The following is a 115,343-nucleotide window of genomic DNA, read 5'->3' on the forward strand; positions in this document are numbered from 1 at the left end:
GCCGGAGCGCGGCCCGGGGAGGGGGATGCCGGACGCGGGGTGACTGACCGTGGGCCGCCTGGCCCTGGGTCGTCTGACCTCGGACCGTCTCGGGACCGGGTCATCCGGACGCCGCCGCCGAGGCAATAGGGTGGGGGACGCCTGAAGTCTTCCCTCCCCGTGGCCGGGCCGGGGGAGACGCCCCGTTCGCGCCGCCGTGCAAGAGGCGGTGCCGCGCCGAGGAGTCAACTGCCGTGTCGGACCCGATGCGCCCCCGCGCCGCACTCCGTACCGCCGTGGTCTGGGAGGTCCTCCAGGACGCCCTGGACCGCCGGGTCAAGGCCACGGGTCGGGAGTCGCTGGACGTCCTCGACACCGGAGGCGGCAGCGGCAACTTCGCGGTGCCCGTCGCCCGCCTCGGCCACCGGGTCACCGTCGTCGACCCCAGCCCGAACGCGCTGTTCGCCCTGGAGCGCCGCGCCGCCGAGGCCGGTGTCGCCGACCGCGTCAAGGGCGTGCAGGGCGATGCCCACGGCCTGTTCGACGTCGCCGAGCGCGGTGGCTACGACGTGGTGCTGTGCCACGGCGTCCTGGAGTACGTGGACGACCCGGCCGAGGGCGTCCGCAACGTGGTGGCCGCCCTGCGCACGGAGGGTGTCCTCAGCCTGCTCGCGGCCGGCCTCGGCGGTGCCGTGCTGGCCCGCGCCCTCGCCGGGCACTTCAAGGAGGCCCGGCAGGCGCTCGACGACCCGAACGGACGATGGGGCACGGGTGACCCCGTGCCGCGCCGCTTCACCGCCGAGCAGCTCACCGGACTGGTCGAGGGCGCGGGCCTGCGCGTCGGGGCGGTGCACGGGGTGCGGGTCTTCGCCGACCTCGTGCCCGGCGTCCTCGTGGACACCGAGCCCGGGGCCCTGGACGCGCTGCTGAAGCTGGAGGAGGCCGCGGCCGGGCTTCCGGCCTTCCACTCGGTGGCCACGCAGCTGCATGTGCTCGGTGAGACCGGTGGGGCCGTCGAGAAGGCCGGGGCCGGCGAGACCGATGGGGTCGTCGAGAGCTGAGCCGCTTCCTGGGGCACCGCCGCTGATCAGCGCCTTGGCTGCGCATGGAGTACGCCACAGGCCCCCCGAACGGGGGCGACGCGCCGTATGATCGAGGGAGACCGTCCGGCATGACGGGTCGGCCGCCGGGGAATGGAAGCCTCAGCGAGCCGGGCCGCCCATGGCGGGTTCCGGTTGGTCAATTGGCGCAGAGGGGCGGGTTTCACGGGGGCGATTCCCTGCCTATCCTGAAGAGACCCCCCGGGTCGCCCCGGCGACTGCACGATGAGGAGGACTCCGTGCCGCTCTCTGAGCACGAGCAGCGCATGCTCGAGCAGATGGAGCGAGCGCTGTACGCCGAAGATCCCAAGTTCGCGACAGCGCTCGAGGGAAGCGGGCTGCGCACGTACACCCGGCGACGGGTCTACCAGGCGGTCGCGGGCTTCCTCGTAGGTATCGCGCTCCTCATGGCCGGAATGGTCGCCAAGCAGGTCTGGCTCAGTGTCGTGGGCTTCCTCGTCATGCTGGGCTGTGCGGTGCTGGCCGTGACCGGCTGGCGCAAGGCCCCCAAGCCGGGTGAACAGGCGGCCGGCGTCGCCGGACACCAGGCCCGTCGGCAGGGCCGGCAGCGCCGCTCCGTGATGGACCGCATCGAGCAGCGCTGGCAGAAGCGCCGCGACGAGCAGGGCGGCCATTAGCCCTCCGGGCAGCCTCTCCACCTACGTGAACACGTACGTCAGGGGGTGACCACCGACTCGGTGGTCACCCCCTGACGCTTGCGTGCGCGCGGCTCACAGGGTCATGCGTTGCGGGGCGTCTTCCGGTGCCGCGGCCCGCTTTCGCCCCGCCCGGTCCCGCCGGCGGCGGACTTCCGGACACACGGCGGGGCCGCCGGTGCGGTCGCACCGGCGGCCCCGGCTGCTTCTGACGCCCTCAGCCCTGCTGCCCCGACGCCCTGCGCCAGGTGGGCCGCAGTGCCACGGCGCGTTCCCGGACCCTCGTCCACCAGGCCGACGCCGCCCACACCACCCGCACGGTGGAGCGGGGAGCCAGCAGCGCCCGGAGCCTGGCCGGTCGTCCGGCGGCCGCGCCGAGCCCGGCCGCCACCCGGTGGACGTCGTCCGTGAGGCCCGCGACGGGGCGGGGGTGGGGTGCGTACAGGACCTGCTCCACCGCGTTCGCCACCCGGTGCACCGAGGCCGCCGCCGTGGCGTCGAGGTCGCCCAGCCGGATGATGCGGGCGGCCGCCGTGCGCGGGGTCCGGGACTCGTCCGGCGTGATGCCGTAGTCCCACGCCGTGTCGGTCAGCTCCTGCCAGACGGCCAGGGTGTACAGGGCCGCGTCCTGCTCGCTGCGGCCGTGTGCCCCCAACCGTGCCGTGCGCGTCCGCAGCCGCCACAGCATCGGAGCCAGGGGGAGCGCCAGGACGGCGAGACCGGCGAGCGCCCACGCCAGCAACGCGTACCACTTGGGGCCCTCGTCGTCCGTGGGCAGCGCCGCCTGGGGCGACGCGCTGCCGCAGCCGCCGTCCAGCTTCTTCTGCTCCTGCGTGCAGCTCTCGCTCGCCGAGGGCGCGGCGGACGGAGCGGTGGAGGCCGACTGGGAGGGGCGGGCCGGGTTCGGCACCGAGTCGTCCGGGCGGTCCGGCACGGTGTAGGCGGGGATCGAGCCACGGGTCGGCGTGGGCTCGAAACGCGTCCAGCCCACGCCCTCGAAGTACAGCTCGGGCCAGGCGTGCGCGTCCCGCAGCCCCACCGACACCGAGCCGTCCGCCTGCGGGGTACCCGGCGCGAAGCCCACCGCCACCCGGGCCGGTATGCCCAGGGAGCGGGCCATCGCCGCCATCGCGAAGGAGAAGTGCACGCAGAAGCCCTGCTTGTCCTTCAGGAAGCGGGCGATCGCCTGCGAGCCGCTGCCGACCTGCACCTGCGTGTCGTACTGGAAGCCGCCCGTCACGGAGAACCAGTCCTGGAGCTTGACCGCCTGGTCGTACGGGTCCGAGGCGCCCGCGGTGACCTGGCGGGCGGTGCGGCCCACCACCGACGGCAGCGAGTCCGGCAGCTCGGTGAAGTCGCGCTCGATGTCCGTGGGCGGCGGCCCCGCCGAGGCCAGCTGCTCCGCCGTCGGCCGCACGTCCAGGCTCGTGACCCGGTAGGTCAGGCCGCGCGTGTTCTGCCCGTGGTCGCCGACCAGCGTCATGCCCACCGGCTCGTACCGCCAGTTGCCGCTGATGCGCACGCCGCTCGGCGGGTAGGGCATGGGCAGCCAGTCCTGGGCGTACCAGTCGGCCGCGGTGATCCTGCTGTCGATCTCAGCGCGCTTCACGTCCGGGCTGAGGCCTGTCGGGCTCGGGAAGGTGCCGTCGGGGACGGCGGTGATGGAACGCCGGGAGGGCTTCCAGGTGGTGCCGTCGAAGTCGTCCAGGGACACGATCCGCAGATACAGGTCCGAGACGTCTGCCGAGTTGGTCCGCACGGACAGCACCTGCTGGTCCTCGTCCGCGTTCAGGCTGTCCCGCAACGACACCAGGGGGTTCACGGCGGAGATCGTGCCCCCGCCGCCCGGGCCGCCGCTCCCTCCCGCGCCCACGGAGTCCAGCAGGCCGCCGTTCATCGCGGGCAGGCCGAGCGGCACCACCAGGGCGATGCCCAGCGCGACCACGCCGATGCGCCGGCCGGTGCGGACCGGGGCGAGGGGACCGCTCGGCTCCCCCGCGGCGGTGGACGGGGCACCGCCGAAGACCCGGCCCCACTGCGAGAGCCGGTCCCGGCCCTCGGCCAGCAGCAGCATCAGATAGCCGGCCGCCGCCACCAGGAACCACAGCCAGTCCGTGTCCCCGTCGGAAAGCCCCGCGGCCACGGAGTACAGGGCGAGCAGGGGCAGCCCGGCCGGGGCGGCGCTGCGGAAGGTCACCGCGAGGGTGTCCACCAGCAGCCCGATGATCAGGACTCCGCCCACGAGCATCAGCCGGATGCCGTCGGACTCCAGGGGCGCCGGGATCGCGTACCGCGCGATGTCGTCCCCGCCCTGCTGGAGCAGGAGCGCGAAGCGGTCGAAGGCCCGCGGGCCCGGGATCAGCCCGGCCAGCGCCTGGCCACGGGCGAAGACGAAGGTCAGCAGCATCACGGTGACCACGGCCTGGGCCGCCACCGTCAGCGGCCGGGCCAGCGGCACCCTGCGGGCGAGGGCGCCCACACCCGACTGGAGGGCCAGCAGGAAGGCCGCCTGCACGATCCAGGTGGCCGGCCTGACCAGGGGCAGCAGGGCGCACGCGGCCATCAGCGTGGCCGCCCACGCCCCCAGCGTCAGTCGTACCCGCCCGCTCATCACGGCCCCTCCCCGCCGCTCGCGGCGGCCAAGCCCCTGCGCTCCCGGTCGGCCTGCCGCCACAGCTCGTCCACCGAGGCGCCCCGCGGCACGGGCAGGGCCGTCCAGCCCGCCTCGCGCAGCATGCGCAGCCGGTCGCCGCTCCTGTCCAACGGGCCGGGCACGTCGCTCGGTTCCCGCACCCAGCTGTCGCTGTCCAGCACGAAGGCGACCGCGCCGGGGCTGCGCTGCCGCATCCGGCCGAGCACGGCCGCCTGCTCCTCGTCCAGATCGCCGAGGAAGGCCACCAGCAGCCCCTCGTTGCCACCGCGCAGCACGTCGTAGGCCCGGGACAGGCCCGCGCCGTCGGAGTGGTCGATCACCGCGAGGGTGTCCATCATCAGCCCGGCCGCGTCCGCCGACTCCTGGCTCGCGCCCGCGAAGCCGTCCCCGCCCTCACCGGGCACCGCGTTGCCCGTGTCCGTCAGCAGCCGTACCGAGTAACCCCGTTCCAGCATGTGCACCAGCACGGACGCGGCGCCCGAGACGGCCCACTCGAAGGCCGAGTCCGGGCCGGCGCCCTCGTAGGCGATGCCCCGGGTGTCCAGCAGCACCGTGCAGCGGGCACGCTGGGGCTGCTCCTCGCGGCGCACCATCAGCTCGCCGTAGCGGGCGGTGGAGCGCCAGTGCACCCGGCGCAGGTCGTCGCCGTAGCGGTAGCCGCGCGGGATCACGTCGTCCTCGCCGGCCAGCGCCAGCGAGCGCTGCCGCCCGTCGCCGTACCCCTTCGCCTCGCCGCTCAGGCGCACCGGCGCCAGCGGCTCCACGCGCGGGATCACGGTCAGGGTGTCGTGCGTCGAGAAGGACCGGGTCAGCTCGCACATGCCGAACGGGTCGCTCAGGCGCAGCTGGAGCGGGCCGAGCGGGTAGCGGCCGCGCAGGTCGGAGCGCACCCGGTAGGACACCTCGCGGCGGCCGCCCGCCTCCACCCGGTCCAGCACGAACCGGGGCCGGGGGCCGAGCACGTACGGCACCCGGTCCTGGAGCATCAGCAGGCCCGTGGGCAGCCGCGAGACGTTGTCCATCCGCAGGTGCACCCGGGCCTCGCTGCCGGCGGGCACGCGCGCGGGGGAGAGCCGGCGGCTGCCCGCGACCCGGTAGCGCGTGCGGTACAGCACCGCCGCGCACACCAGCGGCAGCACCGCCAGCAGCAGACCCACGCGCAGCAGGTCGCTCTGTCCGAGCACGTACGAGCAGATCGCGGCCGCGATTCCGGCGGCCAGGAAGGAGCGTCCGCGGGTGGTCAGACCGGCCAGGGCGGTGCGGATGCCGCCCCGCTCGCCCCGGTCGGCTTCCGCGTACCCCGCCCCCGCGGTGGTCATCACAGCCTCCGCGGCGGCTGCTGGGGATACGCCGGCGCCGTACGGCCCAGGCCGCCGAAGCCGCTGTGCTGCTGCGGCGCCGCCGGTACGGGCGTGCGCTGAAGGATCTCCTCGACGACCTGCTCGGCGGTGCGCCGGTTGAGCTGGGCCTGGGCGGTGGGCAGCAGGCGGTGGGCCAGGACGGCGACGGCGAGGGCCTGCACGTCGTCCGGCAGCGCGTACTCCCGGCCGCTGAGGGCCGCGGACGCCTTGGCCGCGCGCAGCAGGTGCAGCGTCGCGCGCGGGGAGGCGCCGAGTCTGAGGTCCGGGTGCGTGCGCGTGGCGCCGACCAGGTCGACCGCGTAGCGCCGCACCGGCTCAGCGACGTGCACACCGCGCACCGCCTCGATCAGCTTGAGGATCTCGTGCGCGTGGGCCACGGGCTGGAGATCCTCCAGCGGCGAGACGCCGCCGTGGACGTCCAGCATCTTCAGCTCGGCCTCCGCGCTGGGGTACCCCACCGACACGCGGGCCATGAAGCGGTCGCGCTGGGCCTCCGGCAGCGGGTAGGTGCCCTCCATCTCGACCGGGTTCTGCGTCGCCACCACCATGAAGGGGCTGGGCAGCTCGTAGGTCTTGCCGTCGATGGTGACCTGGCGCTCCTCCATGGACTCCAGGAGCGCGGACTGCGTCTTGGGCGAGGCGCGGTTGATCTCGTCGCCGATCACCACCTGCGCGAAGATCGCGCCCGGCTTGAACTCGAAGTCGCGGCGCTGCTGGTCCCAGATGGACACACCGGTGATGTCCGACGGCAGCAGGTCGGGCGTGAACTGGATGCGCCGCACCGAGCAGTCGATGGACCGCGCCAGTGCCTTGGCCAGCATCGTCTTGCCGACTCCCGGGACGTCCTCGATCAGCAGGTGTCCCTCGGCCAGCAGCACGGTCAGCGAGAGCCGTACGACCTCGGGCTTGCCCTCGATCACGCCTTCCACCGACTCCCGCACGCGTTCCACCACGGCGGTCAGATCAGTGAGGCTCGCTCGATCGTCATAGGTCGTCACCCGGCCCTCCTCGGCCTTTCCCGCGCTCCAGGGGAGCTCGGAATACCCCATTTTCCCCGGCCGACGCCGCATGACGCGGGCCGGCCCACCCCAACCACGGACACCACGCGGGAATGGTTCCACGCGACGTCACTCCCGCATTCTTGCTGCCGTTACCGATTCGTGTCACTCGACTGTGGACAACTGGCCGCGATATGTCGGTCTTACGATCATTCGAACACGTGACTGACAGGCTTTCGACAGCTACAGCAGGTGGCGGGGCGGGCGGGCCCGCGGCTCGCAGGTCGGCGGGCCGGGGTCAGGCGGCCGGGTCGACCTCCCGCAGCAGGCCGGTCTTCACGTCGAAGACGAATCCGCGCACGTCGTCGGTGTGCGGCACGAACGGCGAGGTGCGCACGCGCTGCATCGACTGCCGCACGTCCTGGTCGACGTCCCGGAAGGACTCCACGGCCCACGCCGGACGCTGGCCGACCTCCGCCTCCAGCTCGTTGCGGAAGTCCTCGGTGAGGCTCTCCAGGCCGCAGCCCGTGTGGTGGATGAGCACCACGCTGCGCGTGCCCAGCTTGCGCTGGCTGATGGTGAGGGAGCGGATCACGTCGTCCGTGACCACGCCGCCCGCGTTGCGGATCGTGTGACAGTCACCCAGCTCCAGGCCGAGCGCCGCGTGCAGGTCGAGACGGGCGTCCATGCAGGCCACGACGGCGACGTGCAGCACGGGCCGGGCGTCCATGCCCGGGTCGGTGAAGGCCTCGGCGTACCGGGCGTTGGCCTCGACGAGGCGGTCGGTGACCGTGCCGCCGCCCTTGATGGCGCTCTCCGAACCTGTGGGAACCGATGCAGAAGTCGTCATAGGTATGACGTTACTGGTCACACCCCGTCCAAGCCTCCTGTGGAAGTGAACAAAGAATGCCGTCTAGTGGCGTGTGTGAGGTACCCCACAAGGGTGGTGTCCAGTGCTCCGCGCGAACGACGGCGACGCGCAGGCCGGTTGATTGACCGGGCGACACCGTGGACTAAAGTGACGCGAAGCGGGAGGCGAGACTCTCCCCGCTGGACTGATGTTCTTCCAGGACCCCGGCGACGACCGGTGTCTCCCCGCGTGCGCGGCGCGTACGTACGGCTCGGCCTCCTCCCGCTCCCGGTCGGCTGACGCTTCCGGCGCCGGCAGGCCTCTTCCCCGAGCGGGCGGTGACCCGGCGGTGCGCAGGGCCGCGCCGGATCTGAGAGGGCCCCTTGAGCGAGAGTCGACACGTCCCGGTGATGCTCCAGCGGTGCCTGGACCTGCTGGCACCCGCCCTTCAGGGCCCGGACGCCGTGGTCGTCGACTGCACCCTCGGCCTCGGCGGCCACAGCGAGGCACTCCTGGAGCGGTTCCCCGGCGTCCGGCTCGTCGCCCTCGACCGCGACAAAGAGGCCCTGCGCCTGTCCGGCGAACGCCTCGCCCCGCACGGCGAGCGCGCCACCCTCGTCCACGCCGTCTACGACGAGCTGCCCGAGGTGCTCGACAGGCTCGGCATCGCGCGCGTGCAGGGCGTCCTGTTCGACCTGGGCGTCTCCTCCATGCAGCTCGACGAGGCCGACCGCGGCTTCGCCTACGCCCAGGACGCCCCGCTCGACATGCGCATGGACCAGACGACCGGCATGAGCGCCGCCGAGGTCCTCAACACCTATCCGCCGGGCGAACTGGTCCGCATCCTGCGGGCGTACGGCGAGGAGAAGCAGGCCAAGCGGATCGTGAGCGCGATCGTGCGCGAGCGGGACAAGGAGCCGTTCAGCAACAGCGCGCGCCTCGTCGAGCTGATCCGCGACGCCCTGCCGCAGGCCGCCAAGCGCACCGGCGGGAACCCCGCCAAGCGCACCTTCCAGGCCCTGCGCATCGAGGTCAACGGCGAGCTTTCCGTCCTGGAGCGGGCGATCCCCGCCGCGGTGAAGGCGCTCGACGTGGGCGGACGGATCGCCGTGCTGTCGTACCACTCGCTGGAGGACCGGCTGGTCAAGCAGGTCTTCGCGGCGGGAGCGGCCACCACCGCGCCGCCCGGGCTGCCCGTCGTCCCCGAGCGCTACCAGCCGCGGCTCAAGCTGCTCACGCGCGGTGCCGAACTCCCCACGGAAGAGGAGATCGCCGAGAACCGGCGGGCGGCACCGGCGCGACTGCGCGGAGCCGAGCGCATCAGGGAGGACGTCGAGTGAGGCGTGTGCAGGCCGGACCGAGGGAGTGTGCGTGAGCGGCAAACCCGAACTGAAGGGGAGGGCCGCCCGGCTCGCGCGGCTCCTGCCGACCGGCCCCGGGCAGGCGGCCCGCACGCCCTTCGTCCTCCTGGTCGTCCTCCTCCTCGGCGGCGGTCTGATCTGCCTCCTGGTGCTGAACTCGGCCCTGAGCGAGGGCGCGTTCGAACTCGACGACCTCCAGCGCGGCACGAAGAACCTCACCGACGAGGAGCAGGCCCTCCAGCGGGACATCGACGCCTACTCCGCCCCCGAGGCCCTTCAGCGCCGCGCCCGCGAGCTCGGCATGGTGCCCGGCGGGGACCCCGCCTTCCTCGCTCCCGACGGCAGCGTCAAGGGCGTCCCCGGCGCCGCCCCCGGCGTCGGGCGGTCCTCCGCCTACACCCCCCTGGTCCTCGCCCCCGAGGCCATGACCGACGGCCCTCCTCCGACCCCCGGCAGGTGACGGAAGTGTCCGACAGGGAACCGCCACGCCGCCGGGTGCCCGGCCCCGCAAGGCCCGCCCGCCCCGACGCCCGGCGCCGTCCCGGCCCCGGTGCGCGTCCCGGCCCCGGTGCCCGTCCCGCCGCCCGGCGGCCGGGGCAGGGCCGCCCGGGGGCACCCAAGCCGCTGCGGCTCGGCAGCCCCCGCCCCCGCCTGCGGCTGGTCGGCCTCGCGCTGACCCTGGTCCTCACCGCCTTCGTTGTACGGCTGTTCCAGGTGCAGGCCGTCGACGCCAGCACCTACGCGGCCAAGGCCGAGCAGAACCGCTATGTCGGGCAGATCCTCGCCGCCGACCGGGGCGAGATCACCGACCGGTCCGGCGTGGCCCTCGCGACCAGCGAGGACGCCTACGACATCACCGCCGACCCCACGATGTTCGCCCCCGGCCAGCTGAAGATCGCCGACGGCCCCGAACAGGCGGCGGCACTCCTCGCGCCCATCCTCGGCCAGGAGCAGGACGCCCTGGTCCAGAAGCTGCGGCCGAAGAACCCGGCCCTGCGCTACGTCAAACTGGCCTCACGCCAGACCCCGCAGGTCTGGAAGCAGATCAAGGACCTCAAGTCGGCGCTCGCCAAGAAGGCCGAGACGGACAAGTCCGCGCGCAACGTCCTCTCGGGTGTCTTCTCGGTCGCCACCAGCAAGCGCGTGTACCCCAACGGCGACCTCGCGGCCGGGATACTGGGCTGGGTCAACGCCGAGGGCAAACCCGGCGGCGGCATCGAACTCCAGCTCAACAAGCAGCTCGCCGGCAAGGACGGCAAGATCCGCTATGCCCAGTCCGGTGGCCGTCTCGTGCCCACCGCGGGCTCCACCGAGACGCCCGCCGTCCCCGGCAGCGACGTCGAGCTCACCATCGACCGCGACATCCAGTGGGCCGCCCAGAACGCCATCAGCGACCAGGTGAAGGAGTCGGCGGCAGACCGCGGCTACGTCATCGTCCAGGACACCCGCACCGGGCAGATCCTGGCCATGGCCAACTCACCCGGCTTCGACCCGAACGACCTCTCCGACGCCGACCCGGCCGCCCTGGGCAACGCCGCCCTCCAGGACGCCTTCGAGCCCGGCTCCACCGCCAAGGTCATGTCGATGGCGGCCGTCCTCCAGCAGAACGTCGCCACACCCGGGACCCACGTGGTCGTGCCCAACCGGCTGCACCGCGGCGACCGGCTCTTCAAGGACGACATCGACCACCCGACCTGGTACCTGACGCTCAACGGCGTCCTCGCCAAGTCCAGCAACATCGGCACCATCCTCGCCACCGGGCAGCTCGGAAAGACCCAGGCCCAGGCCAACAAGGTCCTCTACGACTACCTGCGCGAGTTCGGCCTCGGCAGCTACACCGGACTCGGCTTCCCCGGCGAGACCAAGGGCATCCTCGCCCCGCCCGACAAGTGGTCGACCTCGCAGCAGTACACGATCCCTTTCGGCCAGGGCGTCTCCCTCAACGCCATGCAGGCGGCCTCCGTGTACTCGACCATCGCCAACGGCGGCGTCCGCGTCGAACCCACCCTCGTGCGCGGCACCAAGGGCCCCGACGGGCGCTTCACCCCGGCTCCGAAGCCCGCGAAGAACCGGGTCGTCAGCGCCAAGACCGCGAAGACCCTCGCCCAGATGCTGGAGTCCGTCGTGGACGACGAGGAGGGCACCGGCACCAAGGCGCGCATCCCCGGGTACCGCGTCGCGGGCAAGACGGGCACCGCCAACCGCGTGGATCCGGCCACCGGCAAGTACCACGGCTACACCTCGTCGTTCGCCGGGTTCGCACCCGCCGACAAGCCGCGCGTCACCGTCTACTGCGCCATCCAGAACGCCACCCAGGGCAGCTACTTCGGCGGGCAGATCTGCGGACCCGTCTACAAGAAGGTCATGGAGTTCGCACTGAAGTCCCTCCAGGTCCCGCCGACCGGCGCCAAGCCCGCGAAGCTGCCCGTCTCCTTCAAGCAGTGACCAGCGCCGACCCGGCCTGATCAGCACCCCGCCCCACCGAGCCACCAGGACCGTCTCCGTGACAACGATCACCCCCGAGCCCGGGAACCAGAGCAGCGCCGGCCCCTCACTTCGCCCGGAGGCGGGTACGCCCGGTACGCTCACCGCCGTGCCACACGCTGATCAGTCCCAAACCACCCAGAAGGGCCATCCCGTGACATACCCCGGGCCGCCCAGGCCGGTGCAGGTCTCCGCCACACCCCTCGCGGAACTCGCCGACCAGCTGGGTGCTTCCGCGCCGCAGAGCACCGCCGAGGTCACGGGCATCACCCATGACTCACGCGCCGTGCGTCCCGGCGACCTGTACGCCGCCCTCCCGGGTGCCCGGCTGCACGGCGCCGACTTCGTCAACCAGGCCGCGGGCCTGGGCGCCGCCGCCGTGCTGACCGACCCGACGGGCGCCGAGCGCGCCGCCGCGTCCGGACTGCCGGTCCTGGTCGTCGACGACCCGCGCGGCCGGATGGGCGAACTGGCCGCCACGATCTACGGCCACCCCGGCCGGGATCTGCTCCAGATCGGCATCACCGGCACCTCCGGCAAGACCACCACCGCCTACCTCGTCGAGGGCGGCCTGAAGACGGTCAGGTCCACCGGCCTGATCGGCACGGTCGAGATGCGCATCGGCGACGAGCGCATCAAGTCCGAGCGCACCACCCCCGAAGCCACCGACCTCCAGGCCCTGTTCGCCGTCATGCGCGAACGCGGTGTGGACGCGGTCGCCATGGAGGTCTCCAGCCACGCCCTGGTCCTCGGCCGGGTCGACGGCTGTGTCTTCGACATCGGCGTCTTCACCAACCTCAGCCCGGAACACATGGAGTTCCACTCCGACATGGAGGACTACTTCCGGGCCAAGGCGCAGCTGTTCACGCCGGAACGCGGCAAACTCGGCGTGGTCAACGTCGACGACGAGTACGGCCGCAGGCTGGCGAAGGAAGCGACCGTCCCGGTCGTCACCTACTCCGCCGAGGGCCACCCGGACGCCGACTGGCGCGCCGAGGACGTCCAGATCGGCCGGCTGGACTCGACGTTCACGGTCGTCGGCCCCAAGGGCGAGCGGATCGACGCCAAGTCGCCGCTGCCCGGGCCGTTCAACGTGGCCAACACCCTGGCCGCGATCGTGGCCCTCGCCGTCGCCGGTCTCGACCCGCAGGCCGCCGCCGACGGCGTCGCCGCCGTCCCGGGCGTCCCGGGCCGCCTGGAGCGCGTGGACGCCGGGCAGCCCTACCTCGCGGTCGTCGACTACGCGCACAAGACCGACGCCGTGGAGTCGGTGCTGCGCGCCCTGCGCAAGGTCACCGAGGGCCGGCTGCACATCGTCCTCGGCTGCGGCGGCGACCGGGACAGGACCAAGCGCGAGCCGATGGGCGCCGCCGCGGCACGGCTGGCCGACACGGCCGTGCTGACCTCCGACAACCCCCGCGGTGAGGACCCCCTCGCGATCCTCGCCACGATGCTCCGGGGCGCGGCGTCCGTCCCGGCGCACGAACGCGGCGAGGTGCAGGTCTTCGAGGACCGGGCCGCCGCGATCGCCGCCGCCGTCGCCCGTGCCGAGCCCGGCGACACCGTGCTGGTCGCGGGCAAGGGCCACGAGCAGGGCCAGGACATCGCCGGGGTGGTCCGTCCCTTCGACGACCGCCAGGTGCTCCGCGAAGCCATCCAGAAGACCCAGGGATGAAAATCCAGAAGACCCAGGGGATGAACTTGTGATCGCCCTCTCCCTCGCCGAGATCGCAGAAGTCGTCGGCGGGCAGACGCACGACATACCGGATCCGTCCGTCCAGGTCACCGGCCCGGTCGTCCGGGACTCCCGGGAGGCGGTGCCCGGCAGCCTCTTCGTCGCCTTCGCCGGCGAGCGCGTGGACGGCCACGACTTCGCGGCGGCGGTCGTCGAGGCCGGCGCGGCGGCCGTGCTCGGCACCCGGCCGGTCGGCGTGCCCGCGATCGTCGTGGACGACGTCCAGAGCGCCCTCGGCGCCCTCGCCACGCACGTCGTACGCCGTCTCGGCGCCACCCTCGTCGCCCTCACCGGCTCGGCGGGCAAGACCAGCACCAAGGACCTCATCGCCCAGGTGCTCCGGCGCAAGGCGCCGACGGTGTTCACGCCCGGCTCGCTCAACAACGAGATCGGGCTGCCGCTGACCGCGCTCAGCGCCACCGAGGAGACGAGGTTCCTCGTCCTGGAGATGGGCGCCCGCGGCATCGGGCACATCCGCCACCTCACGGAACTGACCCCGCCGAAGATCGGCCTCGTGCTCAACGTCGGATCCGCCCACATCGGCGAGTTCGGCGGCCGCGAGCAGATCGCCCAGGCCAAGGGCGAGCTGGTCGAGGCGCTGCCGTCCGAGGCCGACGGCGGCACCGCGATCCTCAACGCGGACGACCCCTACGTCCGCGCCATGGCCTCCCGTACGAAGGCGAAGGTGCTCTTTTTCGGAGAGTCCGGCGAAGCGGACGTGTCCGCCGAGAACGTGCGACTCACGGACACCGGACAGCCCGCGTTCAGGCTTCACACACCCTCCGGTGCAAGCGATGTGACCATGCGCCTGTACGGTGAGCACCACGTGTCGAACGCGCTCGCCGCGGCCGCCGTCGCCCACGAGTTGGGCATGTCCGCAGACGAGATCGCCCTCGCGCTCTCCGAGGCGGGCTCCCTCTCCCGCTGGCGGATGGAGGTCACCGAGCGCCCGGACGGCGTGACGGTCGTCAACGACGCCTACAACGCGAACCCCGAGTCCATGAAGGCGGCGCTGCGCGCGCTCGCGGCCATCGGCAAGGGGCGTCGTACGTGGGCGGTGCTCGGCAAGATGGCCGAGCTCGGGGACGAGGCTCTCGCCGAGCACGACGCGGTCGGACGGCTCGCCGTCCGGCTCAACGTCAGCAAGCTCGTCGCGGTCGGTGGCAGGGAAGCCGCCTGGCTGCAACTGGGCGCATATAACGAGGGTTCGTGGGGTGAGGAGTCGGTGCACGTGTCCGACGCACAGGCGGCGGTCGACCTGTTGCGCAGCGAGTTGCGCCCGGGGGACGTCGTGCTCGTGAAGGCGTCCCGTTCGGTCGGGCTCGAGAGCGTTGCCCAGGCGCTGCTCGAGACCGGTGCCGAGGGTGAGGTTTCCGCCCGATGATGAAGCAGATCCTGTTCGCAGGAGTCATTGGTCTCTTCCTCACGCTGGTCGGCACCCCGCTGCTGATCAAGCTGCTCGCGCGCAAGGGCTACGGCCAGTACATCCGCGACGACGGCCCGCGCGAGCACGCCAGCAAGCGCGGTACGCCGACCATGGGCGGCATCGCCTTCATCCTGGCGACGGTCGCCGCGTACTTCCTGGCCAAGGTGATCACGGGCTATCTGGACCCGGACGTCGACGCGGCGCCGACCTTCTCGGGCCTGCTGGTGCTCGGCCTGATGGTCGGCATGGGCCTGGTCGGCTTCCTCGACGACTACATCAAGATCGTCAAGCGGCGTTCGCTGGGCCTGCGCGCCAAGGCCAAGATGGCCGGCCAGCTGATCGTCGGCATCGGCTTCGCGGTGCTGTCGCTGCAGTTCGCGGACAACCGCGGCAACACCCCGGCCTCCACGAAGCTGTCGTTCATCACGGACTTCGGCTGGACGATCGGCCCCGTGCTGTTCGTGGTCTGGGCGCTGTTCATGATCCTGGCCATGTCCAACGGCGTGAACCTCACCGACGGTCTGGACGGTCTGGCCACCGGCGCCTCGGTGCTGGTCTTCGGCGCCTACACCTTCATCGGCGTCTGGCAGTTCCAGGAGTCCTGCGCCAACGCGCAGACCCTGACCAACCCCGGGGCCTGCTACGAGGTACGGGACCCCCTCGACCTCGCCGTGGTCGCCTCGGCGCTGATGGGCGCCTGCCTGGGCTTCCTGTGGTGGAACACCTCGCCGGCCAAGATCTTCATGGGTGACACCGGTTCGCTGGCGCTCGGCGGTGTGCTCGCCGGCCTCGCGATCTGCTCGCGCACCGAGCTGCTGATGGCCATCCTCGGTGGCCTCTTCGTCCTGATCACCATGTCCGTGGTGATCCAGGTCGGTTCCTTCCGCCTCACCGGAAAGCGTGTCTTCCGGATGGCGCCACTCCAGCACCACTTCGAACTCAAGGGCTGGTCCGAAGTGCTCGTCGTGGTCCGCTTCTGGATCATCCAGGGCATTTGTGTGATCGTCGGACTCGGCCTCTTCTACGCAGGATGGGCAGCGGACAAGTGACCTCCTCGGAGCCCTTCGACTTCCAGGGCAAGCACGTCACCGTCGCCGGACTCGGCGTCTCCGGCGTCCCGGCGGCCAAGGTGCTGCACGGCCTCGGCGCGACCGTCACGGTCGTCAACGACGGCGCCGACGAGCGCGCGCGGGCGCAGGCGGACGAACTGGAGGCGCTCGGCATCACCGTGCGCCTCGGTGACGGCGACACCCTGCCGGAGGGCACCGAGCTGATCGTCACCGCGCCGGGCTGGAAGCCGGACAAGCCGCTGTTCGCGGCCGCCGAGCAGGCGGGCGTCCCGGTCTGGGGCGATGTCGAACTGGCCTGGCGCCTGCGCGGCCCCGGCGCCGCCGACTGGCTCGCCGTCACGGGCACCAACGGCAAGACGACGACCGTCCAGATGCTCGCGTCGATCCTCAAGGCGGCCGGTCTGCGCACCGCCGCCGTCGGCAACATCGGCGTCTCCCTGCTGGACGCGGTCCTCGGCGAGGAGCAGTACGACGTCCTGGCCGTGGAACTCTCCAGCTACCAGCTGCACTGGGCGCCCTCCCTGCGCGCCCACTCCGCGGCCGTGCTCAACCTCGCCCCGGACCACCTCGACTGGCACGGCTCCATGGAGGCGTACGCCGCCGACAAGGGCCGTATCTACGAGGGCAATCGCGTCGCCTGCGTCTACAACGTGGCCGACGAGGCGACCGAGAACCTGGTCCGCGAGGCCGACGTCGAGGAGGGCTGCCGTGCCATCGGCTTCACCCTCGGCACCCCGGGCCCGTCCCAACTCGGCGTGGTGGAAGGCATCCTGGTCGACCGCGCCTTCGTCGAGAACCGGCAGAAGAACGCCCAGGAGCTCGCCGAGGTCGCCGACGTCAACCCGCCGGCCCCGCACAACATCGCCAACGCCCTCGCGGCGGCGGCCCTCGCCCGCGCCTACGGCGTGCCCGCCAAGGCCGTACGGGACGGCCTGCGGGCGTTCACCCCGGACGCCCACCGCATCGCGCACGTCGCCGACGTGGACGGCGTCGCCTGGGTCGATGACTCCAAGGCGACCAACACCCATGCCACGGAAGCCTCGTTGGCGGCCTACGAGTCGATCGTGTGGATCGCGGGCGGGCTCGCCAAGGGCGCGACCTTCGACGAACTGGTCGCCAAGTCGGCGAAGCGGCTGCGCGGTGCGGTGCTGATCGGCGCCGACCGCGCGCTCATCCGGGAAGCCCTGGCGCGACACGCCCCGCAGGTACCCGTCGTCGACCTCGACCGGACCGACACTGGGGCGATGCGCGCGGCGGTTCAGGAGGCGCGGAAGCTCGCTCAGCCGGGCGACACGGTGCTGCTGGCCCCGGCCTGCGCCTCCATGGACATGTTCGCCAACTACAACAAGCGCGGGGACGCTTTCGCGGACGCCGTTCGTGAGCTCGGCTCCGCCGACGGCTGACCCGGGTCCGCCTCGCCCGGCGGCGGCGCCGGGCGTACCTGGGAGGGACGCGTGACACGGAAGCGGCTGGTGCCCGAGCGGCCTGGGGGCGTGCACCGCGCCATGTCCCCCGCGAGCACGGCCGGGTGAGCGGCGATGCCCACCAGCCGCACCGGACGGCCCCCCACCCCCCGCCCCCCGAGGCGCCCCGCCGCACCACGACGCGTGCGGGAGAACGGCGTCCTGGGCCTCTACACCCGCGTGCGCAGGGGCTGGGACCGGCCCCTGACCGCCTACTACCTGATCCTGGGCGGCAGTGCGCTGATCACCGTGCTGGGGCTGGTGATGGTCTACTCGGCCTCCCAGATCACCGCGCTGCAGATGTCGCTGCCCGGTTCCTACTTCTTCCGCAAGCAGTTGCTCGCGGCGGGCATCGGAACCGGTCTGCTGCTCGCCGCCTCGCGGATGCCGGTGAAGCTGCACCGGGCGCTCGCCTACCCCATCCTCGCGGGCGCCGTCTGTCTCATGGCTCTGGTGCAGGTCCCCGGGATAGGAGTGTCGGTCAACGGCAACCAGAACTGGATCGCCCTCGGCGGCTCCTTCCAGATCCAGCCCAGTGAGTTCGGCAAGCTGGCCCTCGTGCTGTGGGGCGCCGACCTGCTCGCCCGCAAGCAGGACAAGAGGCTGCTGAACCAGTGGAAGCACATGCTCGTGCCCCTGGTGCCGGCCGCGTTCATGCTGCTCGGTCTGATCATGATCGGCGGCGACATGGGCACCGCCATCATCCTCACGGCCATCCTGTTCGGCCTGCTCTGGCTGGCCGGCGCCCCCACCCGGCTGTTCGCGGGGGTGCTGTCGATCGCCGCCGTGCTCGGGCTGATCCTCATCAAGACCAGTCCCAACCGCATGGCCCGCCTGCAGTGCCTGGGCGCCACCGAACCCCAGTCGGGACCCGTCGACTGCTGGCAGGCCGTGCACGGCATCTACGCCCTCGCCTCGGGCGGGATCTTCGGTTCCGGACTGGGTGCGAGTGTGGAGAAATGGGGTCAACTCCCCGAAGCCCACACCGACTTCATCTTCGCCGTCACCGGTGAGGAACTGGGCTTGGCGGGGACGCTGTCGGTGCTCGCCCTCTTCGCGGCTCTAGGCTATGCGGGTATCCGCGTGGCCGGACGCACGGAGGACCCCTTCGTCAGGTATGCCGCGGGAGGCGTGACCACCTGGATCACGGCCCAGGCCGTGATCAACATCGGTGCGGTGCTCGGTCTGCTGCCGATCGCCGGCGTCCCCCTCCCGCTGTTCTCCTACGGAGGATCAGCCCTGCTGCCGACCATGTTCGCCATCGGGCTGCTGATCGCCTTCGCGCGTGAGGACCCCGCTGCGCGGATGGCGCTTGCGATGCGGCAACCCCGCTTTGGTAGAAAGCGGGGGGCGGGGGGCACCGGTTCCGGTCGGAGTCCCCGGAGATGGAACACGATGCGACGGCGTGCCTCGGCGGCACGCTCGTCCGGAGAGCGGTGAATTTCGGTGCATGTCGTACTCGCCGGCGGAGGAACCGCGGGCCACATCGAGCCCGCGCTCGCCCTCGCGGACGCCCTGCGCAGGCAGGACCCGAGCGTGGGCATCACGGCCCTGGGCACGGAGCGCGGCCTCGAGACCCGTCTCGTACCCGAGCGCGGGTACGAACTCGCGCTGATCCCCGCCGTACCCTTGCCGCGCAAGCCCACCCCCGAGCTGATCACCGTCCCGGGCAGACTGCGCGGCACCATCAAGGCGACCGAGCAGATCCTGGAGCGCACCAAGGCGGACGCCGTGGTCGGCTTCGGCGGCTACGTGGCCCTGCCCGGCTACCTCGCGGCCAAGCGCCTGGGCGTGCCGATCGTGATCCACGAGGCCAACGCCCGCCCGGGCCTGGCCAACAAGATCGGCTCGCGGTACGCCAGCCAGGTCGCCGTCTCCACGCCGGACAGCAAGCTGCGGGGCGCCCGCTACATCGGCATCCCGCTGCGCCGCTCCATCGCCACCCTGGACCGCGCCGCCGTACGCCCCGAGGCCCGGGCCGCGTTCGGGCTCGACCCGAACCTGCCCACGCTGCTGGTCACCGGCGGCTCGCAGGGCGCCCGGCGCCTGAACGAGGTCGTTCAGCAGGTCGCACCCTGGCTCCAGCAGGCCGGCATCCAGATCCTGCACGCGGTCGGCCCGAAGAACGAACTGCCGCAGGTCCACCAGATGCCGGGGATGCCCCCCTACATCCCGGTAAGTTACCTGGACCGGATGGACCTCGCGTACGCCGCGGCCGACATGATGCTCTGCCGCGCGGGCGCGATGACCGTCGCCGAACTCTCCGCCGTCGGGCTCCCGGCCGCCTACGTCCCGCTGCCCATCGGCAACGGCGAACAGCGGCTCAACGCCCAGCCGGTGGTCAAGGCCGGCGGTGGACTGCTGGTCGACGACGCGGAACTGACCCCCGAGTGGGTCCAGCAGAACGTCCTGCCCGTGCTCGCCGACCCGCACCGGCTGTACCAGATGTCCCGCGCCGCCGCCGAGTTCGGCCGCCGGGACGCCGACGACCTGCTCGTCGGCATGGTGTACGAGGCGATCGCCGCCAGTCGTGCACACCGATAGGACTGTATGACGGAAGGCAGGGGAGCGTGGCCGGATCGACCACCGCCGAGCGCGGTGAACGCCAGCAGAGGTCGTCCGGCCCGCCGCCCGCGAGGCGCCTGCGGCGGCGCCACCTTCGGGTGATCGTCATCCTGGGCCTCGCCCTGGTCTTCGTCGGCATCCCGGGTGTCTGGCTGTTCTATGGCTCCGACTGGCTGCGCGCCGAGCACGTGTCGGTCTCCGGCACCCGGGTCCTGACACCGGCTCAGGTGGAGTCGGCCGCGGCGGTGCCCCTGGGCGATCCGCTGATTTCCGTCGACACCGATGCGATCGAGACGCGACTGCGCCGAAAATTGCCCCGAATTGACGCGGTTGACGTGGTCCGTTCCTGGCCTCACGGAATCGACCTGAAAGTGGTCGAGCGGACTCCGGTTCTGATTGTCCAAAAGGGCGGAAAGTTCGTCGAAGTGGACGATGAAGGTGTCCGTTTCGCCACGGTCTCCAGGGCGCCGAAAGGCGTACCCGCCCTGGAATTGACGCTCTCCCGGTCCAGCTCCGCCGCCGCGAGCCTGCGCCGCTTCGGCGAGTCCCGGCTGGTGCGCGAGGCGGTCGGCGTCGCCCGCGCGGTTCCGGACGCCGTCGCACGGGGCACACGGACCGTCAAGGCCCGTTCCTACGACGACATCTCGCTGGAGTTGAGGGACGGCCGCACGGTGGTCTGGGGAAGCAGCGAGAAGGGCGCCGCGAAGGCCCGTACGCTCACCGCTCTGATGAAAGCCTCGCCCGGTGCGCGGTACTTCGATGTGAGTGTCCCCACCGCGCCCGCGTCATCGGGGAGTTGACGCACATCAGCGCAGGCCAGCACCCTGGTTGGGCAGTGCTACGGCTGATCACATAGGGTGAAAAGAAAAACGGGAGGTTCGGCGTGTTCGTTGAACGTGCGCCACTTGTCGACTTAGTGTCCTGTTCAGAAGACTCCAAGGAACAGACACACTGGTAACCCTAAACTTCAGGGTTAGGGTTCGGGTCGGCGATACGGACCGTCCCATTCGGCATCAGTCGTCGGGTCGCGGGGCGCAGGGCGTCACGCTGATCCGTCGACACGTAACTCGAGGCGAGAGGCCTTCGACGTGGCAGCACCGCAGAACTACCTCGCAGTCATCAAAGTCATCGGTGTCGGCGGCGGTGGTGTCAATGCCATCAACCGGATGATCGAGGTCGGTCTCAAGGGCGTCGAGTTCATCGCCATCAACACCGACGCGCAAGCTCTGTTGATGAGCGACGCCGACGTCAAGCTGGACGTCGGCCGTGAACTCACCCGCGGACTCGGCGCCGGAGCCAACCCGGCCGTGGGCCGCAAGGCGGCCGAGGACCACCGCGAGGAGATCGAGGAGGTCCTCAAGGGGGCCGACATGGTCTTCGTGACAGCCGGTGAAGGCGGCGGCACCGGCACCGGCGGCGCGCCCGTCGTGGCCAACATCGCCCGCTCGCTCGGCGCCCTCACCATCGGCGTGGTCACGCGCCCGTTCACCTTCGAGGGACGGCGCCGCGCGAACCAGGCCGAGGACGGCATCGCCGAACTCCGCGAAGAGGTCGACACCCTCATCGTCATCCCGAACGACCGGCTGCTGTCCATCTCGGACCGCCAGGTCTCGGTCCTGGACGCCTTCAAGTCGGCCGACCAGGTCCTGCTCTCCGGTGTCCAGGGCATCACCGACCTCATCACCACCCCGGGCCTCATCAACCTCGACTTCGCCGACGTCAAGTCGGTCATGTCCGAGGCCGGCTCGGCCCTGATGGGCATCGGCTCGGCCCGCGGCGACGACCGCGCGGTGGCCGCCGCCGAGATGGCGATCTCCTCGCCGCTGCTGGAGGCGTCCATCGACGGCGCCCGTGGCGTGCTGCTCTCCATCTCCGGTGGCTCCGACCTCGGCCTGTTCGAGATCAACGAGGCCGCCCAGCTGGTGAGCGAGGCCGCCCACCCCGAGGCCAACATCATCTTCGGTGCGGTGATCGACGACGCCCTCGGCGACGAGGTCAGGGTCACCGTGATCGCGGCCGGCTTCGACGGCGGCCAGCCGCCCGCCAAGCGGGACAACGTCCTCGGCTCGTCCTCGGCCAAGCGCGAGGAGCCGGTCCCGGTCCGGCAGGCCGAGAGCCGCCCGTCCTTCGGCTCGCTCGGCAGCGTGACCCCGAAGGAGGACCCGGAGCCCGCGCCCGAGCCGGTCAAGGACATCCCGGTCGCCCCGCCGGTCCCGCCGGCGCCGCGGACCTACTCGGACAGCGCGGCCGAGGAACTGGACGTACCGGACTTCCTCAAGTGATCCTTCAGTCGTGATAGGACAGCGCGAAAGCGCGAGCGGCGCGCACTTCGGCTTCACCGACCGGTGGGGCGGGGTGAGCGCCGCTCCGTATGAGGAGCTCAACCTCGGCGGAGCGGTCGGCGACGACCCCGCCGCCGTACGCACCAACCGGGACCTGGCCGCCAAGTCCCTCGGTCTCGAACCGGACCGGGTGGTCTGGATGAACCAGGTGCACGGGGCCGACGTGGCGGTGGTGGACGGACCGTGGGGATCGTCGACCGAAATCCCGTCGGTCGACGCGATCGTCACCACGCGCCGGGGCCTCGCCCTGGCCGTGCTCACCGCCGACTGCGTGCCGGTGCTGCTCGCCGACCCCGTCGCCGGTGTCTCCGCCGCGGCTCACGCGGGCCGGCCCGGCATGATCGCCGGGGTCGTCCCGGCCGCGGTGCGCGCGATGACCGACCTGGGCGCCGAGCCCTCCCGGATCGTCGCCCGCACCGGGCCGACCGTCTGCGGCCGGTGTTACGAAGTGCCGGAGGCGATGCGCGCCGAGGTCTCCGCCATCGAGCCGGCGGCGTACGCCGAGACCGGTTGGGGCACACCGGCGGTCGACGTGAGCGCCGGAGTGCACGCCCAACTCGAACGGCTCGGGGTGCGCGACCGTCAGCAGTCGCCGGTGTGCACGCTGGAATCGCGCGACCACTTCTCGTACCGCCGCGACCGCACCACGGGTCGGCTCGCGGGCTATGTGTGGCTGGACTGATAGGGCATGACGGACCGTAAGGACGAACTCGCCGGGAATCTGGCGAAGGTGGAACGGCGTATCGCCGACGCGTGCGCGGCCGCGGGGCGGGCACGCGAGGAGGTGACCCTGATCGTGGTCACCAAGACCTATCCGGCGAGTGACGTGCGGATCCTCGCGGAACTCGGCGTGCGGCACGTCGCCGAGAACCGCGACCAGGACGCGGCCCCCAAGGCCGAGGCCTGCTCGGATCTGCCCCTCACCTGGCACTTCGTGGGTCAACTCCAGACCAACAAGGTGCGATCTGTGGTCAATTACGCGGATTTCGTGCAGTCCGTCGATCGTTCCAAGCTGGTCGCCGCCCTGTCGAAGGAGGCCGTCCGGGCCGGGCGCGAACTGGGGTGCCTGCTCCAGGTCGCACTCGACGCCGGGGTCAGCGGCCGGGGCGAGCGCGGCGGCACCGGGCCCGACGGCATCGGGGAGTTGGCCGATCTCGTGGCCGGCGCGCCCGGGCTCCGGCTCGACGGGCTGATGACCGTCGCGCCGCTCACCGGGGAGTACGCGGGTCGCCAACAGGCCGCCTTCGAGCGGTTGATGGATTTGTCGACCGACCTGCGCCGGAGTCATCCGGCTGCCACCATGGTCTCGGCAGGGATGAGTACGGACCTCGAGCAGGCCGTGACGGCCGGAGCGACACATGTACGCGTCGGCAGCGCGGTACTCGGAGTCCGCCCCAGGCTCGGGTAACGTCGCCAAGAAGTCGGACCACAGCAGAAAATATGGTCATTGCCGCCGATAGGCGGATTCAAGGACCACGTGGATCGCGGGCACTTGGCAGTCGTCAGCCGATCCACCACAGAGCGGAGGACTCAGAGCATGGCCGGCGCGATGCGCAAGATGGCGGTCTACCTCGGCCTCGTGGAGGACGATGGGTACGACGGCCGCGGATTCGACCCCGACGACGACTTCGAACCCGAACTGGACCCGGAGCCCGAGCGGGACCACCGACGGCACGAGCCGTCCCACCAGCCGCACGTCTCACATCAGCCCCAAAGGGACGAAGAGGTACGAGTCGTACAGCCGCCCGCGCCGCGCGAACCGGTCGCCCGTTCCGCTTCGCTCCCCGCGGAATCCAGCCGCCCGGCGCGTATCGCGCCCGTGGCATCCATCACACAAGAACGCGCAAACCTGGAGAAGAACGCACCGGTGATCATGCCCAAGGTCGTGTCCGAACGAGAGCCTTACCGGATCACCACGCTTCACCCACGGACCTACAACGAGGCCCGTACCATCGGGGAACACTTCCGTGAAGGCACCCCGGTGATCATGAATCTGACTGAGATGGACGACACAGATGCGAAGCGACTTGTCGACTTTGCGGCCGGTCTGGTGTTTGGTCTTCACGGCAGTATCGAGCGGGTGACGCAGAAGGTGTTCCTGTTGTCGCCTGCTAACGTCGATGTCACGGCGGAGGACAAGGCCCGCATCGCAGAGGGCGGGTTCTTCAACCAGAGCTGAGACGCACCACCGGATACAGCAGCACGGACCAGGGAACAGGGGAGAGGGAAGCACCAGTCATGAGCGTGGTCTTGCAAGTTCTCTACATCGCGCTGATGGTCTTCCTCATCGTGCTCATCTTCCGGTTGGTCATGGACTACGTCTTCCAGTTCGCCCGCTCGTGGCAACCCGGCAAGGCGATGGTGGTCGTTCTGGAGGCCACCTACACTGTCACCGATCCACCGCTCAAGCTTCTGCGGCGGGTCATTCCGCCGCTGCGTCTCGGGGGCGTGGCGCTCGACCTGTCCTTCTTCGTACTGATGATCATCGTCTACATCCTGATCACGCTCGTGCGGAACGCGATGTGAGCGATGTGACAGATACGGTCTTGCCGAATGCCGACGACTACGTTGAGGTGAAGAGATGCCGTTGACCCCCGAGGACGTGCGGAACAAGCAGTTCACGACCGTCCGCCTCCGAGAAGGCTATGACGAGGACGAGGTCGATGCCTTCCTCGATGAGGTCGAAGCCGAACTGACCCGCCTGCTCCGTGAGAACGAGGACCTGCGCGCCAAACTGGCCGCGGCCACGCGCGCTGCTGCGCAGAACCAGCAGAACATGCGCAAGCCTCCGGAGCAGCAGGATCAGCAGCAGCAACAGCAGCAGGGCATGCGAGGTCCGGGTGGACCGGTTCCCGCCGGCATATCGGGCCCGCCGCAGCAGCAGATGGGTGGCCCCATGGGTGGTCCGCCCCAGCTGCCGAGCGGTGCCCCGCAGCTGCCCGCCGGTCCCGGCGGTCAGGGTGGACCCCAGGGTCCCGGCCCGATGGGCCAGGGTCCGGGTCCGATGGGCCAGCCCCCGATGCAGCAGCAGATGGGCGGCCCCATGGGCGGCCCCGGCCCGATGGGCGGCCCCATGGGCGGCCCCGGTCAGCAGGGTCCCGGCGGCGACAGCGCCGCCCGTGTCCTCTCGCTGGCCCAGCAGACCGCCGACCAGGCGATCGCGGAGGCCCGTTCCGAGGCCAACAAGATCGTCGGCGAGGCCCGTTCGCGTGCCGAGGGTCTGGAGCGTGACGCCCGTGCCAAGGCCGACGCCCTGGAGCGGGACGCGCAGGAGAAGCACCGCGTCGCGATGGGCTCCCTGGAGTCCGCCCGCGCCACGCTGGAGCGCAAGGTCGAGGACCTGCGCGGCTTCGAGCGCGAGTACCGCACGCGCCTGAAGTCGTACCTGGAGTCGCAGCTGCGTCAGCTGGAGACCCAGGCGGACGACTCGCTGGCCCCGCCGCGCACTCCGGCGACCGCGTCCCTCCCGCCGTCCCCGGCGCCTTCCATGGCTCCGGCCGGCGCGAGTGCCCCGTCCTACGGCGGCAACCAGACGATGGGCGGCGCCCCTTCGCCGTCCGGTCCGTCCTACGGCGGCCAGCAGCAGATGTCGCCCGCGATGACCCAGCCGATGGCGCCGGTGCGTCCGCAGGGCCCGTCCCCGATGGGTCAGGCGCCCTCGCCGATGCGGGGCTTCCTGATCGACGAGGACGACAACTGACGGCCTGATGGCCAGTAGTACGGCGTAGACGTCGGCAGCGTTCAGGGCGAGGCCCCGGGTTCCACCCGGGGCCTCGCCCTTTTGCGCGTGCGTGCGGGTCCGGCGCAGCCGTGTTCGGGCGTACGCCATCGTGTTCGTGCGTACGCAACGCCGAAGGCCCGGGCCCGCCAAGATCTTTGGCGGGCCCGGGCCTTCGGGCTGTCCGGCCGGGAGGTTACGCCTTGCGCAGGCGGAACGTCAGGGACAGACCCTCGTCCGTGAACGGCTCGCCGTAGCCGCCGTCCGCCTCGCCCTGGGCGAAGTCCGTGGCGAGGACCTCGTCGGCGATCAGGCCGGCGTGGTCGGTCAGTGCCTCGGCCGTGGCCCGGTCCGTGGCCGTCCAGCGCAGCGCGATGCGGTCGGCCACGTCGAGGCCGCTGTTCTTGCGGGCCTCCTGGATCAGGCGGATCGCGTCACGGGCCAGACCGGCACGGCGCAGCTCCTCCGTGATCTCCAGGTCCAGGGCGACCGTCGCACCCGCGTCGGACGCCACCGACCAGCCCTCGCGCGGGGTCTCCGTGATGATGACCTCGTCGGGAGCCAGCGTGATGGTCTCGCCGTCGACCTCGACCGAGGCCGTGCCCTCGCGCAGCGCCAGGGACAGCGCGGCCGCGTCCGCGTGGGCGACGGCCTTGGCCACGTCCTGGACGCGCTTGCCGAACCGCTTGCCGAGCGCGCGGAAGTTGGCCTTCGCCGTGGTGTCGACCAGGCTGCCGCCGACCTCGCTCAGCGTCGCCAGGGACTCGACGTTCAGCTCCTCCGTGATCTGCGTGCGCAGTTCGGCGTCCAGCGTCTCGAAGCCGGTCGCCGCGATCAGCGCGCGGGACAGCGGCTGACGCGTCTTGACGCCCGACTCCGCGCGCGTGGCACGGCCCAGCTCCACCAGGCGGCGCACCAGCACCATCTGCTTGGACAGCTCCGGGTCGATGGCGGTGAGGTCCGCCTCCGGCCAGGACGACAGGTGGACCGACTCCACAGCGCCCGGCGTCACCGGGACGATCAGGTCCTGCCACACCCGCTCGGTGATGAACGGGGTCAGCGGGGCCATGAGCTGCGTCACGGTCTCGACGACCTCGTGCAGGGTGCGCAGGGCCGCCTTGTCGCCCTGCCAGAAGCGGCGACGGGAACGGCGCACGTACCAGTTGGACAGGTCGTCGACGAAGGCGGACAGCAGCTTGCCGGCGCGCTGGGTGTCGTAGGTGTCCAGGGCCTGGGTGACCTGGTCGGTGAGCGCGTGCAGTTCGGACAGCAGCCAGCGGTCCAGGACCGGACGGTCGGCGGGGGCCGGGTCGGCCCCGGACGGGGCCCAGCCCGTCGTACGGGCGTACAGGGCCTGGAAGGCCACCGTGTTCCAGTACGTGAGGAGCGTCTTGCGGACGACCTCCTGGATCGTGCCGTGGCCCACGCGGCGGGCCGCCCACGGGGAGCCGCCGGCCGCCATGAACCAGCGGACCGCGTCGGCGCCGTGCCGGTCCATGAGCGGGATCGGCTCCAGGGTGTTGCCCAGGTGCTTGGACATCTTGCGGCCGTCCTCGGCGAGGATGTGACCGAGGCAGACCACGTTCTCGTACGAGGACTTGTCGAAGACCAGCGTGCCGACGGCCATCAGGGTGTAGAACCAGCCGCGGGTCTGGTCGATGGCCTCGCAGATGAACTGCGCCGGGTAACGGGTCTCGAAGAGCTCCTTGTTCTTGTACGGGTAGCCCCACTGCGCGAACGGCATCGAGCCCGAGTCGTACCAGGCGTCGATCACCTCGGGCACGCGCGTGGCCGTCTTGCCGCAACCGCCCTGCGGGCAGGCGAAGGTGACCTCGTCGATGAACGGGCGGTGCGGGTCGAGGCCCGACTGGTCGGTGCCGGTCAGCTCCGTCAGCTCCGCGAGGGATCCGGCGCAGGTGAGGTGGTCGTCCTCGCAGCGCCAGATGGGCAGCGGGGTGCCCCAGTAGCGGTTGCGGGACAGCGCCCAGTCGATGTTGTTGTTCAGCCAGTCGCCGTAGCGGCCGTTCTTCACGGTGTCCGGGAACCAGTTGGTGCCCTCGTTCTCCGCCAGGAGACGGTCCTTGAGCGCCGTGGTGCGGATGTACCAGGAGGGCTGCGCGTAGTAGAGCAGCGCGGTGTGGCAGCGCCAGCAGTGCGGGTAGCTGTGCTCGTACGGGATGTGCTTGAAGAGCAGGCCGCGGCCGTCGAGGTCGGCGGTGAGCTTCTCGTCGGCCTTCTTGAAGAAGACGCCGCCGACGAGCGGGACGTCCTCCTCGAAGGTGCCGTCCGGGCGGACCGGGTTCACCACCGGCAGGCCGTAGGAGCGGCAGACCTTGAGGTCGTCCTCACCGAAGGCGGGGGACTGGTGGACCAGACCGGTGCCGTCCTCGGTGGTGACGTACTCGGCGTTGACGACGTAGTGCGCCGGCTCTGGGAACGCGACCAGCTCGAAGGGACGCTGGTAGGTCCAGCGCTCCATCTCGCCGCCGGTGAAGGTCTGGCCGGTGGTCTCCCAGCCCTCGCCGAGGGCCTTGGCGAGCAGCGGCTCGGCGACGACGAGCTTTTCCTCACCGTCGGTCGCGACGACGTAGGTGACCTCGGGGTGGGCGGCGACGGCGGTGTTGGACACCAGGGTCCACGGGGTCGTCGTCCACACCAGGAGGGCGGCCTCGCCGGCGAGCGGGCCGGAGGTGAGCGGGAAGCGGACGAAGACCGAGGGGTCGACGACCGTCTCGTAGCCCTGCGCCAGCTCGTGGTCGGACAGGCCCGTGCCGCAGCGGGGGCACCAGGGGGCGACGCGGTGGTCCTGGACCAGCAGGCCCTTGTTGAAGATCTCCTTCAGCGACCACCAGACCGACTCGATGTACTCGGGGTCCATCGTGCGGTACGGGTCCTGGAGGTCGGTCCAGTAGCCCATGCGGGTCGTGAGCTCTTCGAAGGCGTCCGTGTGCCGGGTCACCGACTCACGGCACTTGTCGTTGAAGGCCGCGATGCCGTACGCCTCGATGTCCTGCTTGCCGGAGAAGCCGAGCTCCTTCTCGACGGCGAGCTCCACCGGGAGGCCGTGGCAGTCCCAGCCGGCCTTGCGGGCGACGTGGTAGCCGCGCATGGTGCGGAACCGGGGGAAGACGTCCTTGAAGACGCGGGCCTCGATGTGGTGGGCGCCGGGCATGCCGTTGGCGGTGGGCGGGCCCTCGTAGAACACCCACTCGGGGCGTCCCTCGGACTGCTCCAGGCTCTTGGCGAAGATCTTCTGCTCGCGCCAGAAGTCGAGCACGGCGTGCTCGAGGGCGGGCAGGTCGACCTGGGCGGGTACCTGGCGATACGTCGGCGATGTCATCAGCGGGCTTCCTCCGGCGGACTTGCTGCCTTCCGTCCGGAGGGACGAGAGCTACGTCTGCCTGCGCCGCCTTCGGCGCGCTCCCGCGGTACCACCCTCCTTGGCCCTCCGGCACGGGGTGTGCACCGGTGAGCCCCCTCATTGGGGTCGCGATGCCGGGTCTACTGGCCGCTGCCTCGCGGCTGCGGCGTTCTTCCGGCGGCTCCGGGGTGATCTTCACGTCGCGCTGGCCCCCGGGCTTCCACCGTCCCCGGGTCGCTCTGGGCTGCCTACGCCGCTACTCGTCCCCATCCACGCTTTTCGCTCCGCCCAGTGTACGGCGCCGGGCGGAGCGCGGCCGACCCGTTTTCGGGACGGCGGCCGGGAAGGGGCCGGGAAGGGGCCGGGCGGGGTGCGAAATGGGTTTGATGACACGAATGGCGCGGTATAGGTGTTCGGATCCTGGGACGCCCGGCCCGGCGGATTACCGGGCGGGGAGCTGGGCACAACGGATGCAGGTTCGCCGCGCGGCGTGCGCGAGGCGGGCGAATCGGGCGGTGTGCCCCGTTGCCGCGGGACTCGAGTCGATTTATCGTCCCAGCACGATTCGCGAGCAAGATCACAATATGTGAAGGGGCCGCGGCCATGGTGGCGAAGAAGACCGCCGTACAGCAGCCGGCGTCCGGCGGGTCCGCGGGGGCCTCCGGCGGTGCGGCCAAGGACGTGGGCGGCAAGAAGTCCGTCCAGGGGCGCCCGGCCGGGCGTGGGGCGAAGGCGGCCGGGAAGAAGGTGACGGCCAAGAAGACGGCGGCCGAGGAGGCCGTGGCCGAGGGCGTCGGCGAGGGGGCCGTGGCGAAGAAGACGGCGGCCAGGAGGACGTCGGCGAGAGCGGCAGGGGCCGGGAAGTCCGCGGCGGGCCGGGCCCCGGGCGCCGAGGCAGGGCCGACCGAGGCGTCGGCGGGCAGGGCGACCGCGAGACCGGCGGCGGCCCGTCAGGGCGGCACCGAGGCGGAGCCGGCCGGCAAGGCGACCGGAAGACCGGCGGTGACCCGGAGAACCGGGTCCGGCACTCCGGCCGAGAGTGCTTCGGCGGCCGAGGCGGAGGAAGGGAACGCGTCGGCCGGGAAGGCATCCGGCAAGAAGGCAGAGGCCGTCACCGCCCCCACCGGGAAGGCCCCGGCCGGCAGGTCGGCGGCCAAGAAGACCTCCGCGGCCAAGAAGACTCTCCCGGCCGAGAAATCCGAGGCCGGGGACGCGGTAGCCGGGGAGCCGCCGGTCAAGAGGGCCTCCCGGGCCGAACGGGCCGCGGTGAGGAAGGCGGCGGTTCAAAAGACCTCCCCGGTGGGGAAGACCTCCCGGGCCGGGAAGGCCGTCGCCGGAAAGGACGAGACAGGGAAGGCGGCAGCCGAGAAGTCCTCCCCGGCCGGGAAAACCGCTGCGGCCGAGACGAGCGAGGCCGGGAAGGCGGCTGCCGGGAAGAAGGGTGCCGCCGGGAGGGGGGCGGCCGGAAAGGCCGCCGGCGGCGGGAGCACCACCACGAAGAGCGCGGCCGGGAAGGGCACCGCCCGGACCGGCGCGGTCACACAGGACACGGCCGCGAGCACGGCCAAGACGGCGGGTGCGGCCGAGGCCGCGCAGCAGACGGGAGCGACGACGGTGGTTGCGAAGAAGACTCCTGGCACGGCCACGGCGGCGAAGACCGCCGTTCCGAAGGCACGGGTCGCCGCGGCGGAGCCCGGTGAGCTCGCCGTACGCCCGGGCGAGGACCCCTGGACGGCGGAGGAGGTCGAGGAGGCGCGGTCCGAGCTCACGTCGGAGGAGACCCGGCTGCGTGAGGAGATCACGTCGTCGGAGCGGTCGCTGGCGGGTCTGATGCGGGACTCCGGGGACGGCGCGGGCGACGACCAGGCTGACACCGGCACGAAGAACATCACCCGTGAGCACGAGCTGGCCCTGGCCGCCAACGCGCGCGAGATGCTCCTCCAGACCGAGCGCGCCCTGGAGCGCCTGCACGCCGGCACCTACGGCCTGTGCGAGAACTGCGGCAACCCCATCGGCAAGGCCCGCATGCAGGCCTTCCCCCGGGCCACCCTGTGCGTGGAGTGCAAGCAGAAGCAGGAGCGCCGGTACTGACCACCGCCGAATGCCTCCTGAGCACGTGCGACGTACGGGGTGTGCCGTACCCTCGTCCTCAGTCAGGCACCTAGGTTGAGGGACTCACGTGGCAGAGGCGGAGCGCATCATCGGTACGCCGGACACACCGGACGCGGTCGGGGGCGGCACGGAGCGGCCCGGCTCCGAGGGCACCCCGGCCGGCGAGCCCGGCACCGGCCCGACGGCCGCCGGGGCGCCCGGTGCCGGCGAGCCGGAGACCGGCGCCGGACGGCCCAGGGGCAGGCGCCGGATCGCGGTGCTGTTCGCCGTCGCCGCGTTCGCGTACGCCCTCGACCTGATCAGCAAGATGATCGTGGTGGCCAAGCTGGAGCACCACGCGCCCATCGAGATCGTCGGAGACTGGCTGAAGTTCGAGGCGATCCGCAACGCGGGCGCGGCCTTCGGCTTCGGTGAGGCCTTCACGGTGATCTTCACCATGATCGCGGCGGCCGTGATCGTGGTGATCGCCCGCCTCGCCCGCAAGCTCTACAGCCTGCCCTGGGCGATCGCGCTGGGCCTGCTGCTCGGCGGTGCGCTGGGCAACCTCACCGACCGGATCTTCCGGGCGCCGGGCGTCTTCGAGGGCGCGGTCGTGGACTTCATCGCGCCCAAGCACTTCGCCGTGTTCAACCTGGCGGACTCGGCGATCGTGTGCGGCGGCATCCTGATCGTGCTGCTGTCGTTCAAGGGCCTCGACCCGGACGGCACCGTCCACAAGGACTGAGCGGCCCGGGTTTTCCACAGGCTCGTACGGGCGTGGCGGAGCCGTCCGGCATACTCGACGGGTGAGCACGATTCCCGAGATCCGTACCCTGCCCGTGCCCGACGGCCTGGAGGGCGAGCGCGTCGACGCCGCCATCTCCCGCATGTTCGGCTTCTCCCGCACCAAGGCGGCCGAGCTCGCCGCCTCGGGGAAGGTCACGGTCGACGGATCGGTGGTCGGCAAGTCGGAGCGCGTGCACGGCGGCGCCTGGCTGGAGGTCGAGATGCCGCAGGCGCCCGCTCCGGTGCAGGTCGTGGCCGAGCCCGTCGAGGGCATGGAGATCGTGCACGACGACGACGACGTGGTCGTGATCGTCAAGCCGGTCGGGGTCGCCGCGCACCCGTCGCCGGCCTGGACCGGGACGACCGTCATCGGAGGCCTCGCCGCCGCCGGGTACCGCATCTCCACCTCCGGTGCCGCCGAGCGCCAGGGCATCGTGCACCGGCTCGACGTGGGCACGTCCGGGCTGATGGTGGTCGCCAAGTCGGAGTACGCGTACACCTCGCTCAAGCGCCAGTTCAAGGAGCGCACGGTCGACAAGCGGTACCACACCCTCGTCCAGGGCCACCCCGACCCGACCAGCGGCACCATCGACGCGCCCATCGGGCGGCACCCCCACCACGACTACAAGTGGGCCGTCACCGCCGAGGGCAAGCCGTCCGTCACGCACTACGACCTCATCGAGGCGTTCCGCGCGGCCTCGCTGCTCGACGTGAAGCTGGAGACCGGCCGCACGCACCAGATCCGTGTCCACATGGCCGCCCACCGGCACCCCTGCGTCGGCGACCTCACCTACGGCGCCGACCCGACGCTCGCCAAGCGCCTGGGCCTGACCCGCCAGTGGCTGCACGCCGTGCGGCTCGGCTTCGAGCACCCCGGTGACGGTCAGTGGGTGGAGTTCTCCTGCGACTACCCGGAGGACCTGTCCAAGGCCCTGGACCAGGTCCGCGAGGAGACGTACGCGTGAGCACCCCGTACGTCGTGCGGGTCGCCGGGGAACCGGCCGACCTGGAGGCGTGCTTCGCGGTGCGCAAGGACGTCTTCGTCGGTGAGCAGGGCGTGCCGGAGGACATCGAGTACGACGCGTACGACGCCGGCGCGGTCCATGTGCTGGCGGTCCGGGAGGACGGCGTGCCGCTCGGGACCGGCCGGCTGCTGCACGGGGAGGCGGCCGTCGCCCAGACCGGGGCCGGCCCCCTGGTGGGCTCCCTCGGCCGGCTCGCCGTGGCCGCCCCCGCGCGCGGGCTCGGTGTCGGGGCCGCCCTGGTGCGGGCCATCGAGGACGCGGCCCGCGCGCGGGGCCTCACGGCCGTGGATCTGCACGCCCAGACGCACGCGCTGGGCTTCTACCAGCGGCTCGGCTACGAGCCGTACGGGCCGGAATACCTGGAGGCGGGCATTCCGCACCAGGGGATGCGGCGTTCGCTTTAGCCCCTCGTGGCGGGTGCCGAAACGGTTTGTCCTGGGAGTTGCGTGGCAGGCTTGAGAGCAGTCGTGTGAACATTTGACCTCCCGGAGCGCTGACCGTGGATCAGTTGGCCCTGCTGTTCGTGCTGTTGGTCGGGGCCGTGATCAGTGTCCCGGTGGGCGACCGTTTCGCGGTGCCCGCGCCGGTGCTCATGACGCTGCTGGGGATAGTCCTCGCGCTGCTCCCGTTCGTCCCGAACGTCGAGATCCCGCCGGACCTGATCCTGCCGCTGCTGCTGCCGCCCCTGCTGTACGCCGCCGTGCGACGCACCTCCTGGCGGCAGTTCGCGGCGAACAAGAGGCCGATCTTCCTGCTGGCCGTGGCGCTGGTGTTCGTCACCATGGCCGCCGTGGCCGCCGTGGCCGACGCGATCGTGCCGGGGCTGCCGCTCGCGGCGGCGTTCGCGCTGGGCGCGCTGGTGGCGCCGCCGGACCCGGTCGCGGCGACCGCCGTGGCCGGACAGCTGGGGCTGCCGCGCCGCCTGGTGTCGATCCTGGAGGGCGAGGGACTGTTCAACGACGTGACGGCCATCGTCCTGTACCACGTGGCGATCGCCGCCGCCGTCAGCGGGACGTTCTCGCCCTGGAAGGCCGGGCTCGACCTGGTGCTGTCGGCCGTGGTGGCGGTGGCCGTGGGTCTCGCGCTCGGCTGGGGCGCCAACAAGCTGATGGAGGTGCTCGGCGACGCCACCCTTCAGATCGGGCTGACCCTGCTCGTCCCCTACGCCGCGTACGTCATGGCCGAGGAACTGCACGGCTCGGGCGTGCTCGCCGTGCTCACCACCGCGCTGTTCCTCGCGGAGTACGGCTCGGACGCCGACGACGTGATGACGCGGCTGGCCGGACACACGTTCTGGAACATCGTCGACACGCTCGTCACCGGCGTCGCCTTCGGGCTGGTCGGTCTCGAACTGCACAACGCCATCCGCACGGCCTCCGGGCGGTGGGGCGAGCTGCTGTGGTGGGCGGCGGTGGTGGTGGCCGTCGTGGTGTTCGCCCGGCTGCTGTGGCTGCTGCCGGCGACCTGGCTGACCAAGCGGCTGCACGCGCGGCGGGACTACGACGAGGACATCCCGGTGAGCTGGCGCGAGACCCTGGTGATGTGGTGGTCGGGGATGCGCGGGGTGGCCTCGGTGGCGCTGGTGCTGGCGATCCCGCTGGAGACCGACACGGGCGCGCCCTTCCCCAGCCGGGACGAGATCATCTTCATCGCCTTCGGCGTGATCATGGCGACGCTGGTGCTCCAGGGACTCACCTTGCCGTGGCTGGTGCGGCGGCTCGGCGTGAAGGCCGACACGGACCAGGAGAAGGAGTTCGCGAAGGCGCTGGCCATCCGGGCGGCCAAGGCGGCGAAGCAGCGGCTGCGGGAGATCGAGGACAACGAGGAAGTGCCGGAGGAACTGTCCGAGCAGATGCTGCGGCGGGCCTACGACATCGGGGTGCGCATCAGTCCCGAACTCGCGGAGGACGAAAGGCGGGAGGCCTACCGGGAGCGCGCCCGGCGGGTGAAGCGGGTGCGGCGCATCCAGCAGGAGATGCTGAGCGCGGCGCGGCACGAGGTGCTGGCGGCGCGCAGCGAGCCCGGGGCGGATCCCGAGGTGGTCGACCGGGTCCTGCGGCACCTGGACGTGCGCAGCCTGCGGTGAACCGGCGTCCGCCACTGCCGGGTTGACGGTGGGCGGACGATCGGTCGTAGGGTCGTCCACATGGCACGGAACGTGGTGATCAGTGGTGGAGGTACGGGAATCGGGCTGGCGGCGGCCCGCGTGTTCGCCGCGGGCGGGGACCGGGTGCTGCTGCTCGGGCGGCGGGCCGAGGTGCTGGAGAAGGCCGAGGTGCCCGGCGCGCTGACGTACGCGGCCGATCTCGCCGAACCGGAGGACGTGGGTGGTGTCGCCGCATTCGTGGAGCGGGAGTTGGGGGCCGTGGACGTGCTCGTGCACAGCGCCGGAGGCAGCGGGCTGCTCGAACCGGACGCCCCGGACGACGACCCGCTCGCGGCCGTCGCGCACACCTGGAGCGTGAACTTCCGGCTCAACACCCTCACGGCCGTCCTGCTCACCGAGGCGCTCAAGCCGCGGCTCGCCGAGCCCGGCGGCCGGGTGCTGTTCCTCGGCTCCATCGCCGCCTACCGCGGATCCGGGAGCGGCGCGTACGCGGCGGCCAAGGCGGGGCTGCACCCCTACACCCACGATCTGGCCCGGGAGCTGGGGCCGCGGGGCATCACCGTGAACGTGGTCGCGCCCGGCTACATCGAGGACACCGAGTTCTTCGGGGACGCGATGGCCGAGGAGCGGCGTGCCCGGCTCATCGGCGAGACGTCGAACGGGCGGGCCGGCACCCCGGGGGACGTCGCCGAGACCCTGCACTGGCTGGCCTCCCCGGGCGCCGGGCACGTCACCTCGCAGATCATCCAGGTCAACGGCGGCGCCGAGCGCGGCCACTGAACCCGCGGACAGCGAAAGGGCCGGCCGCGTCGCGGCCGGCCCTCCTCGTGCGTGCTGCCGCTCGTCAGCGGTCCGGCCGTCCCGAGCCGTTTCCGTGGTAGCGGCGCTGCTGGGCCGGTACGGCCTGCGGGGACGGGCGGTGGCCGTTGCTCCCGCGAGACGGCGCGAGAACCGCGTCCGCCGTGTTGACCCGCGGCAGGGCATAGGGGTGCTCGCGGGTCAGCCAGCGGATCATCTCCTCGCGGACCGTGACCCGCACCGTCCATATGTCGTCCGCGTCCTTGGCCGTCACCAGGGCCCGCACCTGCATGGTGTTCGGGGTGGTGTCCGTGACGCACAGGTTGTAGGCGCGGCCGTCCCAGGCCGGGCACTCGCGCAGGATGTCGCGGAGCTTGTCGCGCATCGCCTCCACGGGGGCGTTGTGGTCGACGTGCCAGAACACGATGCCCGTCATCTGCGGGGTGCCGCGCGACCAGTTCTCGAACGGCTTGGACGTGAAGTACGACACCGGCATGGTGAGGCGGCGCTCGTCCCAGGTGCGCACGGTCAGGAAGGTCAGCGTGATCTCCTCCACCGTGCCCCACTCGCCGTCCACCACCACCGTGTCCCCGATGCGCACCATGTCGCCGAAGGCGATCTGGAAGCCCGCGAACATGTTGCTCAGCGTGGACTGCGCGGCGACACCGGCCACGATGCCGAGGATGCCGGCCGAGGCCAGCAGCGAGGCACCGGCCGCCTTGAACGCCGGGAAGGTGAGCAGCATGCTCGCCGCGGCCACCACGCCGACGATCGCGGACACGACCCGCATGATCAGCGTCACCTGGGTGCGCACCCGGCGGACCCGGGCCGGGTCCCGGTGGACCCGGGCATGGGCGTACCGGCTGTAGGACGTCTCGACGATCGCCGCCGCGATCCGGATGATCAGCCAGGCGGTCGACCCGATCAGCACCAGGGTCAGTGCTCGGCCGACGGCCTCCTCGCGGCTCTGCAGCAGTTGCGCCTGGTCGTACGAGCCTCTCAGCAGGGCGGCGCACAACACGAGCTGGTACGGGATGCGGGCACGGCGGAGCAACCCCCACAGCGGGGTGTCGTGATGCCGTTCGTCGGCCTTGCGCAGCAGGAAGTCGGTGGCCCAGCCGATCACCAGCGTGAGCACGACCGAGCCACCGACCACGAGCAGCGGTCGTAGCAGGTTCTCCATGCCCCCGAACCTAACCGGCTCCCGGGGGGCATGAACATGTGACTTCTGTTGCGTCCTGGGTAGTGCCGGGAAGCCGGGGACTCACACCCGGCTGGCACCATGGCCTCTATGAACATCATGCTCTTTCACTCGACCTTCGGGCTGCGGCCCGCGGTGCTCCAGGCCGCTGACCGGCTGCGATCGGCCGGACACGAGGTGTGGACCCCCGACCTCTTCGAGGGGCGCACCTTCGAGGGCGTCGAGGAAGGCATGGAGCACAAGGAGAAGATCGGCAAGGAGGAGCTGCTGAAGCGGGCCGTGCTGGCCGCCGCGCCCTATTCGGAGCGCGGGCTGGTGTACGCCGGGTTCTCGCTCGGCGCCTCCATCGCCCAGACCCTGGCCCTCGGCGACGACAAGGCGCGCGGCCTGCTCCTGCTGCACGGCACCTCGGACATCGCGCCCGACGCCACGGCACCCGACCTGCCGGTCCAGCTGCACGTGGCCGAGCCGGACCCCTTCGAGACGGACGACTGGCTCAGCGCCTGGTACCTCCAGATGGGCCGCACCGGCGCCGACGTCGAGGTGTACCGGTACGCCGGGGCCGGTCACCTCTACACCGACCCCGACCTGCCGGACTACGACGCCGAGGCCGCCGAGGCCACCTGGCGGGTGGCGCTCGGCTTCCTCGAGACCCTGTAGGAGGTCACACCGGGTCGTAGGAGCGCTCGACCTTCTGCGTGCCGCTGCGGGTGCGGTACGAGCGGGACCACTTGGCGGTCGCGTCGCGCTCGGCCCGGTCGGAGATCACGTAGAAGTCCATCTGCGCGCGCTCGGCCGTGATGTCCAGCACACCGAAGCCGTGGCGGTCGGTGTCGACCCAGTGGACGTGCCGGTTGGCCGCGCGGATGACCGGGGAGGCGACCGCCGAGACGGTGCCCTCCGGGACCTTCACGATGTCGTCGAGGTTGTCCGAGGTGACCGAGGTGACGACGAACTCCGTGGCGGCCGACGGTGACAGCGGGTACGTGCCGGCGTCCACCGGCACGTCGTTGGCCCAGGCCATGTGGATGTCGCCGGTGAGGAAGACCGTGTTGCGGATCGCGTTGGCGCGCAGGTGCGCCAGGATCTCGCGGCGGTCGTCGGTGTAGCCGTCCCACTGGTCGGTGTTGAGGGCGAGGCCCTCCTGCGGCAGGCCCAGCAGCTTGGCCAGAGGTTTGAGCAGGTCGGCGGAGAGCGAGCCGATGGCGAACGGCGAGATCATCACCGAGTTGCCGACCAGCCGCCAGGTGGTGTCGGACGCCTTCAGGCCGGCCTTGAGCCAGTCGAGCTGGGCGCGGCCGGTGAGGGTGCGGTCCGGGTCGTCGACCCCGCCGTTGCCGACCTTGACCTGCTGCGAGCGGAAGGAGCGCAGGTCCAGCAGCGAGAGGTCGGCCAGCTTGCCGAAGCGCAGCCGGCGGTAGGTGGTGCCCGCGATGGCCGGGCGCACCGGCATCCACTCGAAGTAGGCCTGCTTCGCGGCGGCCTGACGGTCCGTCCAGGCGCCCTCCGCGCCTTCCGTGTGGTTCTCCGCGCCGCCCGACCAGGTGTCGTTGGCGAACTCGTGGTCGTCCCAGATCGCCACGACCGGGGCCGTCGCGTGCAGCGCCTGGAGGTCCGGGTCGGTCTTGTAACGGGCGTGCCGCACGCGGTAGTCGGCGAGGGTGACGATCTCGTGGGACGGGGCGTGCGGGCGGACGACCGTGCCGCGGGTGCCGTACTCGCCGGTGCCGTACTCGTAGATGTAGTCGCCCAGGTGCAGCCAGGCGTCCAGGTCGCCCCGGGCCGCGAGGTGCCGGTAGGGGGAGAAGTAGCCGGCCTCCCAGTTGGCGCAGGAGACCACGCCGAAGCGCAGGCCGTGGACGGCGGCGTCGTGTGCCGGGGCGGTGCGGGTGCGCGCGGCGGGGGAGTCGGTGCCGCCGGCGGAGAAGCGGAACCAGTAGTCGGTGCCCGGCCGGAGGCCGCGGACGTCGGCCTTCACGGTGTGGTCGGAGGCCGCCGTGGCGGTGGTGGAGCCCTTGGCGACGACGGTGGTGAACGCCTTGTCCTCGGCGACGACCCAGCTCACCTCGGTGTCCGGGCCGATGCCGGAGCCGGGTATCGCCTCCGGCACCGGGGTGACGCGGGTCCACAGCAGGATGCCGTCCGGCAGCGGGTCACCGGAGGCCACGCCGTGCAGGAAGGCGGGGGCCTGGTCCACGGCGCGCGCCGGCAGGGTCGCCGCCAGCGGCCCGGCCAGGACAGCGGTCGCCGCCGCGGCCTTGACGACCGAACGGCGGCGCGGAGTGAGGGAGTTGATGCCCTCTGACGTATTCGATGATCTGTATCGACTGGTCACGACCGATCAGGTTACTGCTCGGTATGAACCGCGGTGGGCGAACCGCGGAAGTTCGCCCACTGTTCGAGCAAGGTTCCTCACGCCCGCCCGGCCGGCCCGCGCGCGGCGTCCTGCCGTGCACCGGCGGCCGGGCGCGCGGGGCGACCGGGCGGTCCTGCTACTTCTTGAGCGCGGCGTCGATCGCCGTGGTGAAGTCCTGGGGCGTCATCGGGGCACTGTCGCTGTTGCTGCCGGTGATCTTCTTGCCGTCCATGAGCAGCGTCGGCGTGCCCTGGAACTTGTACTTCTTGCCGTCGGCGTCGAACTTCTCGCCCATGACCAGCGCCCACTTGTCGTAGGTGCCCTTCTTCACGGCCGTCTGGAACTTCTTGTTGTCCTTCAGGGCGTCGACCGAGTTCGCCACCTTGATCAGGTAGTCGTCGTCCTTGAACTTGTCCTCGGTCTCCGAGGGGTGGTACTTCGTCGAGTACAGCGCGGTCTTGTACTCGAGGAACGCCTCGGGGCTGACGTTCAGGGCGGCACCGAGCGCGCTGAGGGCGTTTTTGGAGCCCACGCCCGGCACGTTGTTGTCGATGAACGTCGCGCCGACGAACTGGATCTTGTACTTGCCGTCCTCCAGGCCCTTGTCGACGGTCGAGCCGACTGCCTGCTCGAACGCGGCGCAGGCCGGGCAGCGCGGGTCCTCGTACATGACGAGGGTCTTCTTCGCGCTGTCCTTGCCGAGGACGACCGTGGTGCCGTCCTTGCCCGACGTGTTCGCCGGCTTGACGAGCTTGGCGTCCTGCGCGGCGTCCCATCCGTCGGGCTTGTTGGCCTGGACGACCGCGTAGCCGATGCCGCCGGCTATCGCCAGGACGCCGACGATGGAGCAGGCGACGATGATCTGCCGCCTGGTCTTCGCCCGCTTGGCCTCGCGCTCGCGCTCGATGCGCAGCCGCTCACGGGCCGCCGTCTTCGCCGTCTGGCTGTTGCGCTTGCTCATGGTGATGTTCTCCGTGGGGGACGCGCACAGCTGTATGTGCGCACTGGGTGAGGGGGACTGCCGGTGCTCGAGAGCGCCTCATGCGAAGGCGGGTGAGCACGGCGGTCCGCGCCGCCCCAGGGAGTGCGCGAGGATCCGGTCGCGCGCGGTGGGCGTGCGGTCGCCGGCCCGGGCCGGCAGGCACCGCCCGGCCGGGGTCCGCTCCACCGCGACCGCGGCGGCCGCCAGCAGCAGCGGCCGGAACGTCGTCGCCGTCACCGCCCGCAGCAACTGGGTCAGGGCCCGCTCGCCGCGGCGCAGCCAGACGGCTGCGAGGAGCCCGACGCCGATGTGGGCGCCGAGCAGCAGCCAGGCGGTGGCGGGCTCGGCGTGGACGACCGCGGCCGCCAGTCGTTCGGTGCCGGTGGCCCCGGCCATCCGGGCCAGGGGTGTGCCCACCTCGCCGCCGCCGCAGAGCACGTCCAGGCCCACCGAGCGCAGGGGGCCGGTGACCGGGCCGCCCGCCCGGCCGTAACAGGCGTGCTGCCCCGTGGTGAACACCGTGTCGGCGGCCAGCTCCAGCGGGATCAGCAGTGCCGCGATCCTCCCGAAGGAACGCTCGCGGCCCGCCAGGGCGAACGCGATCACGAACACCGAGACGGTGACGGCGGCCACCGTGCCCATCGGCAGCGGGACCCGGGACAGCAGCACGTGCGACGCGGTGCTGAGCGTCACGACGACGGCCGTGAACAGCGCCGCGCGTACGGCTCTGAGCTGGATCCCGGATATGTCCATAGCGAGAGGAGTGTGTCATGGGGGCCGGTAAGGGACCCCTAAAGGATGCCTGTGAGTGAGCGGATGCCCCGGGCCGGTTACAGACCCGGAATCCTTCCGTTGCGGAACAGGTCGACGAAGGTCTGGTGATCCGCACGCGCGCGGGCGCCGTAGCGGTGCGCGAAGTCGACCAGCAGCGGCGCGAAGCCCTCCTCGTCGGCCGCGAGCGCCGCGTCGATGGCCCGCTCGGTGGAGAACGGCACCAGGGACTCCCCGGACTGGTCGTCCGCCGCCGAGTGCATCGTGGCCGTCGCCCGGCCCAGATCGGCCACCACTTGGGCGATCTCCTCCACGTCGTCGATGTCGCCCCAGTCGAGGTCCACGGCGTACGGCGAGACCTCGGCGACCAGCTGGCCCGCCCCGTCCAGCTCGGTCCAGCCCAGCCACGGGTCGGCGTGCGCCTGGAGGGCGCGCTGGGAGATGACCGTGCGGTGCCCCTCGTGCTGGAAGTACGCGCGGATCGCCTGGTCCGTGATGTGCCGGGAGACGGCCGGGGTCTGGGCCTGCTTGATGTAGATCACGACGTCGTTCTCCAGGGCGTCGCTGTGCCCCTCCAGCAGGATGTTGTAGGAGGGCAGGCCCGCCGAGCCGATGCCGATGCCGCGCCGGCCGACGACGTCCTTCACGCGGTAGGAGTCCGGGCGGGTCAGCGAGCTGTCGGGCAGCGTCTCCAGATAGCCGTCGAAGGCGGCGAGGACCTTGTAGCGCGTGGCCGCGTCCAGCTCGACGGCGCCGCCGCCCGCCGCGAAACGGCGCTCGAAGTCGCGGATCTCCGTCATCGAGTCCAGCAGGCCGAAGCGGGTCAGCGAGCGGGCGTCACGCAGCACGTCCAGCAGCGGGCCCTGGGCCGTGTCCAGCGTGAACGGCGGCACCTCGTCGCTCTTCGCGCCCGTGGCCAGGGCGTGGATCCGCTCGCGGTACGCGCCCGCGTACACCCGCACCAGCTCGGTGATCTGCTCGTCGCCGAGGGCCTTCGCGTAGCCGATCAGCGCGATGGAGGCGGCGAAGCGCTTCAGGTCCCAGGTGAAGGGGCCGACGTAGGCCTCGTCGAAGTCGTTGACGTTGAAGATCAGGCGGCCGGTGGCGTCCATGTACGTGCCGAAGTTCTCCGCGTGCAGATCGCCGTGGATCCACACCCGGGACGTCCGGTCGTCCAGGTAGGGGCCGCCCCGCTGCGACCCGAACTCATCGGACACGGTCAGATCGTGGTAGAAGAGGCTCGCCGTCCCCCGGTAGAAGGCGAAGGCCGAGGCCGCCATCTTGCGGAACTTCACGCGGAAAGCGGCAGGGTCGGCGGCCAGCAGCTGGCCGAAGGCGGTGTCGAAGACGGCGAGGATCTCCTCACCGCGGTGCTCGTCGCTGAGCTGCGGGAACGACATCGCTGGGTGCCTCCTGGTGCGAACGTCTCAGGGCGGCAGGTCCGCCCTGAGGCCTAACGTGCGGCGGGCCACGGGAGTGCCCGCGAACCCTCGCACGAAGGTACGCGGGTCAGCCCTCCGGGTGTCAGTGCCGAGGCATAGACTTCGACGCTGTCCCCCAGACTGTCCGCAGCCTGCCGGACCCCATTCGACCGTCGTTCTCCTGGAGGCCGCAGCCGTGTCAAAGCCGCCGTTCACGCACCTGCACGTCCACACCCAGTACTCGCTGCTGGACGGTGCCGCGCGGCTCAAGGACATGTTCAACGCGTGCAACGAGATGGGCATGACGCACATCGCCATGTCCGACCACGGCAACCTCCACGGCGCGTACGACTTCTTCCACACCGCCCAGAAGTCCGGAGTGACCCCGATCATCGGGATCGAGGCGTATGTCGCCCCCGAGTCCCGGCGCAACAAGCGCAAGATCCAGTGGGGCCAGCCGCACCAGAAGCGGGACGACGTCTCCGGTTCCGGTGGTTACACCCACAAGACGATGTGGGCGGTGAACTCGACCGGCCTGCACAACCTCTTCCGGCTGTCCTCCGACGCCTACGCCGAGGGCTGGCTGCAGAAGTGGCCCCGGATGGACAAGGAGACCATCGCCCAGTGGTCGGAGGGGATCGTGGCCTCCACCGGCTGCCCCTCCGGCGAGGTCCAGACCCGGCTGCGCCTGGGCCACTTCGACGAGGCTCTGAAGGCCGCCGCCGACTACCAGGACATCTTCGGCAAGGACCGCTACTTCCTGGAGCTGATGGACCACGGCATCGAGATCGAGCACCGGGTCCGCGACGGCCTGCTGGAGATCGGCAAGAAGCTCGGCATCCCCCCGCTGGTCACCAACGACTCGCACTACACGTACGCACACGAGGCGACCGCCCACGACGCGCTGCTGTGCATCCAGACCGGCAAGAACCTCTCCGACCCGGACCGCTTCAAGTTCGACGGCACCGGCTACTACCTGAAGTCCACGGACGAGATGTACGCCATCGACTCCTCGGACGCCTGGCAGGAGGGCTGCGCCAACACCCGGCTGATCGCCGAGATGGTCGACACCACGGGCATGTTCCAAAAGCGCGACCTGATGCCCAAGTTCGACATCCCTGAGGGCTACACCGAGGTCAGCTGGTTCCGCGAGGAGACCCTGCGCGGCATGCACCGCCGCTTCCCGGACGGCATCCCGGACGACCGGATGAAGCAGGTCGAGTACGAGATGGACACCATCATCTCGATGGGCTTCCCGGGCTACTTCCTCGTGGTCGCCGACTTCATCATGTGGGCCAAGAAGCAGGGCATCGCGGTCGGCCCCGGCCGAGGCTCCGCGGCCGGTTCGATCGTCGCCTACGCCCTCGGCATCACCGACCTCGACCCCATCCCGCACGGCCTGATCTTCGAGCGGTTCCTCAACCCCGAGCGCATCTCCATGCCCGATGTCGACATCGACTTCGACGAGCGCCGGCGCGTCGAGGTGATCCGCTACGTGACGGAGAAGTACGGCGCCGACAAGGTCGCCATGATCGGCACGTACGGCACCATCAAGGCCAAGAACGCGATCAAGGACTCCGCGCGCGTGCTGGGCTACCCGTACGCGATGGGCGACCGCATCACCAAGGCCATGCCCGCCGACGTCCTCGGCAAGGGCATCAACCTCGACGGCATCACCAACCCCGAGCACCCCCGCTACTCGGAGGCGGGCGAGGTCCGGGCGATGTACGAGAACGAGCCGGACGTGAAGAAGGTCATCGACACCGCCAAGGGCGTCGAGGGCCTGGTCCGGCAGATGGGCGTGCACGCCGCCGGCGTGATCATGTCCAGCGAGACCATCACCGACCACGTGCCCGTCTGGGTGAGGCACACGGACAAGGTCACCATCACGCAGTGGGACTACCCGAGCTGCGAGTCGCTTGGCCTGCTGAAGATGGACTTCCTGGGCCTGCGCAACCTGACGATCATGGACGACGCCGTCAAGATGGTGAAGTCCAACAGGGGGATCGACATCGATCTCCTGAGCCTCCCGCTCGACGACCCCACGACCTTCGAACTGCTCCAGCGCGGCGACACCCTCGGCGTCTTCCAGTTCGACGGCGGCCCCATGCGCTCCCTGCTCCGGCTGATGAAGCCGGACAACTTCGAAGACATCTCCGCCGTGTCGGCCCTGTACCGCCCGGGCCCCATGGGCATGAACTCCCACACGAACTACGCGCTGCGCAAGAACGGCCAGCAGGAGATCACGCCCATCCACCCCGAGCTGGAGGAGCCGCTCAGGGAGGTCCTGGACGTCACCTACGGCCTGATCGTCTACCAGGAGCAGGTGCAGAAGGCCGCCCAGATCATCGCCGGCTACTCGCTCGGCGAGGCCGACATCCTCCGCCGCGTGATGGGCAAGAAGAAGCCCGAGGAACTGGCGAAGAACTTCGTCCTCTTCCAGGAGGGCGCCCGCAAGAAGGGCTTCAGCGACGAGGCCATCCAGGCGCTGTGGGACGTGCTGGTCCCCTTCGCCGGCTACGCGTTCAACAAGGCGCACTCCGCCGCGTACGGACTGGTCTCCTACTGGACCGCGTACCTGAAGGCGAACCACCCCGCCGAGTACATGGCCGCGCTGCTCACCTCCGTGAAGGACGACAAGGACAAGTCGGCCGTCTACCTCAACGAGTGCCGCCGCATGGGCATCAAGGTGCTCCCGCCGGACGTCAACGAGTCGATGTCCAACTTCGCGGCCCAGGGCGACGACGTGATCCTCTTCGGCCTGTCCGCCGTCCGCAACGTCGGCACCAACGTGGTCGAGTCGATCATCAGGTGCCGCAAGGCCAAGGGGAAGTACGTCTCCTTCCCGGACTACCTCGACAAGGTGGAGGCGGTGGTCTGCAACAAGCGCACCACCGAATCGCTGATCAAGGCCGGCGCCTTCGACGCCATGGGCCACACCCGCAAGGGCCTCACCGCGCACTACGAACCGATGATCGACAACGTGGTCGCGGTCAAGCGCAAGGAGGCCGAGGGGCAGTTCGACCTCTTCGGCGGCATGGGCGAGGCCGAGACCAGCGAGCCGGGCTTCGGGCTCGACGTGGAGTTCTCCACCGACGAGTGGGACAAGACCTATCTGCTCGCCCAGGAGCGGGAGATGCTCGGTCTGTACGTCTCCGACCACCCGCTGTTCGGCCTGGAGCACATCCTGTCCGACAAGGCCGACGCCGGTATCTCCCAGCTGACCGGCGGTGAGCACTCCGACGGCGCGGTCGTCACCATCGGCGGCATCATCTCGGGCCTCCAGCGCAAGATGACCAAGCAGGGCAACGCCTGGGCCATCGCCACCGTCGAGGACCTCGCCGGCTCGATCGAGTGCATGTTCTTCCCCGCGACCTACCAGCTCGTCTCGACCCAACTCGTCGAGGACGCCGTGGTGTTCGTCAAGGGCCGCCTCGACAAGCGCGAGGACATCCCGCGGCTCGTCGCGATGGAGCTGATGGTGCCGGACCTGTCCAACGCGGGCACCAACGCGCCCGTGGTCCTCACCATCCCGGCCACCCGGGTCACCCCGCCGCTGGTCAGCCGCCTCGGGGAGGTCCTCAGCCACCACAAGGGCGACAGCGAGGTCCGGATCAAGCTCCAGGGCCCGACCAAGACGACCGTGCTGCGGCTGGACCGGCACCGGGTGAAGCCCGACCCGGCGCTCTTCGGCGACCTGAAGGTGCTGCTCGGACCGTCCTGCCTGGCCGGGTGACACCACTCCGAGCCCCGTAGGGCTCTCGACGCACTCGAGGGGCGTACCCGTCACCGGGTACGCCCCTCGTGCGTGTGTGCCGGGCTCAACGACCGGTCACCGACGCGTCAGTTGTGGCCGAAGCTGCGCTTTCGCTTGGTGGACGTCATCTCGCCGGGGGTCAACTCGACCTCGGGCTGGGGCTCCGTCTGCGAGGCGGGGCTGCGGTCCGCCCGCTGGCCACGCTCGGTCGGGCGCTGCTGCTTGCGGTCACGGTTCTTGTTCTTGGCCATGGTGATGCCTCCTGTGGGGGACTAGGGGCCAGGGCCGGGACCAGATTCACACAGCCGGACAACGATCGCATGTCGGACAATTACCGTGCGTGACAGGGGTGGTCGGAAGGGCGGGCGCCGAAACGCCACGCCGAAGATCGAGTTCGGGCCGTTAACCTCCGCGCCGTCGGGCAGACTCGAAGCAAGCCCGAAGCAAACCTCCTGGGAAGAGGGTGAGTCGCGTGGACCGCTGCATCGTCCTGGTGGACGCTGGGTATCTGCTGGGAGCCGCGGCGAGTCTCCTCGCCGGGGAGCCCTCGCGGTCCCGCATCACCGTCGACCACACCGCCCTCATCCAGGGGCTGCGTGAGCGCGCCGAATCCGACACACAGCAGCCGTTGCTGCGCATCTACTGGTTCGACGGCGCCCCCGACCGCGTTCCGCAACCCGAGCACCGCCGGCTGCGCGTGATGCCCCGGGTCACCGTCCGGCTCGGCGCGCTGACCCGCAGCGACGGCCGCTGGGCGCAGAAGGGCGTGGACGCCGCCATGCACGCCGAGCTCACCGAACTGGCCCGCAACCGCGCCTGCTCCGACGTCGTCCTCGTCACCGGCGACGGCGATCTGCTGCCCGGCATGATGGCCGCCAAGGAGCACGGCGTCGCCGTCCACCTGTGGGCCGTCCAAGCCGCCGACGGCGACTACAACCAGTCCGAGGACCTGGTCGCCGAGGCCGACGAGCGCCGCGTGCTGGACCGGACGTGGATCACCCGGGCCGTGCGCGCCAAGGACCACACCGGGGCGTGCGCGCCGCAGCCCGCGCCCCGGCCCGAGATCGCCGCCATCCTGTCCGCGCCGCTGCCCGAGTCCGCGCTCGGCTCCGCGACCGAACGGCCGGCCCCCCAGCCCCGCCACCCGGCGGCCGCGGCCAACGGCACCGAGGAGCGGCTGCCCGCCGCCAAAGGCGTCCCCACGCCCAAAGACCTCGCCGCCCTGCGCGCCCCCGGCCCCCAGTCCCCCCAGCCCCCCGCCTCCGCCACCCTCCGGTGGTCCTCCGACAAGGGCTGGGTCGACCGGCCCGCGGCCGAGCCCCCCGAAGCCGCCTCGATGCCGACACTCGCCCAGCTGACCACGGCCGAGCAGCGCTGGGCCGACCGCGAGGAGGACATCACCACCGTCGGCGGCGACCCCTTCGAGGTGGGGCAGGTCTTCGCCCGCCGCTGGGTGGAGCGCCTCGGCGACCAGCACCACCTGCAGAAACTGTCCGGGATGTACCCGCGCGTCCCGCACCGCGTCGACGGGGAGCTGCTGCGCTACGCCGCCCGCTTCGGTCTGCTCGCCCACAAGGACGACCAGATCGACGAGCAGGACCGGTACGCCATCCGGGCCGGCTTCTGGCGGGAGATCAGCGTGCGCACGGGTGTGGAGCACCCGCCCGTCGAGGCCTGAGTTCTTTGCCGACGGATTTCCCGTTATGGACCGACCCGAGAGCGGGGCGGGGTCGCCGACCCCGTAGTCTCGTCCCTTGTGAGTAAGCGCGCGGCACAGGCATTTCGGCACGACGGTGACGTCGTGTGCGCGGTGCGCGGGCTGACCAAGACCTATCCCGCGGTACGGGGCCGGCGCGGCGCCCCCGCCACCCCCGAGGTCCGGGCCACGGACGACGTGACGGTCGACATCCGCCGCGGTGAGATCTTCGGCCTGCTCGGTCCGAACGGCGCCGGCAAGTCCACGCTCGTCCGCCAGCTGACCGGGCTGATGCGGCCCGACCGCGGCGGTGTGCGGATCCTCGGGCACGACATCGTGCGCCACCCCGAACGGGCCTCGCGCCTGCTCGCCTACCTCGGGCAGGAGTCGACCGCCCTCGACGAGCTGACCGTCTCCCTCGCCGCCGAGACCACCGGGCGGCTGCGCGGGCTGGACGCACGGCAGGCGCGGGCCGAGCGGGACGCCGTCCTGGACGAGCTGGGCCTCACCCCGCTCGCCGGACGGCCGCTGAAGAAGCTCTCCGGGGGGCAGCGGCGCCTGGCCTGCTTCGCCGCCGCCCTGGTGGGGGAGCGGCCGCTGCTCGTGCTGGACGAGCCGACCACCGGCATGGACCCGGTCGCGCGCCGGGCCGTGTGGTCCGCCGTCGACCGGCGCAGGGCCGAACGCGGGACGACCGTGCTGCTGGTCACCCACAACGTCATCGAGGCCGAGACCGTGCTGGACCGGGTGGCGGTCCTGGACCGGGGGCGGGTGATCGCCTGCGACACCCCCGCCGGACTCAAGGAGCAGGTCGCCGGTGAGGTGCGCGTCGATCTGGTGTGGCGGGACGCGGCTCCGCTGCACGTGCCGGAGGTCGCCGCGCTGCGGGACCGTGTCGCGGAGTCGGGCCGCCGCTGGACGCTGCGGCTCGGGCCCGAGGAGGCCCGGGCGGTCGTGGCCACCGTCACCGGCGGGGCCGCCTTCGCCGCCCTGGACGACTTCACGCTGGCCACGCCGAGCCTGGAGGACGTCTACCTGGCCCTCGGCGGTGCCGCGCAGCAGGGGCTGGTGAAGGTGTGAGCAAGGCGCAGAGCGCGCGGGCCGTGAGCACACCGGCCGCCGTATCCGTACCGAACAGGCGACTGCCGCAGTGGACCCGAGCGAAGGGGAGCAGCGCGACGTGAGTGTCGTACCCGCCGATGTCCTGCCGGGCAGTGCCCTGGCCGCGGAGGAGCCCGCCGCGTGCGCGGCCGAGCTCGGACCACGGGCGCGGCTGTGGCCCTCCTTGGCGGCCGTGTACCGGGCGCAGCTGTCCCGGGCGCGGGTGGCGCGGATCCCGCTGCTGTTCGTGGCGACCTTCCAGTCGGTCGGGATCATGATCCTGATGCGCGGGGTCGTGGACGACGGTGCGGAGGCGCAGGCCGTCGTCGCCGGATCGTCGGTCCTGGTGGTCGCCTTCGTCGCGCTGAACCTGCTCGCGCAGTACTTCGGGCAGCTACGGGCCAGCGGCGGACTCGACCACTACGCGACGCTGCCCGTGCCGCCGGCGGCCGTGGTGCTGGGCGCGGCGGGCGCGTACGCCTCGTTCACCGTGCCCGGGACCGTCGTGACGGCGGTGTTCGGCTGTGTGCTGTTCGGGCTGCCGATGGCCCATCTGTGGATCCTCCTGGCCGTGATCCCGCTCGCCGGCGCCGCGCTCGCCGGGCTCGGCGCGGCGCTGGGGCTGCTGGCCCCCCGCCCGGAACTCGCCACGCTGCTCGGGCAGCTGGGCATGTCGGCGGCGCTGCTCCTGGGCGTGCTGCCGGCGGACCGGATGCCGGGCGTCGTGCGCTTCGCGCGGGACCTGCTGCCGTCGACGTACGGCGTGGAGGCCTTCGCGCGGACGTTCGGGCCGCACCCCGACTGGGCCTTCGTCCTCGGTGACCTCGCCGTGTGCGGGGCCGTCGGCGTCGTCTCGCTGGCCGTGGCGACCTGGGCGTACCGCCGGGCGGCCGTCCGTTGAGCGGGGAGCGGTCGTCCGGTGACGCGGCGCACAGGCGGGCCTGGCACGATGGCAGGGTGACCGCACCACTGACTCCGCCACCACCGCCGCACGAGCATTCCGCACAGGGGCCGTGGCAGCCGCCGGGCGCCGGGCCGCAGGCTCCCGGGTCCCAGCACGCCGAGTACGCCGGGCACGGCTGGTACGGACAGGACGGTCCCGGGATGAAGACGGAACTGCGGGAGGCCGCCGTGATCGCGGTGGCCGTGGCGCTCGGCGGGGTGCTGCTCGGAGTGCTGTGGTGGTGGCTCGCGCCGCACGTGCCGCTGGTCGGTGACGTGGTGGAGAAGAGCTGGGTCGTCTACCTCAAGGACACCGAGGGCGAACAGGCCATCGGGGTCGACGGCACGTTCACGCTGCTCGGGCTGGCGTTCGGGGCCGTGAGCGCGCTGGTGGTCTTCCTGCTGCGGCGGCGCGGGGGTGTGCCTCTGGTGGTGGGGCTGGCCCTCGGCGGGCTGCTCGGCTCGCTGCTCGCCTGGCGGCTCGGGGTGTGGCTCGGTCCGGAGCAGGACGTGATCGCGCACGCCCGGGAGGTGGGCCGGGGGGTGACCTTCTCCGCGCCGCTGAAGCTGGGCGCGAAGGGGGCGCTGCTGGCCTGGCCGCTGGCCGCGCTGGTCCTGCACCTCGGTCTCATGGCGTTGTTCGGCCCCCGCGACCCGGAGCCGGATTTCGCCACGGACCCCTATGCCACATCGCCCTCGGCCGAAAGCAGGTAGGGCCGAGCAGACACAGCCCGTTGTCCGCCGAGGGGCGAGGAGCTCCCCGGCGTCGCACTCCGGGCGGTCCGCCCCGAACGGCCGGTCGGGGCGGGGCCGGGCTTCCCGGCGTCAGCGGCCGATCGGGGCCAGGATCGCCTGCGTCAGCTGTCGCAGGTCCTCCGGGGCGAGTTCCACTTCCAGGCCCCTCCTGCCCGCCGAGACGCAGATCGTCGGGTGGGCCGAAGCCGAGGCGTCGAGGACCGTCGGCAGTTTCCTGCGCTGGCCGAGGGGCGAGATGCCGCCGCGGACATAGCCCGTCGTGCGTTCCGCCAGGGTCGGGTCGGCCATCGTGGCGCGCTTGCCGCCGACCGCCGCCGCCAGGGCCTTCAGGTCCAGCTGGCCCGCCACCGGGACCACCGCGACCGTGAGGGCGCCGTCGACGTCCGCGACCAGGGTCTTGAAGACGCGGTCGGGGGAGACGCCCATCGCCTCGGCCGCCTCCTCACCGTAGGAGGGGTGCGCGGGGTCGTGGTCGTAGGCGTGGACCGTGTACGCCGTGCCCGCCGCCGTGAGGGCCACCGTCGCGGGGGTGCCGCCCGTCTGCTGCTGCTTCTTCGACTTCTTCGCCATGCCGATCCGCTCAGTTGAGGCTCATCGGGCCGCGCGTCAGCTCCGACGCCGGCAACGACGGCAGATTACGGATGATCGCCGTCTCGGAGCGAAGGAGTTTCAGCTCGTCGCGCAGACGGGACGCGGTGTCGGGCGCCTGGAGCAGCCGCTGCTTGGTCGGGGTGTCCAGCATCATCGCCGCGGCCACGAGGTACGACACCACGGCGGGCTCGTCCGGCAGATCGGCCCCCGTCGCCAGGGACCGTTCCCGCGCCCCGGCCAGCCGCTTCTGGTACTGGCGGAAGGACCGCAGCACGCCCTCGGCCAGCGGCGCGGCCTCGTCGCCCGGTTCCTCCTCCAGAAGCTCCAGCTCGGCCGTCAGGAAGGGCCCGGACGCCTCGACCGACCGCAGCCGCACCCGGGTGGTGCCGGTCGCCAGCACCTCGAAGGAGCCGTCAGTGCGCTCCCGGATCGTCGCCGCGTCCGCGATGCAGCCCACCTTGTGGAAGGCCTTGACCGGGTCGGTGCCGAAACCGGCCGCCGGACCCCGCTCGGGCACGGCCGTCGGGTCGGGCATGCCGGGCGCGCTCGGGGCCACCTCGTGGCCGTCGCGGATCGCCACGACGGCGAACCGGCGCGGTTCGTCCTCCGGTGTCTTCAGCAGTTCGCGCATCATGGCGCGATACCGCTCCTCGAAGACGCTGAGCGGGAGCACGAGCCCCGGGAACAACACCGAGTTCAGGGGGAAGAGGGGGAGCCGGACGGTGGTCACGACGCAAAAGCCTAATGGTCGCCGGGACGGACTCGTCCGCCCCGTTCACTCCGTGGATGCCAGGACGCCTCCGGGGCCTGCGCGGCCCGGACGTCGTCGCGTACCCGCAGGAAGTGCCCGAGCGGGTCGTCCGACACCTGGTCCCAGGGGAAGGAGGTGGCGTACGGGCCGTTCAGGCGCAGCTGTTCGGTCGCGTCCCGCCAGCGCTCCAGGCGCACCAGGACGAAGATCAGCAGGTTCCGCATCCGGGCCGGCCAGGGGTCGGACGCCGGCAGCCGCGGGGACAGCGCGATCGCCCGGTCGGCTGCCGCGTCCAGCCGCTCGCGCGGCACCTCGGGCCCGCAGCCGTCGACGAGGTAGCCGAACGCCGCCCGCAGCGGGAGGGCCTGGACGAGCGCGTCGGCGGGAGCGTCCTGCGCGGCCCGGTCGGCGAAGTCGAAGCACTCGTGGTGCGAGCCGTGCCAGTAGGTCGCCAGGTAGCGCAGGGCCGCCACATGACAGCCGTAGTGGTGCGGGGCACGCCGTACGGCGGCCTCCCACAGCTCCTCGAAGTAGGTGTGCCCGGCCTGGGCGCCCCGGGCGTGGTCGAGCGCGAGCCGCCACGGGACCGGGTCCCGCTGGTCGCCGCGGGCCGCGGCGGTGATCAAAGGGCTGACCTCGCGCAGCAGCTCGGCCCGGGCCGGTGACCGCCAGGCGCGGTCCACCGCGAGCTGGGCCCCGACCAGCAGCGCGTCGGGGTCCTGCGGGGCGGTGGCGAGCCAGGCGTCCAGCCACTCGGGGCGTGAGCGCGCGAACGCGGCCAGCCGGGTCACGTACCGGTCGCGCCGTTCCCACTCCGAGGCCACACGGGTGGCCAGGAGCAGCGCGGCGGCCGGGCCGTGATCGTCCCGGGCGGCGGCGACCAGCGCCGGGCTCAGCCGGGCGTCGGGCGCGTCGAGCAGCACCTCGTCGTCGGCGCACGGCTCGCCGGCGGGGTGGGGGGACGTCCTTGCCATCCGGCTCGGGCGGATGAAGGGGAGCTGCATTGCCATGGTGCCGTCCATTGAAAGTCGGCTGGTCATCGCGGCGCCAGACTGTTCATCGAACCTGCGGAAAGTTGTACGTCCGATGGTCAAGAGAGCGTAAAGCTGTGACAGTTCAACAACTTCGGTCACAGCAGCATCATCAGTTGCGCCGCAGCAGCCGTGTCGCCCCCGCCGCCACCGTCGTCGCCAGGACCCAGCCCAGCAGGATCAGCCCCGTCGCCAGCCACTGCCAGGCCCCCCGCAGCTGCCAGGAACCCACCTGGCCGAGGTCGATGACCGGCAGCAGCAGATCGAGGGTGAACAGCGCGGGGCTCCACTCCGGACGCTCACCCCGCTTCATCGGCGGACTGCCGGCCTGTGCGAAGGCGAGCGAGCCCGCCGCCCACAGCACCGCCATCCAGACCGCCGCCCGGCCCGGCCGGTACCCGTAGGCCACCGTCCAGTCCTGCGCGTAGCCCCACAGCTTGGCCGCCATCGGCAGGCTCTCGCGATGTCGGCGCTGCTTGGCGAGCAGCACCTCCCGGGCGTCCTCGTCCTCCCCGCCGGCCCGCAGCACGGCCGCGAGCCGCTCGTACGGCTCCGGGTTGTACTCGGCGGTCGCCGCCGTCACCCAGGCCAGCCGCTCGGCCAGCGGGAACGGCCCGCGCACGAGGAACTCGTAGGCGAAGCCGCCCATGTGCAGCCGCCCCGGGCCCGGCCAGGCGTCCGCCCGGTCCATCAGGTTGACGATCTTCGCCCCCGAGAGCACCACCCGCCCGCGCAGCGGCTGCTCACCGAGGAAGCGCAGCTCCGGCGTCTGCACCCGGCGCAGCGACAGCTCCTGGTCGTCGGTGAGGGTGAACCGGGCCTGCTCGAAGTCGACGGCGTCGCCGAACCGGCCGTCGTCCAGCCGGATCCCGCCCTCGCACGCGAACCGCTGGATCAGTGTCCCCTCCGCCGGGGTCATCCCGCTCATGGCCTGGGCGCCGATTCCCGCCGGGGTGAGGTAGAGGCTGCGCTCCACGGTCAGCTGCGGGGCGTTCAGCGCGAGCCGCGCGTACGGGTTGGCCAGGCGGGCGCCGCGCAGGCTCAGGGAGACGCCGACGGTGGCCGCGCGCAGGCTCAGCTCGCCGTGCGACTCCAGCAGCTCGGCCTGTAAGTCCTGGCCGACGGTGAGGCCGTCCGCGGCGATCGACCGGCCGCTGCGGTCGCGGTGCACGATCGCCTGGTTGAGCATCAGGTCCGTGCCGATCTGCGCGTCCGTGAGCCGGATGCCGTGGTGGAAGCGGCAGCGCGGCAGATGCAGATCGCCCTCGGTGTGCACCCGGGCCGCCTCCAGCCGGGGCACCGAGCAGTCCACCATCCGCAGGGTCGTGAAGCGGGCCTCCGGCAGCAGCACGTCCTGCTCGAACCGGCAGCGGCGCATCTCGACGTACGGCACCACCGTGCCGCCCGCGAGGTCCAGCGAGCCGCTGACCTGCACACCGATCAGCTTCAGCGCGGACACGCGGCCGGCCAGCGCGGGCGGGCCGTCCAGGAGCAGCCAGCACACGATCCGGGCGCGTACGGTCCGCTCCGCGCCCCAGGGCCCGCCGCCGTGCGGATCGTCCGCCACGGCGTCGCCGCAGCTCAGGTCGTACACGGTGCCATTGCGGAACGCCTGCCACATGCCGGCCTCGGCCGCGGTCAGGTCGTCGGGCAGCTCCCCGGCACGGACGCCGGCCCCCTCGGTCACAGTCGTTCCCTCCGCCCCGGGTACTCGCCGGTTGGTTCCTTCGTACAACTGTTCATGCCCGTTGAGTGACGCCCCGAAAGCAGTGGGTGAAGGGGATCTTCCGGGTCGCCGCGACACTCTGTATCAGCCATTGATACGCGCGGACGGCGCCTCACCCGGGTCTGAGAGAATTGAGCACGTGATCTCCCGAATCGATCTGCGCGGCGACGCCCTTGTCGAGGGCCCCGCCCTGCGTGACCTGCTGCCCCGAGCCGACTTCGACGTAGCGGCCGCCCTGGAGAAGGTGCGTCCGATCTGCGAGGACGTGCATCATCGGGGCGACGCGGCGCTGATCGACGCCGCCGAGCGGTTCGACGGGGTCAGGCTGGACCAGGTGCGCGTCCCGGCCGCCGCGCTGAAGCGCGCCCTGGAGGAGCTCGACCCGGCCGTGCGCGCGGCCCTGGAGGAGTCGATCCGCCGCGCCCGCGCCGTCCACCGCGAGCAGCGCCGCTCCTCGCACACCACGCAGGTCGTGCCCGGCGGCAGCGTGACCGAGAAGTGGGTTCCGGTCGACCGCGTCGGCCTCTACGCGCCCGGCGGCCGGTCGGTGTACCCGTCCTCCGTGATCATGAACGTGGTACCCGCGCAGGAGGCCGGCGTCGAGTCGATCGCGCTCGCCTCGCCCGCCCAGGCCGACTTCGGCGGCCTGCCGCACCCGACCATCCTCGCCGCCTGCGCCCTGCTCGGCGTCGACGAGGTCTACGCGGCCGGCGGTGCCACCGCCGTCGCGATGTTCGCCCACGGCACCGAGTCCTGCCCGCCCGCGAACATGGTCACCGGCCCCGGCAACATCTGGGTCGCGGCCGCCAAGCGCTACTTCACCGGCAGGATCGGCATCGACGCCGAGGCCGGCCCGACCGAGATCGCGGTCCTCGCCGACGACACGGCCGACCCCGTGCACATCGCCTCCGACCTGATCAGCCAGGCCGAGCACGACCCGCTCGCCGCCGCCGTCCTGGTCACCGACTCCGTCGAGCTCGCCGACGCCGTCGAGAAGGAGCTGGAGCCGCAGGTCGCCGCCACCCGGCACGTCGAGGACCGGATCGTCCCGGCCCTGTCCGGCAGGCAGTCCGCGATCGTGCTGGTCGACGGCCTCGACGAGGGCCTGAAGGTGGTCGACGCCTACGGCGCCGAGCACCTGGAGATCCAGACGGCCGACGCCGCCGCCGTGGCCGACCGCGTCAGGAACGCCGGCGCGATCTTCGTCGGCCCCTGGGCCCCGGTCTCCCTGGGCGACTACGCGGCCGGCTCCAACCACGTGCTGCCCACCGGTGGCTGCGCCTGCCACTCCTCCGGCCTGTCCGTCCAGTCCTTCCTGCGCGGCATCCACATCGTCGACTACACGAAGGACGCCCTGGCCGACGTCGCCCACCACGTGGTGACCCTGGCCGAGGCGGAGGACCTGCCGGCCCACGGCGCGGCGATCAAGGCGAGGTTCGACTGGAAGGTTCCCCAGGGCAAGTGAGCGACGTACGCATCGACGATCTCCCCGTACGGGACGAGCTGCGCGGCAAGTCCCCCTACGGCGCGCCCCAGCTGGACGTCCCCGTACGGCTCAACACCAACGAGAACCCCTACCCGCTGCCCGAGGAACTGGTCGAACGCATCGCCGAGCGGGTCCGCGAGGCGGCCAAGCACCTCAACCGCTACCCCGACCGGGACGCCGTCGAGCTGCGCACCCGGCTGGCCGAGTACCTGACCGACACCGGCGGGCACGAGGTCGGCGTGGCCAACGTCTGGGCGGCCAACGGCTCCAACGAGGTCATCCAGCAGCTGCTCCAGACCTTCGGCGGGCCGGGCCGCACCGCGCTCGGCTTCGAGCCGTCCTACTCGATGCACGCGCTGATCGCGCGGGGCACGGGCACGGGCTGGATCTCCGGGCCGCGTGGCGAGGACTTCACGATCGACCTGCCGGCCGCCCAGAAGGCGATCGCCGCGCACCGGCCGGACGTCGTCTTCGTCACCACGCCCAACAACCCCACCGGCAACGCGGTCCCGCGCGAGACGGTCCTCGCGCTGTACGAGGCCGCCCAGGCGGCGAAGCCGTCGATGGTGATCGTGGACGAGGCGTACATCGAGTTCAGCCACGGCGACTCGCTGCTGCCGCTGCTCGACGGCCGCCCGAACCTCGTCATCTCCCGCACCATGTCGAAGGCGTTCGGCGCGGCGGGCCTGCGCCTGGGCTACCTCGCCGCCCACCCGGCCGTCGTGGACGCCGTGCAGCTCGTGCGGCTGCCGTACCACCTGTCGGCCGTGACGCAGGCGACCGCCCTGGCCGCCCTGGAGCACACCGCCACGCTGCTCGGCTACGTCGAGCAGCTCAAGGCCGAGCGCGACCGCCTGGTCGCCGAGCTGCGCGCGACCGGCTACGAGGTCGTCGAGTCCGACGCCAACTTCGTGCAGTTCGGGCGATTCGACGGCGAGGGCGGCGCACACGCGGCCTGGCGGAGGATCCTCGACCGGGGCGTCCTCGTCCGGGACAACGGCATTCCGGGCTGGCTGCGGGTGTCCGCCGGAACCCCCGAAGAGAACGACGCGTTCCTCGACGCGGTCCGTGAACTGAAGAAGGAGCAGAGCACATGAGCCGCGTGGGACGCGTGGAGCGAGTCACCAAGGAGACCTCGGTGCTCGTCGAGATCGACCTCGACGGGTCCGGGAAGGTCGATGTGTCGACAGGCGTCGGCTTCTACGACCACATGCTCGACCAGCTCGGCCGGCACGGTCTGTTCGACCTGACCGTGAAGACCGAGGGCGATCTGCACATCGACTCGCACCACACCATCGAGGACACCGCCCTCGCCCTCGGCGCCGCCTTCAAGCAGGCCCTCGGCGACAAGGTCGGCATCTACCGCTTCGGCAACTGCACGGTCCCGCTGGACGAGTCCCTCGCCCAGGTCACCGTCGACCTGTCCGGCCGCCCCTACCTCGTGCACACCGAGCCCGAGAAGATGGCGCCGATGATCGGCGAGTACGACACCACCATGACCCGGCACATCCTGGAGTCCTTCGTGGCCCAGGCGCAGATCGCGCTGCACGTGCACGTGCCCTACGGGCGCAACGCGCACCACATCGTGGAGTGCCAGTTCAAGGCGCTCGCCCGGGCCCTGCGCTACGCCTGTGAGCGCGACCCGCGCGCGGCCGGCATCCTCCCCTCCACGAAGGGCGCCCTGTGAACGGCATCTCGACCCTGCTGATCGTCGTCGGCCTCTTCCTCGCCGGCGGTATCTACTCCTTCGTCAAGCAGAAGATGCCCAAGGGTCTGATCGTGCTGCTGTCCATCGGCGCCGCGATGTGCCTCGCGGCCGGTGTGGTGAGGCTGGAGGTGTGGAATTGAGCGGCCCCCTGAGGACACACAAGAAGGTCGTCGTCTTCGACTACGGCTTCGGCAACGTCCGTTCCGCCGAGCGTGCCCTGGCCCGCGCCGGGGCCGACGTCGAGATCACGCGGGACTACGACAAGGCGCTGAACGCCGACGGCCTGCTGGTGCCGGGCGTCGGTGCCTTCGCCTCCTGCATGACGGGTCTGCGCGAGGCGCGCGGCGACTGGATCATCGACCGCCGGCTCTCCGGCGGACGCCCGGTCATGGGCATCTGCGTCGGCATGCAGATCCTCTTCGCGCGCGGCATCGAGCACGGCGTGGAGAGCGACGGCCTCGACGAGTGGCCCGGCTCGGTCGAGCCGCTCCAGGCCGAGATCGTGCCCCACATGGGCTGGAACACCGTCGAGGCGGCGCCCGGCTCGCAGCTGTTCGCCGGCCTGGACGCGGACGCCCGCTTCTACTTCGTGCACTCCTACGCCGTCCACGACTGGTCGCTGGAAACGCACAACCCGGCCATGACGGCTCCCAAGGTCACCTGGTCCACCCACGGCAAGCCGTTCGTCGCGGCCGTCGAGAACGGCGCCCTGTGGGCCACGCAGTTCCACCCCGAGAAGTCCGGCGACGCCGGAGCCCAGCTCCTCACCAACTGGATCGGAACACTGTGAGCAAGCTCGAACTCCTCCCCGCCGTCGACGTCCGTGACGGCCAGGCCGTCCGCCTGGTGCACGGCGAGTCCGGCACGGAGACCTCCTACGGCTCCCCGCTGGAGGCCGCCCTGGCCTGGCAGCGCTCCGGCGCCGAGTGGCTGCACCTGGTCGACCTGGACGCCGCGTTCGGCACGGGGGACAACCGCGAGCTGATCGCCGAGGTCGCCCGCGCCATGGACATCAAGGTGGAGCTGTCCGGCGGCATCCGCGACGACGACACCCTCGCCGCCGCCCTCGCCACCGGCTGCAAGCGCGTCAACCTCGGCACGGCCGCCCTGGAGACCCCGGAATGGGTCGCCAAGGTCATCGCCGAGCACGGCGACAAGATCGCGGTCGGCCTCGACGTCCGCGGCACGACCCTGCGCGGCCGCGGCTGGACCCGTGACGGCGGCGACCTCTACGAGACGCTGGAGCGCCTCGACAAGGAGGGCTGCGCGCGCTACGTCGTCACCGACATCGCCAAGGACGGCACCCTCCAGGGCCCCAACCTGGAGCTGCTGCGCAACGTGTGCGCCGCCACCGACCGCCCGGTCGTGGCCTCCGGCGGGGTCTCCTCGCTCGACGACCTGCGGGCCATCGCCGATCTCGTCCCGCTCGGTGTCGAGGGGGCGATCGTCGGGAAGGCGCTGTACGCAAAGGCGTTCACCCTGGAAGAAGCCCTGGAGGCTGTGTCGTCATGACCGTGCGGCGTGTGCAGAGCGGAAGTCCCTGGGAAGAGTCCTTCGGTTTTGCACGCGCCGTCGAGGCGGGCGACCGTGTGCTGGTCGCGGGCACGACCGCGTTCAAGGGCGATGTGCTCTACGGCGAGGGCGACCCGTACGAGCAGGCCAAGGTGGCCTTCACCACCGCCCTGGAGGCCATCGGCGAGTTCGGGCTGGCACCCGAGTCCGTGATCCGCACCCGGGTGTACCTGGCACACGCCCGGGACGTCGACGCGGTGGGCCGGGCGCACAAGGAACTGTTCGACTCCGTGCGCCCGGTCACGACCCTGCTGGTCGTGCAGGGCTTCATCGACTCCCGGGTCCTGGTGTCGGTGGAAGTGGAAGCATTCAGAGGGACACCCTCACAGGAACACTAGAGGAGCGCGATTCATGACCCTGGCGGTCCGAGTCATCCCCTGCCTGGACGTGGACAACGGCCGGGTCGTCAAGGGCGTCAACTTCCAGAACCTGCGCGACGCGGGCGACCCCGTCGAGATGGCCAAGGTCTACGACGCCGAAGGCGCCGACGAACTGACGTTCCTGGACATCACCGCCTCGTCGGGCAACCGCGAGACCACGTACGACGTGGTGCGCCGCACGGCCGAGCAGGTGTTCATCCCGCTCACCGTCGGCGGTGGGGTGCGTACCGCCGAGGACGTGGACAAGCTGCTGCGGGCCGGCGCGGACAAGGTCGGCGTCAACACCGCCGCCATCGCCCGCCCGGAGCTCATCCGCGAGATCGCCGAGCGCTTCGGCCGCCAGGTCCTGGTCTTGTCCGTGGACGCCCGCCGCACCGAGTCGGGCTCCTTCGAGGTGACCACCCACGGCGGCCGCAAGGGCACCGGCATCGACGCCGTCGAGTGGGCCCACCGGGCCGCCGAGCTGGGCGCCGGCGAGATCCTGCTCAACTCCATGGACGCCGACGGCACCAAGGACGGCTACGACCTGGAGATGATCCGGGCCGTACGGGGGCACGTCACGGTCCCGGTCATCGCCTCGGGCGGTGCCGGCAGGCTGACCGACTTCCCCCCGGCCGTCGAGGCGGGCGCGGACGCGGTCCTGGCGGCCTCGGTGTTCCACTTCGGGGACCTGCGCATCGGCGAGGTCAAGCAGACGCTGCGGGAGGCGGGACACCCGGTGCGGTGACCCCCCTTCCGCTGAGGGCCCCGGCCGCGCGTGCGGCCGGGGCTTTCTCAGATCCCGAGCTGCTTCGACTCGTGCAGCTTCGCGATCGCGTTCTCGTCGCCCTCCAGGCCGACCTTGGCCGCGCTCTGGCGGCCGTAGCAGAACAGGACCAGTTCGGACGGCTCACCGGTCACCGTGACCACCGGGGTGCCGCGGTGGGCCACCGCCGTCTGGCCGTCGGGGCGGCGCAGCACCAGACCCGTCGGGACGCCGCGGCCCATCAGACGGGCGGTGCGCTCCAGGCGCGTCCACAGGGCGTCCTGGAAGACGGGGTCGAGGTCGCGCGGTGACCAGTCGCTCTGGGCGCGGCGCACGTCCTCGGTGTGGACGTAGAACTCGATGATGTTCGACGCCTCGTCGACCGGCTTGAGGGAGAAGGGCGAAAAGCGCGGCGGGCCCGTACGGATCAGCTGGATCAGCTCCTCGTACGGCTTGTCGGCGTACTCCGCCATCACCTTGTCCAGGCGGGGCGCGAGTTGCTTGATCAGTATCCCGCCGGCGGCGTCCGGGCGGCGCTCGCGCACCACGACGTGCGCGGCGAGGTCCCGGGTGGTCCAGCCCTCGCACAGGGTCGGCGCGTCCGGGCCCGCCGTCTCCAACAGGTCGGCGAGAAGGAGTCGTTCACGCTTGGCATGGGTCGACATGGAGGCCAGCCTACGACCGCCCACCGGGTCCGCCCAATGGACACTCCACCTGGCACGTCAGTGGCGCGCGGCACAATGGACGGCATGACCAGCACCCCCAGTCGTCTCGACCCGGAGATCGCCGCGCGCCTCAAGCGCACCGCCGACGGTCTCCTGCCCGCCATCGCCCAGCAGTACGACACCGGAGAAGTGCTGATGCTGGGCTGGATGGACGACGAGGCGCTGCACCGCACCCTGACCACCGGCCGCTGCACCTACTGGTCGCGCAGCCGCCGGGAGTACTGGGTCAAGGGCGACACCTCCGGACACGTCCAGTGGGTGAAGTCCGTCGCCCTGGACTGCGACGCCGACACCGTGCTCGTCAAGGTCGACCAGGTCGGCGCCGCCTGCCACACCGGCGCGCGCACCTGTTTCGACGAGGACGTGCTCCTGAAGGACGGCGGTCCCGACGCCTGCGCCCCGGATCAGTAAGGTCAGCGGCCATGGACCTCGAGACCTTCCGCAAGCTCGCCACCGACCGGCGGGTCATCCCCGTCACCCGCAAGCTCCTCGCCGACGGCGACACCCCGGTCGCGCTCTACCGCAAGCTCGCCGCCGAGCGCCCCGGCACCTTCCTGCTGGAGTCCGCGGAGAACGGCCGCTCCTGGTCCCGGTACTCCTTCGTGGGAGTGCGGTCGGCGGCCACGCTGACCGCGCGCGACGGGCAGGCCCACTGGCTCGGCGCCCCGCCCGTCGGCGTCCCCACCGACGGCGACCCCCTCGCCGCCCTGCGCGCCACCATCGAGGCCCTGCACACCCCGCACCAGGAGGGCATGCCGCCCTTCACCGGCGGCATGGTCGGCTACCTCGGCTACGACATCGTCCGCCGCCTGGAGAAGATCGGCCCCGGCGAGCGCGACGACCTGAAGCTGCCCGAGCTGACCATGCTCCTCACCAGCGACCTGGCCGTCATGGACCACTGGGAAGGCTCGGTCCTGCTGATCGCCAACGCGATCAACCACAACGACCTGGAGACCGGCGTCGACGAGGCCCATGCCGACGCCGTGGCCCGGCTGGACGCCATGCAGGCCGACCTGACCCGCCCGGTCGCCCAGCCCCCGGCCGTCCTCCCGCCCTCCGAGCTGCCCGATTACACCGCCCTGTGGGGCGGCCCCGACTTCCAGGTGGCCGTCGAGGACATCAAGGAGCGCATCCGGGCCGGCGAGGCCTTCCAGGTGGTCCCCTCCCAGCGCTTCGAGACGCCGTGCACCGCGAGCGCGCTGGACGTCTACCGGGTCCTGCGGGCCACCAACCCCTCGCCGTACATGTACCTGTTCCGCTTCGACGGGTTCGACGTCGTCGGCTCCTCGCCGGAGGCGCTGGTCAAGGTCGAGGACGGCCGGGCCCTGGTCCACCCCATCGCCGGCACCCGTTGGCGCGGCGCCACCCCGCAGGAGGACCAGGCCCTGGCCGACGAACTCCTCGCCGACCCCAAGGAGCGGGCCGAGCACCTCATGCTCGTCGACCTCGGCCGCAACGACCTGGGGCGGGTCTGCGAGCCCGGCTCGGTCGAGGTCGTCGACTTCATGTCCATCGAGCGGTACTCGCACGTGATGCACATCGTCTCCACGGTCACCGGCCGGGTGGCCTCCGGGCGCACCGCCTTCGACGTCCTCACCGCCTGCTTCCCCGCCGGCACCCTCTCCGGCGCCCCCAAGCCCCGCGCCATGCAGATCATCGACGAACTCGAACCGTCCCGGCGCGGCCTGTACGGCGGCTGCGTCGGCTACCTCGACTTCGCCGGGAACTCCGACACCGCCATCGCCATCCGCACGGCCCTCCTGCGCGACGGCACCGCGTACGTGCAGGCCGGGGCGGGTGTCGTCGCCGACTCCGACCCGGTCGCCGAGGACACCGAGTGCCGCAACAAGGCGGCGGCGGTCCTGCGGGCCGTCCACACGGCCAACCGGCTCGGAAAGGCCTGAGACGCACCCCGGGTGCCGGTTCGCCCGGGCTTCAGGCGATAGTGGCTACGTGACTGCTGTACCTCACCCCCGTTCCGAAGCCCCCGGATCCGCCCGGGCCGGCCGCCTGAGCCTCGCCGTGGCGCTGCTGAGCGGCGCCCTCGGCGCGGCCGTGGCGCTGCTCGCCACCCGGCAGGAGTGGTCGCAGGGCACCGCGACGGTGGCCGGCGGCGCCTTCCCCCTGACCGCCAAGGGCAGCGACGTCACGGGCGTTCCCGCGGCGCTGGCCATAGTGGGCCTCGCCGCGCTCGTCGCCGTCTTCGCCGTCCGCCGCGCCGGCCGCTTCGTCGTCGCCGTGCTGCTGGCGCTCTCCGGCGCCGGCATCGTCGCCGCGGCCCTGATCGGCGCCTCCGACAGTTCCGCGCTCGACGAGCAGGCGGCCCAGGCCTCCGGGGACGCCTCGGCCTCCGTCGACGCCCTCAGCCACACCGCCTGGCCCTACGTCGCGGTCGTCGGCGGCGTGCTGATCCTCCTGGCCGGACTGCTCGCCCTGCGCTACGGCCGGCTGTGGCCCGCCATGTCCGGCCGCTACGAGCGCGGCGGCACGCCCCAGCCGCGCCGCAAGGCCCCCGCCGTCGACCCCGACCGCCCCGAGGACCTGTGGAAGGCACTCGACCGCGGCGAGGACCCGACCGGGGCCTGAGCCCACACGGGGGACCGAGAGGCACCCCCGCTCACCTCGCGGGCGCGCGTGCGGGACAATGGCCCCGAGCGTCCTGCTCAGACACGCACACAGCAACGAGGAGCAAGCAATGGCGGGCAGCAGCCACGGTCACACCCCGGCCGCCTGGACCGGTGTCATCATCGCCTTCATCGGTTTCTGCGTCGCGGGCGCGTTCATGGTGATGGACCAGCCGGTGGGCTTCTGGGCGGGCATGGTGGTCGTGCTGCTCGGCGGTGTCGTCGGCGGCATCATGCGCATGATGGGCCTGGGCCAGCCCAAGGAGGCCCAGCAGCCGCACCGCACCACGGGCGACCGCGAGCCGGCCGGCGCCGGGAGCTGACCACCCCCGCGGCCCGACCCGCGGAGCAGTCCTCACCCGAGGGGCGGCAGGCACAGGAGTGCCGGGACCGCCCCTCACGCGCACCCGGGGCACAATGCGTACCGTGAACGCCGACAGCCGAAGGGTGACGCCGCGCGTCCCGAGCGTCCCGAGCCGCCTGGCCGTCCCCGCCGGGGTGCTGGCGGCCGTCGCCGCCGCCTTCGCCTACGTGGGCGCCGTGGACCCCAACGAACCCGGCCACTACCCCGTCTGCCCGCTGCTGCGCTACACCGGCCTCTACTGCCCCGGCTGCGGCGGCTTGCGCAGCGCGCACGCCTTCGTCCACGGGGACGTCCTGGCGGCGCTGCACGCCAACGCCCTGGCGACCCTCGGCTATCTGGGCTTCGCCGCACTGTGGACCGTATGGGTGGTGCACGCCGTGCGCGGGCGCCCCCTGCGGTTCGACCCCCGCCCGGGACTGGTGTGGAGCCTCGGAGCGTTGCTGCTGGTCTTCACCGTCGTCCGCAATCTGCCGTTCGGCGGCTGGCTCCATCCTTGATCGCAGCGGATGTCCAGTCGGTGGGACCGGCGTCAACCGGATGCGAGGCCTACGCCCCGCTGCGGATACCATCGCAGTGACCATCGGGTTCGATCGGTCGCCACAACGTCAAGATTCTGGAAGGGGGCCGCTCGCGTGAGTGTGCTCGACGAGATCATCGACGGAGTCCGTGCCGACCTCGCGGAGCGGCAGGCGCGTGTGAGCCTCGACGAGCTCAAGGAGCGCGCGGCGAAGGCTCCCGCCGCCAAGGACGGCGCGGCCGCCCTGCGCGGCGACGGCGTCAAGGTCATCTGCGAGGTCAAGCGTTCCAGCCCGTCCAAGGGCGCCCTGGCCGCGATCGCCGACCCGGCCGGTCTCGCCGCCGACTACGAGGCGGGCGGCGCGGCCGTCATCTCCGTCCTCACCGAACAGCGCCGCTTCGGCGGCTCGCTCGCCGACCTCGAGGCAGTCCGCGCCCGGGTGGACATCCCCGTGCTGCGCAAGGACTTCATCGTCACCTCGTACCAGCTGTGGGAGGCCCGCGCCTACGGCGCCGACGTCGCCCTGCTGATCGTCGCCGCCCTGGACCAGCCCGCCCTGGAGTCGCTCATCGAGCGCGCCGAGTCCATCGGGCTCACGCCGCTCGTGGAGGTGCACGACGAGGACGAGGTGGAGCGCGCGGTCGACGCCGGAGCCCGCGTGATCGGCGTCAACGCCCGCAACCTCAAGACCCTCGAGGTCGACCGCAACACCTTCGAGCGTGTGGCGCCCGAGATCCCGGACCACATCGTCAAGATCGCCGAGTCCGGTGTCCGCGGCCCGCACGACCTCATCGCCTACGCCAACGCCGGCGCCGACGCGGTCCTGGTCGGCGAGTCCCTCGTCACCGGCAAGAACCCCAAGACGGCCGTGGCCGACCTGGTGGCGGCGGGAGAACATCCCGCACTCCGCCACGGCCGGAGCTGATCACCCGCTAGTCTTGTCCCGATGACTCTCACCATGACGACCCTGGACCGGTACGCCCGCCTCGCGCGCGGCTGCCGCCCCCGGGGCTGCCGTGCGCCCGCGCGCCGCGTCCACGGCCGCCGCGTCCGGTACGTCATCGGTGACGAGCCGGGGCAGGTCAACGGCATGCGATGGCAGGGCTTCTAGGGGCGCGGGGCATCATCTGACGTGCGGCTACGGCCGCGCGGGCGCGATCAGCCGCATACGGCCCGCAGTCGACAGCAGACCCCGCCCCCCACGGCGATCAGTGCATCCCACACACTCACCGTGAGGTATTCGCATGCCCAGCCAGTTCTTCATCCCCGACCCCGAGGGTCAAACCCCCAGCCCTGACGGCTACTTCGGGGCCTTCGGCGGCAAGTTCATCCCCGAGGCCCTCGTCGCGGCCGTCGACGAGGTGGCCGTCGAGTACGACAAGGCCAAGCACGACCCGGAGTTCGCCAAGGAACTCGACGACCTCCTGGTCCACTACACCGGCCGCCCCTCCGCGCTCACGGAAGTACCCCGCTTCGCCGAGCACGCGGGAGGCGCCCGCGTCTTCCTCAAGCGCGAGGACCTCAACCACACCGGCTCCCACAAGATCAACAACGTGCTGGGCCAGGCCCTGCTCACCCGGCGCATGGGCAAGACCCGGGTCATCGCCGAGACCGGCGCCGGTCAGCACGGCGTGGCCACGGCCACCGCCTGTGCCCTCTTCGGCCTCGACTGCACCATCTACATGGGCGAGATCGACACGCAGCGCCAGGCCCTCAACGTGGCCCGCATGCGCATGCTCGGCGCCGAGGTCATCGCCGTGAAGTCCGGCAGCCGCACGCTGAAGGACGCCATCAACGAGGCCTTCCGCGACTGGGTCGCCAACGTCGACCACACCCACTACCTCTTCGGGACCGTCGCCGGACCGCACCCCTTCCCCGCGATGGTCCGCGACTTCCACCGGGTCATCGGCGTCGAGGCCCGCCGCCAGCTGCTGGAGCGCGCCGGGCGCCTGCCCGACGCCGCGATCGCCTGCGTCGGCGGCGGCTCCAACGCCATCGGCCTCTTCCACGCCTTCATCCCGGACACCGGCGTACGCCTCATCGGCTGCGAACCGGCCGGACACGGCGTCGAGACCGGCGAGCACGCGGCGACCCTCACCGCCGGCGAACCCGGCATCCTGCACGGCTCCCGCTCCTACGTCCTCCAGGACGAGGAGGGCCAGATCACCGAGCCGTACTCGATCTCGGCCGGTCTGGACTACCCGGGCATCGGCCCGGAGCACTCCTACCTCAAGGACTCCGGCCGCGGTGAGTACCGCGCGGTCACCGACGACGCGGCGATGCGGGCCCTGCGCCTGCTGTCGCGCACCGAGGGCATCATCCCGGCCATCGAGAGCGCCCACGCGCTCGCCGGCGCCCTGGAGGTCGGCAAGGAGCTGGGCAAGGACGGGCTGATCGTGGTCAACCTGTCCGGCCGCGGCGACAAGGACATGGACACCGCCGCCCGCTACTTCGGCCTGTACGACACCGACGCCGAGGTCGCCGAGGACGCCTCCGGCACCGCCGAGATCGAGGGGGACGCCAAGTGAGCGGGAACATCCAGCTGTTGAGCGACACCCTCGCCGCGGCCAGGTCCGAAGGGCGCGCCGCGCTCATCGCCTACCTCCCGGCCGGGTTCCCGACCGTGGACGGCGGCATCGACGCGATCAAGGCCGTCGTCGACGGCGGCGCCGACATCGTCGAGGTGGGCCTGCCGCACAGCGACCCCGTCCTCGACGGCCCCGTCATCCAGACCGCCGACGACATCGCCCTGCGCGGCGGCGTGAAGATCGCCGACGTGATGCGCACCGTCCGCGAGGCCCACGCGGCCACCGGCAAGCCCATCCTGGTCATGACGTACTGGAACCCCATCGACCGCTATGGCGTCGAGCGGTTCACCGCCGAGCTCGCCGAGGCGGGCGGCGCCGGGTGCATCCTGCCCGACCTGCCCGTCCAGGAGTCGGCGCTGTGGAGGGAGCACGCGGACAAGCACGGTCTCGCCACCGTCTTCGTCGTCGCGCCCAGCAGCAAGGACGAGCGGCTCGCGCGGATCACCGAGGCGGGCAGCGGCTTCGTCTACGCCGCCTCCCTCATGGGCGTCACCGGCACCCGCGCCAGCGTCAGCAACCAGGCCCAGGACCTGGTGGAACGCACCCGGGCGACCGGGACCGGCCTGCCGGTGTGCGTCGGGCTCGGCGTCTCCAACCCCGCCCAGGCCGCCGAGGTCGCGGGCTTCGCCGACGGTGTGATCGTCGGCTCGGCCTTCGTCAAGGCGATGCTGGACGCCCCGGACGCGGCGGCCGGGGTCGAGGCCGTGCGCGCGCTCGCCGGTGACCTCGCCAAGGGCGTGCGCCGACAGGCGTAAGAAGCCGGGAAGTCATACAGATCCCTCGTACGGGTGGACCTGGGGCCGGGGAGGCGCGCTGCGCCTCCCCGGTTCGTTTCCGGGGTGTGAGCGAGAAGAACCGTGAGGGAAAGCGCACCGCCCGGGAGAAGCTGGCGGTCGAGCGCGAGAAGCAGAAGTCCGCGGACAGGCGCCGGCGCGCGCTGATCGTGGGCGGGGCCGTCGTCGCCGTCCTGGGACTCGCGGCGGTGATCGGCGTCGTCGCGGCCAACGCCGGCAAGGACGACGACAGCGAGGCCTCTGGCCCGGTCGTGGCGCCCTCCGGGGCCCAGGGCAAGGACAGCCTCGCCATCCCGGTCGGCAAGGACAGCGCCAAGTCCACGCTCACGGTGTGGGAGGACTTCCGCTGCCCCGCGTGCAGGTCCTTCGAGACGGCGTACCGGCCGGTGATCCACGAGCTGACGAACGCCGGCGAGCTCAAGGTCGAGTACCACCTGGTCACCCTCATCGACGGCAACATGCGCGGCACCGGCTCCCGCAACGCGGCCAACGCCGCGGCCTGCGCCCAGGACGCCGGGAAGTTCCCCGCGTACCACGACGTGCTCTTCGACAACCAGCCCTCGGAGGTCGACGACGCCTACGCGGACAACGCCAAGCTGATCGAGCTGGCCGGCAAGGTCGACGGCCTGGACACGCCCGCCTTCCGCGCCTGCGTCGAGAAGGGCACGCACAACGGCTGGGTCGCCAAGTCCCACCAGGCCTTCGACAAGGGCGACTTCTCGGGCACGCCCACCGTGCTGTTCGACGGCAAGAACATCTACCAGGACCGGACGATGACCCCGGCCAAGCTGAAGCAGATGGTGCAGGAGGCGAACAAGGGGTAAGGGGCATTCTCACGCCCCCGTTATGGACCCGTAGCCGGGCTGCCCACCGCGGCCCCCGCGCGGCACGGTAGCGTCGACCTTGCCATGGAACTTGCCTTCATTCCCAGCCCGTCGCGCGGGGTGCTGTACCTCGGCCCCATTCCGCTGCGCGGTTACGCGTTCTGCATCATCATCGGCGTCTTCGTTGCCGTCTGGCTCGGCAACAAGCGCTGGATCGCCCGGGGCGGGCGAGCCGGCACGGTGGCCGACATCGCCGTCTGGGCCGTGCCCTTCGGCCTGGTCGGCGGCCGCCTCTACCACGTGATCACGGACTACGAGCTGTACTTCAGCGAGGGCCGTGACTGGGTGGACGCCTTCAAGATCTGGGAGGGCGGCCTCGGCATCTGGGGCGCGATCGCGCTGGGCGCGCTGGGCGCGTGGATCGGCTGCCGCCGCCGGGGCATCCCGCTGCCCGCCTACGCCGACGCCGTCGCGCCGGGCATCGCCTTCGCCCAGGCCATCGGCCGCTGGGGCAACTGGTTCAACCAGGAGCTGTACGGCAAGCCCACCGATCTGCCGTGGGCCCTGGAGATCACCTCCTCCTCCGACGGACGGGTGCCGGGCACCTACCACCCGACGTTCCTGTACGAGTCGCTGTGGTGCGTCGGCGTCGCGCTCCTGGTCATCTGGGCGGACCGCCGCTTCCGGCTCGGACACGGCCGGGCGTTCGCGCTGTACGTCGCCGCGTACTGCACGGGCCGGGCGTGGATCGAGTACATGCGGGTCGACGACGCCCACCACATCCTGGGCGTCCGGCTGAACGTGTGGACCGCGATCTTCGTCTTCCTGCTCGCCGTGACGTACCTGGTGGTGTCGTCGAAGAAGCGCCCCGGGCGGGAGGACGTCGTGGAGCCGGGCGCCGAGGCCCCCGCCGACAGTGGTGAGAAGTCCGGCGAGGCCGCAGACGACGACGCGGTCGCGGACGAGGCCGGGGCGGACCCGGCCGAGAACGAGGCGGACGCGGCCAAGAACGAGGCCGGGTCGGGAAAGAAGACCTGACGGCCTGCCCTGTGTGACGGTTCGAGAGCGCCCGCGGAGTTTCCCGGGCGCTCTCGGCGTGTCAGCGGCGGTGCGCCAGGGACAAGGTGCGCTGCGCCGCCGTCACCACCGCCGCGTCGATGAAACGGCCGTCCGGGAGGGCCTGGGCGCCCGCTTGCGCGGCGGCCGCCTTCAGGACCGTCTCCGCCTGCTCGACCTCCGCTTCGGTGGGCAGGTAGGCGCGTTCGATCACCGGGAGCTGACGGGGGTGGATCGCGGCACGGCCGAGGAAGCCCAGGGCACGGCCGCGGGCGCAGGAGGCCGCCAGCCCGTCCAGGTCGCGGGTGTCCGGGTGCACGGACTGGGACGGTGGGGGAAGCCCGGCCGCCCGGGCCGCCACGACCACCCGGGAGCGTGACCAGTCCAGGCCCGTGTCGTCGTGTACGCCGAGGTCGGCCCGCAGGTCCGCCTCGCCGAGCGCGATGCCGCGCAACCGCGGGTGGGCGCGGGCGACGGCGTACGCCTGCTCCACGGCGAGGGCCGTCTCCAGCAGGGCGTACAGGTCGGCCCGGGCGGCCCGGTGGGCGGCACGGGTGATCTCGGCCGGTGAGGTGATCTTGGGGAGGCGGAGGCCGCGGAGTCCGGCGGCCGGGGCCAGGGCCGCGATGTCCTGCTCGCCCCAGGGGCTGTCCAGGGCGTTGACCCGGACGTGGACCGGGACGGGTGGCGGGTCGGCGAGGAGGTCGGTGGTGGCCGCGCGGGCGTAGGCCTTGCGGTCGGCGGCGACCGCGTCCTCCAGGTCCACGACGACGACGTCGGCGCCACAGGTGAGCGCCTTCGCCACCACGTCGGGCCGGTCGCCTGGGGCGTAGAGCCAGGTGAGCGGGTACGCCGTCACAGGGCGCCCTCCGCGCGCAGTGCCGTGACATCGGCCGGGGTCAGGCCCAGCTCTGTCAGGACCTCCTCGGTGTCGGCGCCGTGCGGGCGGCCGGCCCAGCGGATCGCGCCGGGCGTGGCGGAGAGCCGGAACAGGACGTTCTGCATGCGCAGCGGGCCGAGTTCCGGGTCGTCGACGGTGGTGATGGTGTCCAGGGCCTGGTACTGCGGGTCCGCCATCACGTCCCGGACGTCCTGGACCGGGGCGACGGCCGCCTCCGCCTTCTCGAAGGCGGCCATGACGTCGGTGCGGGTGCGGGCGGCGATCCAGCCGCCCACCGCCTCGTCCAGGACGTCGGCGTGCAGGGCGCGGTCGGCGCCCGAGGCGAACCAGGGCTCGTCGATCAGTTCCGGGCGGCCCACCAGGCGCATCACGCGTTCCGCGACCGACTGGGCCGAGGTGGAGACGGCGACCCAGGTGCCGTCCGCGGTGCGGTAGACGCCGCGTGGGGCGTTGTTGGGGGAGCGGTTGCCGGTGCGGGGCTGGACGTGGCCGAGCTGGTCGTACCAGAGGGGCTGGGGGCCGAGAGCGGCCAGGATCGGTTCGATCAGGGCCATGTCGACGACCTGGCCCTCGCCGGTGCGCTCGCGGGCGGCGAGGGCCGTCATCACCGCGTACGCCGTCGTCAGGCCGGCGATGGAGTCGGCGAGCCCGAAGGGCGGGAGCGTCGGCGGCGCGTCCGGTTCGCCGGTGATCGCGGCGAAGCCGCTCATCGCCTCGGCGAGGGTGCCGAAGCCGGGGCGGTGCGCGTAGGGGCCGAACTGGCCGAAGCCGGTGACACGGGCCAGGACCAGCCCGGGGTTGACGGCGGACAGCTCCGGCCAGCCGAGGTCCCACTTCTCCAGGGTGCCGGGGCGGAAGTTCTCGATGACCACGTCGGCGGTCGTGGCCAGGCGCAGGAGGGTGGCGCGGCCGCCGGGCTTCGACAGGTCCAGGGTCATGGTGCGCTTGTTGCGGCCGAGCATCTTCCACCACAGGCCCACACCGTCCTTCGACGGGCCGTGGCCGCGGGAGGGGTCCGGCTTCTTCGGGTGCTCGATCTTGACGACCTCGGCGCCGAAGTCGCCGAGCAGGGTGGCGGCCATCGGGCCGGCGAAGAGGGTGGCGAGGTCGAGGACGCGGAGGCCGGTGAGCGGGGCGGGCGCGGTCATGGGCGGTGGATCTCCCGGTGCGTGAGGTGGGCGAGGGTGTCGAAGCCGATGCCGTCGAAGCCGCCGATGGACGTGGCCAGCCGGTTCTTCAGGGGCGCAGTCCAGCGGTCGGGGAGCGCCGCGGGGTGCCCGGCCAGCAGCCCGGCGATGCTTCCGGCCGTCGCGCCGTTGGAGTCGGTGTCCCAGCCGCCGCTGACGGCACGGCAGACGGAGCCGGCGAAGTCGCCGTCGGCGTGGGTGAGGGCGGCGGCGATCAGGGCGGTGTTGGGGACGGCGTGCACCCAGTGGGTGCCGGCGTGGACGGCGTGGAGTGCGTCGACGACCGTGTCGAAGTCGGCGTGCCGGTGGGCCAGTCGCACGGCCCCGCGGACGGCCTCGGCCAGGCGGGAGCGCGGGGGGACGACGGTGAGGCCGGTGCGCAGGCAGGCGTGGACGTCGTGCTCGCCGGTCGCCGCCGTGGCGATGGCGGCCGCCGTGAACATCGCCGCGTAGACGCCGTTGGCGGTGTGCGTGAGGGTGGCGTCCCGGTGGGCCTGTTCGGCGGCGGCGGCCGGGTCGCCCGGATGGGTCCAGCCGTGGACGTCGGCGCGGATCAGGGCGCCGATCCATTCGCGGAAGGGGTTGCGGTGGCGGGCGGTGTGCGGGGGCTCCAGGCCGCAGAGGAGGTTGCGGTAGGCGATGCGCTCGGCGGTGAACGTGCGGCCGGCGGGGAGTTCGTCGAGCCAGGTCCGGGCCACGTCCGTGGTGGTGAAGGCTGTGCCGTGGCGGCGCAGGAGGACGAGGTTGACCAGGGGGTAGTTGAGGTCGTCGTCCTCGGGCATGCCGTCGATGTTCTCGGCGAGGGAGGTGCCGGCAGAACGGCGGTTCCAGGGGTGCCGTGCGAGGAGTTCCGCCGGGACGCCCCGGGCGGTGAAGTAGGAGGTGAGGGGCCAGTTGCCGGTGGACCGGGCGAGTTCGCGGATGGCGTCGAGGGGGAGTTTCTCGACCGGTTTGCCGAGGAGGCAGCCGCAGGCGCGGCCGAGCCAGGCGGCTTCGAGGCGCTGCGGGGTGGTGACCGGGCTGCCCACCGGCCGCGGCCAGTCGGGGCAGGCCGCCCTGATCCGGCCCAGGTCCGTCGGTTCGTCGTCCGCCAGCGCGCTCGGCAGATCGGCCAGTTCGTCCAGAAGGTCTTCCGCCAGTCGGCGCAGCCAGCCGGATGCCGGGGTGGGGGACACGCCCGCGGCGGCCGGAGCCTGCGGGCCGCCGGCCGCTCGCCAGCGGGCCGCGATGTGCTTCGGCTGGCGCCCGTCCTGGGAGGCCTGGCGGAGTTCGTGGCCGATCAGGTCCTCCGGCTGCACCCAGGTCAGCCGGAGCATTCGTGGCCTCCGAGCAAGGTGAAGGCCTGCTCGTGGGCGCGGCGGCGGGCCACGTCCCGGGCGAAGACCTCGCGGGTCACTGCGGTGAGGGTGGTGGCGGGCTCCCAGAGGTCCAGACGGCTCGCCTCCGCGACGGTCTTGGCCCAGTCCTGCGGGACCTGCGCGCCGAGGGCTCCCGCCAGGGCGCCGGCCATCGTGGCGATGGAGTCGCAGTCACGCCCGTAGTTGACCGCGCCGAGGACCGCGTGCCGGTAGTCGCCCCGGGCCACGAGCAACAGGCCCAGCGCGATGGGGAGTTCCTCGATGGAGTGGAGGCGGGAGGGGCGGCGGGCGCCGAGCGAAGGGGCGCGGTAGTCGGGGCCCACCGTGTCGTAGGGAGCCACGGCCTCGCGCAGCGGGCGCAGGGCCGACTCGAAGTCCGTGTGCCGGGAGGCCTCTTCGCAGACCCGCTCGATCGCGGCCCGGGTGCCGTCCTTGGCGAGGGACAGACAGGCGGCGACGACCGAGTCCGGGGTGGCGCCGGGGATGCAGGCCGCCGACACCGCCGCGGCCAGGACGCCCGCGGCCTCACGGCCGTACGACGACTGGTGGGCACCGGCGATGTCGAGGGCCTCGGCGTACGCCGCCCTCGGGTGGGCCGCGTTGACCAGGCCGACCGGGGCCGTGTACATCGCCGCGCCGCAGTTGACGATGTTGCCTGTGCCGGCCTCGCGGGGGTCGGCGTGGCCGTAGTGGATCCGTGTCACCAGCCACTTCTCCGCCAGGAAGATCCGCTGGAGGGGGAGGGCCTCCGTCTCCAGTTCCGGGATCCAGCGCGGCTCGGTCATCAGGTCCGGGACCAGGTGGTCGGCGATCGCGTAGGCGTCGAGGTGGTCGCGGACCCGGGCGTAGACGCGGACCAGGGCGTGCGTCATCAAGGTGTCGTCGGTGACGTGGCCGTCGCCCTTGTGGTACGGCGCGAGGGGGCGGGCCGTGCGCCAGTCGTCGCCGTGCCAGGGGCCGACGATGCCGTGGACGCGGCCGCCGTGGCGTTCCAGGATCTGCTCGGGCGAGTAGCCCTCGACGGGGCCGCCGAGCGCGTCGCCGACGGCGGCTCCGACCAGGGCGCCGGTGATCCGCTCGTCCAGAGGGAGGTTTTGGGGGGATTTGGGCTGCATGGCCGCATCATCCACCCGGGCGGGCCGGTTGGACGGCTTCCAGGAGTCCGGCGAGTTCCACGAGGTCGGTGCCGGTGAGGCGGGGGAGGACGCAGCCGGAGAGGGTGCGGCAGGTCTCCCGCCAGGTGGCGGGGATCGACGCGCCGCCGCCCAGCGCTCCGGTGAGGGCGCCGGCCAGGGCCGGGGCGGAGTCCGCCACGCGGGACAGACAGGTCGCCGCCGGGACCGCCTCGGCGATCCGCCCGCGCGCGGCGGTGGCCAGGGCGAGGGCGACCGGGACCGTCTCTGCGGCGGCGATCCCATAGCTGTAGACGTGGTCGACGATCTGGTGCTCCAGAGGCGGGACCAGGGCGAAGGCGCTGTCCGCGGCGGCGGCGAGCTTCAGGGCGTGCCGGGCGTTGCGGCCGATCTCAGTCTGTTCGGGGAGTTCGGCCAGGGCCGCCGTGACGCAGGCGCCGACATCCGCGCCGGCCAGGGCGAGGGCGAGCGCGGCCGCCATGGCGCGGGCGCCGTGCACGCCGTCGCCGTCCTGGGTGTAGCGGGCGTCGAACTCGGCGAGGCCGGCGGCGCTCGAGGGGTCCCCGGGGTGGGCCACGGCCAGGACGCAGGCGCGTACGCAGGCGGCGTCGTCGAAGTAGTGCGGGTTGTCGTGGCCGGTGGCGGGCGGGCGCAGGCCGGCGGCGAGGTTGCCGAGGCCGGCGCGTACCGAGATGCGGGCGCGCAGGGGGAGGACGGCGGACTCGATCTCGGGGGCGCGGTCCGCCGCGGCCGCGACCTCGGCGGCGAGGGCGTTCCAGGTCAGGTCCAGGGCGGCGCGGGTGCGGCGCTCGCGGCTGAGGTCGTTCAGGACGGTGTCGTCGCCCGCGCGCAGGAGGGCCTCGGCGGCGAAGGCGGCCCACTCGGCGTCGTCGGAGGGGCCGAGGCGGAGGGGCTCGGGGGGCTGGTTCAGGGCGATGGGGACGGGCAGGGTCGTCGTCGCGTTGTGTTCGGCGAAGGTGTCGAGTTCGCGGGTGAGGCGGCGGGTCCAGTTGGGCATGCGGGCGGCTCTGTGGCGGGCGGCGGGCCACCCGGCGGCGTCGCCGGCGGCCAGGCCGAGCAGGAGTCCTTCGGCCCGTCTCGGCGCCTCGGCCTCGTCCTCGGCCCTTTTGTCTCCCGGCCGCGCGCCGCCCGCGACTGTCACCCGGAGGGCCACGGTCTCCCGTGGGGCGGCCTCGCCGTCGGCGGCTTCCGCTTCGTACGTCGTCATGTGAGAACCTCCGCCGGGGTCAGCAGGTCCGCCACGTCCAGGACGTGGTAGCCCGCCATCGCCGGGAGGCAGCTGCCGCGGACCGGGCCGATGGGGGCGGCCCAGGCCCGGGGGATCGCCGCCACGCCCCGGGTCGCACCCGCCAGCGCTCCCGCCACCGCTGCCGTCGTGTCGGCGTCGCGGCCCATGTTCACCGCGGTCAGGACCGACTGCTCGAAGTCGCCGTCGGCCGCCGCGTACGCCCCGAAGGCGAGGGCGACCGCCTCGGGGGCCAGGTCGGTCCAGGGATAGCCGCCGATGACGACCGCGGAGCGCACCGCGCGTTCGCCGCGATGGGCGACGGTCACCGCACGGCGCAGGCTCCGGGCCGTCCAGGAGTCGTCGGGGACGACCGCGAGGGCCGCCGCGACCACCGCGGTCGGCGGGGCGCCGGCCATCGCCGCCGCGACGCCCGCCGCGACCGCCTGACCGCCGTGGATGCCCTCGCCGTCATGGCTCACCGAGCCGTCGATTGCCACGAGCCGGGCCGCCTCCGCCGGGCGGCCCGCCGCGAACACCCCGAAGGGCGCCGCGCGCATGGCCAGGCCGTCGCTCCAGGCGTGCCGGTGCTGCGCGGAGATCGGGGCGGCCAGGCCCCGGCGGAGGTTCTCCAGGGTGCCGCGTTCACTGAAACCGGCACCCCGGAAGGGGCCCTCGTCGCGGTCGGCGATCCACTCGTGCCAGGCCGCTTCCACATGGGCCGGGGTGAGCGCGGAGCCGTGCCGGGCCAGGAGCAGACCGGAGAAGACGGCGTACTCGGTGTCGTCGGTGCCCGCGGGCTTGTCGGCGACGTACCCGGTGATCCGGCCCCACCGCGCACGGATCTCGGAGGGCTTCATGTTCTCGGCCGGGGCCCCCAGCGCGTCCCCGACGGCCAGGCCCAGCAGTGCGCCCCGTGCCCGTGCGCTCAGCCCGATCGATGCCATACGGCATGTGTCCCACTCTGGTGACCCCGCCGAGCCTCACGAGCCTCAGCATCACCCGGTCGACATCTGTGCGCACTCATGATCAAGTGAGCGACTGAGGGTAAAACCGCAGGTTAGCGCAGCCTTTCCTTGCTGGCGGGGATGGAATCCGGAGCGTAGTTTTGGTGTTGTAAAACTCTGGAACTTGTCCAAAAGAGCGGGGAGTGGGGTTCTTTCCATGGCCATCATCGAGACCGAGGCGACGCTGCACGAGGCGCACCGGGACAACCACACGCACCGGGACGTGAACGGCGGCTGGCTGCGCCCCGCGGTGTTCGGTGCGATGGACGGCCTCGTCTCCAACCTCGCCCTGATGACCGGTGTCGCCGGCGGGGCGGTCGGCCAGCACACCGTCGTCCTCAGCGGACTGGCGGGACTGGCCGCCGGTGCCTTCTCGATGGCCGCCGGGGAGTACACCTCCGTCGCCTCGCAGCGCGAGCTCGTCGAGGCCGAGCTGGAGGTGGAGCGGCGCCAGCTGCGCAGGCACCCGAAGGACGAGGAGGCCGAGCTCGCCGCGCTCTACGAGTCGAGGGGCGTCGAGCCGCACCTGGCCCGCGAGGTCGCCCGGCAGCTGTCGAAGGACCCCGAGCAGGCCCTGGAGATCCACGCCCGCGAGGAGCTGGGCGTCGACCCCGGCGATCTGCCCTCGCCCACCGTGGCGGCGGTGTCGAGTTTCGGCTCCTTCGCGCTCGGCGCGCTGATTCCCGTACTGCCGTATCTGCTGGGGGCGAGCAGTATGTGGCCGGCGGTGCTGCTGGCGCTGCTCGGGCTCTTCCTGTGCGGTGCCGTGGTGGCCAAGGTGACCGCGCGCAGCTGGTGGTACAGCGGCCTGCGGCAGCTGCTCCTGGGAGGCGCGGCGGCCGGTGTGACGTACGCCCTGGGCACCCTGTTCGGAACGGCCGTAGGATAGCGCGGCTCGGACTTATGCGAGGGGCCGCATAAGTAGCCGTTACTCACGGGTTTCGAAGGTGTGGCCACCGGGCATGAGCCGTAAGCGCTGCGGGCAATGACGCTCGCCGCGCACCCCTCGGCGGGGTGGGCGACGACGCCTGTCCCGTCCCCGGGCCGGCGGAGACCGATCCGACCGATCGTTCCGTGCGGTCCCTCCATGGCTTCCACTGCTGGTGCGGCACCCCCGCCGCGCACCTGCGGTGTCCACATGCTGGAACGGATTATCCCGCTTCCCGAGAACCGCTCCATCATGTAACCTGCACGAAATTTTGCGATCACGCGAGGGCCAACGTCGTCCCTCGGCACTTGCTCCCCCAGAGCCCCAAGGGCCTGGGAGGTGCCCCCAGCCACCTGACGACGACGGGAGAGCCGATGCGTACGCCGCGCCAGCCGTCCCAGCATTCCGCGAATGGCCAGAACTGGTCCTTCATGGATGCTCGCCCTGCTGCGCAGGGTATGTACGACCCCCGCAACGAGCACGACGCCTGCGGCGTCGGCTTCGTCGCCACTCTTACCGGCGAGGCGTCCCACACCCTGGTCGAGCAGGCTCTGACTGTCCTGCGCAATCTCGAACACCGCGGTGCCACCGGCTCCGAGCCCGACTCCGGTGACGGCGCCGGCATCCTCTCGCAGGTCCCGGACGCCTTCTTCCGTGACGTGGCCGGATTCGAACTGCCCGCCGCCGGTTCCTACGCCGTCGGCATCGCCTTCCTGCCGGAGCACTCCACCGCCGACGCCGTCTCACAGATCGAGACGATCGCCGCCGACGAGGGCCTCACGGTCCTCGGCTGGCGCGAGGTGCCGGTCGCGCCCCAGCTGCTGGGGGCCACCGCCCGGTCGACCATGCCGGTCTTCCGCCAGATCTTCGTCAGCGACGGCGCCGCGGCGCCTTCCACGGGTATCGCCCTCGACCGCAAGGCGTTCGTGCTGCGCAAGCGCGCCGAGCGCGAGGCCGGCGTCTACTTCCCGTCGCTGTCCGCGCGGACCATCGTCTACAAGGGCATGCTGACCACCGGCCAGCTCGAGCCCTTCTTCCCGGACCTGTCCGACCGCCGCTTCGCCTCCGCGATCGCGCTCGTGCACTCCCGGTTCTCGACGAACACGTTCCCGTCCTGGCCGCTCGCACACCCGTACCGCTTCGTCGCGCACAACGGTGAGATCAACACCGTCAAGGGCAACCGCAACTGGATGGTGGCCCGCGAGTCGCAGCTGGTCTCCGACCTGTTCGGCTCCGACGACAAGGTCATCGACCGGATCTTCCCGGTCTGCACGCCCGACGCGTCCGACTCCGCCTCCTTCGACGAGGTCCTGGAGCTCCTGCACCTGGGCGGCCGCTCCCTGCCGCACTCCGTGCTGATGATGATCCCGGAGGCGTGGGAGAACCACGACTCCATGGACCCGGCCCGCCGCGCCTTCTACCAGTTCCACTCCACGCTGATGGAGCCCTGGGACGGCCCGGCCTGTGTCACCTTCACCGACGGCACCCAGGTCGGCGCGGTCCTCGACCGCAACGGCCTGCGCCCCGGCCGCTACTGGGTCACCGACGACGGCCTGGTCGTCCTCGGCTCCGAGGTCGGCGTCCTGGACATCGACCCCGCCAAGGTCGTCCGCAAGGGCCGCCTCCAGCCCGGCCGCATGTTCCTCGTCGACACCGCCGAGCACCGCATCATCGAGGACGACGAGATCAAGGCCCAGCTCGCCGCGGAGAACCCGTACGCGGAGTGGCTGGAGGCCGGCGAGATCGAGCTCTCCGACCTGCCCGAGCGCGAGCACATCGTGCACACGCACGCCTCGGTCACCCGCCGCCAGCAGACCTTCGGCTACACCGAGGAAGAGCTGCGCGTCATCCTCGCGCCGATGGCCAAGGCCGGCGCCGAGCCGATCGGCTCGATGGGCACCGACTCGCCCATCGCCGCCCTGTCGGACCGCCCGCGCCTGCTCTTCGACTACTTCACGCAGCTGTTCGCGCAGGTCACCAACCCGCCGCTGGACGCCATCCGCGAGGAACTGGTCACCTCCCTGCGCTCGTCGCTTGGCCCGCAGGGCAACCTGCTCGACCCGAGCGCGGCCTCCTGCCGCAGCGTCGTGCTGCCCTTCCCGGTCATCGACAACGACGAGCTGGCCAAGCTCATCCACATCAACGCCGACGGCGACATGCCCGGCTTCAAGGCCGCGACCCTGTCCGGCCTGTACCGGGTGCACGGCGGCGGTGACGCGCTGGCCGCCCGCATCGACGAGATCTGCGCCGAGGCCGACGCCGCCATCGACAACGGCGCCCGCCTGATCGTCCTGTCGGACCGCCACTCGGACGCCGAGCACGCGCCGATCCCGTCGCTGCTGCTCACCGCGGCCGTCCACCACCACCTCATCCGCACCAAGCAGCGCACCCAGGTGGGCCTGCTGGTCGAGGCCGGTGACGTCCGCGAGGTCCACCACGTCGCCCTGCTCATCGGCTACGGCGCCGCCGCCGTCAACCCGTACCTGGCGATGGAGTCCGTCGAGGACCTGGTCCGCGCAGGGACGTTCCTGCCCGGCATCGAGCCCGAGAAGGCCATCCGCAACCTCATCTACGCCCTCGGCAAGGGCGTGCTGAAGGTCATGTCCAAGATGGGCATCTCCACCGTCGCCTCCTACCGCGGCGCCCAGGTCTTCGAAGCGGTCGGTCTCGACGAGGCCTTCGTCGCGAAGTACTTCAACGGCACGGCCACCAAGATCGGCGGTGTCGGCATCGACGTCGTCGCCAAGGAGGTCGCCGCCCGCCACGCCAAGGCCTACCCGGCCTCCGGCATCGCTCCGGCGCACCGCGCGCTGGAGATCGGCGGCGAGTACCAGTGGCGCCGCGAGGGCGAGCCGCACCTGTTCGACCCGGAGACGGTCTTCCGCCTCCAGCACTCCACGCGCTCCGGCCGCTACGACATCTTCAAGAAGTACACCGAGCGCGTGAACGAGCAGTCCGAGCGGCTGATGACGCTGCGCGGCCTGTTCGGCTTCAAGTCGGACCGCAAGCCGATCCCGATCGACGAGGTCGAGCCGGTCTCCGAGATCGTCAAGCGCTTCTCCACCGGCGCCATGTCGTACGGCTCCATCTCCCAGGAGGCGCACGAGACCCTCGCCATCGCCATGAACCAGCTGGGCGGCAAGTCCAACACCGGTGAGGGCGGCGAGGACCCGGAGCGCCTGTACGACCCGGCCCGCCGGTCGTCCATCAAGCAGGTCGCCTCCGGCCGCTTCGGTGTGACCTCCGAGTACCTGGTCAACTCCGACGACATCCAGATCAAGATGGCCCAGGGCGCCAAGCCCGGCGAGGGCGGCCAGCTGCCCGGCCACAAGGTCTACCCGTGGGTCGCCAAGACGCGGCACTCGACGCCGGGCGTCGGCCTCATCTCGCCGCCCCCGCACCACGACATCTACTCCATCGAGGACCTGGCCCAGCTGATCCACGACCTGAAGAACGCGAACCCGCAGGCGCGGATTCACGTGAAGCTGGTCTCCGAGGTCGGCGTCGGCACGGTCGCCGCGGGCGTGTCCAAGGCCCACGCGGACGTCGTCCTGATCTCCGGCCACGACGGCGGTACGGGCGCCTCCCCGCTCACCTCGCTGAAGCACGCCGGCGGTCCCTGGGAGCTCGGCCTGGCCGAGACCCAGCAGACCCTGCTGCTCAACGGCCTGCGCGACCGCATCGTCGTGCAGACCGACGGCCAGCTGAAGACCGGCCGCGACGTGGTCATCGCCGCGCTGCTCGGCGCCGAGGAGTTCGGTTTCGCGACCGCGCCGCTCGTCGTCTCCGGCTGCGTCATGATGCGCGTCTGCCACCTGGACACCTGCCCGGTCGGCATCGCCACCCAGAACCCGGTGCTGCGCGAGCGCTACTCCGGCAAGGCCGAGTACGTCGTGAACTTCTTCCAGTACATCGCCGAAGAGGTCCGCGAGATCCTCGCCGAGCTGGGCTTCCGCTCCATCGAGGAGGCCGTCGGCCACGCCGAGACCCTCGACGTCACGCGGGCCGTCGACCACTGGAAGGCACAGGGCCTGGACCTGGCGCCGCTGTTCCACGTGCCCGAGCTGCCCGAGGGCGCGGTGCGCCACCAGATCATCGCGCAGGACCACGGCCTGGAGAAGGCGCTCGACAACCAGCTCATCAAGCTGGCCGCCGACGCCCTGGCCGCGTCCGGCGCCACCGAGGCCCAGCCGGTGCGCGCCCAGGTGGAGATCCGCAACATCAACCGCACGGTCGGCACCATGCTCGGCCACGAGGTGACGAAGAAGTTCGGTGGCGCGGGCCTGCCCGACGACACCATCGACATCACCTTCACCGGCTCCGCGGGCCAGTCCTTCGGCGCGTTCGTGCCGCGCGGTGTCACGCTGCGCCTGGAGGGCGACGCCAACGACTACGTCGGCAAGGGCCTGTCCGGCGGCCGGATCGTGGTCCGCCCGGACCGCGCGGCCGACCACCTCGCCGAGTACAGCGTCATCGCCGGCAACACCATCGGCTACGGCGCCACCGGCGGCGAGATGTTTCTGCGCGGCAAGGTCGGCGAGCGGTTCTGCGTCCGCAACTCCGGCGCGACGGTCGTCTCCGAGGGCGTGGGCGACCACGGCTGCGAGTACATGACCGGCGGTCACGCGGTGGTGCTCGGCGAGACGGGCCGCAACTTCGCGGCCGGCATGTCCGGCGGCATCGCCTACGTGATCGACCTGGACCGCGACAACGTCAACGTCGGCAACCTGGACGCCGTCGGGCCGCTGGACGACACCGACAAGCAGTGGCTGCACGACGTGGTCCGCCGCCACCAGGAGGAGACGGGCTCCACCGTCGCCGAGAAGCTGCTGGCCGAGTGGGACACGAACGTCGAGCGCTTCAGCAAGATCATCCCCAGCACGTACAAGGCAGTGCTCGCCGCCAAGGACGCCGCCGAGCGAGCCGGTCTCTCCGAGACCGAGACCCACGAGAAGATGATGGAGGCGGCGATCAATGGCTGACCCGAAGGGCTTCCTGAACCACGGGCGCGAGCTCGCCAAGTCCCGCCCCGTCGAAGAGCGCGTCAAGGACTGGAACGAGGTCTACGTCCCCGGCTCGCTGCTTCCCATCATCAGCAAGCAGGCCAGCCGCTGCATGGACTGCGGCATCCCGTTCTGCCACAACGGCTGTCCGCTGGGGAACCTCATCCCCGAGTGGAACGACTACGCCTACCGCGAGGACTGGGCGGCCGCGCAGGAGCGTCTGCACGCCACCAACAACTTCCCGGAGTTCACGGGCCGTCTGTGCCCCGCTCCCTGCGAGTCGGCGTGTGTGCTCGGCATCAACCAGCCGCCGGTCACCATCAAGAACGTCGAGGTCTCGATCATCGACAAGGCGTGGGAGACCGGGGACGTCGCCCCGCAGATCCCCGAGCGCCTGTCCGGCAAGACCGTCGCGGTCGTCGGCTCCGGCCCGGCCGGTCTCGCCGCCGCCCAGCAGCTGACCCGCGCCGGGCACACCGTCGCCGTCTACGAGCGCGCGGACCGCATCGGAGGCCTCCTGCGCTACGGCATCCCCGAGTTCAAGATGGAGAAGCGGCACATCAACCGCCGCATCGAGCAGATGCGCGCGGAGGGCACCCGCTTCCGCACGGGCGTCGAGATCGGCCGCGACCTGAAGGCCACGGACCTGAAGAAGCGCTACGACGCGGTCGTCCTGGCCGTCGGCGCCACCACGGCCCGTGACCTGCCGGTGCCCGGGCGCGAACTCAAGGGCATCTACCAGGCCATGGAGTACCTGCCGCTGGCCAACAAGGTCCAGGAGGGCGACTTCGTGGCGCCCCCGATCTCGGCCGAGGGCAAGCACGTCGTGGTCATCGGCGGTGGCGACACCGGCGCCGACTGCGTGGGCACCGCCCACCGCCAGGGCGCGGCCTCGGTCACGCAGCTGGAGATCATGCCCCGCCCGAACGACGAGCGGCACCCGGTCAACCAGCCCTGGCCGACCTTCCCCATGCTGTACAAGGTCACCTCGGCCCACGAGGAGGGCGGCGAGCGGGTCTACTCGGTCTCGACGACCCACTTCGAGGGCGACGAGGACGGCAACGTCCAGTGGCTGCACCTGACCGAGGTGGAGTTCATCGACGGCAAGCTGACCCAGAAGCCGGGCACCGAACGCAAGATCCCCGCGCAGCTGGTCACCCTCGCCATGGGCTTCACCGGCACCGACCGGGACAACGGCCTGGTCGAGCAGTTCGGCCTGGAGCTCGACGAGCGCGGCAACATCGCCCGCGACGCCGACTTCCAGACCAACGTGCCGGGCGTGTTCGTCGCCGGTGACGCCGGCCGCGGCCAGTCGCTCATCGTGTGGGCGATCGCGGAGGGCCGCTCGGCGGCGCGTGGCGTGGACCGCGCGCTCACGGGTGCCAGCGAGCTGCCGGCGCCGATCCGGCCGACGGACCGCGCGCTGATGGTCTGACGGTTCAGCCCACAAGACGTCCCGTACAAAGGCGTACGGAACACTGACGGCGCCTGCCCCTTGTCCCCGACCGGACGAACGGGCAGGCGCCGTCGCCTTTCCGTTCGGGCCGCCTACTCGCCGCCGGGAGCGACCCAGGTGACGATAACGGCGGTGGCGACCGCGAGAATCCCGAGCATGGCGAGCCAGCGGGCGGCCTCGACCAAGCGCCAGATTTCCTTGGCGCGCCGTTGTTCGTAGCGCAGCAAGGTCTCTGGTTCCGAAAGTATCTCTACGCCAGGCCGACCGTGCACAGCCTGCACGCTGAGCCACGAAGCGGCGATCAGCGCGAGGAACCCGGTGATGAGCAGCGCGACAACCGTCCAGCGCGGGCCGGTCGCCAGCTTGCTCAGGTTCTCCTGTCCCTTGAGGACGAAGACAGCGGTCAACAGTCCGGTCAACGACGAGAGGAACGTGCGGTAGCCCTCCGCCTGTCGGAGAGCCGAGCGCAGCTGTTCCTGGGGGGCTCGGAGATCACTAGCCCTGCGCTGGGCTTCGCGCAGCTGCTCGGGGCTGAAGGGCACGGGGCGACTCAGCTCCTGTTATCCGTGATGTCCGGCGGCGGGGCGAGTCTCAGCCCTGCGCCGCAGCCAGCGCGCACGTGCGGGGGGCGCGGCATGTGCAGACTCTCGCAGAGGCACACGGTGTACCAGACCTGGGCCTCGGACTGCTTGCGTCGGCCAAGGAAGCCGCCCTTCGGCACAGGCGGCTGGATATAGCCGTACGTCACCGTCATCGAACAGCGACAGACGGGGCAGATTCCTGTGCCTGCCCACTCGGCGTCATCCCCTGTGCCACGGAGCTCCCACCGGAAGGTCTGGACGCTGTCGTGCTCATTCTCGTGGTACCGAACTGGTGCGCTCACGGATGGGCAACCTCTCTTTCGGGCGCTTCGGGCAACGCGGGCAGACGGAGGCCGAAGATGCGGGCGTAACGGCCGAGGCGTTCGCGCACGCTCGCTTCGTCTAGATCGGTCTCCTCCGCGCACAGCGCGATGTGCTCGGGCGCCACGTCGCCCGCCAATGCCGGGGCACGGCCGGTGAGGTGCTGGGTGAGGACGATGACGTCGCGCCAGTCGGGTGTCAGCCCCTCCTCCTCACCGACCGGAGGGGCGATCGTTACGTCAAGGCCCAGGCAGCGAAACGGGGCGTAGCGACGGTAGGTGTCACCTAGCGTCCAGCCGAACCGACCTGCGACCAAGACGAGTTCAAGTGGGCCGAGGGTGCCGGGGCCGAGCAGTCCCCTGTCGAAGGCGGCACGATCGAAGCGGGTGGGGGTGAAGCCGCAGAGGGCGGCGAATTCGGGCGACTGGGGATCGCAGGGGCCTGGAGGGGCGGGTGCCCCGAGGGGAGTGAACGTCGACAGGCGTACGACGGATTCGGAGAGGGTGCAGTGGTTCATGTCGGCGTGAGCCAGAAGGTCGGTGATGGTGAGGCGCTGCCGGAACCTTGTGCTTGAGCGTTCCTTCCTGTCCTCGTCCCGGGTCAGGGCGAAGATGTCGACGGCTGTGGCTTCGAGGTGACGGGTGCCTGGGGGAGGCTGCCTCACGGGGAGGGGCAGAGCGGTGTCCAGCTCGGTCAGCTCGTCCAGCACCGTGCCCAGGTCAGAACCCTCGGCGGCGGTGGCGGCCAGGGCGTAGGCGAGGGAAGCGCCGTCCTCGTCGAAGTCACCGCAGACGTTGACGTAGGTCATGCCGGTCAGCGAGAAGTAATCCGGGTACGGGGTGAGCAGACGGTGGCGCTCCCTCACCTGGCGCGTCAACGCCTCGACATCGGCGCCCCGCCAGTCGACAAGCCCACAGGCGTCCAGTGCCTTGACGGCCACGGCGAACTCTTCCATGTCGTGGCCGCCGTCGTAGAAGCGGCCCACGATCTCCCACGGGCGGAACATCGTCTGCCGCCCCCACGCCGCAAGGTGATCGGGGTCGTTGACGACCCAGTCGGGTACGAACCAGTCGATCACTTCCTTCGGCACATCCGGCGCCCTGACGCCGGTGATGGCGGTCGCCGCGTTGATGCGCCGGGCGACCTCGCCCACCGATTGCTGCAAATCGTTCGAAAGGGGCAGCAATTGGAACACGCTCAAGGAGTCCTCGTGCCACGGTGGTGTCCGGTCACGGTCCGCGGAGAGGAGCAGCCATTGGTCGGGCGGCAGCGTGCCCGCCTGCCACGCTTCCGGTGTGGGCTCTCGTTCCAACGAGAAGCCGAGCGGGGCGAATCTGGTTACCGCCTCGACAAGTTGCCGCAAGACGGATGGTGTTCCGGCGCGGCTGAGCAGATCGACGGGTCGCAGGGTCCCCGGCAGCCAGTCGATCTCCTTGGAGGGCCAGGGGCTGCTCGCGTAGCCGCGAGCGTCGACGAGACGTTGGAGGTCGTCGACCGTGGGGCGTTCCTCGGCGAGAGCAGGATCCAGCATCGGAGGGTGCGGCAGTGTGGGATCCACGAGTCGCAGTGGGGGGAGCAGTTCCGCCGCCTCACCGAGGGACAACTCGTGCAGGACCGAAATGGCGAGCAGCGGTGCGTGCCGGGCGGGCTTCCTGTCTCGGCTGAGCACGTCGCTACGCCGCCGGTACGGCCGGAAGGGGCCGAATGTCTCTTCGGTGAGGCAGCGGGTCGTTTCCGCTACGTCCACGTAAGCGGAGTAGAGGTCGGCGGCCGGCTGCGTCGGCCGGATGTTCGCCAGCGCTCGGATGTCGTCGGCCTCCGGCACCCTGACTCCGGCGATAGCGTGACGGCGCAGGGCACGAAGCGTGGTCCGTACCGAACGCTCGGACTGGGCGGCTGCCTGGACGACCGAGAACCAGTGCCAGGGCACGTCCTGCTGGAAGAGGACTGCGTCCAGTCCGTCGGGCTCCGGATAGCCCGCAGGTGCGAAGCTCTCATGGGTCCCCCGGATGCCGAGCCGGGTGAACTGCCAATTCTCGAAGAGACTGCTCTCATGGGGACGTTCGGTGTCCAGAGACCTGCTCGCCCAGGAACTGCCCATGACATCGGCGTCGTACGGAAAGCATCCGACGTCCCTCAGCTGTACGCGCTCCCTGCCGAGCCGCTGTTCCTCGCCGGAATTGAGTACCGCCACGGCGTTCCCGGGCAGCGAACCGAGCACTTCCACCGCGACTTGGGGTGCTTGACGCGCCATCTCCCAGAGCCACCGCAGCGACACCTCGCGGCACTCGGCGACCGCCTGCGGGACGTGGTCGAGCAACTCCCTCAGGACGAGTTTCTCGTCGTACTCCAGGATGTTGTTCCGGTCCACACTCGGCACCGGACTGTGCCTCTCCCGCAGGTTGATGACCCGCCCGTACACATCCCGGGCGTCCCGTACGACCACGCCGTCGAGCAGCACCTGTCCCTTTCCCTGCACCAACCACGCGTCACGGCCGGCCCGCAGCGGGGGGCCGTGCCAGCCGGGCCGGTGCTTCAAGACGTCCGGGGACCAGTGATACTCGCGCGGGACCTGTCCGTCCTCCCCCAGTTCGTATGCGTCGACCTCGTGTTCGGTCACCCAGAGCACGGAGCGCAGGGTCTCCACCAGTGAGGGCCGCTTCTCGTTCTCGCGCGGCTCCGCCAGGTACAGGCGAACGACGGTCCCGCCGTTCTCCGGCGCCTCCCGGTCCTCGGTCGTGTCGATCCGCAGCAGCCCGGAGCCGGACTGGATGTCCGCGCGCAGCCACTCCGCGCCCGCCCGACCGTTCTGGTCCACCGGGTTCGTCCATACGACGACTTCGTCGGCGAGCATGAAGTAGCTGAAGACGCCGATACCGAAACGGGAGTTCATGGGACGGTTCGGAAGGTTGGCACGCCTCCAGTTGCGGCGTTCCAGCACGAACTCGGGATCCTGCTCGTAGCGCCGACCCGCCCGGGCGAACATCGAGGTGAGTTTTGCCCGGGTCATGCCGGCACCGTCGTCTGCGCACTGAATGTACGGGCGCGGCCCGTCCATGCCCTGGGTGAAGGTGATCCGGCCGGGCCAAGGCGTGCCTGCGCCGTACTGGCGACGCATGTCCCGGATGCGGCAGGCGTCCAGCGCGTTCTGGTACAGCTCCCGTACGGCGAGCATCCGGTCGCCGTACAGCTGGGTGCCCATCAGCAGCGGGCGGATCTCATCCTCGGCCAGCCGGAATCGTTCCAATGGCTCGGCGTAGCGGCCGCCCAGGGCGCGCAGCTGACCGGTGGTCACCTGGTCGGGCAATCCACGCAGTAGTGGCTGGGAAACGGACTCGTGGCGGAACGCCCGGACTGCCGTGTCAACGGTGGCCGCCAGTTCCTCCAGGGCTGCGTGCAGCGCGGGGTGCGGGCAGTCAAAGCGTACGGTGAGCCCGCGGGAGTCGCGGGCGCGGCCCTCGTCCTCGTCGTAGTCCAGGCCGGTGCCCAGAGCCTCGACCACCTGGGCCGGCCGCAGCGGCTCCCGCGCGCCGAGGTGGTCGACGACCACGCTGGACAGGCGCCGTGGATCGGCGGCAAGCCGACCCGCCGTCCAGAGCAGCCGGGCGAGCTGGCGGCCCCGCCATCGGTTGCCGCGTACCGGGCGCCAGTCCCGGTCGTCGTCCCAGGTGTCGGCGTGACGACTGTCGTTGATGCGCGGGCTGGTGCCCGGCTTGACCGTGAGATGACCGACGACCTGGCGGACCCGGCGGTCGATCTCCTGGCGTGCTTCCTCGGTGCGCGGCCCGGCATCGGGCGTTTCCGCCGCCGCCACGATGGCCTCAACCGTCATGCCGATCAGGTCGTGGACCGTCGTGTAGACCGAGTCACGCTCCCACAGGGGATCCCAGTCGGCGATGAATCGGTGTCGCAGCCAGTGGTCAGCGGCGTTCGTGGCCTCCACGAACCCGCGTCTCTGAAGCGTCTCGGTGGTGCGCAGCACCAGTGAGTAGGCGCGGCAGACGTCGCGCGCGGCGTCTCGGACCAGGCTCCCGTGGTCATGGCCGGCCACGGCGGTGTCGCGTCCGCGCGGACCAGGGTCGAACGTTCCCGGCAGCCAGGCGCGCAGGTCCTCCAGCGCGGTGGCCACAGCACCCTCATGAACGACCGCGGCTGCCAACAGACAGGCCGTCTCGGCAGGGGAGAGCCGTTCCTCGTCCCGCAGCCCGGCCCGGTTCACCAGGTCCGCCAGCCGGTGCTCGACCCGGAGTGGCCACAACGGGTCGCTCCACGGGTCGGCACGGTGGGCGCCGGTGCCCAGGCAGCTGTCCACCACGAAGTGCACCAGCTTCTCCAGCTGGTCCTTGATCCGCTCGTGCACTTCCGCCGAGCCGGAGGTGTGCCGCCATAGACCGGAATCGCGTATCGCGCGCCCCCACTGCAGGCTTTGCCGGGAGCCCTCGCAGATCACCGGGTTGGGCTGCTCGGTGGCGCCCTGGGCGGGCAGGGGCCTGAGATCCCGGGCGCTCGGTGGTGCGATGTCCGGGTGTGGCTGGGAGAGCTCGCGCAGCAGGTCGTTCGTGTACTGAACGACCTCGTGGAAGGTGATCGGCGGGGTGCTGTGGGACAGCGCCCGGGCCAGAGCGCGGGCGAACCAGCTTCCTTCCACCTCGTCCGCGTACGCCCGCTGTCCGGGACCGCAGCTGTACAACAGGAACGCCTCGCGGTCCCCGGGGATCAGCAGGCGGTCGGGGTGGGTGTCACGCTCGGGCCCCGAGACGCGGCAGATGTCCAGACATACGATGGTGGTGACGCCGGCGGGCAGAGCGCTCAGCAGTTCGCCGGCGTCCGCCCTGAGCAGGCTGCCGCGCAGCAGTCCGGGGCTGCCGTCGGGCAAGGGCGGGCCGGGCTGGCTGTCCGAGAGGATCAGGTGGTCGTAGCCCTGGATGGTTTCGCCGTGACAGGAGATGTAGAGGAACGCCGTGTCACCGGGGGTGCAGCTCTGGAAGAAGCGGGCCACCCGGCCGAGTACGGGGTTGTAGCCGGTCCGTCGGCACTCGGTGTCGACCTCGTAGCCGGATTGTTCGAGAGCATCACGCAGAATCCCGACATCCGTCCCGGCGAAGCCGAGCCGCGGATACCGGGCTGCGAGGCCGGGATGTTCCGCAAGGTCCGGAGTGTCCTTCACGCCGATCAGCAGGGCCCGCCGTCTCCCGGCGGCCCTCTCGTGCCCTTCCCCCACGCGCACCGTCCTCCCCCGCCGTACCGCCGTCCCATCATTCCAGAACTGGTCGAGCGCCGGGGAGAGTTGGGGTCGAACAGGGCACCTTCCCGGCGGGGAAGGACCGCTGCTGTGCCGTAATCTCTGAGTCCGTCCGACGCGCGAGGGGACTTCACATGGCTGCGATCAGCCTCAGCAAGGTCCAGGAGACCGCTCCCGCGTTGGTGAATCTCTACAAGAGCGCCGGTGTGTCCCTCGCCAAGCACGGCCTCGACGGCCTGCGTGCCGCGGTCTACCTCGTGGTCGACTACTCCGGCTCGATGAAGCCGTACTACAAGGACGGCAGTGTGCAAGCGCTGGCCGACCGGGTGCTCGGGCTGTCGGCGCAGCTGGACGACGACGGCAGCGTGCCCGTGGTCTTCTTCTCCACCGACGTCGACGCCGTCACCGACATCGCTCTCGCCGACCACCGGGGGAAGGTCGAGCGGATCGTCGCCGGGCTCGGGCACATGGGCAAGACCAGTTATCACCTGGCGATGGACGCCGTCATCGACCACTACCTCGACAGCGGGGCGAGAGAGCCGGCCCTGGTCGTGTTCCAGACCGACGGCGGGCCGATCAACAAGCTCGCCGCGGAGCGGTACCTGTGCAAGGCGGCCAGGCTGCCGTTGTTCTGGCAGTTCATCGGGTTCGGCGACCCGCGCAGCAAGCAGTTCGACTTCCTGCGCAAGCTGGACGAGCTGGCCGTGCCCGGGAAGCGGGTCGTCGACAACGCCGGCTTCTTCCACGCCGGGGAGGACCCCCGGAAGGTTCCGGACACCGAGCTGTACGACCGGCTGGTGGGCGAGTTCCCGAAGTGGCTCGTGGCCGCGCGGGCACAGGGGATCGTGCGGGACACCGCCGCCCGTTGAACCGGCCGCTGGTCCCCTTGGCCCAACCCTCCCCACGCCCCGTTTGCACGGCCGTGACGCCGTGCCACGCTGGGAAGGATCCGACGGGGAGGCGACGACGTATGGGCGACGACGGCGCACGACGGGTGTACGGGACGGACTCCGCTCGCCGGAGGCCTCCGGCCGGCACGGGCGAGAAGCTCGCCGACTGGGCGGACGGGCGGCTCGGGCTCTACGCCCTGGCCAAGGCCAACATGCGCAAGGTCTTCCCGGACCACTGGTCCTTCATGCTGGGCGAGGTCACCCTCTACAGCTTCGTCGTGCTGATCCTCACCGGCGTCTACCTCACCCTGTTCTTCGAGCCCAGCATGCAGGAGGTCGTCTACAACGGCTCCTACACGGAGCTCAACGGCGTCCTGATGAGCAAGGCGTTCGAGTCCACGCTGGACATCAGCTTCGACGTGCGCGGCGGGCTGCTGATCCGGCAGATCCACCACTGGGCGGCGCTGGTCTTCATCACCGGCATGCTGGTGCACATGATGCGCGTGTTCTTCACGGGCGCCTTCCGCAAGCCGCGCGAGCTGAACTGGCTCTTCGGCTGGACCCTGCTGATGCTCGGCATCATCACCGGCCTGACCGGCTACTCCCTCCCCGACGACCTGCTGTCCGGCACCGGCATCCGCTTCGCGCAGGGGGCGATCCTGTCGATCCCGATCGTCGGGACGTACCTGTCGTTCTTCCTGTTCGGCGGGGAGTTCCCGGGCGAGGACATCATCTCGCGGCTGTACCCCGTCCACATCCTGCTGCTGCCCGGGATCATGCTGGGCCTGGTGACCGCCCATCTGATCCTGGTCTTCTACCACAAGCACACCCAGTTCCCCGGCCCCGGCCGCCAGGAGCGGTCGGTCGTCGGGATGCCCTTCCTGCCGGTCTACATGGCCAAGGCCGGCGGCTTCTTCTTCCTCGTCTTCGGCGTCCTGACGGTGATGGGCGCGATCGCCCAGATCAACCCCGTGTGGGCCTTCGGCCCCTACCGCCCCGACCTGGTCACCACCGGCGCACAGCCCGACTGGTACCTCGGCTTCTCCGAGGGCCTGATCCGGGTGATGCCGGGATGGGAGATCAACCTCTGGGGGCACACCCTCGTCCTCGGCGTGTTCATCCCCTTCTCGCTGTTCCCGCTGATCCTGCTCGCGCTCGGCGTCTACCCCTTCATCGAGGCGTGGATCACCGGCGACAAACGCGAGCACCACATCCTGGACCGGCCGCGCAACGCTCCCGTGCGCACCGGGCTCGGCGTGGCCTGGCTGACCCTGTACGCGGTGCTGCTGATCGGCGGCGGCAACGACATCGTCGCCACCCATCTGCATCTGTCCATCAACGCGATCACCTGGTTCGTGCGGATCGGCGCGTTCGTGCTGCCGGTCGCCGCCTTCGTGGTCACGAAGAAGATCTGCATGGGCCTGCAACGCCGGGACCGCGCGAAGGTGCTGCACGGCAGGGAGACCGGCACGATCAAGCGGCTGCCGACCGGCGAGTACGTCGAGGTGCACGAGCCCCTCACCCAGGCCGATCTGTTCACGCTCACCCAGCACGAGCAGAACCCGCCGTACGAGGCCGGGCGCGAGGTCGACGCGGGGGGTGTGCGCCGCAGGATCAAGCGCTCCGAGCGGCTGCGTGCCCGGCTGGCGAAGGCCATGTTCGGTCCCGACGCGCGGATCGAGAAGCCGACGGTGCAGGAGTACCGGGAGATCACCAGCGGCGATCACCCGCACTGACGACCAGGGCCCGGCACGCCTGGGGATCGCCCCACGCGGTGCGCAGGGCCCGGGCCTTGGTCAGCCACAGGGACAGGCCGGACTCCGCGGTGTAGCCGATCGCCCCGTGCAGCTGGAGCGCGGTACGGGCGGTGGTGTACGCCGCCTCGCACGCGGCGACCTTGGCGGCGGCGACGTCGGCGGGCTCCATGGTCAGCGCGGCGCCGAACACCAGCGGCCGCGCGAACTCCAAGGCGGTGCTCGCGTCGGCCAGCCGGTGCTTGACCGCCTGGAACGAGCCGACGGGCACACCGAACTGGGTACGCCGCCTGACGTGCCGGACGGTGGTGTCGAGGAGTGCCAGGCCCACCCCGAGGGCTTGGGCGGCGGTGGCGAGCCGGGCCCAGGTGAGGGCCTGCTGCGTGGGCAGGCCGAGGGTTTCGCCGCCGGGGGCGAGGAGGGTGAGGCGGCGGGCCGGGTCGAGGGAGGGGCGGACGGGGCCGTGGCCGGGGGACAGGCGGACGCGGCCGCGCTCCCAGGCGAGGCGCAGGGCGGCCGCGTCACCGTCCAGGGCGTACGCCCCCTCGGGGGCCACCGTCGCCATGGTCTCCCCGGACGCCAGCGCGGGCAGCAGCCGCTCGGCCGTCCCCGGACCGGCCCCGGTCAGCAGCACCGCCGCCGCGACCGTCTCGACCAGCGGCCCGGGCACCGCGTGCCGCCCCAGCTCGACGAACGCCACGGCCAGTTCGACGGGGCGGGGCCCCAGCCCCTCGTACGCCTCCGGCACCGCCAGCGCGAACACGCCCGCCCGCGCCACCCGCGACCACAGCGCCCGCCCGCTCGCGTGCTCGCCCCGGCTCCAGTCCCGGATCACCACCGGGGTGTCCGCCGCCGTCAGCAGGGCGTCCAGCGACGCCGCGAAGTCCCGCTGCACGGAGTCGAGGAGAAGGCGCATCAGCGGCGCCCCTTCGGCAGGCCGAGCAGGCGTTCGGCGATGATGTCGCGCTGGATCTCGTTCGTGCCCGCGTAGAGGGGACCGGCGAGGGCGAAGACATAGCGTTCAGCCCAGTCGGTGTCCGCCATCTCGCCCTCGGGGCCGAGCAGGTCGAGGGCCGTCTCGTGCAGCGCGATGTCCAGTTCGGACCAGAAGACCTTGTTGAGGCTCGACTCCGGGCCGACGCTCTCGCCCTCCAGGGACCGGGAGGCGGCCGCGTAGGTGAAGAGCTGGTAGGCGCGGGCACCGATCAGGGCGTCGGCCACGCGGTCGCGCAGCGGCACGGGAGCGCCCCGCTCCCGCCACAGCTCCTCCAGCCGCCGCGCGGCGGCCAGATAGCGGCCCGGGGAGCGGAGCATCAGCCCTCGTTCGTTGCCCGCCGTCGACATCGCCAGGCGCCAGCCCTGCCCCGGGGCGCCGATCACGTCCTCGTCGGGCACGAAGACCTCGTCGAGGAACAGCTCGGCGAAGGCCGGTTTGCCGTCCAGGCGGGCGATCGGGCGGACGGTGACACCCGGGGCGCGCAGGCCGAACATCAGGTACGTCAGGCCCTGGTGGGGCTTCGCGGTGTCCGGGTCGCTGCGGAACAGGCCGAAGGCGCGGTCGGCGAACGCGGCCCGCGAGGACCAGGTCTTCTGGCCGCTCAGCAGCCAGCCGCCGTCGGTGCGCACGGCCTTGGCCCGCAGGGACGCCAGATCGGAACCGGCCTCGGGCTCCGACCAGGCCTGTGCCCAGACGACCTCGCCCGTGGCCATCGGGGGCAGGACCCGGGCCCGCTGCTCCTCGGTGCCGTGGCCGAGGAGGGTCGGGGCGAGCAGCTGGATGCCGTTCTGGCCGACGCGGCCGGGTGCGCCCGCCGCCCAGTACTCCTCCTCGAAGAGCAGCCACCGCAGGAGCCCCGCGTCCCGTCCGCCGTACCGGGAGGGCCAGTCGACGACCGACCAGCGGTCCGCGGCCAGCTTCGCCTCCCAGGCGCGGTGCGCGGCGAAGCCCTCCTCGGTCTCCAGGGAGGGCAGGGCATCACGCGGGACGTGCGCGCGCAGCCACGCCCGCGCCTGGGCGCGGAACTCCTCGTCCGCGGGGGAGAACGCCAGCTCCACGACCGCTCCCTCCTTCCCTAACAAGTGTTTGGTAGGTTAGCGTGAGCCCATGACAGACGTCGAGAGTCCGTCGTACGTCCCGGGTCACGGTCTGCTGGAAGGGCGGACCGCCGTCGTCACCGCGGCGGCCGGCGCGGGCATCGGCGGGGCCACGGCGCGACGCCTCCTCGAGGAGGGCGCGCGGGTGCTGATCAGCGACGCGCACGCGCGGCGGCTCGCAGAGCACCAGGCGCGGCTGAGCGCGGAGTTCGGCGGGAAGTCGGTCACCGCCGTCCCCTGCGACGTCACCGACGAGACGCAGGTGCGCACGCTCTTCGACACCGCCGTGGCCGAGCACGGGCGCCTCGACGTCGTGGTCAACAACGCCGGCCTCGGCGGCACGGCGGAGCTCGTCGACATGACCGACGACCAGTGGTCCCGCGTCCTGGACGTCACGCTGAACGGCACGTTCCGCTGTGTGCGGGCCGCCCTGCGGCACATGAGGGGCACCGGCGGCGGAGTCATCGTCAACAACGCCTCCGTCGTCGGCTGGCGTGCCCAGGCCGGCCAGGCCCACTACGCCGCCGCCAAAGCGGGCGTGATGGCGCTGACCCGGTGCGCGGCCGTCGAGGCGGCCGCGTACGGGGTGCGGGTCAACGCCGTGGCGCCCAGCCTCGCCCTGCACCCCCACCTGGTGAAGGTGACCACGCCCGAGCTGCTCGCCGAGCTGACCGCCCGCGAGGCCTACGGGCGGCACGCCGAACCCTGGGAGGTGGCCAACGTGATCGTCTTCCTGGCCTCCGGCTACTCCTCGTACATGACCGGAGAAGTGGTGTCCGTCAGCAGCCGGCATCCCTAGGACGACAATGGACCCGTGCCTCCTACGAAGAAGAATCCCCAGGTGACCGCCACCGACCCCACCGCGGGCGCCGCCACCCGCGACCGTCGCGCCGAACTCCTCGGCACCGCCGCCGAGGTCTTCGCCGAGCAGGGCTACAACGCCACCACCGTCCGCAAGATCGCGGACCACGCGGGGATGCTCGCCGGCAGCCTCTACTACCACTTCGACTCCAAGGAGTCGATGCTGGAGGAGATCCTGCGGACCTTCCTCGACGAGCTGTGGGACGGCTACGACACCGTCCTGGCCGCCGGGCTCGGCCCGCGCGAGACGCTCCAGGCCCTGGTCACCGAGTCGTTCCGGGAGATCGACCGGCATCGTGCCGCCGTCGCGATCTACCAGAAGGAGAGCAGGCAGCTCGTGGCGCAGGAGCGGTTCGCGTTCCTCGCCGAGTCGCAGCGCAGGTTCGAGAAGGCCTGGCTGTCCACGCTGGAACGCGGCGTCGCGGAGCGGGCCTTCCGGGCCGACCTCGACGTCCGGCTCACCTACCGGTTCGTGCGCGACACGGTGTGGGTCGCCGCGTCCTGGTACCGGCCGGGCGGACAGCACAGCCCGGACGAGATCGCCCGGCAGTACCTGTCGATGGTGCTGGACGGGATCGCCGTACGCCCATAGCCCCGATGCGCGGAGGACTTGTCATGGCCGAGGCCTACATCGTCGAAGCGGTGCGGACGCCCGTCGGGCGGCGCGGGGGAGGGCTCGGCGCGGTCCACCCCGCCGACCTCGGTGCGCACGTCCTCCGGGAGCTGGTGGAGCGCTCGGCCATCGACCCGGCCGCCGTGGAGGACGTCGTCCTCGGCTGTCTGGACGCGGTGGGGCCGCAGGCCGGGGACATCGCGCGGACCTGCTGGCTGGCGGCCGGACTGCCCGAGGAGGTACCGGGCGTGACCGTCGACCGGCAGTGCGGCTCCTCGCAGCAGGCCGTGCACTTCGCCGCACAGGCCGTCCTGTCCGGCACCCAGGACCTCGTGGTCGCCGGCGGGGTGCAGAACATGTCGATGATCCCCATCGCCTTCGCCACCCGGCAGGCCGCCGAGCCGCTCGGGCTGACCCAGGGGCCCTTCGCGGGCAGCGCGGGCTGGCGCGCACGGTACGGGGACAAGCCCGTCAACCAGTTCGTCGGCGCCGAGATGATCGCCGCGAAGTGGGGGATCAGCCGCCGGGACCAGGAGGAGTTCGCGCTGCGCTCCCACCGGCGGGCGGTACGGGCGGCCGACGAGGGCCGCTTCGCCCGCGAGACCGTCCCGTACGGGCAGGTCACCGCCGACGAGGGGCCGCGCCGCGACACCTCCCTGGAGAAGATGGCCGGACTGCGGCCCGTCCTCGACGGCGGCACGGTCACCGCCGCCTGCTCCTCGCAGGTCTCCGACGGGGCGGCGGCGATGCTGCTGGCCTCCGAGCGGGCCGTGCGCGACCACGGCCTCACCCCCCGCGCGCGCGTGCACCACCTCTCCGTGCGCGGCGAGGACCCGATCCGGATGCTCACCGCCCCCGTCCCGGCCACCGCACACGCCCTGAAGAAGACCGGCCTGACCATCGACGACATCGACCTCGTCGAGATCAACGAGGCCTTCGCGCCGGTCGTCCTGGCCTGGCTGAAGGAGACCGGCGCCGACCCGGAGCGGGTCAACGTCAACGGCGGCGCGATCGCCCTCGGGCACCCCCTGGGCGCGACCGGCGTCCGGCTCATGACGACCCTGCTGCACGAACTGGAGCGCACCGGCGGCCGCTTCGGCCTCCAGACCATGTGCGAGGGCGGCGGCCAGGCCAATGTGACGATCATCGAACGGCTGTGAGCCGCGCCAGCGTCTCGTCGGCCTCCTCCATGATCCGTTCCACCAGCTCCGCGCACGACGGCAGGTCGTCGATCACCCCGGCGACCTGCCCGGACGCCATCACCCCCAGATCCGTACGGCCGTCCACCATCGCCGATTTCAGCAGCATCGGCGTGTTCGCGGCGAGCAGCACCTGACTCCAGGACAGGTCCCCGGCGCGCTTGAGGGCCAGCCCGTCACGGACCAGCCGCCGCCGGGTCAGCCCGGACAGTTTCCGGAACCCGGCCGCCGCGCGCACGGCCCGCACCAGCGCCCGGGTCCGGCCGGCGTCCTCCAGGGCGGCCACCAGTTCCGTACGCAGCATGCGGTGCGGGAGGCCGTCCACCGCCCGGGTCACCGTCACGTCCCTCACGGTCGCCGCGAGGTACCGCGCCTTCACCGCGTCCGGCACGGTCGAGTCCGAGGTCAGCAGGAACCGCGTGCCCATCGCCACGCCCGCCGCCCCATAGGCGAGGGCGGCGGCCAGCCCGCGCCCGTCGAAGAAGCCGCCCGCCGCGACGACCGGGATCCGCACCGCGTCCACCACCTGCGGCAGCAGCACGGTCGTGGCCACCCCGCCGGTGTGCCCGCCGCCCTCCGCGCCCTGCACCAGCACCGCGTCCGCGCCCCACGCCTGCACCTTCTCGGCATGCCGCCGCGCTCCCACGGTCGGCATGACCACCACCCCGGCCTGTTTGAGCTCGCCGATCAGCTCCCGGGAGGGGGCGAGGGCGAAGGAGGCGACCCGGACGCCCTCCTCGATCAGGATCCGCACGCGGTCGCCCGCGTCGGCCGCGTCGGCGCGCAGGTTCACCCCGAACGGCGCGTCGGTCCGGGCCTTCACCTCCCGGACAGCCGCGCGCAGGCGGGCCGGCGTCATCGTGGCGGAGGCCAGGATGCCGAGGGCCCCCGCGTTCGCCGTGGCAGAGACCAGCCGGGGTCCGGCCACCCAGCCCATTCCGGTCTGCACGAGCGGATGACGGACGCCGGTGAGCCGGGTGAGCGCCGTCCCCTTCACTCGACGACCTCCCGGGCCCGCGCCCCACCCGGGTCGAGGACCTCGCGGATCAGCCGGAGTTCCTCACCGGTCGGCTCCCTGGTCGGCGGCACCTCGGCCGGCACGGTCAGCTCGAACCCCGTGGCTTCCCGCACCCGCGCGAGCGTGACGCCCGGGTGCAGCGAGGCCAGCCGCATCGAGCGGTCCGGGGTGGCGAAGTCGAAGACGCCCAGGTCCGAGACGACCCGAGGGATCCGGTGGTACCGCGCCCCGGCCGCACGGTCGTAGCCGACGCCGCAGACCATGTCGACCCGCTCGACGAAGACCCGCCGGGAGTGCCGCGGGATCCAGTAACTGGTCGGATTGTTCAGCGTGTTGACCGGCGCGCCGCGCACCCCGAGCAGCTGCTTCCTCGGTCGCTCCCAGTCGCCGACGCACGAGATGTTCTGGTTGCCGAACCGGTCGATCTGGCTCGCGCCCATCATCACGTGCCGCCGCCCGCCGGTGACCCAGGCCAGATGCTCCCGGTACGGCAGCCAGCCCTCGGGTGTCCCGTCCGGGCGGACGAGCATCGCCCCGCCGTCGGTCAGCAGCAGGTCCGGCGCGAAGGTGAGCCGGGCCAGCCGCGCGCCGATCGAGGGAATCGGCCCCATGGGACTCGCCAGCACCTCTCCGGCACCCCGCCAGGCCTCGGCGCAGGCGATCACGCAGTACTCGGCGCGGCTGGGACCGGTCATGTCCCCTCCCTGACGGCCGACTGGTACGCCCGCTCGTCCCCGCTGAGGAACCCCGCCTCGAAGTCGGGCCAGGGCGTGGTCGCGTACCGACGCTGGAAGGCCTCGTCCCGGCCGTAGTCGGGCGCGCAGGACGTGAAGTGCGCCCCGTGCGGGGACTCGACGACCCCGGTGACGGTGTGCCGCCTGATCAGCAGGGTCTGCGGCGGGCCCTCCTTCGTCAGCTCGGCCGTGTCGACGATCCGCTCGCAGCTGACGTACGCCGTGTCGGCCGCCGCGCAGAACAGGTCGTCGAAGTACGGGTCGGGGCCCAGGTACTGCCCGTTGCCCGAGCGGTCCGCGCGGTTGATGTGCACCAGGGCCGCGTCCAGCCGAAGGGCGGGCACGGCGACGAAGGTCTCCCCGTCCTCATAGGGCGAAGTGACCGTGCGCAGATCGGGGTTGACCCGCATCACGTCAGAGCCGAACCCGGCCCGCACCGGCAGGAACGGGAGCCGGTTCGCCGCCGCGCGCAGACCCCACAGGAACATCGCCTCGTCGATCTCCGTCAGCGTGAAGGCACCCCGCTCACGGGCCGCCCGGTAGTGCGGCTCCAGGGGGATCGAGTCGAGGGTGACGAAGGCCGTCACCAGATGCCGGATCCGCCCGGCCGCGGCCAGCATGCCCACATCCGGCCCGCCGTACGTCACGACCGTCAGGTCGGTGATCTGCGACCTGAGCAGCGCCCTCACCAGGGCCATCGGCTTGCGGCGCGAGCCCCAGCCGCCGATGCCGAGGGTCATGCCGCTGGCCAGCCGGGACACGGCCTCGTCCGCCGACATCGTCTTGTCCCTCATCGCGCTCCCTCCTGCCCCGCGTGACCGAAAGTGCCGCGCACCCGCGCGCCCACCCCGCTGAGACCCGCCTCGAAGGTGAAGCCCTGCTCGAAGCGGTAGCTGCGGCGCACGTCCACGGGGTCGATGCCGTTGAGCGCCGCCTTGGCCAGGCGCAGCAGCCGGCCGTCCTTGGCGGCGATCTCCCGGGCCAGCTCCAGGGCCGCGGCCCGCAGCGCGTCGCGCGGCACCACCCGCCACACCGACCCATGCGCGTGCAGCTCGGCCGCGCTCGCCGTACGCGCCGTGTAGTACAGCGTCCGCATCAGATGCTGGGGGACGAGCCGGGCCAGGTGGGTGGCCGCGCCGAGGGCGCCGCGGTCCAGCTCGGGCAGCCCGAACACCGCGTCCTCGCTCGCCACGACCGCGTCCGCGTTCCCCACCAGGCCGATGCCGCCGCCCAGGCAGAAGCCCTGCACCGCCGCGACGACCGGCACCTCGCACTCGTAGACCGCCGCGAACGCCTCGGCGCAGCCGCTGTTCACGCCGCGCAGCGCACTGTGCTCGGGGTCGTCCGCCCGCAACTCCTTGATGTCCACGCCCGCGTTGAAACCACGCCCCTCGGCGGCCAGCACCACGCACCGGACCTCCGCGTCACGCCCGGCCACCCGGACCGCGTCGGCCAGGGCGAACCAGCCCGCCACCGGCAGGGCGTTCACCGGCGGGAAGTCGACCGTGACGACGGCGACGCCCTTTTCCCCGCGCGAGGTGGAGACACCCATGGCCGCATCAGCTACCTTTCCACCAAACGTTTGTTAGGTGGAAAGGTAGCAGCGCATGGAGCTGGACGGGAAGGTCGCCGTCGTCACGGGCGGAACCCGGGGCGTCGGCGCCGGCATCGCGCGTGCCTTCGCGCAGGCGGGCGCCCAGGTGGTGGTCTGCGCCCGCCGGCCGCCCCGAGTCCCGCTCCCCGGCACCGAGTTCGTGCCGCTGGACGTCCGGGACGCAGACGCCGTGGGACGCCTGTTCGCCGGTCTGCCCCGGCTGGACGTGCTCGTCAACAACGCGGGCGGCGCACCCCACCGACTGCTCACCGAGGCCGGGCCGGACCGGCACGCGCGCGTGGTCGAGCTCAACCTGCTCGCGCCGCTGGCCGTCTCCCTCGCCGCGTACGACCTGCTGCGGCGCGCCAGGGGCTCGATCGTCATGATCGGCAGCGTCAGCGGGACCCGCCCCTCGCCCGGGACCGCCGCCTACGGCGCCGCCAAGGCCGGCCTGGAGAGCCTCGCCCGCTCGATGGCCGTGGAATGGGCGCCCGCCGTCCGGGTCAACACCCTCGTCGTGGGCATGGTCCGCACCGAACGGTCCCCCCTGCACTACGGCGACCGGGACGGCGTCGCCGCCGTCGCCCGCACGGTCCCGCTCGGCCGTCTCGCCGAGCCGTCCGACGTGGGCGGCGCGGCGGTGTTCCTGGCGTCCGGCGCCGCCGCGTACATCAGCGGGGCGAGCCTGCTGGTGCACGGCGGCGGGGAGCGCCCGGCGTTCCTGGACGCGGCCACCGCCCACCGCCCGCCCGTCGCGAACGAGGAGAACTGACATGAGCGGACTCTGCGCGGGCCGGGTCGTCGTCGTCACGGGTGCGGGGCGGGGCCTCGGCCGGGCCCACGCGCTCGCGTTCGCGGCCGAGGGGGCACGGCTCGTCGTCAACGACCTCGGGGTGGGCCTCGACGGCACGCCCGAGCCCGACGGCCCCGCCGCCCGGGTCGTGCGGGAGATCCGCGCGGCGGGCGGCGAGGCGGTGGCCCACGCCGGTGACATCGCCACGGCCGAGGGCGCCGCCTCGCTGATCCGCGCGGCCCTGGAGACGTACGGCCGGCTCGACACCCTCGTCAACAACGCGGGCTTCCTGCGCGACCGGATGCTGGTCAACCTCGACGAGGACGACTTCGACGCCGTCGTACGCGTCCACCTCAAGGGCCACTTCCTGCCCCTGCGGCACGCGGCCGCCCACTGGCGTTCCGAGGCCAAGTCCGGCCGCCGGCCCGAGGCCCGCATCGTCAACACCAGCAGCGGAGCCGGTCTGCTGGGCTCTCTCGGACAGGGCAACTACAGCGCCGCCAAGGCCGGCATCCTCGCCCTGACCCTGGTCGCGGCCGCCGAACTGCGCCGCTACGGCGTCCAGGTCAACGCCATCGCTCCCGCCGCCCGCACCCGGATGACGGAGCGCGCCTTCGCGGACACCATGACGGCCCCCGGCTCCGGCTTCGACGCGATGGCCCCGGAGAACGTCTCGCCGCTGGTCGTCTGGCTGGGCTCGGCCGCGAGCGCCGGGGTGACGGGCCGGGTCTTCGAGGCGGAGGGCGGCCGGATCACCGTCATGGAGGGCTGGAGGCCCGGACCGAGCGCCGACAGGGGCGGTCGGTGGAGCCCGGCCGAGGCGGGGGAGCGGGCACGGAAACTGCTGGCCGAGGCGGCCGAGCCCGGACCGGTGTACGGCACCTAGTGCGGCGATTCGTCCGCCGGCTCCCGTGGCCCCGGCTCGTAGATCACGACGTCGTCCCGCCCGGCCTCGCGGACACCACCGTCGTGGACGAAGCCGCCACCCTCAGGGGCAGCCGCTACGGACCGCCGTCCGACGCACCCCGGCGCACCGCCCGTGAGACCACGATCGGCAGGACCCTCCGAGCGGTCCGACGGGACCGGCCGGTCCTCTGCGGTACGAGGGCCGGCACCGTGAGCGGCTACGCCACGCCGCGTCGACGCCCCGACGGCCCATGCGGAGCTCCGCTCACGTGTCGCACTCCAGAACGCTCCGGCACAGCGCGCACCGCGCCCGGACCCGCCCCCGCACCGGCACCCTGATCCGCTGATGGCACGTGGGACAGGGAAACGACACCCGCAACCGCCCGCCCCCGTCGGGCGAGAACGCGTACCGCACCCCCGGCGCGGGCGGGTCCGCCGGCGCGTGCCGCCGGTCCCGGGCGTACCGGCGCCGCCCCGCCCACCCCGCCGCCGTCAACGGCGGCTCCTGCCCGTCCCGGCGGGCCAGCTCCCTGCCCTTCACATACGCCGTGTACGCCTGCGCGCTGGTGAACCACACCGACGGGTCCTCCCCGAAGACCAGCGCCCGCTTGGCCAGCACGTACCCGAACTCCTCCGGCGTGAGATACCCCAGCTTCTGCGACGACGCCCCGTCCTCCCGGAACGCGTCCAGCAGCAGCCACCCCGCGCCCAGGTACGTCGTCACCGTGTCCGTGAGGACCTCGTTGTCCCGCACACCCGGGAAGGACAGGTCCAGCCGGTGCAGGTACACATGCGTCACCTCGTGCGCCAAGGCCGCCCCGATGTCCCGCCGATGCGCGCGGAACCGGTCGTTCAGCTCCACGAAGTACTCCGGCCCGGCCGCGAGCTCCACGTTCGCCGCGTGCCGCATCTCCCGGAAGCTCACGATCAGCCGGGCGTCCGGCAGCCGGAAGTGCCGCACCAGCTCCCGCGCCACGCGCTGCGCCCCCAGATACAGGTCGTCGGTGTCGCAGAACGCCACGTCGGCGGGGACCACGCTGGTCGCGAACGTCTGGACGGTGTCGTACGACAGCCGCCTGTACAACGCCGTGATCGCGGCCCGCACCGTCTCCAGGTGCGGGTAGCCGTGCTCGACCGGCCCGTCGTTCGCCACGCCTCACCCCCAAGACGCCCCGGAACCCCCGTGGCTTCCACTGTACGAGGACGCGCACCGCCCCGGACGGGCGCCGGCCCGGCGAAAACCGGTCGTCACCGACCGGCACCCGACGGCAGAATCCGGGCCGTGACCAGCGAACAGCACCCCGTCGCCGCATCGCTCCGGGTGGGCGGCGAGGACGACGACCTCGACAAACGGCTCGACGAGGAACTGACCGCCTTCAACACCGCCGCCGCCGACGGGGCCGTCACCGAGCCCCTCTCCGTCCGCGTCACCGACGAGGCCGGCGACCTGGTCGGCGGGCTCACCGCCTGGACCTGGGGCACCCTGTGCTCCGTGGACATGCTCTGGGTCCGCGAGGACCAGCGGCACTCCGGCTGGGGCGGCCGGCTCATGCGCGCGGCGGAGGCGGAGGCCGCCCGGCGCGGCTGCACCGACATGATCGTCTCCACGTACAGCTTCCAGGCACCCGGCTTCTACCCGAAGCTCGGCTTCCGCGAACGGGCCCGCGTCCAGGGCGTCCCCGGCGGCCACGAGGACATCCACTTCCACAAGCGGCTCTCACCGCCGAAGGATGAGACGGCCGGCGGCCACCCGGCGTGATCCCCGTAGGCTGACGCCCCATGACCACCAGCAACACCGGCTCCCACGACGTCGACCCCGCCGTCCGCGCCGAGCTCGCCCGCCTGCGCGACAGCATCGACAACATCGACGCGGCCGTCGTCCACATGCTCGCCGAGCGCTTCAAGTGCACGCAGCAGGTCGGCCACCTCAAAGCCGAGCACCAGCTGCCGCCCGCCGACCCGGCCCGGGAAGCCCGCCAGATCGCCCGGCTGCGCGCCCTCGCCGAGAACGCCAAACTCGACCCGGCCTTCGCCGAGAAGTTCCTCAACTTCATCGTGGGCGAGGTCATCCGCCACCACGAGCGAATCGCCGACGAGGCGCTCAACGGCTCCACCTGACCCCTCACGCCCCGGGGGAGTGACACGGCCACCCGCCGGAGGCATGCTGCACCGAGCACAGCATGTCAGCTGACGAGCACTGCGCGTCAGCGTCCCGGACTACTCTGGTCCTCCACGAGGGAGGGGCGTCGGGTCATGCCGTCGGATACCAGGATCCTCATCGTCGACGACCATGAGGACACGCTGTACGCGCTGGAAAGCGCCCTGGCCCCGCTGGGCTACCAGCTGGGGCGGGCCACCAGCGGCGACGAGGCACTCAAACAGGTGCTGCGCGGCCACGTCGGCCTGCTCCTGCTCGACGTGCGCATGCCGGGCGTCGGCGGACTGGAGGTCGTGCGCTACATGCGGCGCGTCGAACAGACCCAGCACATCCCCGTGATCCTGCTCACCGGCTTCGGCGCCGACCACGAACTGACCACCACCGCCTTCGAACTCGGCGTCGCCGACCTCGTGCTGAAGCCCGTCGACCCCTGGGCCCTGCGCACCAAGGTCCGCTACCTCTACGACACCCACCGGCGCCACCTCGCCCTGGAGCGCGAGGCGCACCGCCTGCGCGCCCTCGTGCGGGAGCACACCGAGGCCACCGCACACCCCCCGCGCCCCGCACTGCCCCATCCCGACGCGCGCGTCCCCACCCAGCGGCCCATGGGGGCGCACGCCGGGGAGCTCGAAAAGGACCGCACCTAGAACGGACATTGGGCACGTACCGATCCGCCTCTGTGCCTTGCCGACACCATCAGGCAGCATGTCTCGCATGTCCGTACTGACGCGCGACGAAGCGCAGACCCGAGCAGAGCTCCTCGACGTCCACCGCTACACCATCGAACTCGATCTGACCGGCGGAGACGAGACCTTCGACTCCCGCACCCTGATCAGGTTCGCCGCCCGCGTGGACGGGGACACCTTCGTCGAGCTCAAGCCCGCCGAGCTGCGCTCCGTCACCCTCGACGGGCACCCCCTGGACCCCGAGGCCCTGGACGGCAACCGGCTCGCCCTGCCCCGCCTCACCGCCGGCGAGCACGAACTGCGCGTGGACGCCCGCATGCGCTACTCCCGCACCGGTGAGGGCATGCACCGCTTCACCGACCCCACCGACGGCGAGACCTACGTCTACACCCAGCTGTTCATGGAGGACGTCCAGCGGGTCTTCGCCGCCTTCGACCAGCCCGACCTGAAGGCCGTCTTCGAACTGTCCGTCCGCGCCCCAGAGGGCTGGACCGTCCTCGCCAACGGCATCACCGAACAGACCGACGGCGTATGGAAGGCGGCCCCCACACCGCGCATCTCCACCTACCTGGTCGCCCTCGCCGCCGGCCCCTGGCACTCCGTGCGCACCGAGCACCGCGGCCTGCCCTTCGGCCTGCACTGCCGCCGCTCCCTCGCCCCCTACCTGGACGCCGACTGCGACGAACTCCTCGACATCACGCGCGCCTGCTTCGACCGCTACCACGAGAAGTTCGACGAGCCCTACCCGTTCGACTCCTACGACCAGGCCTTCGTCCCCGAGTTCAACGCCGGCGCCATGGAGAACCCCGGCCTGGTCACCTTCCGCGACGAGTTCGTCTACCGCTCCGCCGTCACCGACACCGAACGCCAGACCCGCGCCATGGTCATCGCCCACGAGATGGCCCACATGTGGTTCGGCGACCTCGTCACCCTCAAATGGTGGGACGACATCTGGCTGAACGAGTCCTTCGCCGAATACATGGGCTACCAGACCCTCACCGAAGCCACCCGCTTCACCGACACCTGGACCGACTTCGGCGTCACCCGCAAGTCCTGGGGCTACGACGCCGACCAGCGCCCCTCCACCCACCCCGTCGCCCCCGAGGCCGTCGACGACACCGCCTCCGCACTGCTCAACTTCGACGGCATCTCCTACGCCAAGGGCGCCAGCGCGCTGCGCCAACTGGTCGCCTGGCTCGGCGAGAAGGACTTCCTCGCCGGCATCAACGCCCACTTCGCCCGGCACAAGTTCGCCAACGCCACCCTCGCCGACTTCATCGACAACCTCGCCGGCGCCACCGACCGCGACGTCCACGCCTGGGCCGACGCCTGGCTGCGCACCACCGGCGTCGACACCCTCACCCCGCGCATCGCCCCCGGCGAGCACGGCACCTGCGCCCTCACCGTCGACCGCGCCGGCAGCCGCCCGCACCGCATCGCCGCCGGCCTCTACGACCGGGACCTCGGCGACGACGGCGGGCAGCTCGTCCTGCGCGAACGCCTCCACCTCGACCTCCCGCAGACCGACGCCCACCCCATCGGCAAGCGGCCGGCCCTGCTCCTCCTCAACGACGGCGACCTCAGCTACGCCAAGGTCCGCTTCGACCCCGAGTCCTTCGAAACCGTCCGCAAGGAGCTGTCCGGCCTGCCCGAACCGCTCACCCGCGCCGTCGTCTGGAACGCCCTGCGCGACGCCGTCCGCGACGGCGAACTCGCCCCCACCGCCTACCTGGAGACCGCCAGGACCCACCTGCCGCTGGAGACTGACCTCGCCATCGTCCACGGCGTGCTCGCCTTCGCCTCCACCCACATCAGCGACCGCTACCTCACGCCCGAGCAGCGGCCCGCCGCCCTCGCCACCCTCTCCGAACTGTGCCGCGACCTCATCCGCCGCACCGAGGACGGCGACAACCCCGGCCTGCGCCTGATCGCCGTGCGCCACCGCATCGACGTGGCCGCCCACCCCGACACCATCGCCGCCTGGCTCGCCGACGGCACCGTCCCCGGCGGCCCGGAGCTCGACCCCGAGCTGCGCTGGCGCGTGCTCGCCCGGCTCGCCGCCCTCGACGCGACCGACGAGGCCGCCATCACCGCCGAACTGGAACGCGACCCGAGCGCCACCGGCCAGGAGGGCGCCGCCCGCTGCCGGGCCGCCCTGCCCGACCCGCAGGCCAAGGCCCGCGCCTGGGACGCCATGTTCGGCTCCGACGACCTGTCCAACTACCTCTTCACCGCCACCGCCCGCGGGTTCTGGCAGCCCGAACAGGCCGACCTGGTACGCCCGTACGTCGAGCGCTACTACACCGACGCGGTCGCCGTCGCCGAACGCCGCGGCCCCGCCATCGCCGTGGCCGTCGGCCGCGACGCCTTCCCCGCGCACGCCGTCGACACCGACACCCTCCGCCTCGGCGAGGCATGCCTGCGCGACGCCGACCCCACGCCCGCGCTGCGCCGCAAACTGGTCGACCAACTGGACGACCTGGCACGGGCGTTGCGGGTCCAGGGGAACGGGGAGAACTGAGACCGCCGCCGTAGGAGCCGCGAGGGCGGCCGGTCCTTCCGCCGATGCGGCGGACCGCCCGCCCGCGCGGGCACCGACCCCGCGCCCCGCAACGGTCCTCCTGCCCGCCCGAGCCGAGACGGTACGGCTCCGGTACGGCGACCGGCCCTCTTCCAGGGCGGCGCCACTCCACTGGTCCTGTACGTCCAGGCGGGTGGCGAGCGCACCCCGGCCTGTCGACGGCGGCCCGTGCCCGTCGCCCGGCAGCTCCGCCGCAGTGATCTCGGTGAGCCTTCCCACGGCCGACAGCGCCGGGCGCTCAACCCTTCGGGCAGGGCGGCCGTCCCGAGGTCGGCATCGCGGCGGTCGTCGACACTGGGCCCGTTACGGGGACGGCCATGCCCGGGCCCCCGTGGACGGCTTCGCCCCCGTCGACGAACGAGCCCGTCCACGACGGCGGTCACGAAGGCGCCGCCGCCCACCGCCTCACCGGCACCGGAACTGTCAGCGACGCCGCGCAAGGACACCGCGATCCACGCCGCCCCGGCCGCTGTCCGGGCTGCACCGGACCGGCCCGGCCGGACGGCCCCCAAGGCCCGGCGGCACGCGCAGGAACGCCCTCGCCGCCACCGCCCGCACCGCACCACCCCGTATCACCGGCCCGGTCCGGGAGGCCGACGACAGCCCGGCCGCCCCCCCGCAGCCTGGCCCGAGAACCACACGGGCGCCTCCGCGGCAGCCCCGGGGCCGCGGCACCGGCCGGTTTCGCCGCACGGAGGTACCTCCACCCGGGTTCAATCGTTGGGCTCTTCGGGCGCGCCGCCCCGCGCCCCGGAGGACAGCCCCATGAGCAACCCGCCCCTCGCCTCAGGACCCGAAGGCCCCCACGCCCTGCGGCCGCTGCTCGACACCGTCCTCGACGCGCTGGACAGCGGTGCCCGGGCGCGAAGCGGACCGCTCCCTGCCGGCGGCCCGGAGGCGGTCGCCGCCCGCACCCGTCAGGCGGTGGGCGAGATCCTCCCCGAACAGGGCGACCCGCACGCCGTCCACACCCTCGTCCACGCCTTCGCCGAGACCGCCTCCGACCCGGCCCACCCCCTGTGCGCCGCCCACCTCCACTGCCCCCCGCTCGCCGTCGCCGCGGCGGCCGACCTCGCGGCCTCGGCCCTCAACCCCTCCCTCGACTCCTGGGACCAGGCCCCCGGGGCGTCGGAACTGGAGCGGCTGACCACCGCGGCACTGGCCCGGGAGATCTACGGACCCACCACACCCGGCACCGCCGACTCCCTCATCACCACCGGCGGCACCGAATCCAACCAGCTCGCCCTGCTCCTCGCCCGCGAGGCCCACGGCCGATCCGTCCGGCTCGTCTGCGGGGCCAACGCCCACCACTCACTGCCCCGCGCCGCCTGGCTGCTCGGGCTGCCCGACCCCGTCGTCCTGCCCGCCCCGCGCGGGACACTCGACCCCCACGCCCTCGACGACGCCCTCGCCGCCCTGCCCGGCCCGCTGCTCGTCGCCGCCACCGCCGGCACCACCGACGCCGGACTCATCGACCCACTGCCCGACATCGCCGCCCGCTGCGCGGCCCACGGCACCCGGCTGCACATCGACGCCGCCTACGGCGGAGGCCTCCTCTTCAGCGACCGGCACCGCACCCGGCTCACCGGCCTCGACGCCGCCCACACCGTCACCCTCGACCTGCACAAACTCGGCTGGCAGCCGGTCGCCGCAGGCCTCCTCGCCGTCCGGGACGCCGACGACCTCACAGCCCTGGACCAACGCGCCGACTACCTCAACGCCACCGACGACACCGAAGCCGGACTGCCCGACCTCCTCGGCCGCTCCCTGCGCACCACCCGCCGCCCCGACGTCCTCAAAGTCGCCGTCACCCTCAAAACCCTCGGCCGCCACGGGCTCGGCGCACTCGTCGACCAGGTCTGCGCCCACGCCCGGGCGTTCGCCACCCTCGTCGACCAGGACCCCCGCTTCGAACTGCACACCCCGCCCGCCATCAGCACCGTGCTGTTCCGGCCCGCGGGCGCCGACGACACCACCGTCGCCGCCGTACGCCGCGCCCTGCTCACCACAGGCCGCGCCGTCCTCGGCCGGGCCCGCCTCGACGGCCGGCTCTGGCTCAAGGCCACCCTCCTCAACCCCGCCACCGGGCCCGACGACCTGGCCGCCCTGCTGCACCTCGCGGCAGCGAGCCGAGCCACCCTCGTGGAAGGACACACCCCCCGATGAACCCCGCCCCCACCCCCGGCCCCGACGCCCCCCACGACCTCGTCGGCATCGGAATCGGCCCCGCCAACCTCTCCCTCGCCGCGCTCGCCCACCCCCTCGACGACCTCGACACCGTCTTCTACGAACAGCGCCCCGCCTTCAGCTGGCACTCCGGCCTGCTCATCGACGGCGCCACCATCCAGGTCCCCTTCCTCGCCGACCTGGTGACCCTCGCCGACCCCACCAGCCCCTGGACCTTCCTCAACTACCTCAGGTCCCGCGAGCGGCTCTTCCCCTTCTACTTCACCGAGCACTTCCACATCCAGCGCGCCGAGTACGACGCCTACTGCCGCTGGGTCAGCGAGAACCTCCCCGGCCTCCACTTCGGCCACCAGGTCGACGCCGTCCGCTGGAACCCCGAACGCGACCTCTTCGAGGTCGACTTCACCCACCTCGACGCCGACGGAGAAGCCGAAGCCCTCGGCCGGACCTACACACGCAACGTCGTCCTCGGCATCGGCACCGAGCCCTACGTCCCCGACCCGCTCAAACCCCTCGTCGAAGCCCCCGGCGTGCCCGTCGTGCACGCCGCCGACTACCTCGACCACCGCGCCGCCCTGCTCGCCGCCGAGCACGTCACCGTCGTGGGCATCGGACAGTCCGGCGCCGAGATCTTCCTCGACCTGCTCCGCCACCGGCCGGCCGGACACGAGAAACTGCACTGGCTGGGCCGCACCGAGGCCTTCGCCCCCATGGAGTACTCCAAGCTCGGCCTGGAGCACTTCACCCCCGACCACACCCGCTACTTCCACGCCCTGCCGGAATCCACCCGCGACCGGCTCGTCGAAAGCCAGTGGCAACTGCACAAGGGCATCGACGCCGCCACCGTCGCCGCCATCCACGACGAGCTCTACCGCCGCACCCTGCACGGCGGCTGGCCCGACGCCGTCCTCACCCCCGGCGTCCGCGTCCGCACCGCCGGCCGCGTCGCCACGACCAAGGTGGAACTGCACCTGGAACACGGCCGGCAGGACAGCCGCTCCCGCCTCACCACCGACGCCGTCGTCCTCGCCACCGGCTACCGGGAACGCCCCCTCGACCGGATCCTCGCCGGCCTCGACCCCTACATGCGCCGCGACAACCGGGAGCGGCCACGCGTCGACGAGGAGTACCGGCTCGTCCTCGACCCGTCCGTCACCGGCACCGTCCACGTCCAGAACGCCGAGACCCACACCCACGGCGTCGGCGCCCCCGACCTCGGACTGGCCGCCTGGCGCAGCGCGATCGTCCTCAACTCACTGACCGGCCGGGAGGCCTACGCACTCCCCGCCCGCACCGCCTTCACCACCTTCGGCCTCGCCCAGCGGGCCCACGTCCCACCGCCCCGCGAGGCACCGGTGCTGACCCCGCTGGCCGACGACCGAAGGTGACGAAGGACGCGGCTCAGAAGACGGGCGTGCCCTCACGCGTGAGCTTCCAGTCCACCGCGGCGAACTCGGCCGGATCGATCGACCCCTTCGCCTTCACCCAGGCGATCATGGTGTTGCGGATCTCCTCCGAGTTCGACCACAGCACCTGAGCCGCGGCGACATGCGGGAAGTTCCCGCCGCCGTTGGCCCGGTAGTTGTTCACCGCGAACACGAACTTCGCGTCGTCCGCCAGCGGCTGCCCCCCGAACCGCACGTTCGTCACCCGCGACCCGGCCGGCTTCGCGATGTCGATCTCGTACGTCAGACCGCTCACCACGTCGTAGTTGTAGTCCGGCGTGCCGTTCGCGTTCGTCAGCTTCGCCGGGTCCACCGGCGCCCCGGCCGGCGTCTGCACGTAGTAGTTCGCCGAGAACTCCAGGTACGCCTTCATCTGCGCGCCCGTCATCAGACGCGCCTCCAGCGTGTTCTCGAAGACGTACAGACCGGCCACGTCCCGGATCGTCACCTCACCGGCCGGGATCCGAGCACTGCGCGAGAAACACGCCGCCTGCGACAGCACCGGCAGCGCGGCGTACTCCGTGCCCGCCAGCGCCCGCTTCACCGTGTCCGCCTGGATGTGGTTGATCAGATCGATGATCGGCACGTCCTTGTACGGCGCCTGCGCCGACGTCATCTCCGCCGCGTTGGTGCCGATGACCTGGTTGACGTACGCCACGACCTTCTCGTGCTCGTCGACGAGCAGCTTCGTGATCTCCGGGTCCTCCTCCACCGTGTTGGAGTTGAGGACCTTCGCGCCCACCTTCTCGACCTTCCAGCAGCCCTTCTCCCAGACCAGCTCGAAGTCGAACAGCGTCAGCCGCTGGCCCCACTTCAGCGGCTCCGACAGGACCACCCGCTTGCCGGTCTTCTTGTTCGTGACGAAGTACTCGGGGATCTCCGTGTGCGCGTGCCCCACCAGGATCGCGTCGATGCCCGGCACCTGCTCGGCCACCAGACCGGCCGCGTTCTCGATGTAGGGCAGCTGGTCACCGTAGGACGACGTGCCCGACGAACCGCTGTGCGCCGACACGATGACGACGTCCGCACCCATCGAGCGCAGCTTCGGCACCCACTTCGCCGCCTGCTCCTCCAGACCCGGGAACGTCATCTTGCCCTGCACGTTCGCCTTGTCCCAGATCGCGATGCCCGGGTTGGTCAGCCCCAGCACCGCCACCTTCACATCCCGCCCGTGCGGAGTGCGCAGCCGGTGCATGCTGTACGGCGCGAACGCCGGCCGCAGCGTCTTGGCGTCCAGCGCGTTCGCGCCCAGCAGCGGGAAACGGCACTGCTGCTCGAACTTCCGCAGCACGGGGATGCCGTAGTTGAACTCGTGGTTGCCGAGCGCCGCCGCGTCGTAGTCCATGGCGTTCATCGCCTGCGCCATCGGGTGCACCGGGCCGCCCTCGGCGGTGATCGGGTCCACCTTGGCGTAGTAGTACGACAGCTGGGTGCCCTGGATGGTGTCGCCCGCGTCGATCAGCAGCGTGTTGCGGCGGCCCTTCTCCGCACGGACCCGGTTGACGAGCGTGGAGACCTTCGCCAGGCCCACGTCGTTGTGGTCCTTGTCGTCGAACTCCTTGTCCGTGAAGTAGTCCCAGTTGAAGACGTTGCCGTGCAGGTCCGTCGTGCCCATCACGGTGAACGCGTACCGCTTGGCCCCGCGCTTCGCCTCGGCCGCCTGCGCACCCGGCGCTGCGACCGCCGAGGCCAGCGCCACCCCCGCCCCGGTCACGGCGGACTTCTCCAGGAACTTCCGGCGGTTCAACGGCATGTCTGGCTCCTCGCGGAATCTGTGAACGACGCGCGTAGATAACGCGCGTAGATTCTGACCCGTCCATGACGGCCCGCAACAGACCCGCCAGGTTGCGATCTGGTGACTCGGCCTTCCGGATCCACGGCAGCCAACCAGCCCAGACATGACAGAGTGGGGCGTATGACCGCGGCCACCCCAGACGCCTCCCCGCCCGCCGTCCCCTACGGCACGCCCGAAGCCCCCCGCATCGCCGTCCGGGGCGAGGCCCGCCTCGAAGTCGACCCCGAGATCGCCCGCATCGGCATCACCGTCGCCGCCCGCGGACGCGACCGCCGCTCCGCCCTCGACGACCTCACCCGCCGCAACGCCGGCGTCCTCGACCTCGTCAAGTCCTACGGCGACGCCGTCGAACGCCTGGAGACCGGCGCCTTCTCCATCACCCCCGAACTCACCAAACACGGCCGCGGCGAACGCGTCCGCACCTACCACGGCAGCGTCCGCGTCACCGCCGAACTCACCGACTTCACCGCCCTCGGCGAACTCACCACCCGCCTCGCCGACCTCGACCTCACCCGCGTCGACGGCCCCTGGTGGGCCCTGCGCCCCGACTCACCCGCCCACCGCGAAGCCCGCAAGAAGGCCGTGCGGGAAGCCGTCCAGCGGGCCCGCGAATACGCCGAGGCCCTCGGCACCAGCCTCTCCGCCCTCGTCGAACTCGCCGACATCGGCGCCGAGAGCGCCCCGCCGGCCTACCCCCAGGCCCCCGGCCGCATGCGCTCCGCGGCCTTCGCCGGCGCCCCCGAGGACACCCCGGCCCCCCTCGACCTCGAACCCCAGCGCCAACGCGTCCACGCCCAGATCAACGCCCGCTTCACCATGGTGCCGCCGCAGCTGTAAAACGCTTGCACGAACCGGCTTCGAATATCGGACCGAATTCCCGGGATGCTCATCGGAGCGCCCCGGTGCACCATTCAACACTTGTCAATAACACTTCATGCGAAGTCCGTTGTGTGGTCATGCCCGGCCAAATTCTCTACCAGCCGGTAACTCATAGGCTCGTCCCATGCGCCGAGCCAAAATCGTCTGCACCCTTGGACCCGCCACCGACTCGTACGACCAGATCAAACACCTGGTCGACGCCGGAATGGACGTAGCCCGCCTCAACCTCAGCCACGGCGCCCACGCCGAACACGAGGAGCGCTACCACCGGGTCCGCAAGGCCGCCGACGAGACCGGCCGCAGCGTCGGCCTCCTCGCCGACCTCCAAGGCCCGAAGATCAGGCTCGGCCACTTCACCGAAGGACCCGTACTCCTCGAACGCGGCGACACCTTCACCAT

100 protein-coding genes (2 of these 100 cut by a window edge) are annotated in these 115,343 nt (G+C 71.8%); 68 read left to right on the plus strand and 32 right to left on the minus strand.

Going from position 1 to position 115,343, the window contains the following annotated elements:
• From AB0I06_RS19495 to AB0I06_RS19505, 3 genes are all read left to right on the plus strand, one after another.
• Nucleotides 1–43: the end of an SAV_6107 family HEPN domain-containing protein gene (locus AB0I06_RS19495; RefSeq protein WP_363120060.1), read on the plus strand. The gene continues 518 nt to the left of window position 1, outside the view; the window shows 43 of its 561 coding nt (coding positions 519–561); its start codon lies off the left edge, out of view; it ends in the stop codon at nt 41–43.
• Between the two features lie 190 nt (nt 44–233).
• Nucleotides 234–1,040: a methyltransferase gene (locus AB0I06_RS19500; protein ID WP_363120061.1), complete on the plus strand. Its 807-nt coding sequence runs from the start codon at nt 234–236 to the stop codon at nt 1,038–1,040.
• Between the two features lie 278 nt (nt 1,041–1,318).
• Nucleotides 1,319–1,717 (plus strand): DUF3040 domain-containing protein, encoded by a 399-nt coding sequence (locus AB0I06_RS19505; RefSeq protein WP_363120062.1) that lies wholly within the window; start codon nt 1,319–1,321, stop codon nt 1,715–1,717.
• A 235-nt stretch (nt 1,718–1,952) separates the two neighbouring features.
• Here AB0I06_RS19505 and AB0I06_RS19510 read toward each other — a convergent pair whose 3' ends face one another.
• The 4 genes from AB0I06_RS19510 to AB0I06_RS19525 form a co-directional block, all read right to left on the minus strand.
• Nucleotides 1,953–4,346, minus strand: a complete 2,394-nt coding sequence (locus tag AB0I06_RS19510; RefSeq protein ID WP_363120063.1) for a DUF3488 and transglutaminase-like domain-containing protein — start codon at nt 4,344–4,346, stop codon at nt 1,953–1,955.
• Nucleotides 4,346–5,707 carry a DUF58 domain-containing protein gene (locus tag AB0I06_RS19515; protein ID WP_363120064.1) on the minus strand — a complete coding sequence of 454 codons (1,362 nt, stop codon included), beginning with the start codon at nt 5,705–5,707 and terminating at the stop codon, nt 4,346–4,348. Before AB0I06_RS19515 ends, AB0I06_RS19510 begins: the two co-directional genes overlap by 1 nt.
• On the minus strand, nt 5,707–6,747 hold the full coding sequence (locus AB0I06_RS19520) for a MoxR family ATPase (RefSeq protein ID WP_363120065.1): 1,041 nt from the start codon (nt 6,745–6,747) through the stop codon (nt 5,707–5,709). Before AB0I06_RS19520 ends, AB0I06_RS19515 begins: the two co-directional genes overlap by 1 nt.
• Nucleotides 6,748–7,045: 298 nt before the next feature.
• Nucleotides 7,046–7,597, minus strand: coding sequence for a carbonic anhydrase (locus AB0I06_RS19525; RefSeq protein ID WP_363120066.1), 552 nt, complete (start codon nt 7,595–7,597; stop codon nt 7,046–7,048).
• Nucleotides 7,598–7,980: 383 nt separating this feature from the next.
• On the opposite strand from AB0I06_RS19525, the gene rsmH reads away from it, so the two are divergent.
• The 16 genes from rsmH to AB0I06_RS19605 all read left to right on the plus strand — a co-directional run bounded on the left by rsmH (nt 7,981) and on the right by AB0I06_RS19605 (nt 25,743).
• Complete coding sequence (gene rsmH, locus AB0I06_RS19530; RefSeq protein WP_363120067.1) at nt 7,981–8,937, plus strand: 16S rRNA (cytosine(1402)-N(4))-methyltransferase RsmH; 957 nt, start codon at nt 7,981–7,983, stop codon at nt 8,935–8,937.
• A 31-nt stretch (nt 8,938–8,968) separates the two neighbouring features.
• Nucleotides 8,969–9,418 (plus strand): hypothetical protein, encoded by a 450-nt coding sequence (locus tag AB0I06_RS19535; RefSeq protein ID WP_363120068.1) that lies wholly within the window; start codon nt 8,969–8,971, stop codon nt 9,416–9,418.
• A gap of 5 nt (nt 9,419–9,423) precedes the next feature.
• Nucleotides 9,424–11,403, plus strand: a complete 1,980-nt coding sequence (locus tag AB0I06_RS19540; protein WP_363120069.1) for a penicillin-binding protein 2 — start codon at nt 9,424–9,426, stop codon at nt 11,401–11,403.
• A gap of 193 nt (nt 11,404–11,596) precedes the next feature.
• On the plus strand, nt 11,597–13,117 hold the full coding sequence (locus tag AB0I06_RS19545; protein ID WP_363120070.1) for a UDP-N-acetylmuramoyl-L-alanyl-D-glutamate--2,6-diaminopimelate ligase: 1,521 nt from the start codon (nt 11,597–11,599) through the stop codon (nt 13,115–13,117).
• Between the two features lie 28 nt (nt 13,118–13,145).
• On the plus strand, nt 13,146–14,561 hold the full coding sequence (murF, locus tag AB0I06_RS19550; protein ID WP_363120071.1) for a UDP-N-acetylmuramoyl-tripeptide--D-alanyl-D-alanine ligase: 1,416 nt from the start codon (nt 13,146–13,148) through the stop codon (nt 14,559–14,561).
• A complete protein-coding gene (mraY, locus tag AB0I06_RS19555) occupies nt 14,561–15,652 on the plus strand; it encodes a phospho-N-acetylmuramoyl-pentapeptide-transferase (protein ID WP_037670865.1) in 1,092 nt (363 codons plus the stop codon). Before murF ends, mraY begins: the two co-directional genes overlap by 1 nt.
• Nucleotides 15,634–17,076 (plus strand): UDP-N-acetylmuramoyl-L-alanine--D-glutamate ligase, encoded by a 1,443-nt coding sequence (murD, locus tag AB0I06_RS19560; RefSeq protein ID WP_363120072.1) that lies wholly within the window; start codon nt 15,634–15,636, stop codon nt 17,074–17,076. Before mraY ends, murD begins: the two co-directional genes overlap by 19 nt.
• Nucleotides 17,077–17,211: 135 nt before the next feature.
• Nucleotides 17,212–18,576, plus strand: a complete 1,365-nt coding sequence (gene ftsW, locus AB0I06_RS19565; protein ID WP_363120073.1) for a putative lipid II flippase FtsW — start codon at nt 17,212–17,214, stop codon at nt 18,574–18,576.
• Between the two features lie 6 nt (nt 18,577–18,582).
• Nucleotides 18,583–19,680, plus strand: a complete 1,098-nt coding sequence (murG, locus tag AB0I06_RS19570) for an undecaprenyldiphospho-muramoylpentapeptide beta-N-acetylglucosaminyltransferase (protein ID WP_030848223.1) — start codon at nt 18,583–18,585, stop codon at nt 19,678–19,680.
• Between the two features lie 26 nt (nt 19,681–19,706).
• Nucleotides 19,707–20,501, plus strand: coding sequence for an FtsQ-type POTRA domain-containing protein (locus tag AB0I06_RS19575; protein ID WP_363120074.1), 795 nt, complete (start codon nt 19,707–19,709; stop codon nt 20,499–20,501).
• A gap of 288 nt (nt 20,502–20,789) precedes the next feature.
• A complete protein-coding gene (gene ftsZ, locus AB0I06_RS19580) occupies nt 20,790–21,983 on the plus strand; it encodes a cell division protein FtsZ (protein WP_363120075.1) in 1,194 nt (397 codons plus the stop codon).
• Nucleotides 21,984–21,993: 10 nt separating this feature from the next.
• Nucleotides 21,994–22,725, plus strand: coding sequence for a peptidoglycan editing factor PgeF (pgeF, locus tag AB0I06_RS19585; protein WP_363120076.1), 732 nt, complete (start codon nt 21,994–21,996; stop codon nt 22,723–22,725).
• A gap of 6 nt (nt 22,726–22,731) precedes the next feature.
• Nucleotides 22,732–23,451: a YggS family pyridoxal phosphate-dependent enzyme gene (locus AB0I06_RS19590; protein ID WP_363120077.1), complete on the plus strand. Its 720-nt coding sequence runs from the start codon at nt 22,732–22,734 to the stop codon at nt 23,449–23,451.
• A 129-nt stretch (nt 23,452–23,580) separates the two neighbouring features.
• Complete coding sequence (gene sepF, locus AB0I06_RS19595) at nt 23,581–24,222, plus strand: cell division protein SepF (RefSeq protein ID WP_363120078.1); 642 nt, start codon at nt 23,581–23,583, stop codon at nt 24,220–24,222.
• Nucleotides 24,223–24,281: 59 nt separating this feature from the next.
• The gene (locus AB0I06_RS19600; RefSeq protein ID WP_033312669.1) at nt 24,282–24,569 is read left to right on the plus strand and encodes a YggT family protein; all 288 of its coding nucleotides are present in this window, start codon (nt 24,282–24,284) and stop codon (nt 24,567–24,569) included.
• Nucleotides 24,570–24,624: 55 nt separating this feature from the next.
• Nucleotides 24,625–25,743 carry a DivIVA domain-containing protein gene (locus AB0I06_RS19605; protein ID WP_363120079.1) on the plus strand — a complete coding sequence of 373 codons (1,119 nt, stop codon included), beginning with the start codon at nt 24,625–24,627 and terminating at the stop codon, nt 25,741–25,743.
• A 214-nt stretch (nt 25,744–25,957) separates the two neighbouring features.
• Here AB0I06_RS19605 and ileS read toward each other — a convergent pair whose 3' ends face one another.
• On the minus strand, nt 25,958–29,101 hold the full coding sequence (gene ileS, locus AB0I06_RS19610) for an isoleucine--tRNA ligase (RefSeq protein ID WP_363120080.1): 3,144 nt from the start codon (nt 29,099–29,101) through the stop codon (nt 25,958–25,960).
• 624 nt (nt 29,102–29,725) lie between these two features.
• On the opposite strand from ileS, the gene AB0I06_RS19615 reads away from it, so the two are divergent.
• From AB0I06_RS19615 to AB0I06_RS19640, 6 genes are all read left to right on the plus strand, one after another.
• Nucleotides 29,726–31,213 (plus strand): TraR/DksA C4-type zinc finger protein, encoded by a 1,488-nt coding sequence (locus tag AB0I06_RS19615; RefSeq protein ID WP_363120081.1) that lies wholly within the window; start codon nt 29,726–29,728, stop codon nt 31,211–31,213.
• 88 nt (nt 31,214–31,301) lie between these two features.
• Entirely contained in the window at nt 31,302–31,958 is a 657-nt protein-coding gene (lspA, locus tag AB0I06_RS19620) for a signal peptidase II (RefSeq protein ID WP_363120082.1), read from the plus strand.
• A gap of 61 nt (nt 31,959–32,019) precedes the next feature.
• The gene (locus tag AB0I06_RS19625; protein ID WP_363120083.1) at nt 32,020–32,964 is read left to right on the plus strand and encodes an RluA family pseudouridine synthase; all 945 of its coding nucleotides are present in this window, start codon (nt 32,020–32,022) and stop codon (nt 32,962–32,964) included.
• On the plus strand, nt 32,961–33,428 hold the full coding sequence (locus AB0I06_RS19630; protein ID WP_363120084.1) for a GNAT family N-acetyltransferase: 468 nt from the start codon (nt 32,961–32,963) through the stop codon (nt 33,426–33,428). The genes AB0I06_RS19625 and AB0I06_RS19630 overlap by 4 nt, the downstream gene beginning before the upstream one ends.
• Nucleotides 33,429–33,523: 95 nt before the next feature.
• On the plus strand, nt 33,524–35,110 hold the full coding sequence (locus AB0I06_RS19635; protein WP_363120085.1) for a Na+/H+ antiporter: 1,587 nt from the start codon (nt 33,524–33,526) through the stop codon (nt 35,108–35,110).
• 60 nt (nt 35,111–35,170) lie between these two features.
• A complete protein-coding gene (locus AB0I06_RS19640) occupies nt 35,171–35,911 on the plus strand; it encodes an SDR family oxidoreductase (RefSeq protein ID WP_363120086.1) in 741 nt (246 codons plus the stop codon).
• A 64-nt stretch (nt 35,912–35,975) separates the two neighbouring features.
• On the opposite strand, the gene AB0I06_RS19645 is transcribed toward AB0I06_RS19640, so the two are convergent.
• Nucleotides 35,976–37,112: a mechanosensitive ion channel domain-containing protein gene (locus AB0I06_RS19645; protein WP_363120087.1), complete on the minus strand. Its 1,137-nt coding sequence runs from the start codon at nt 37,110–37,112 to the stop codon at nt 35,976–35,978.
• A 108-nt stretch (nt 37,113–37,220) separates the two neighbouring features.
• Between AB0I06_RS19645 and AB0I06_RS19650 the strand changes: the two genes are divergently transcribed.
• On the plus strand, nt 37,221–37,790 hold the full coding sequence (locus AB0I06_RS19650; protein WP_363120088.1) for a dienelactone hydrolase family protein: 570 nt from the start codon (nt 37,221–37,223) through the stop codon (nt 37,788–37,790).
• A 4-nt stretch (nt 37,791–37,794) separates the two neighbouring features.
• Here AB0I06_RS19650 and AB0I06_RS19655 read toward each other — a convergent pair whose 3' ends face one another.
• From AB0I06_RS19655 to AB0I06_RS19670, 4 genes are all read right to left on the minus strand, one after another.
• The gene (locus AB0I06_RS19655) at nt 37,795–39,465 is read right to left on the minus strand and encodes an alkaline phosphatase D family protein (protein ID WP_363120089.1); all 1,671 of its coding nucleotides are present in this window, start codon (nt 39,463–39,465) and stop codon (nt 37,795–37,797) included.
• Between the two features lie 157 nt (nt 39,466–39,622).
• Entirely contained in the window at nt 39,623–40,447 is an 825-nt protein-coding gene (locus AB0I06_RS19660) for a DsbA family protein (protein ID WP_363120090.1), read from the minus strand.
• Between the two features lie 78 nt (nt 40,448–40,525).
• Nucleotides 40,526–41,221 carry a hypothetical protein gene (locus AB0I06_RS19665; protein ID WP_363120091.1) on the minus strand — a complete coding sequence of 232 codons (696 nt, stop codon included), beginning with the start codon at nt 41,219–41,221 and terminating at the stop codon, nt 40,526–40,528.
• 77 nt (nt 41,222–41,298) lie between these two features.
• Nucleotides 41,299–42,639, minus strand: a complete 1,341-nt coding sequence (locus AB0I06_RS19670) for a DUF2252 domain-containing protein (protein ID WP_363120092.1) — start codon at nt 42,637–42,639, stop codon at nt 41,299–41,301.
• A 217-nt stretch (nt 42,640–42,856) separates the two neighbouring features.
• Between AB0I06_RS19670 and dnaE the strand changes: the two genes are divergently transcribed.
• A complete protein-coding gene (gene dnaE, locus AB0I06_RS19675) occupies nt 42,857–46,396 on the plus strand; it encodes a DNA polymerase III subunit alpha (RefSeq protein ID WP_363120093.1) in 3,540 nt (1,179 codons plus the stop codon).
• Between the two features lie 107 nt (nt 46,397–46,503).
• On the opposite strand, the gene AB0I06_RS19680 is transcribed toward dnaE, so the two are convergent.
• Nucleotides 46,504–46,668, minus strand: a complete 165-nt coding sequence (locus AB0I06_RS19680; protein ID WP_363120094.1) for a hypothetical protein — start codon at nt 46,666–46,668, stop codon at nt 46,504–46,506.
• A 221-nt stretch (nt 46,669–46,889) separates the two neighbouring features.
• On the opposite strand from AB0I06_RS19680, the gene AB0I06_RS19685 reads away from it, so the two are divergent.
• The 4 genes from AB0I06_RS19685 to AB0I06_RS19700 all read left to right on the plus strand — a co-directional run bounded on the left by AB0I06_RS19685 (nt 46,890) and on the right by AB0I06_RS19700 (nt 50,870).
• Nucleotides 46,890–48,095 (plus strand): NYN domain-containing protein, encoded by a 1,206-nt coding sequence (locus AB0I06_RS19685; protein ID WP_363120095.1) that lies wholly within the window; start codon nt 46,890–46,892, stop codon nt 48,093–48,095.
• A 123-nt stretch (nt 48,096–48,218) separates the two neighbouring features.
• A complete protein-coding gene (locus AB0I06_RS19690; RefSeq protein WP_363120229.1) occupies nt 48,219–49,193 on the plus strand; it encodes an ABC transporter ATP-binding protein in 975 nt (324 codons plus the stop codon).
• A 100-nt stretch (nt 49,194–49,293) separates the two neighbouring features.
• Entirely contained in the window at nt 49,294–50,115 is an 822-nt protein-coding gene (locus AB0I06_RS19695) for an ABC transporter permease (RefSeq protein WP_363120096.1), read from the plus strand.
• 56 nt (nt 50,116–50,171) lie between these two features.
• A complete protein-coding gene (locus AB0I06_RS19700) occupies nt 50,172–50,870 on the plus strand; it encodes an AAA family ATPase (RefSeq protein WP_363120097.1) in 699 nt (232 codons plus the stop codon).
• A 111-nt stretch (nt 50,871–50,981) separates the two neighbouring features.
• Here the strand turns inward: AB0I06_RS19700 and ybaK are convergent, their stop codons facing one another.
• The 4 genes from ybaK to AB0I06_RS19720 all read right to left on the minus strand — a co-directional run bounded on the left by ybaK (nt 50,982) and on the right by AB0I06_RS19720 (nt 54,972).
• Entirely contained in the window at nt 50,982–51,482 is a 501-nt protein-coding gene (gene ybaK / locus AB0I06_RS19705; protein WP_363120098.1) for a Cys-tRNA(Pro) deacylase, read from the minus strand.
• Nucleotides 51,483–51,492: 10 nt separating this feature from the next.
• Nucleotides 51,493–52,233 (minus strand): LON peptidase substrate-binding domain-containing protein, encoded by a 741-nt coding sequence (locus tag AB0I06_RS19710; RefSeq protein WP_363120099.1) that lies wholly within the window; start codon nt 52,231–52,233, stop codon nt 51,493–51,495.
• An 11-nt stretch (nt 52,234–52,244) separates the two neighbouring features.
• Nucleotides 52,245–53,276: a hypothetical protein gene (locus AB0I06_RS19715; RefSeq protein WP_363120230.1), complete on the minus strand. Its 1,032-nt coding sequence runs from the start codon at nt 53,274–53,276 to the stop codon at nt 52,245–52,247.
• A 121-nt stretch (nt 53,277–53,397) separates the two neighbouring features.
• Nucleotides 53,398–54,972: an oxidoreductase gene (locus AB0I06_RS19720; protein ID WP_363120100.1), complete on the minus strand. Its 1,575-nt coding sequence runs from the start codon at nt 54,970–54,972 to the stop codon at nt 53,398–53,400.
• Nucleotides 54,973–55,150: 178 nt separating this feature from the next.
• On the opposite strand from AB0I06_RS19720, the gene hisD reads away from it, so the two are divergent.
• The 8 genes from hisD to hisF are packed head-to-tail and all read left to right on the plus strand — an operon-like array spanning nt 55,151 to nt 60,884.
• Nucleotides 55,151–56,476 carry a histidinol dehydrogenase gene (hisD, locus tag AB0I06_RS19725; RefSeq protein WP_363120101.1) on the plus strand — a complete coding sequence of 442 codons (1,326 nt, stop codon included), beginning with the start codon at nt 55,151–55,153 and terminating at the stop codon, nt 56,474–56,476.
• The gene (locus tag AB0I06_RS19730) at nt 56,473–57,594 is read left to right on the plus strand and encodes a histidinol-phosphate transaminase (RefSeq protein WP_363120102.1); all 1,122 of its coding nucleotides are present in this window, start codon (nt 56,473–56,475) and stop codon (nt 57,592–57,594) included. The genes hisD and AB0I06_RS19730 overlap by 4 nt, the downstream gene beginning before the upstream one ends.
• Nucleotides 57,591–58,184 (plus strand): imidazoleglycerol-phosphate dehydratase HisB, encoded by a 594-nt coding sequence (gene hisB, locus AB0I06_RS19735; RefSeq protein ID WP_363120103.1) that lies wholly within the window; start codon nt 57,591–57,593, stop codon nt 58,182–58,184. Before AB0I06_RS19730 ends, hisB begins: the two co-directional genes overlap by 4 nt.
• Nucleotides 58,181–58,345, plus strand: coding sequence for a hypothetical protein (locus AB0I06_RS19740; RefSeq protein WP_184982776.1), 165 nt, complete (start codon nt 58,181–58,183; stop codon nt 58,343–58,345). The genes hisB and AB0I06_RS19740 overlap by 4 nt, the downstream gene beginning before the upstream one ends.
• An 8-nt stretch (nt 58,346–58,353) precedes the next feature.
• Complete coding sequence (gene hisH / locus AB0I06_RS19745; protein WP_363120231.1) at nt 58,354–58,995, plus strand: imidazole glycerol phosphate synthase subunit HisH; 642 nt, start codon at nt 58,354–58,356, stop codon at nt 58,993–58,995.
• A complete protein-coding gene (priA, locus tag AB0I06_RS19750; RefSeq protein WP_363120104.1) occupies nt 58,992–59,717 on the plus strand; it encodes a bifunctional 1-(5-phosphoribosyl)-5-((5-phosphoribosylamino)methylideneamino)imidazole-4-carboxamide isomerase/phosphoribosylanthranilate isomerase PriA in 726 nt (241 codons plus the stop codon). The genes hisH and priA overlap by 4 nt, the downstream gene beginning before the upstream one ends.
• Nucleotides 59,714–60,115: a RidA family protein gene (locus AB0I06_RS19755; protein WP_363120105.1), complete on the plus strand. Its 402-nt coding sequence runs from the start codon at nt 59,714–59,716 to the stop codon at nt 60,113–60,115. Before priA ends, AB0I06_RS19755 begins: the two co-directional genes overlap by 4 nt.
• Nucleotides 60,116–60,128: 13 nt before the next feature.
• Complete coding sequence (gene hisF, locus AB0I06_RS19760; RefSeq protein WP_363120106.1) at nt 60,129–60,884, plus strand: imidazole glycerol phosphate synthase subunit HisF; 756 nt, start codon at nt 60,129–60,131, stop codon at nt 60,882–60,884.
• Between the two features lie 47 nt (nt 60,885–60,931).
• Here hisF and AB0I06_RS19765 read toward each other — a convergent pair whose 3' ends face one another.
• Nucleotides 60,932–61,567, minus strand: a complete 636-nt coding sequence (locus tag AB0I06_RS19765; protein WP_363120107.1) for a TIGR03085 family metal-binding protein — start codon at nt 61,565–61,567, stop codon at nt 60,932–60,934.
• An 84-nt stretch (nt 61,568–61,651) separates the two neighbouring features.
• Here AB0I06_RS19765 and hisI point away from each other — a divergent pair, with 84 nt between their 5' ends.
• From hisI to lgt, 11 genes are all read left to right on the plus strand, one after another.
• A complete protein-coding gene (hisI, locus tag AB0I06_RS19770) occupies nt 61,652–62,038 on the plus strand; it encodes a phosphoribosyl-AMP cyclohydrolase (protein ID WP_363120108.1) in 387 nt (128 codons plus the stop codon).
• A gap of 11 nt (nt 62,039–62,049) precedes the next feature.
• Nucleotides 62,050–63,531, plus strand: coding sequence for an anthranilate synthase component I (locus AB0I06_RS19775; RefSeq protein WP_363120109.1), 1,482 nt, complete (start codon nt 62,050–62,052; stop codon nt 63,529–63,531).
• A gap of 49 nt (nt 63,532–63,580) precedes the next feature.
• Nucleotides 63,581–64,213: a TIGR02234 family membrane protein gene (locus AB0I06_RS19780; RefSeq protein WP_363120110.1), complete on the plus strand. Its 633-nt coding sequence runs from the start codon at nt 63,581–63,583 to the stop codon at nt 64,211–64,213.
• A 109-nt stretch (nt 64,214–64,322) separates the two neighbouring features.
• Complete coding sequence (locus tag AB0I06_RS19785; protein ID WP_363120111.1) at nt 64,323–64,574, plus strand: HGxxPAAW family protein; 252 nt, start codon at nt 64,323–64,325, stop codon at nt 64,572–64,574.
• A gap of 94 nt (nt 64,575–64,668) precedes the next feature.
• Nucleotides 64,669–65,112: a DUF2752 domain-containing protein gene (locus tag AB0I06_RS19790; RefSeq protein ID WP_363120112.1), complete on the plus strand. Its 444-nt coding sequence runs from the start codon at nt 64,669–64,671 to the stop codon at nt 65,110–65,112.
• Nucleotides 65,113–65,247: 135 nt separating this feature from the next.
• Nucleotides 65,248–66,057 carry an indole-3-glycerol phosphate synthase TrpC gene (gene trpC, locus AB0I06_RS19795; protein ID WP_363120113.1) on the plus strand — a complete coding sequence of 270 codons (810 nt, stop codon included), beginning with the start codon at nt 65,248–65,250 and terminating at the stop codon, nt 66,055–66,057.
• A gap of 21 nt (nt 66,058–66,078) precedes the next feature.
• The gene (locus AB0I06_RS19800; protein ID WP_363120114.1) at nt 66,079–66,243 is read left to right on the plus strand and encodes a hypothetical protein; all 165 of its coding nucleotides are present in this window, start codon (nt 66,079–66,081) and stop codon (nt 66,241–66,243) included.
• Between the two features lie 133 nt (nt 66,244–66,376).
• Nucleotides 66,377–67,660 (plus strand): tryptophan synthase subunit beta, encoded by a 1,284-nt coding sequence (trpB, locus tag AB0I06_RS19805; RefSeq protein ID WP_363120115.1) that lies wholly within the window; start codon nt 66,377–66,379, stop codon nt 67,658–67,660.
• Nucleotides 67,657–68,475: a tryptophan synthase subunit alpha gene (trpA, locus tag AB0I06_RS19810; protein ID WP_363120116.1), complete on the plus strand. Its 819-nt coding sequence runs from the start codon at nt 67,657–67,659 to the stop codon at nt 68,473–68,475. Before trpB ends, trpA begins: the two co-directional genes overlap by 4 nt.
• An 86-nt stretch (nt 68,476–68,561) precedes the next feature.
• Entirely contained in the window at nt 68,562–69,338 is a 777-nt protein-coding gene (locus AB0I06_RS19815; RefSeq protein WP_363120117.1) for a thioredoxin domain-containing protein, read from the plus strand.
• An 84-nt stretch (nt 69,339–69,422) separates the two neighbouring features.
• Nucleotides 69,423–70,376: a prolipoprotein diacylglyceryl transferase gene (lgt, locus tag AB0I06_RS19820; RefSeq protein ID WP_363120118.1), complete on the plus strand. Its 954-nt coding sequence runs from the start codon at nt 69,423–69,425 to the stop codon at nt 70,374–70,376.
• Between the two features lie 61 nt (nt 70,377–70,437).
• Here the strand turns inward: lgt and AB0I06_RS19825 are convergent, their stop codons facing one another.
• From AB0I06_RS19825 to AB0I06_RS19850, 6 genes are read right to left on the minus strand one after another with little or no spacing between them, the layout of a single operon-like run.
• A complete protein-coding gene (locus AB0I06_RS19825; RefSeq protein WP_363120119.1) occupies nt 70,438–71,253 on the minus strand; it encodes a CoA ester lyase in 816 nt (271 codons plus the stop codon).
• Nucleotides 71,250–72,443: a CoA transferase gene (locus AB0I06_RS19830; protein ID WP_363120120.1), complete on the minus strand. Its 1,194-nt coding sequence runs from the start codon at nt 72,441–72,443 to the stop codon at nt 71,250–71,252. The genes AB0I06_RS19825 and AB0I06_RS19830 overlap by 4 nt, the downstream gene beginning before the upstream one ends.
• A complete protein-coding gene (locus tag AB0I06_RS19835; protein ID WP_363120121.1) occupies nt 72,440–73,798 on the minus strand; it encodes an ADP-ribosylglycohydrolase family protein in 1,359 nt (452 codons plus the stop codon). Before AB0I06_RS19835 ends, AB0I06_RS19830 begins: the two co-directional genes overlap by 4 nt.
• Nucleotides 73,786–74,955 carry an ADP-ribosylglycohydrolase family protein gene (locus tag AB0I06_RS19840; protein WP_363120122.1) on the minus strand — a complete coding sequence of 390 codons (1,170 nt, stop codon included), beginning with the start codon at nt 74,953–74,955 and terminating at the stop codon, nt 73,786–73,788. The genes AB0I06_RS19835 and AB0I06_RS19840 overlap by 13 nt, the downstream gene beginning before the upstream one ends.
• Nucleotides 74,956–74,962: 7 nt before the next feature.
• Nucleotides 74,963–76,201, minus strand: a complete 1,239-nt coding sequence (locus tag AB0I06_RS19845; protein ID WP_363120123.1) for an ADP-ribosylglycohydrolase family protein — start codon at nt 76,199–76,201, stop codon at nt 74,963–74,965.
• Nucleotides 76,198–77,166: an ADP-ribosylglycohydrolase family protein gene (locus AB0I06_RS19850; protein WP_363120124.1), complete on the minus strand. Its 969-nt coding sequence runs from the start codon at nt 77,164–77,166 to the stop codon at nt 76,198–76,200. Before AB0I06_RS19850 ends, AB0I06_RS19845 begins: the two co-directional genes overlap by 4 nt.
• Nucleotides 77,167–77,383: 217 nt before the next feature.
• Here AB0I06_RS19850 and AB0I06_RS19855 point away from each other — a divergent pair, with 217 nt between their 5' ends.
• The 3 genes from AB0I06_RS19855 (at nt 77,384) to AB0I06_RS19865 (ending at nt 84,592) form a co-directional block, all read left to right on the plus strand.
• Nucleotides 77,384–78,115 carry a VIT1/CCC1 transporter family protein gene (locus AB0I06_RS19855; protein WP_363120125.1) on the plus strand — a complete coding sequence of 244 codons (732 nt, stop codon included), beginning with the start codon at nt 77,384–77,386 and terminating at the stop codon, nt 78,113–78,115.
• A 413-nt stretch (nt 78,116–78,528) separates the two neighbouring features.
• A complete protein-coding gene (gene gltB, locus AB0I06_RS19860; RefSeq protein WP_363120126.1) occupies nt 78,529–83,136 on the plus strand; it encodes a glutamate synthase large subunit in 4,608 nt (1,535 codons plus the stop codon).
• A complete protein-coding gene (locus tag AB0I06_RS19865) occupies nt 83,129–84,592 on the plus strand; it encodes a glutamate synthase subunit beta (RefSeq protein ID WP_363120127.1) in 1,464 nt (487 codons plus the stop codon). Before gltB ends, AB0I06_RS19865 begins: the two co-directional genes overlap by 8 nt.
• A 113-nt stretch (nt 84,593–84,705) precedes the next feature.
• Here AB0I06_RS19865 and AB0I06_RS19870 read toward each other — a convergent pair whose 3' ends face one another.
• Together AB0I06_RS19870 and AB0I06_RS19875 are read right to left on the minus strand one after the other, a co-directional pair.
• Nucleotides 84,706–85,155 carry a hypothetical protein gene (locus AB0I06_RS19870; RefSeq protein WP_363120128.1) on the minus strand — a complete coding sequence of 150 codons (450 nt, stop codon included), beginning with the start codon at nt 85,153–85,155 and terminating at the stop codon, nt 84,706–84,708.
• A 337-nt stretch (nt 85,156–85,492) separates the two neighbouring features.
• Nucleotides 85,493–90,736, minus strand: a complete 5,244-nt coding sequence (locus AB0I06_RS19875) for a caspase family protein (RefSeq protein WP_363120129.1) — start codon at nt 90,734–90,736, stop codon at nt 85,493–85,495.
• Between the two features lie 155 nt (nt 90,737–90,891).
• On the opposite strand from AB0I06_RS19875, the gene AB0I06_RS19880 reads away from it, so the two are divergent.
• Nucleotides 90,892–91,626 (plus strand): VWA domain-containing protein, encoded by a 735-nt coding sequence (locus tag AB0I06_RS19880; RefSeq protein WP_363120130.1) that lies wholly within the window; start codon nt 90,892–90,894, stop codon nt 91,624–91,626.
• Nucleotides 91,627–91,727: 101 nt separating this feature from the next.
• Entirely contained in the window at nt 91,728–93,383 is a 1,656-nt protein-coding gene (locus AB0I06_RS19885) for a cytochrome bc complex cytochrome b subunit (RefSeq protein ID WP_363120131.1), read from the plus strand.
• On the opposite strand, the gene AB0I06_RS19890 is transcribed toward AB0I06_RS19885, so the two are convergent.
• The gene (locus tag AB0I06_RS19890) at nt 93,358–94,317 is read right to left on the minus strand and encodes an acyl-CoA dehydrogenase family protein (RefSeq protein ID WP_363120132.1); all 960 of its coding nucleotides are present in this window, start codon (nt 94,315–94,317) and stop codon (nt 93,358–93,360) included. The two genes, AB0I06_RS19885 and AB0I06_RS19890, sit on opposite strands and share 26 nt — an antisense overlap.
• On the minus strand, nt 94,317–95,456 hold the full coding sequence (locus tag AB0I06_RS19895; protein ID WP_363120133.1) for an acyl-CoA dehydrogenase family protein: 1,140 nt from the start codon (nt 95,454–95,456) through the stop codon (nt 94,317–94,319). The genes AB0I06_RS19890 and AB0I06_RS19895 overlap by 1 nt, the downstream gene beginning before the upstream one ends.
• Nucleotides 95,457–95,505: 49 nt before the next feature.
• On the opposite strand from AB0I06_RS19895, the gene AB0I06_RS19900 reads away from it, so the two are divergent.
• Genes AB0I06_RS19900 through AB0I06_RS19910 form a run of 3 tightly spaced genes read left to right on the plus strand, consistent with a single transcriptional unit; the run spans nt 95,506 to nt 98,129 of the window.
• A complete protein-coding gene (locus AB0I06_RS19900; RefSeq protein WP_363120134.1) occupies nt 95,506–96,294 on the plus strand; it encodes an SDR family oxidoreductase in 789 nt (262 codons plus the stop codon).
• Nucleotides 96,295–96,336: 42 nt separating this feature from the next.
• Nucleotides 96,337–96,948, plus strand: coding sequence for a TetR/AcrR family transcriptional regulator (locus tag AB0I06_RS19905; protein WP_363120232.1), 612 nt, complete (start codon nt 96,337–96,339; stop codon nt 96,946–96,948).
• A gap of 23 nt (nt 96,949–96,971) precedes the next feature.
• Nucleotides 96,972–98,129 carry an acetyl-CoA C-acetyltransferase gene (locus tag AB0I06_RS19910; RefSeq protein WP_363120135.1) on the plus strand — a complete coding sequence of 386 codons (1,158 nt, stop codon included), beginning with the start codon at nt 96,972–96,974 and terminating at the stop codon, nt 98,127–98,129.
• On the opposite strand, the gene AB0I06_RS19915 is transcribed toward AB0I06_RS19910, so the two are convergent.
• The 4 genes from AB0I06_RS19915 to AB0I06_RS19930 are packed head-to-tail and all read right to left on the minus strand — an operon-like array spanning nt 98,113 to nt 101,472.
• On the minus strand, nt 98,113–99,165 hold the full coding sequence (locus tag AB0I06_RS19915; RefSeq protein WP_363120136.1) for a nitronate monooxygenase: 1,053 nt from the start codon (nt 99,163–99,165) through the stop codon (nt 98,113–98,115). The two genes, AB0I06_RS19910 and AB0I06_RS19915, sit on opposite strands and share 17 nt — an antisense overlap.
• Nucleotides 99,162–99,881, minus strand: coding sequence for a CoA-transferase (locus tag AB0I06_RS19920; RefSeq protein WP_363120137.1), 720 nt, complete (start codon nt 99,879–99,881; stop codon nt 99,162–99,164). The genes AB0I06_RS19915 and AB0I06_RS19920 overlap by 4 nt, the downstream gene beginning before the upstream one ends.
• Entirely contained in the window at nt 99,878–100,714 is an 837-nt protein-coding gene (locus AB0I06_RS19925) for a CoA-transferase (RefSeq protein WP_363120138.1), read from the minus strand. Before AB0I06_RS19925 ends, AB0I06_RS19920 begins: the two co-directional genes overlap by 4 nt.
• The gene (locus AB0I06_RS19930; RefSeq protein WP_363120139.1) at nt 100,711–101,472 is read right to left on the minus strand and encodes an enoyl-CoA hydratase family protein; all 762 of its coding nucleotides are present in this window, start codon (nt 101,470–101,472) and stop codon (nt 100,711–100,713) included. The genes AB0I06_RS19925 and AB0I06_RS19930 overlap by 4 nt, the downstream gene beginning before the upstream one ends.
• A 55-nt stretch (nt 101,473–101,527) precedes the next feature.
• Between AB0I06_RS19930 and AB0I06_RS19935 the strand changes: the two genes are divergently transcribed.
• Nucleotides 101,528–102,286, plus strand: a complete 759-nt coding sequence (locus tag AB0I06_RS19935; protein ID WP_363120140.1) for an SDR family oxidoreductase — start codon at nt 101,528–101,530, stop codon at nt 102,284–102,286.
• 1 nt (nt 102,287) lies between these two features.
• Nucleotides 102,288–103,193, plus strand: coding sequence for an SDR family oxidoreductase (locus tag AB0I06_RS19940; RefSeq protein ID WP_363120141.1), 906 nt, complete (start codon nt 102,288–102,290; stop codon nt 103,191–103,193).
• Between the two features lie 285 nt (nt 103,194–103,478).
• Here the strand turns inward: AB0I06_RS19940 and AB0I06_RS19945 are convergent, their stop codons facing one another.
• Nucleotides 103,479–104,366, minus strand: a complete 888-nt coding sequence (locus tag AB0I06_RS19945; RefSeq protein WP_363120142.1) for a hypothetical protein — start codon at nt 104,364–104,366, stop codon at nt 103,479–103,481.
• A 129-nt stretch (nt 104,367–104,495) separates the two neighbouring features.
• Here AB0I06_RS19945 and AB0I06_RS19950 point away from each other — a divergent pair, with 129 nt between their 5' ends.
• The 6 genes from AB0I06_RS19950 to AB0I06_RS19975 all read left to right on the plus strand — a co-directional run bounded on the left by AB0I06_RS19950 (nt 104,496) and on the right by AB0I06_RS19975 (nt 112,213).
• Nucleotides 104,496–104,972 carry a GNAT family N-acetyltransferase gene (locus AB0I06_RS19950; RefSeq protein WP_363120143.1) on the plus strand — a complete coding sequence of 159 codons (477 nt, stop codon included), beginning with the start codon at nt 104,496–104,498 and terminating at the stop codon, nt 104,970–104,972.
• Nucleotides 104,973–104,992: 20 nt separating this feature from the next.
• Entirely contained in the window at nt 104,993–105,331 is a 339-nt protein-coding gene (locus AB0I06_RS19955) for a chorismate mutase (RefSeq protein WP_363120144.1), read from the plus strand.
• Nucleotides 105,332–105,466: 135 nt separating this feature from the next.
• On the plus strand, nt 105,467–106,018 hold the full coding sequence (locus tag AB0I06_RS19960) for a response regulator (protein ID WP_363120145.1): 552 nt from the start codon (nt 105,467–105,469) through the stop codon (nt 106,016–106,018).
• Nucleotides 106,019–106,085: 67 nt separating this feature from the next.
• On the plus strand, nt 106,086–108,578 hold the full coding sequence (pepN, locus tag AB0I06_RS19965; RefSeq protein WP_363120146.1) for an aminopeptidase N: 2,493 nt from the start codon (nt 106,086–106,088) through the stop codon (nt 108,576–108,578).
• Nucleotides 108,579–109,403: 825 nt separating this feature from the next.
• Nucleotides 109,404–110,804 (plus strand): pyridoxal-dependent decarboxylase, encoded by a 1,401-nt coding sequence (locus AB0I06_RS19970; protein WP_363120147.1) that lies wholly within the window; start codon nt 109,404–109,406, stop codon nt 110,802–110,804.
• A complete protein-coding gene (locus AB0I06_RS19975) occupies nt 110,801–112,213 on the plus strand; it encodes a SidA/IucD/PvdA family monooxygenase (RefSeq protein ID WP_363120148.1) in 1,413 nt (470 codons plus the stop codon). Before AB0I06_RS19970 ends, AB0I06_RS19975 begins: the two co-directional genes overlap by 4 nt.
• 13 nt (nt 112,214–112,226) lie before the next feature.
• On the opposite strand, the gene AB0I06_RS19980 is transcribed toward AB0I06_RS19975, so the two are convergent.
• Nucleotides 112,227–114,023, minus strand: a complete 1,797-nt coding sequence (locus tag AB0I06_RS19980; protein ID WP_363120149.1) for a 5'-nucleotidase C-terminal domain-containing protein — start codon at nt 114,021–114,023, stop codon at nt 112,227–112,229.
• 162 nt (nt 114,024–114,185) lie between these two features.
• Between AB0I06_RS19980 and AB0I06_RS19985 the strand changes: the two genes are divergently transcribed.
• Nucleotides 114,186–114,902, plus strand: coding sequence for an SIMPL domain-containing protein (locus AB0I06_RS19985; protein WP_363120150.1), 717 nt, complete (start codon nt 114,186–114,188; stop codon nt 114,900–114,902).
• A gap of 166 nt (nt 114,903–115,068) precedes the next feature.
• Nucleotides 115,069–115,343, plus strand: the 5' end (the start) of a protein-coding gene (pyk, locus tag AB0I06_RS19990; RefSeq protein ID WP_363120151.1) for a pyruvate kinase. 1,147 nt of this gene lie beyond the right edge of the window; 275 of the gene's 1,422 nt are visible here — the first part of the coding sequence; its start codon is at nt 115,069–115,071; the stop codon falls past the right edge of the window.

Source organism: Streptomyces sp. NPDC050674, from assembly GCF_040654575.1.
Taxonomy (GTDB): domain Bacteria; phylum Actinomycetota; class Actinomycetes; order Streptomycetales; family Streptomycetaceae; genus Streptomyces.

Coding starts and splice junctions, on each gene's coding strand:
- AB0I06_RS19510 (WP_363120063.1), bottom strand. CDS start 4,346: ATGAGCGGGCGGGTACGACTGACGCTGGGGGCGTGGGCGGCCACGCTG.
- AB0I06_RS19515 (WP_363120064.1), bottom strand. CDS start 5,707: ATGACCACCGCGGGGGCGGGGTACGCGGAAGCCGACCGGGGCGAGCGG.
- AB0I06_RS19525 (WP_363120066.1), bottom strand. CDS start 7,597: ATGACGACTTCTGCATCGGTTCCCACAGGTTCGGAGAGCGCCATCAAG.
- mraY (WP_037670865.1), top strand. CDS start 14,561: ATGAAGCAGATCCTGTTCGCAGGAGTCATTGGTCTCTTCCTCACGCTG.
- murD (WP_363120072.1), top strand. CDS start 15,634: ATGGGCAGCGGACAAGTGACCTCCTCGGAGCCCTTCGACTTCCAGGGC.
- ftsW (WP_363120073.1), top strand. CDS start 17,212: ATGCCCACCAGCCGCACCGGACGGCCCCCCACCCCCCGCCCCCCGAGG.
- AB0I06_RS19590 (WP_363120077.1), top strand. CDS start 22,732: ATGACGGACCGTAAGGACGAACTCGCCGGGAATCTGGCGAAGGTGGAA.
- sepF (WP_363120078.1), top strand. CDS start 23,581: ATGGCCGGCGCGATGCGCAAGATGGCGGTCTACCTCGGCCTCGTGGAG.
- AB0I06_RS19600 (WP_033312669.1), top strand. CDS start 24,282: ATGAGCGTGGTCTTGCAAGTTCTCTACATCGCGCTGATGGTCTTCCTC.
- AB0I06_RS19605 (WP_363120079.1), top strand. CDS start 24,625: ATGCCGTTGACCCCCGAGGACGTGCGGAACAAGCAGTTCACGACCGTC.
- ileS (WP_363120080.1), bottom strand. CDS start 29,101: ATGACATCGCCGACGTATCGCCAGGTACCCGCCCAGGTCGACCTGCCC.
- AB0I06_RS19615 (WP_363120081.1), top strand. CDS start 29,726: ATGGTGGCGAAGAAGACCGCCGTACAGCAGCCGGCGTCCGGCGGGTCC.
- AB0I06_RS19640 (WP_363120086.1), top strand. CDS start 35,171: ATGGCACGGAACGTGGTGATCAGTGGTGGAGGTACGGGAATCGGGCTG.
- AB0I06_RS19645 (WP_363120087.1), bottom strand. CDS start 37,112: ATGGAGAACCTGCTACGACCGCTGCTCGTGGTCGGTGGCTCGGTCGTG.
- AB0I06_RS19650 (WP_363120088.1), top strand. CDS start 37,221: ATGAACATCATGCTCTTTCACTCGACCTTCGGGCTGCGGCCCGCGGTG.
- AB0I06_RS19660 (WP_363120090.1), bottom strand. CDS start 40,447: ATGAGCAAGCGCAACAGCCAGACGGCGAAGACGGCGGCCCGTGAGCGG.
- AB0I06_RS19665 (WP_363120091.1), bottom strand. CDS start 41,221: ATGGACATATCCGGGATCCAGCTCAGAGCCGTACGCGCGGCGCTGTTC.
- AB0I06_RS19670 (WP_363120092.1), bottom strand. CDS start 42,639: ATGTCGTTCCCGCAGCTCAGCGACGAGCACCGCGGTGAGGAGATCCTC.
- AB0I06_RS19680 (WP_363120094.1), bottom strand. CDS start 46,668: ATGGCCAAGAACAAGAACCGTGACCGCAAGCAGCAGCGCCCGACCGAG.
- ybaK (WP_363120098.1), bottom strand. CDS start 51,482: ATGGCGAAGAAGTCGAAGAAGCAGCAGCAGACGGGCGGCACCCCCGCG.
- AB0I06_RS19715 (WP_363120230.1), bottom strand. CDS start 53,276: ATGGACGGCACCATGGCAATGCAGCTCCCCTTCATCCGCCCGAGCCGG.
- hisB (WP_363120103.1), top strand. CDS start 57,591: ATGAGCCGCGTGGGACGCGTGGAGCGAGTCACCAAGGAGACCTCGGTG.
- AB0I06_RS19755 (WP_363120105.1), top strand. CDS start 59,714: ATGACCGTGCGGCGTGTGCAGAGCGGAAGTCCCTGGGAAGAGTCCTTC.
- hisF (WP_363120106.1), top strand. CDS start 60,129: ATGACCCTGGCGGTCCGAGTCATCCCCTGCCTGGACGTGGACAACGGC.
- AB0I06_RS19765 (WP_363120107.1), bottom strand. CDS start 61,567: ATGTCGACCCATGCCAAGCGTGAACGACTCCTTCTCGCCGACCTGTTG.
- hisI (WP_363120108.1), top strand. CDS start 61,652: ATGACCAGCACCCCCAGTCGTCTCGACCCGGAGATCGCCGCGCGCCTC.
- AB0I06_RS19775 (WP_363120109.1), top strand. CDS start 62,050: ATGGACCTCGAGACCTTCCGCAAGCTCGCCACCGACCGGCGGGTCATC.
- AB0I06_RS19785 (WP_363120111.1), top strand. CDS start 64,323: ATGGCGGGCAGCAGCCACGGTCACACCCCGGCCGCCTGGACCGGTGTC.
- AB0I06_RS19790 (WP_363120112.1), top strand. CDS start 64,669: ATGCGTACCGTGAACGCCGACAGCCGAAGGGTGACGCCGCGCGTCCCG.
- AB0I06_RS19800 (WP_363120114.1), top strand. CDS start 66,079: ATGACTCTCACCATGACGACCCTGGACCGGTACGCCCGCCTCGCGCGC.
- trpB (WP_363120115.1), top strand. CDS start 66,377: ATGCCCAGCCAGTTCTTCATCCCCGACCCCGAGGGTCAAACCCCCAGC.
- lgt (WP_363120118.1), top strand. CDS start 69,423: ATGGAACTTGCCTTCATTCCCAGCCCGTCGCGCGGGGTGCTGTACCTC.
- AB0I06_RS19830 (WP_363120120.1), bottom strand. CDS start 72,443: ATGACCGCGCCCGCCCCGCTCACCGGCCTCCGCGTCCTCGACCTCGCC.
- AB0I06_RS19835 (WP_363120121.1), bottom strand. CDS start 73,798: ATGCTCCGGCTGACCTGGGTGCAGCCGGAGGACCTGATCGGCCACGAA.
- AB0I06_RS19840 (WP_363120122.1), bottom strand. CDS start 74,955: ATGCAGCCCAAATCCCCCCAAAACCTCCCTCTGGACGAGCGGATCACC.
- AB0I06_RS19845 (WP_363120123.1), bottom strand. CDS start 76,201: ATGACGACGTACGAAGCGGAAGCCGCCGACGGCGAGGCCGCCCCACGG.
- AB0I06_RS19850 (WP_363120124.1), bottom strand. CDS start 77,166: ATGGCATCGATCGGGCTGAGCGCACGGGCACGGGGCGCACTGCTGGGC.
- AB0I06_RS19855 (WP_363120125.1), top strand. CDS start 77,384: ATGGCCATCATCGAGACCGAGGCGACGCTGCACGAGGCGCACCGGGAC.
- gltB (WP_363120126.1), top strand. CDS start 78,529: ATGCGTACGCCGCGCCAGCCGTCCCAGCATTCCGCGAATGGCCAGAAC.
- AB0I06_RS19865 (WP_363120127.1), top strand. CDS start 83,129: ATGGCTGACCCGAAGGGCTTCCTGAACCACGGGCGCGAGCTCGCCAAG.
- AB0I06_RS19880 (WP_363120130.1), top strand. CDS start 90,892: ATGGCTGCGATCAGCCTCAGCAAGGTCCAGGAGACCGCTCCCGCGTTG.
- AB0I06_RS19885 (WP_363120131.1), top strand. CDS start 91,728: ATGGGCGACGACGGCGCACGACGGGTGTACGGGACGGACTCCGCTCGC.
- AB0I06_RS19890 (WP_363120132.1), bottom strand. CDS start 94,317: ATGCGCCTTCTCCTCGACTCCGTGCAGCGGGACTTCGCGGCGTCGCTG.
- AB0I06_RS19900 (WP_363120134.1), top strand. CDS start 95,506: ATGACAGACGTCGAGAGTCCGTCGTACGTCCCGGGTCACGGTCTGCTG.
- AB0I06_RS19910 (WP_363120135.1), top strand. CDS start 96,972: ATGGCCGAGGCCTACATCGTCGAAGCGGTGCGGACGCCCGTCGGGCGG.
- AB0I06_RS19920 (WP_363120137.1), bottom strand. CDS start 99,881: ATGACCGGTCCCAGCCGCGCCGAGTACTGCGTGATCGCCTGCGCCGAG.
- AB0I06_RS19925 (WP_363120138.1), bottom strand. CDS start 100,714: ATGAGGGACAAGACGATGTCGGCGGACGAGGCCGTGTCCCGGCTGGCC.
- AB0I06_RS19930 (WP_363120139.1), bottom strand. CDS start 101,472: ATGGGTGTCTCCACCTCGCGCGGGGAAAAGGGCGTCGCCGTCGTCACG.
- AB0I06_RS19935 (WP_363120140.1), top strand. CDS start 101,528: ATGGAGCTGGACGGGAAGGTCGCCGTCGTCACGGGCGGAACCCGGGGC.
- AB0I06_RS19940 (WP_363120141.1), top strand. CDS start 102,288: ATGAGCGGACTCTGCGCGGGCCGGGTCGTCGTCGTCACGGGTGCGGGG.
- AB0I06_RS19955 (WP_363120144.1), top strand. CDS start 104,993: ATGACCACCAGCAACACCGGCTCCCACGACGTCGACCCCGCCGTCCGC.
- AB0I06_RS19960 (WP_363120145.1), top strand. CDS start 105,467: ATGCCGTCGGATACCAGGATCCTCATCGTCGACGACCATGAGGACACG.
- pepN (WP_363120146.1), top strand. CDS start 106,086: ATGTCCGTACTGACGCGCGACGAAGCGCAGACCCGAGCAGAGCTCCTC.
- AB0I06_RS19970 (WP_363120147.1), top strand. CDS start 109,404: ATGAGCAACCCGCCCCTCGCCTCAGGACCCGAAGGCCCCCACGCCCTG.
- AB0I06_RS19975 (WP_363120148.1), top strand. CDS start 110,801: ATGAACCCCGCCCCCACCCCCGGCCCCGACGCCCCCCACGACCTCGTC.
- AB0I06_RS19980 (WP_363120149.1), bottom strand. CDS start 114,023: ATGCCGTTGAACCGCCGGAAGTTCCTGGAGAAGTCCGCCGTGACCGGG.
- AB0I06_RS19985 (WP_363120150.1), top strand. CDS start 114,186: ATGACCGCGGCCACCCCAGACGCCTCCCCGCCCGCCGTCCCCTACGGC.